The sequence below is a fragment of the Bacteroides faecis genome, from assembly GCF_020091505.1.
GTDB lineage: Bacteria > Bacteroidota > Bacteroidia > Bacteroidales > Bacteroidaceae > Bacteroides > Bacteroides faecis.
Genome location: NZ_CP081916.1, coordinates 1,960,829 through 2,076,171, shown reverse-complemented (window position 1 = coordinate 2,076,171; position 115,343 = coordinate 1,960,829). Strand labels below are relative to the sequence as shown.

Annotated in this window: 93 protein-coding genes and 2 tRNA genes (1 of these 95 cut by a window edge); 27 read left to right on the top strand and 68 right to left on the bottom strand. The window is 44.8% G+C overall.

Going from position 1 to position 115,343, the window contains the following annotated elements:
* Window positions 1-78: 78 nt before the first annotated feature.
* From K6V30_RS08255 to K6V30_RS08245, 3 genes are all read left to right on the top strand, one after another.
* Window positions 79-597: an HU family DNA-binding protein gene (locus K6V30_RS08255; RefSeq protein WP_055268537.1), complete on the top strand. Its 519-nt coding sequence runs from the start codon at window positions 79-81 to the stop codon at window positions 595-597.
* Window positions 598-710: 113 nt separating this feature from the next.
* Window positions 711-1,061 carry a hypothetical protein gene (locus tag K6V30_RS08250; protein ID WP_055268536.1) on the top strand — a complete coding sequence of 117 codons (351 nt, stop codon included), beginning with the start codon at window positions 711-713 and terminating at the stop codon, window positions 1,059-1,061.
* Between the two features lie 46 nt (window positions 1,062-1,107).
* Entirely contained in the window at window positions 1,108-2,067 is a 960-nt protein-coding gene (locus K6V30_RS08245) for an N-acetylmuramoyl-L-alanine amidase (RefSeq protein WP_070101284.1), read from the top strand.
* A 106-nt stretch (window positions 2,068-2,173) separates the two neighbouring features.
* Here the strand turns inward: K6V30_RS08245 and K6V30_RS08240 are convergent, their stop codons facing one another.
* From K6V30_RS08240 to K6V30_RS08175, 14 genes are all read right to left on the bottom strand, one after another.
* Complete coding sequence (locus K6V30_RS08240; protein WP_055268740.1) at window positions 2,174-3,565, bottom strand: alpha-L-fucosidase; 1,392 nt, start codon at window positions 3,563-3,565, stop codon at window positions 2,174-2,176.
* Window positions 3,566-3,643: 78 nt separating this feature from the next.
* Window positions 3,644-4,999: a hypothetical protein gene (locus tag K6V30_RS08235; protein WP_224207275.1), complete on the bottom strand. Its 1,356-nt coding sequence runs from the start codon at window positions 4,997-4,999 to the stop codon at window positions 3,644-3,646.
* Between the two features lie 24 nt (window positions 5,000-5,023).
* Window positions 5,024-6,379 carry a basic secretory protein-like protein gene (locus tag K6V30_RS08230; RefSeq protein ID WP_055268535.1) on the bottom strand — a complete coding sequence of 452 codons (1,356 nt, stop codon included), beginning with the start codon at window positions 6,377-6,379 and terminating at the stop codon, window positions 5,024-5,026.
* A 37-nt stretch (window positions 6,380-6,416) separates the two neighbouring features.
* Window positions 6,417-8,351, bottom strand: coding sequence for a RagB/SusD family nutrient uptake outer membrane protein (locus K6V30_RS08225; protein WP_070101283.1), 1,935 nt, complete (start codon window positions 8,349-8,351; stop codon window positions 6,417-6,419).
* Window positions 8,352-8,372: 21 nt separating this feature from the next.
* Window positions 8,373-11,516: a SusC/RagA family TonB-linked outer membrane protein gene (locus K6V30_RS08220; protein ID WP_081030730.1), complete on the bottom strand. Its 3,144-nt coding sequence runs from the start codon at window positions 11,514-11,516 to the stop codon at window positions 8,373-8,375.
* A gap of 302 nt (window positions 11,517-11,818) precedes the next feature.
* Window positions 11,819-15,793 (bottom strand): helix-turn-helix domain-containing protein, encoded by a 3,975-nt coding sequence (locus tag K6V30_RS08215; protein WP_055268737.1) that lies wholly within the window; start codon window positions 15,791-15,793, stop codon window positions 11,819-11,821.
* A gap of 194 nt (window positions 15,794-15,987) precedes the next feature.
* Window positions 15,988-17,376, bottom strand: coding sequence for a phosphoglucosamine mutase (gene glmM, locus K6V30_RS08210; RefSeq protein ID WP_010536568.1), 1,389 nt, complete (start codon window positions 17,374-17,376; stop codon window positions 15,988-15,990).
* Between the two features lie 30 nt (window positions 17,377-17,406).
* Window positions 17,407-18,051, bottom strand: coding sequence for a BamK family beta-barrel-assembly machinery protein (locus tag K6V30_RS08205; protein WP_055268533.1), 645 nt, complete (start codon window positions 18,049-18,051; stop codon window positions 17,407-17,409).
* Between the two features lie 118 nt (window positions 18,052-18,169).
* On the bottom strand, window positions 18,170-19,207 hold the full coding sequence (locus K6V30_RS08200; RefSeq protein ID WP_010536566.1) for a DHH family phosphoesterase: 1,038 nt from the start codon (window positions 19,205-19,207) through the stop codon (window positions 18,170-18,172).
* Between the two features lie 45 nt (window positions 19,208-19,252).
* A complete protein-coding gene (locus tag K6V30_RS08195; RefSeq protein ID WP_055268532.1) occupies window positions 19,253-21,376 on the bottom strand; it encodes a ComEC/Rec2 family competence protein in 2,124 nt (707 codons plus the stop codon).
* Between the two features lie 8 nt (window positions 21,377-21,384).
* Complete coding sequence (gene rpe, locus K6V30_RS08190; RefSeq protein WP_010536564.1) at window positions 21,385-22,035, bottom strand: ribulose-phosphate 3-epimerase; 651 nt, start codon at window positions 22,033-22,035, stop codon at window positions 21,385-21,387.
* A gap of 52 nt (window positions 22,036-22,087) precedes the next feature.
* Window positions 22,088-23,056 carry a methionyl-tRNA formyltransferase gene (gene fmt, locus K6V30_RS08185; protein WP_055268736.1) on the bottom strand — a complete coding sequence of 323 codons (969 nt, stop codon included), beginning with the start codon at window positions 23,054-23,056 and terminating at the stop codon, window positions 22,088-22,090.
* Between the two features lie 113 nt (window positions 23,057-23,169).
* On the bottom strand, window positions 23,170-24,966 hold the full coding sequence (locus tag K6V30_RS08180; protein ID WP_055268531.1) for a chloride channel protein: 1,797 nt from the start codon (window positions 24,964-24,966) through the stop codon (window positions 23,170-23,172).
* Window positions 24,967-25,530, bottom strand: coding sequence for an L-threonylcarbamoyladenylate synthase (locus K6V30_RS08175; protein WP_055268530.1), 564 nt, complete (start codon window positions 25,528-25,530; stop codon window positions 24,967-24,969).
* Window positions 25,531-25,608: 78 nt separating this feature from the next.
* Between K6V30_RS08175 and K6V30_RS08170 the strand changes: the two genes are divergently transcribed.
* Window positions 25,609-26,046: an acyl-CoA thioesterase gene (locus K6V30_RS08170; RefSeq protein ID WP_010536560.1), complete on the top strand. Its 438-nt coding sequence runs from the start codon at window positions 25,609-25,611 to the stop codon at window positions 26,044-26,046.
* A gap of 232 nt (window positions 26,047-26,278) precedes the next feature.
* Here the strand turns inward: K6V30_RS08170 and K6V30_RS08165 are convergent, their stop codons facing one another.
* Window positions 26,279-27,133, bottom strand: coding sequence for a phosphodiester glycosidase family protein (locus K6V30_RS08165; protein ID WP_022301952.1), 855 nt, complete (start codon window positions 27,131-27,133; stop codon window positions 26,279-26,281).
* Window positions 27,134-27,569: 436 nt separating this feature from the next.
* Here K6V30_RS08165 and recJ point away from each other — a divergent pair, with 436 nt between their 5' ends.
* From recJ to dnaG, 8 genes are all read left to right on the top strand, one after another.
* On the top strand, window positions 27,570-29,288 hold the full coding sequence (gene recJ / locus K6V30_RS08160) for a single-stranded-DNA-specific exonuclease RecJ (protein ID WP_010536558.1): 1,719 nt from the start codon (window positions 27,570-27,572) through the stop codon (window positions 29,286-29,288).
* Entirely contained in the window at window positions 29,281-31,185 is a 1,905-nt protein-coding gene (locus tag K6V30_RS08155; RefSeq protein ID WP_010536557.1) for a RecQ family ATP-dependent DNA helicase, read from the top strand. The genes recJ and K6V30_RS08155 overlap by 8 nt, the downstream gene beginning before the upstream one ends.
* A gap of 39 nt (window positions 31,186-31,224) precedes the next feature.
* Complete coding sequence (locus K6V30_RS08150) at window positions 31,225-32,187, top strand: tetratricopeptide repeat protein (RefSeq protein WP_055268529.1); 963 nt, start codon at window positions 31,225-31,227, stop codon at window positions 32,185-32,187.
* A 350-nt stretch (window positions 32,188-32,537) separates the two neighbouring features.
* A complete protein-coding gene (locus K6V30_RS08145) occupies window positions 32,538-33,386 on the top strand; it encodes a prephenate dehydratase (RefSeq protein WP_010536555.1) in 849 nt (282 codons plus the stop codon).
* Window positions 33,361-34,542, top strand: coding sequence for a pyridoxal phosphate-dependent aminotransferase (locus K6V30_RS08140; protein ID WP_010536554.1), 1,182 nt, complete (start codon window positions 33,361-33,363; stop codon window positions 34,540-34,542). The genes K6V30_RS08145 and K6V30_RS08140 overlap by 26 nt, the downstream gene beginning before the upstream one ends.
* 90 nt (window positions 34,543-34,632) lie before the next feature.
* Entirely contained in the window at window positions 34,633-35,694 is a 1,062-nt protein-coding gene (locus tag K6V30_RS08135; protein ID WP_055268527.1) for a bifunctional 3-deoxy-7-phosphoheptulonate synthase/chorismate mutase type II, read from the top strand.
* Between the two features lie 100 nt (window positions 35,695-35,794).
* Window positions 35,795-36,568, top strand: a complete 774-nt coding sequence (locus K6V30_RS08130; protein ID WP_010536552.1) for a prephenate dehydrogenase — start codon at window positions 35,795-35,797, stop codon at window positions 36,566-36,568.
* 449 nt (window positions 36,569-37,017) lie between these two features.
* A complete protein-coding gene (gene dnaG / locus K6V30_RS08125; protein WP_055268526.1) occupies window positions 37,018-39,186 on the top strand; it encodes a DNA primase in 2,169 nt (722 codons plus the stop codon).
* A 113-nt stretch (window positions 39,187-39,299) separates the two neighbouring features.
* On the opposite strand, the gene folE is transcribed toward dnaG, so the two are convergent.
* From folE to K6V30_RS08055, 14 genes are all read right to left on the bottom strand, one after another.
* Entirely contained in the window at window positions 39,300-39,890 is a 591-nt protein-coding gene (gene folE / locus K6V30_RS08120) for a GTP cyclohydrolase I FolE (RefSeq protein WP_008760851.1), read from the bottom strand.
* A gap of 7 nt (window positions 39,891-39,897) precedes the next feature.
* Window positions 39,898-40,347 carry an SPOR domain-containing protein gene (locus tag K6V30_RS08115; RefSeq protein WP_008760850.1) on the bottom strand — a complete coding sequence of 150 codons (450 nt, stop codon included), beginning with the start codon at window positions 40,345-40,347 and terminating at the stop codon, window positions 39,898-39,900.
* 105 nt (window positions 40,348-40,452) lie between these two features.
* Window positions 40,453-41,211, bottom strand: a complete 759-nt coding sequence (gene tpiA, locus K6V30_RS08110) for a triose-phosphate isomerase (protein WP_010536549.1) — start codon at window positions 41,209-41,211, stop codon at window positions 40,453-40,455.
* 28 nt (window positions 41,212-41,239) lie between these two features.
* The gene (locus K6V30_RS08105; RefSeq protein ID WP_022301369.1) at window positions 41,240-42,556 is read right to left on the bottom strand and encodes a BT_3928 family protein; all 1,317 of its coding nucleotides are present in this window, start codon (window positions 42,554-42,556) and stop codon (window positions 41,240-41,242) included.
* A complete protein-coding gene (locus K6V30_RS08100; protein ID WP_010536547.1) occupies window positions 42,546-43,088 on the bottom strand; it encodes a DUF1599 domain-containing protein in 543 nt (180 codons plus the stop codon). Before K6V30_RS08100 ends, K6V30_RS08105 begins: the two co-directional genes overlap by 11 nt.
* A 108-nt stretch (window positions 43,089-43,196) precedes the next feature.
* The gene (locus K6V30_RS08095) at window positions 43,197-44,069 is read right to left on the bottom strand and encodes a peptidoglycan DD-metalloendopeptidase family protein (protein ID WP_010536546.1); all 873 of its coding nucleotides are present in this window, start codon (window positions 44,067-44,069) and stop codon (window positions 43,197-43,199) included.
* An 18-nt stretch (window positions 44,070-44,087) separates the two neighbouring features.
* On the bottom strand, window positions 44,088-44,552 hold the full coding sequence (gene ndk, locus K6V30_RS08090; RefSeq protein WP_008760845.1) for a nucleoside-diphosphate kinase: 465 nt from the start codon (window positions 44,550-44,552) through the stop codon (window positions 44,088-44,090).
* 223 nt (window positions 44,553-44,775) lie between these two features.
* On the bottom strand, window positions 44,776-46,872 hold the full coding sequence (recG, locus tag K6V30_RS08085; RefSeq protein ID WP_055268525.1) for an ATP-dependent DNA helicase RecG: 2,097 nt from the start codon (window positions 46,870-46,872) through the stop codon (window positions 44,776-44,778).
* A complete protein-coding gene (locus K6V30_RS08080; RefSeq protein ID WP_010536544.1) occupies window positions 46,873-47,532 on the bottom strand; it encodes a 2-C-methyl-D-erythritol 4-phosphate cytidylyltransferase in 660 nt (219 codons plus the stop codon).
* Window positions 47,533-47,539: 7 nt separating this feature from the next.
* On the bottom strand, window positions 47,540-48,091 hold the full coding sequence (locus tag K6V30_RS08075) for a DJ-1 family glyoxalase III (RefSeq protein WP_010536543.1): 552 nt from the start codon (window positions 48,089-48,091) through the stop codon (window positions 47,540-47,542).
* 25 nt (window positions 48,092-48,116) lie between these two features.
* On the bottom strand, window positions 48,117-48,995 hold the full coding sequence (locus K6V30_RS08070) for a TonB family protein (RefSeq protein ID WP_070613067.1): 879 nt from the start codon (window positions 48,993-48,995) through the stop codon (window positions 48,117-48,119).
* Between the two features lie 41 nt (window positions 48,996-49,036).
* Window positions 49,037-49,453, bottom strand: a complete 417-nt coding sequence (locus tag K6V30_RS08065) for an ExbD/TolR family protein (protein ID WP_055268523.1) — start codon at window positions 49,451-49,453, stop codon at window positions 49,037-49,039.
* A gap of 45 nt (window positions 49,454-49,498) precedes the next feature.
* Window positions 49,499-50,218 (bottom strand): MotA/TolQ/ExbB proton channel family protein, encoded by a 720-nt coding sequence (locus K6V30_RS08060; protein WP_010536542.1) that lies wholly within the window; start codon window positions 50,216-50,218, stop codon window positions 49,499-49,501.
* Window positions 50,218-50,931 carry a pyridoxine 5'-phosphate synthase gene (locus K6V30_RS08055; protein WP_008760838.1) on the bottom strand — a complete coding sequence of 238 codons (714 nt, stop codon included), beginning with the start codon at window positions 50,929-50,931 and terminating at the stop codon, window positions 50,218-50,220. The genes K6V30_RS08060 and K6V30_RS08055 overlap by 1 nt, the downstream gene beginning before the upstream one ends.
* Window positions 50,932-51,043: 112 nt before the next feature.
* Between K6V30_RS08055 and K6V30_RS08050 the strand changes: the two genes are divergently transcribed.
* Window positions 51,044-51,952 carry an NAD kinase gene (locus K6V30_RS08050; RefSeq protein ID WP_008760837.1) on the top strand — a complete coding sequence of 303 codons (909 nt, stop codon included), beginning with the start codon at window positions 51,044-51,046 and terminating at the stop codon, window positions 51,950-51,952.
* Window positions 51,953-52,258: 306 nt separating this feature from the next.
* On the opposite strand, the gene K6V30_RS08045 is transcribed toward K6V30_RS08050, so the two are convergent.
* The 6 genes from K6V30_RS08045 to K6V30_RS08020 all read right to left on the bottom strand — a co-directional run bounded on the left by K6V30_RS08045 (window position 52,259) and on the right by K6V30_RS08020 (window position 58,423).
* Window positions 52,259-52,450 carry a hypothetical protein gene (locus tag K6V30_RS08045; protein ID WP_008760836.1) on the bottom strand — a complete coding sequence of 64 codons (192 nt, stop codon included), beginning with the start codon at window positions 52,448-52,450 and terminating at the stop codon, window positions 52,259-52,261.
* A gap of 549 nt (window positions 52,451-52,999) precedes the next feature.
* On the bottom strand, window positions 53,000-53,950 hold the full coding sequence (locus tag K6V30_RS08040) for a tyrosine-type DNA invertase cluster 3b (protein ID WP_055268522.1): 951 nt from the start codon (window positions 53,948-53,950) through the stop codon (window positions 53,000-53,002).
* Between the two features lie 165 nt (window positions 53,951-54,115).
* Complete coding sequence (locus tag K6V30_RS08035) at window positions 54,116-55,105, bottom strand: IS30 family transposase (RefSeq protein ID WP_055271871.1); 990 nt, start codon at window positions 55,103-55,105, stop codon at window positions 54,116-54,118.
* An 847-nt stretch (window positions 55,106-55,952) separates the two neighbouring features.
* Window positions 55,953-56,855: a hypothetical protein gene (locus tag K6V30_RS08030; RefSeq protein ID WP_011109018.1), complete on the bottom strand. Its 903-nt coding sequence runs from the start codon at window positions 56,853-56,855 to the stop codon at window positions 55,953-55,955.
* Window positions 56,856-56,866: 11 nt separating this feature from the next.
* Window positions 56,867-57,442, bottom strand: coding sequence for a DUF5034 domain-containing protein (locus tag K6V30_RS08025; RefSeq protein WP_008760832.1), 576 nt, complete (start codon window positions 57,440-57,442; stop codon window positions 56,867-56,869).
* A 108-nt stretch (window positions 57,443-57,550) separates the two neighbouring features.
* A complete protein-coding gene (locus tag K6V30_RS08020; protein ID WP_008764168.1) occupies window positions 57,551-58,423 on the bottom strand; it encodes a hypothetical protein in 873 nt (290 codons plus the stop codon).
* 183 nt (window positions 58,424-58,606) lie between these two features.
* On the opposite strand from K6V30_RS08020, the gene mdh reads away from it, so the two are divergent.
* Entirely contained in the window at window positions 58,607-59,548 is a 942-nt protein-coding gene (gene mdh, locus K6V30_RS08015) for a malate dehydrogenase (RefSeq protein WP_008760830.1), read from the top strand.
* Between the two features lie 152 nt (window positions 59,549-59,700).
* Window positions 59,701-61,362: an IS1182-like element ISBthe2 family transposase gene (locus K6V30_RS08010; protein ID WP_008763902.1), complete on the top strand. Its 1,662-nt coding sequence runs from the start codon at window positions 59,701-59,703 to the stop codon at window positions 61,360-61,362.
* A 94-nt stretch (window positions 61,363-61,456) separates the two neighbouring features.
* On the opposite strand, the gene K6V30_RS08005 is transcribed toward K6V30_RS08010, so the two are convergent.
* Genes K6V30_RS08005 through K6V30_RS07985 form a run of 5 tightly spaced genes read right to left on the bottom strand, consistent with a single transcriptional unit; the run spans window position 61,457 to window position 68,729 of the window.
* Entirely contained in the window at window positions 61,457-62,587 is a 1,131-nt protein-coding gene (locus tag K6V30_RS08005) for a vWA domain-containing protein (RefSeq protein ID WP_010536536.1), read from the bottom strand.
* Between the two features lie 10 nt (window positions 62,588-62,597).
* Window positions 62,598-64,826, bottom strand: a complete 2,229-nt coding sequence (locus K6V30_RS08000; RefSeq protein WP_055271270.1) for a DUF5682 family protein — start codon at window positions 64,824-64,826, stop codon at window positions 62,598-62,600.
* 14 nt (window positions 64,827-64,840) lie between these two features.
* Window positions 64,841-65,920, bottom strand: coding sequence for an ATP-binding protein (locus tag K6V30_RS07995; RefSeq protein WP_016269429.1), 1,080 nt, complete (start codon window positions 65,918-65,920; stop codon window positions 64,841-64,843).
* Between the two features lie 18 nt (window positions 65,921-65,938).
* Window positions 65,939-67,414: a DUF5691 domain-containing protein gene (locus tag K6V30_RS07990; RefSeq protein WP_055271272.1), complete on the bottom strand. Its 1,476-nt coding sequence runs from the start codon at window positions 67,412-67,414 to the stop codon at window positions 65,939-65,941.
* Window positions 67,401-68,729 carry an SWIM zinc finger family protein gene (locus K6V30_RS07985; protein WP_055271274.1) on the bottom strand — a complete coding sequence of 443 codons (1,329 nt, stop codon included), beginning with the start codon at window positions 68,727-68,729 and terminating at the stop codon, window positions 67,401-67,403. Before K6V30_RS07985 ends, K6V30_RS07990 begins: the two co-directional genes overlap by 14 nt.
* Window positions 68,730-68,965: 236 nt before the next feature.
* On the opposite strand from K6V30_RS07985, the gene K6V30_RS07980 reads away from it, so the two are divergent.
* The 4 genes from K6V30_RS07980 to K6V30_RS07965 all read left to right on the top strand — a co-directional run bounded on the left by K6V30_RS07980 (window position 68,966) and on the right by K6V30_RS07965 (window position 73,950).
* Window positions 68,966-70,429, top strand: coding sequence for a TolC family protein (locus K6V30_RS07980; RefSeq protein WP_008764161.1), 1,464 nt, complete (start codon window positions 68,966-68,968; stop codon window positions 70,427-70,429).
* Window positions 70,430-70,514: 85 nt separating this feature from the next.
* Complete coding sequence (locus tag K6V30_RS07975; protein ID WP_011109013.1) at window positions 70,515-71,507, top strand: HlyD family secretion protein; 993 nt, start codon at window positions 70,515-70,517, stop codon at window positions 71,505-71,507.
* 2 nt (window positions 71,508-71,509) lie between these two features.
* Window positions 71,510-72,691 (top strand): ABC transporter permease, encoded by a 1,182-nt coding sequence (locus K6V30_RS07970; protein WP_010536529.1) that lies wholly within the window; start codon window positions 71,510-71,512, stop codon window positions 72,689-72,691.
* A complete protein-coding gene (locus tag K6V30_RS07965) occupies window positions 72,691-73,950 on the top strand; it encodes an ABC transporter permease (protein ID WP_010536528.1) in 1,260 nt (419 codons plus the stop codon). The genes K6V30_RS07970 and K6V30_RS07965 overlap by 1 nt, the downstream gene beginning before the upstream one ends.
* 169 nt (window positions 73,951-74,119) lie before the next feature.
* Here K6V30_RS07965 and K6V30_RS07960 read toward each other — a convergent pair whose 3' ends face one another.
* Window positions 74,120-74,680, bottom strand: a complete 561-nt coding sequence (locus tag K6V30_RS07960; protein ID WP_010536527.1) for a porin family protein — start codon at window positions 74,678-74,680, stop codon at window positions 74,120-74,122.
* Between the two features lie 391 nt (window positions 74,681-75,071).
* On the opposite strand from K6V30_RS07960, the gene K6V30_RS07955 reads away from it, so the two are divergent.
* The 3 genes from K6V30_RS07955 (at window position 75,072) to K6V30_RS07945 (ending at window position 79,347) form a co-directional block, all read left to right on the top strand.
* Window positions 75,072-75,437: a BlaI/MecI/CopY family transcriptional regulator gene (locus K6V30_RS07955; protein WP_010536526.1), complete on the top strand. Its 366-nt coding sequence runs from the start codon at window positions 75,072-75,074 to the stop codon at window positions 75,435-75,437.
* Window positions 75,438-75,454: 17 nt separating this feature from the next.
* Window positions 75,455-77,284 (top strand): M56 family metallopeptidase, encoded by a 1,830-nt coding sequence (locus K6V30_RS07950; protein ID WP_055271279.1) that lies wholly within the window; start codon window positions 75,455-75,457, stop codon window positions 77,282-77,284.
* A gap of 140 nt (window positions 77,285-77,424) precedes the next feature.
* Entirely contained in the window at window positions 77,425-79,347 is a 1,923-nt protein-coding gene (locus K6V30_RS07945; protein WP_055271281.1) for a TlpA family protein disulfide reductase, read from the top strand.
* A 120-nt stretch (window positions 79,348-79,467) separates the two neighbouring features.
* On the opposite strand, the gene K6V30_RS07940 is transcribed toward K6V30_RS07945, so the two are convergent.
* The 8 genes from K6V30_RS07940 to mnmA form a co-directional block, all read right to left on the bottom strand.
* Complete coding sequence (locus tag K6V30_RS07940; RefSeq protein WP_010536523.1) at window positions 79,468-80,568, bottom strand: Mrp/NBP35 family ATP-binding protein; 1,101 nt, start codon at window positions 80,566-80,568, stop codon at window positions 79,468-79,470.
* Window positions 80,569-80,658: 90 nt separating this feature from the next.
* Window positions 80,659-81,417: a tRNA (guanosine(46)-N7)-methyltransferase TrmB gene (trmB, locus tag K6V30_RS07935; RefSeq protein ID WP_010536522.1), complete on the bottom strand. Its 759-nt coding sequence runs from the start codon at window positions 81,415-81,417 to the stop codon at window positions 80,659-80,661.
* A gap of 108 nt (window positions 81,418-81,525) precedes the next feature.
* The gene (locus tag K6V30_RS07930; protein ID WP_055271283.1) at window positions 81,526-82,149 is read right to left on the bottom strand and encodes a DUF975 family protein; all 624 of its coding nucleotides are present in this window, start codon (window positions 82,147-82,149) and stop codon (window positions 81,526-81,528) included.
* 40 nt (window positions 82,150-82,189) lie between these two features.
* Window positions 82,190-83,209: a branched-chain amino acid aminotransferase gene (locus K6V30_RS07925; protein ID WP_022300864.1), complete on the bottom strand. Its 1,020-nt coding sequence runs from the start codon at window positions 83,207-83,209 to the stop codon at window positions 82,190-82,192.
* 48 nt (window positions 83,210-83,257) lie between these two features.
* A complete protein-coding gene (gene xseB / locus K6V30_RS07920; RefSeq protein ID WP_022300865.1) occupies window positions 83,258-83,467 on the bottom strand; it encodes an exodeoxyribonuclease VII small subunit in 210 nt (69 codons plus the stop codon).
* A 115-nt stretch (window positions 83,468-83,582) separates the two neighbouring features.
* Window positions 83,583-84,818 carry an exodeoxyribonuclease VII large subunit gene (gene xseA / locus K6V30_RS07915; protein WP_055271285.1) on the bottom strand — a complete coding sequence of 412 codons (1,236 nt, stop codon included), beginning with the start codon at window positions 84,816-84,818 and terminating at the stop codon, window positions 83,583-83,585.
* A gap of 42 nt (window positions 84,819-84,860) precedes the next feature.
* A complete protein-coding gene (locus K6V30_RS07910; protein WP_055271287.1) occupies window positions 84,861-86,216 on the bottom strand; it encodes a S8 family peptidase in 1,356 nt (451 codons plus the stop codon).
* Window positions 86,217-86,240: 24 nt separating this feature from the next.
* Complete coding sequence (gene mnmA, locus K6V30_RS07905; RefSeq protein WP_022300866.1) at window positions 86,241-87,329, bottom strand: tRNA 2-thiouridine(34) synthase MnmA; 1,089 nt, start codon at window positions 87,327-87,329, stop codon at window positions 86,241-86,243.
* 317 nt (window positions 87,330-87,646) lie between these two features.
* Between mnmA and K6V30_RS07900 the strand changes: the two genes are divergently transcribed.
* Entirely contained in the window at window positions 87,647-88,525 is an 879-nt protein-coding gene (locus K6V30_RS07900; RefSeq protein WP_010536515.1) for an exodeoxyribonuclease X C-terminal domain-containing protein, read from the top strand.
* On the opposite strand, the gene K6V30_RS07895 is transcribed toward K6V30_RS07900, so the two are convergent.
* The 5 genes from K6V30_RS07895 to K6V30_RS07875 form a co-directional block, all read right to left on the bottom strand.
* On the bottom strand, window positions 88,500-89,507 hold the full coding sequence (locus K6V30_RS07895) for a metallophosphoesterase family protein (protein ID WP_055271289.1): 1,008 nt from the start codon (window positions 89,505-89,507) through the stop codon (window positions 88,500-88,502). The two genes, K6V30_RS07900 and K6V30_RS07895, sit on opposite strands and share 26 nt — an antisense overlap.
* Before the next feature lie 130 nt (window positions 89,508-89,637).
* Window positions 89,638-90,117: a 2-C-methyl-D-erythritol 2,4-cyclodiphosphate synthase gene (ispF, locus tag K6V30_RS07890; RefSeq protein WP_010536513.1), complete on the bottom strand. Its 480-nt coding sequence runs from the start codon at window positions 90,115-90,117 to the stop codon at window positions 89,638-89,640.
* 39 nt (window positions 90,118-90,156) lie between these two features.
* Complete coding sequence (locus K6V30_RS07885) at window positions 90,157-90,771, bottom strand: fumarylacetoacetate hydrolase family protein (protein ID WP_010536512.1); 615 nt, start codon at window positions 90,769-90,771, stop codon at window positions 90,157-90,159.
* Entirely contained in the window at window positions 90,771-91,433 is a 663-nt protein-coding gene (locus K6V30_RS07880) for a redox-sensing transcriptional repressor Rex (protein ID WP_022300870.1), read from the bottom strand. The genes K6V30_RS07885 and K6V30_RS07880 overlap by 1 nt, the downstream gene beginning before the upstream one ends.
* An 88-nt stretch (window positions 91,434-91,521) precedes the next feature.
* On the bottom strand, window positions 91,522-94,131 hold the full coding sequence (locus K6V30_RS07875; RefSeq protein WP_055271316.1) for a DUF5686 and carboxypeptidase regulatory-like domain-containing protein: 2,610 nt from the start codon (window positions 94,129-94,131) through the stop codon (window positions 91,522-91,524).
* 111 nt (window positions 94,132-94,242) lie between these two features.
* Between K6V30_RS07875 and K6V30_RS07870 the strand changes: the two genes are divergently transcribed.
* Window positions 94,243-94,593, top strand: coding sequence for a translation initiation factor (locus tag K6V30_RS07870; protein WP_010536509.1), 351 nt, complete (start codon window positions 94,243-94,245; stop codon window positions 94,591-94,593).
* A gap of 59 nt (window positions 94,594-94,652) precedes the next feature.
* On the opposite strand, the gene tsf is transcribed toward K6V30_RS07870, so the two are convergent.
* From tsf to K6V30_RS07820, 10 genes are all read right to left on the bottom strand, one after another.
* Window positions 94,653-95,645 (bottom strand): translation elongation factor Ts, encoded by a 993-nt coding sequence (gene tsf, locus K6V30_RS07865; protein ID WP_055271291.1) that lies wholly within the window; start codon window positions 95,643-95,645, stop codon window positions 94,653-94,655.
* A 120-nt stretch (window positions 95,646-95,765) separates the two neighbouring features.
* Window positions 95,766-96,602: a 30S ribosomal protein S2 gene (gene rpsB / locus K6V30_RS07860; RefSeq protein ID WP_008760802.1), complete on the bottom strand. Its 837-nt coding sequence runs from the start codon at window positions 96,600-96,602 to the stop codon at window positions 95,766-95,768.
* A 121-nt stretch (window positions 96,603-96,723) separates the two neighbouring features.
* A complete protein-coding gene (rpsI, locus tag K6V30_RS07855; protein ID WP_008760801.1) occupies window positions 96,724-97,110 on the bottom strand; it encodes a 30S ribosomal protein S9 in 387 nt (128 codons plus the stop codon).
* A gap of 6 nt (window positions 97,111-97,116) precedes the next feature.
* On the bottom strand, window positions 97,117-97,578 hold the full coding sequence (rplM, locus tag K6V30_RS07850) for a 50S ribosomal protein L13 (protein ID WP_008760800.1): 462 nt from the start codon (window positions 97,576-97,578) through the stop codon (window positions 97,117-97,119).
* Window positions 97,579-97,884: 306 nt separating this feature from the next.
* Window positions 97,885-98,376, bottom strand: coding sequence for a DUF4488 domain-containing protein (locus K6V30_RS07845; protein WP_010536507.1), 492 nt, complete (start codon window positions 98,374-98,376; stop codon window positions 97,885-97,887).
* Window positions 98,377-98,515: 139 nt separating this feature from the next.
* Window positions 98,516-99,919: an asparagine--tRNA ligase gene (gene asnS / locus K6V30_RS07840; RefSeq protein WP_010536506.1), complete on the bottom strand. Its 1,404-nt coding sequence runs from the start codon at window positions 99,917-99,919 to the stop codon at window positions 98,516-98,518.
* 27 nt (window positions 99,920-99,946) lie between these two features.
* A complete protein-coding gene (locus K6V30_RS07835; protein ID WP_010536505.1) occupies window positions 99,947-101,437 on the bottom strand; it encodes a pseudouridine synthase in 1,491 nt (496 codons plus the stop codon).
* 74 nt (window positions 101,438-101,511) lie between these two features.
* Window positions 101,512-102,858: an adenylosuccinate lyase gene (gene purB, locus K6V30_RS07830; RefSeq protein ID WP_010536504.1), complete on the bottom strand. Its 1,347-nt coding sequence runs from the start codon at window positions 102,856-102,858 to the stop codon at window positions 101,512-101,514.
* Window positions 102,859-102,998: 140 nt separating this feature from the next.
* Window positions 102,999-103,073, bottom strand: a tRNA-Val gene (locus K6V30_RS07825).
* A gap of 29 nt (window positions 103,074-103,102) precedes the next feature.
* Window positions 103,103-103,180: transfer RNA gene (locus K6V30_RS07820), tRNA-Val, on the bottom strand.
* A 228-nt stretch (window positions 103,181-103,408) separates the two neighbouring features.
* On the opposite strand from K6V30_RS07820, the gene K6V30_RS07815 reads away from it, so the two are divergent.
* Window positions 103,409-105,718, top strand: a complete 2,310-nt coding sequence (locus tag K6V30_RS07815; protein ID WP_055271293.1) for a carboxypeptidase-like regulatory domain-containing protein — start codon at window positions 103,409-103,411, stop codon at window positions 105,716-105,718.
* 9 nt (window positions 105,719-105,727) lie between these two features.
* Here K6V30_RS07815 and K6V30_RS07810 read toward each other — a convergent pair whose 3' ends face one another.
* Window positions 105,728-106,279, bottom strand: a complete 552-nt coding sequence (locus tag K6V30_RS07810) for a sugar O-acetyltransferase (RefSeq protein WP_010536502.1) — start codon at window positions 106,277-106,279, stop codon at window positions 105,728-105,730.
* Between the two features lie 5 nt (window positions 106,280-106,284).
* Window positions 106,285-107,058 (bottom strand): peroxide stress protein YaaA, encoded by a 774-nt coding sequence (yaaA, locus tag K6V30_RS07805; protein WP_055271295.1) that lies wholly within the window; start codon window positions 107,056-107,058, stop codon window positions 106,285-106,287.
* A gap of 146 nt (window positions 107,059-107,204) precedes the next feature.
* On the opposite strand from yaaA, the gene K6V30_RS07800 reads away from it, so the two are divergent.
* Window positions 107,205-109,190 (top strand): family 20 glycosylhydrolase, encoded by a 1,986-nt coding sequence (locus K6V30_RS07800; RefSeq protein ID WP_055271297.1) that lies wholly within the window; start codon window positions 107,205-107,207, stop codon window positions 109,188-109,190.
* Window positions 109,191-109,871: 681 nt separating this feature from the next.
* Here the strand turns inward: K6V30_RS07800 and carB are convergent.
* On the bottom strand, window positions 109,872-113,093 hold the full coding sequence (carB, locus tag K6V30_RS07795) for a carbamoyl-phosphate synthase (glutamine-hydrolyzing) large subunit (RefSeq protein WP_010536499.1): 3,222 nt from the start codon (window positions 113,091-113,093) through the stop codon (window positions 109,872-109,874).
* 380 nt (window positions 113,094-113,473) lie between these two features.
* Between carB and trpS the strand changes: the two genes are divergently transcribed.
* Complete coding sequence (trpS, locus tag K6V30_RS07790) at window positions 113,474-114,574, top strand: tryptophan--tRNA ligase (protein WP_010536498.1); 1,101 nt, start codon at window positions 113,474-113,476, stop codon at window positions 114,572-114,574.
* A 127-nt stretch (window positions 114,575-114,701) separates the two neighbouring features.
* On the opposite strand, the gene K6V30_RS07785 is transcribed toward trpS, so the two are convergent.
* On the bottom strand, window positions 114,702-115,343 hold the 3' portion of the coding sequence (locus K6V30_RS07785) for a DUF2339 domain-containing protein (RefSeq protein WP_055271300.1). It continues 1,662 nt past the right edge of the window; the window shows 642 of its 2,304 coding nt (coding positions 1,663-2,304); the start codon falls outside the window, past its right edge — the gene reads right to left on this strand; it ends in the stop codon at window positions 114,702-114,704.

Here is a 115,343-nt window from a genome sequence, read left to right as displayed (position 1 = left end):
GTATCGTTAACGTTAGCAAAGCACTGAGATTTCAAAACAAAACGTATGAATTAAAAAAACAAAGAAAGGAAACAGATTATGGCAATCTTATTCAGAAAAATCACAAGACCGACAGACCTTACAGACAAGAACTCTGCCAAAAAGACTTATCCGCAAATTACTTACCAGTACAGCACCCCAAGTACCCTGGACGAAATAGCCCGGGAAATAGGACAAACTTCCGGTGTGAGCGAAGGTGAATCCATCAGTGTCCTCAAAGATTTCAGAACGCTGCTGAAGAAGAAGCTGATTGACGGACGAACCGTCAACATCAGCGGACTGGGCTACTTCTACCTTGCCGCCCAAAGCAAAGGGACTACGCGAGCGGAAGATTTCACCGCAGCAGACATCAGCGGATTACGCATCTGCTTCCGCGCCGATAAAGACATCCGGCTGAACACCGGTACTGCCACCCGTACCGACGGTCTGAGTCTGAAAGACGTAGACCGTGTGAACAATCCGTCGTCGGGCGGTTCGGGAAACGGAAGCGACCCCGACGACAACAATCCGGGCGGAGGCGACGGAGGAGACGAGGAAGCACCGGACCCGACTGTATAACAGGCTATTTATTTCAGACACGAATGACGCAAGATGACACGGTTTCAATCTCATCACACCGCTAAAGCCGTGACATCTGTGTCATCCGTGCCTATTCTCAATCCCCCTACTTCATGGAAACATCGAATATCATCACCCTCATCAGTGCCCTGGGAGGAGTGGAAGCGCTGAAATATCTGATTCACTTCCTGACTCACCGCAAGACGGAGGCACGACGTGAAGAAGCCTCCCTGGATGACCTGACCGCCGAAAACCACCGGAAACAAGTGGACTGGCTCGAAGAACGGCTCGCTCAACGGGACACGACCATCGACAACCTGCAAAGTGAACTGCGAAAGGAACAGGCCGAAAAACTGGAATGGATCAACCGCTGTCACGAAACGGAACTCGTACAAAAGGAACTGGAAGTAAAGCAATGTGTCATACATGGATGCACCCGCCGGACTCCTTCTTCCGACTACTAATTCTCTTAATAACCTCTCACATCCTCTAACAAATACACAACGAATCATGAGAACAATCGACTCTATCATCATCCACTGCTCCGCCACCCCTTACGGGAAGGATTTCACCGCTGCCGACATCAACAGATGGCACCGCCAGCGGAACTTCAACGGCATCGGATACCACTTTGTCATCCGTCCGGACGGAACCATCGAAAACGGACGCCCGGTCGGCAAACCGGGAGCACACTGCTTGGGCTGGAACAATCGTAGCATCGGCATCTGCTATATCGGCGGACTGGATGCCGACGGTCGTCCCGCCGACACACGTACCGATGCACAAAAGAAAGCAATGAGAGAACTAATCGCCCGTCTGCAAAAAGAACACTTCGGCATACGAACCATCATCGGGCACCGAGACACCTCACCCGACCTGAACGGAAACGGACAAATCGAACCGGAAGAATTTATTAAGGTATGTCCCTGTTTTGACGTCAGAAACTGGTTACAAAGTACCGCATTCGCCACCCTGTACACAGGGGCGTTTCTGCTGGCTGCAACGGCTTGCGGAAGCCACAGGAGCCTCAGCCATTCGTCCGAAACATGTGACTCTTCGATGAATTCACAGACTACGAAGACCATCCGGCAGCAGCTGGCTACCCAAGCGTTACAAAAACTGGTATCAGACTCTTCAACTATCACGCAAGATGCCACGGAAGAGTATACTGAACTCACGACCATCATCCGTCGGGGCAAAAAAAGCAGCAGTGCATCACAAAAACATCAGCACGCACACAGCACGGACAGTATGAAAGTGACAAACAATCATCAGGAAGAAGCGGCAGACAGGACGGAAAGCGTTCAGAAGCTTTCGCTGCAGGAGGAAAAAAAGAATAAACATGACAACTCCGGGAATCTGACTTTACTGCTCATCGGAGGAGGAAGCGTCGCCACTGTATTGCTTTATCGTCAGATCCAACGGAAAAGGCAAAGAAACAAAGATAGCAGCCACTACACGGAGGCTTGATAAGAAGCAGGAAAAACTATAGTATAATCAGGGCTGACTAAAAAGTCGGTAGTATCTTAAATAGTCAGCCCTTTACTCTTTTGGATCAGTCTCTTATCGGATCATTTTATCTTCTCTCACAATATACTCCGAACTCTGCAATGGAAGTAGTACCATTAGAATTTAAGACAGTCATTCGTACCGCATCCCCCCAAACCGTATCGAAACGGTGGATTTTCACACGCAGACCGGTAGGAGCCTTACCCTCGTAAAGAAGGTTCCATGTACCACCCGTACGGTATTCCAGACGGTATTCCTGCAGACGGTCATTGTTACGATCCGTAATAACCACCATATTGAAAGGTTTCTCGCGCTCGAAAGTCACCGAATACCAGGGCACCTTCACTTCAGGATTAGAATTCCAGCAAGTCCCGAAATCATCGTCATTGGCAAAGTCCATGATAGCATAGTCACTGCTCCATGTACCTTCGGCAGGCTGATATTTGGCAATGTTGGAAGAGATAATAGGAGCATCCGCTTCGGGAACCGTTGCCACACGACCATCGTTCTTCCACAGTTTACCTATTTCCTTCAGAGCTTTCAATGCGTTGGCATCCATCAAGCCGTCTCTGTTAGGAGCTACGTTCAGGATAAAGTTACAGTAGGATTTTCCCATCGGGATGATGTTGTCATTGACCATTTGTGCCGGAGACTTCACAGGGGTAGTCGGGAAACTTTCTTTCCAGAACCAGTTCTGCTGTAACGGCAGGCAAGACAAGGCAGGCAGACGGTTGGTATCTTTCGAGATATGCTGTCCGGCTCCTTGTTCGTAAGACTTGATGTCCGTGTAAAACAAAGCCTCGGCAGGATATTTTGCTGCATTCAGATCCATCACCAGACAGTTGGGCTGGATTGATTTGACCAGACGATAAATATCTTCAAAAGGTACGTCATCGTAAAAGATACGTGACCACGGAGCATCCCAACCGTCAATGATCAAAGCTGTTATTTCACCATAGTTGGTCAACAGTTCGCGAAGTTGCTCCTTGATCATTTCGATATGCTGCGGAGTTATACACTTGGGACGCAGCCGGGCATGCGTATCGAGGATCGAATAATAGAGCATCACTTTCATCCCTTCGGCACGGAATGCGTCGGCATATTCTTTTACCACGTCACGTTTGAACGGGCTGCTCATTACACTATAATCGGTCGTTTTAGTATCCCATATACAGAAACCGCTATGATGTTTCGTTGTCAGACATCCGTAGGTCATATTGGCTGATTTTGCCGCTTTTGCCCATTGTTTGCAGTCCATCCTGACAGGGTTGAAAAGCTCGGGAGCAGCATCCGGGTCCGGCCAGTCCTCATTAAAGAAGGTCGGCATGTTGAAATGAATGAACATACCACAGCGTAAATCAACGAATTCCTGTTGCAGCTGGTGCAACGACTTGGTTTGAGCATTCAAGCATAACACCGAAGTTACACTTAGGATCATCAGTAAAAACAGTCTTTTCATCATCTATTCATTTATTAATTATTAATTAGTTAAGTACATCAGCATCATCAGCTTATACTATCTTATCCACATTCATTCTCAGTCTCTCTGATACTTCATCCACATTCCACCTTTCGAAGTGGCTTCCGTATCGGGACACAAAAGATAGATGTAGAATTTATCTCCTGCACTCTGACGGTCGTGACGAACGACAAAAAGTCCTTTCTCATTGAACCAAGTATCTATAAGGTCTTTACAGTAGGCATTTATCTCGGCCACTTCCGTCGCATTAAGAGTACCGCCGCCACAGGTCTGTCCGCTGCCGGATATGTTCTTAAATAGGACACGGTCTTTATCGGAATTATTCATCAGGATGCTTGCTCCTTCTTCACTGCTCGGGAAAGCGAGGTTTGCAAACCACCATGTCCAGATAACGAGCGGTCTTTGTTTCGGACTTCCACTCCATCCGTAGTCATAACTCATGGCATTTATATCGGCGATTGTTCCGCCGGAGCTTGTAGCCTGTCCGCCTGTTCCCGCCCATATTTCATCGCAAGCGGCACCGTGATCCTGCGCTTTTCCCAGTGTGAATTTTCCGCCGGAGGTCACATAATCGAAGTCATTGACCGCTCCCTTGTTGGAGGTCAGGGTTACATTTGACATACCGTCTACCGCCACCGCATCACCGGTGCAGTCAATGGCTTTGAAGGCATACGTGGCACCGTTCACCGATTTAATCTGTTCCACCGGCGTATCCAGTTTGAAGATTTGCCCTTCTTTCGTCAATTTCGATTCATAGTATTGCGTATGGCCGTTCGCATCGTTTCCATCTTTGTTTTCAATCGTTATTACTTTGACAGAAAGATCGTTGACACCATTCAGTACCAGGCCATAATAACCGATAAAATTGCCGGAAGCGTCACAGATGGACTGATTATCCAATAAGTTTTTCTCGAAGAGTTCGGTAAAGTCCGCTTTTGAAGCGACTTTGTCATGGATGTATGCCTGTGTAGTCGGCTGCAGTTCAATGGTATTGCCGGTAGATTCACCGTATAAATTCAGCTGCGGTGCCTCTCCTTCTGCCGGGATCTCTGATACGACAAACTTGGTATCTACAAATTCACTTCCCAGATTTTGCAGATGGACATCGCAATTCTCAATATCCAGTGCCACTTCCTTACCTTTGGCAGAGAATGATGTTTTTCCTTCTACCGCCATCTCCAGAAAGTCCGAATCCAGTGTTACTGTTCCGTCTTCATGAAACTGGAAGTAAAATTCGTGTCCCTGATAGTCGGCTTTCCAACAGCCATCGGCTGTGCCATACAATATTTCTTTAACGGAGGAAGCCTTCAGACGGTCACCCTCTCCGTAGCCCACGTCATTCAAATCCAAGGTATTGCAACTCCAGAAGCCCGTGCACAGCACAGCTAATGCAAATAATACTTTCTTCATCATAGTTGTTTTTTAAAGGTTGCTCTATTAGTTATTTTGCAGGAACACTTCTACCTCTGTCTTGTATTCGTTCCAGAGTTCTTCCATCGTAATATCCGGGTAACTCTCCTTCAGGATATATTTCACTGCATCCTCCAGACTCCACTGGCTGGTCAGTTCGTCCATCAGCACTGTCCACGGCAACATACGCACGAAGTCGCCATTATAAAGACGCAGCCAGCTCATAAAAGCACCGGAAGTATTGTAGTCAACCTGCCAGACAAAGTATTTATCACTCTGCGGATTCCGGTAAGACTTGGCGATAGCGGCCTGATACTCTTCTTTTTGCGTAGCCAGAATATATCCTTTGCTCGCTACTTTCACAGCGTCCGGCCATCCTTCCTGATATCCCTGCCGGTCACAATCCTGCACACCTTCCATGATGTATTTCCCTTGTTTGGGCATCCACTGCACGCAGTGTCCCATCTCGTGCATAAACACATGCTGCATGTCCGGCAATTTCCACCACGCATCGTTCGGATTGCTTTCCGAAGCCGGATAAACAATGCCTCTTCCTTCGTTATGGGTGGGGTAATCTATCGCATACGCTCCTCCGGTCTGGTCTTTCTTGATAAAGACACGCAGTTTGCCGTAAGGGTCGAAAGCCAGATTGTAGGGGTCGAATGACATGGCCGCACAATCCATATAATACCATTTCCGGAACTCTTCCTGAGTAGCAGCCTCGTCTCCGTTACCTATCAGATTATACAATGCAGAAACGGGACGTATCTCCGAATCACTCTCAAAGGAAATCTGAACTTGTGCCGCCTGGCTGGTTTTAAAATACTGCCAGGCAGCATAGTTCATATCCACTTGAAGTTCATACTTATCCGCCTGATCGCTCAGATTCATCCAGTCACTTGTCTGCCGAGCACCGTCGGCATCTTTGTAGATAGAGCGGAAACGAAGTTCCTCTACACCGTAACGGTCTGTAACCACTACTGTACGATATTTACTCAGACGCAGAGTGGTCGGCTCGTTGCCATAATCCCGCCTTTTCACAGTCAGGTTGCCAAAATCACCGACATTCGGGATCATGACGCGCTTTATCTTTTTGCCGGAGAGCAGGGAGTTGAATTCTACTTCCACTCCCACATATTCATCTCTCTTTTCCCAGCCGGAGTTACTGCCGTCCCACGTGAGGTAAAGTTCATTCAGCACCTCATCATATTTCGCCTCTTTGAGAGGGGCAGCCGCATATCCGGCTACGGTATTCCCGTCTTTCAGTACAGGCTGATAATCTTTATAGATGTCAGGAGTTGCGAAGCTGTCTTCCTCACCGTAGCAGGCAGCCAGTGTCAGTGAGACAAACAACCCGAAAGCTATATCTTTCCAATGTTTCATAATCTTCTTGTTTAAGCGTTATTGTTCGAATATCGTATTACCATCCCAGGTTTTGTACCAGCAACGGGATACGACGGAGGTCATCATAAGGTATCGGCATGAAATATTGCTTTTTCGTAAATGCCACACGAGTCTCAAAAGAGGTTCTTTCGAAGAATGCCGGATAATCCTTGTCCATATTCATACCGTATACTTTGCCTCCTTCGCCTCCGGTGTGATATGCCGGATAGATCCAATGTTCGGGATCATTCTGTCCTTCCGCCACTTTCCAGCGACGCACATCGAAATAGCGGTTCCATTCGAAGACTAGTTCAACCAGACGTTCGCGGCGGATACGGTTCAGCAGGTCGGTCTGTGTCTTCGGACAGGTTATCTTGCCGGCTGTTGCGGTAAACGTATATTCGGGAATGCCTGCACGGACCCGGATTTTATTCAGATAAGTCAGGGCATTGTCGAGATCGCTGCACATACAAAGTGCTTCGGCATATCCCAAATACATATCTGCCAGACGAAGTACCGGAGAGAAGTGTTTCGAACCGTTGTTGTTGGAGGCTTTCGCACCCCGACGGATCAAGTATCCCGAATCCGGACAGTCGCCGGAGGCTTTGGACTTGCCGCAGGTTCCGTTTGCACCGTTGGTGAAGTCTGTACGCATTTCCTCATTGTACTTACCTTCGTTCAGCCAGATAGAGCCGCTATAGGTAATATTCACATAAAAGCGCGGTTCACGGTCTTTCCACTGTTTCAGCACTTTGGACTTATCGGCGTCAAAGTAAAGACGGGAAGGGTTGTTGGGATCGTAATATCTTCCGGATGTGAAGTTGTTGGCACCCGGTACGCCCTCGAATTTATCATAGCCGGGATCTTCTTCGATGGTCAGTCCGTCTTTTGTAAAGAACAGGTCTACCGTTTCCTGTGTTGTATAATAGCCACCGCCGCCAGTCACGTCGGTATCCTGGAAGTCGGTAAACTTAGGGCATACCCAGTAGGTATAGTCGTACAAATCTCTCAGCTTCACAAAAATCAGTTCATCAACAGCTTCCCAGGTTGTGGTGAAAAACTCGCCCGCAGCCCTGCACGAAGCATAAGGGTCCAGCTTTCCATTCGTATAGACCTCGGTCAGCTTATATCCCTGTCCGGTGGCGAAGGTCATAAACCGTTCATACGCATCGCGCGCCTGAGTCCATTTGGAGTGATCTTCGGTCTGAGGGAAAAGTTGTTTGCCGTCTTTATTCTTGACTGACGCCTGATCCGTATTTCCGTTGAAAAGCGGACTTGCCCAGTAGAGGTACAGCTTTGCCTTGAGTGCCATACAAGTGGCGACATCCATACGTCCCAGGTTTGCCTTCCCGGCTCTCTGGAGCAAATCGCCGGAATCAATGGCGCTCTGCAATTCCGTAGCAATGAAGTTTACGCATTCGTCTACCGAATTACGTTCTTTAATCAGCTCTTCCAATGAAGCGTCCAGAGGAATGGGATCTTCGCCAATCAACGGAATGGGACCGTAAAGGCGCAGCAATTCAAAATAATAGTATGCCCGCAATGCACGTGCTTCCGATTTCCACTTTCCACGTGTAGAGGCGGCGGCTTCTGTACATTTATCTACGTTCTGGATGAACGTACTTGCTTTGGCTATTGCCTGATAGTACTTTGAGAAGTATTCACTTGCCTGAGCTGAAGCGGAGTTAAAGGAGCCGTTGGTCCATTCCGCATACGTTTTGTTCCAGCGGTTTGCTCCGTCCAACGATGCTTCCGTAAAGATACCTCCGTAGGTGTTCGGATGAATGGCATCTGTCACTTCACGCACGTAGCTGTATACATTGTTCAGATATTCTTCCGTCCTTTGCTTGGAGGCAAACGTTTCGTCCAGTCCAAACTGTACACCGGGAATCGGTTCAAAGAAATCACTGCAAGCAGTCAGTCCGACACACATCGATGCAGCCAACAGGTATTGTTTTATTCTATTCTTCATAACGATTATTTGACTTTAGGGTTAAAAACTAAACTTGACTCCGACCGAATAGCTGGATACATTCGGATAAGCTGTTCCGTTGCTCGTATTCAGTTCCGGGTCCCACAGCTTGAAGTTAGAGAAGGTAAGCAGATTCGTACCCATGAGGTAGACGCTTGCACTTTTGAGGAAACATCTGTCCAGCAGCTTTTTCGGTATATTGTAGGATATGTTCAGTTGCTTCAGACGCAGGAAGCTGACGTCTTTCACCCACCACGAACTTTTCTGAACATTGTTCGTGTTGGCGTCACTGCCGACATACATGCGCGGATAGAACACATCCTGATTGGTCGGATCGTCGGGACTCCAGCGGTCGTGGATGTTGGCAAAGACATTGTCACGGCCTTCGTCATCCCAGAAAGGCTTGATACAAATGCCGTCCAGATAGCGGTCGGCCTGTCCGGTTCCCTGAAACAGGGCGCTGATAGAAAAGTCTCCGATCTGTAGGTCGGCACCGAATCCGTAATAGATTCTGGGGACATCACCGCGTCCGATGACCGTCTTGTCATAGTTGTCAATCACACCGTCTCCGTTCAAGTCCCGGTATTTGATATCGCCTACATGTACGGTTCCGAACTGGGTGGCATGGTCTTCAATCTCCGCCTGACTGGTAAAAAGTCCGTCGGCTATGAATCCCCAAGTCGCATTTACATTCGTACCGCGTGTCTCCATCCAAGGATAGTCTACCGGCGGTTCGTCGTTCTCTATAATCTTGTCTTTATTGAAAGTCAGATTGCCACGTACCGTAAGGAATGTCTTCTTGCCCAGCCGTTGTGTATAGTCCATCGCTACCTCGATGCCTTTGTTTTCTACGACACCCAGATTAGCATAAGGGTTTTCGATCCATCCGGCGTAGCTGGGGATTGTACTGCGTTGCAGGAAAATATTGTCGCGACGTTCCTTGAAAAGATCGACTACAAAGGACAGATTATCATTCAGAAACTTGATATCGATACCCAAGTCTTGCTTTCTGGATTTAGACCAAGTGACATTTACACCGTACTTTTCTTCTCCATAACCGTTGGCACTTGTATAATTGGTTCCGAACATGGTTCCTGTCAGACCGGTGAACACACCTTGATACATGAAACGTCTGCCTGTTGCGGTATCACTGCCGACCCATCCGTCCGTATAGCGGAATTTCAGGAAGGAAATGTATTTGCGGACCGGATTCCAGAAGGATTCATTGGAGACTGCCCATCCCAGACCAAAAGCAGGGAAGACACCATAACGCTTGCCCGGGCTGAAATTCTCCGAACCATTGATACCGAGATTGAATTCTGCGAAGTAACGGTCGTTCCACGAATAAGTGGCACGTCCGGCAAAACCGCGTTGCTTGTAAGGCATACCGCCAATGACATCCGTCGCATTCAAATCCCAATATACTTTCTGATTGTAAAGCAACAGACCTCCTACCCGATGAGCACCGAAACTACGGTCATAGTTCAAGGATGCTTCTGTATACACCGTGCGGCTGCTCCATTGCTCCGGTGTCTGAAGTGACAGGCTACCATCCGCTTCTTTCAGCACCGAGTAGAGGTAATCGCCTGTTTCTTCATCAAACAAGGTGTCTTCTATCCAGATTCCGTTTTCGTCCGTTTTACCGGCAAAGGTGTACATCGGTTCATTCCGGTTATACTTTCTCTTACGTGAATTGTAAGTATCGAAAGCTACCATGGCAGAAGCGGAAAGTCCTTTGCTCCACTTCCAGAAATCCAAGTCCTGCTTCACGCGGATATTAGAATTTAACTGGCTGGAAAATTCATCATAATAACCTCCGCGAGCCAGCAGACCGTAAGGGTTGAACTTTTGCTGTGAGTTGATACCGGACACGGTACCGTTGGGCAGCAACAAAGGATAAATAACCGGATTCACATCCATACAGGCTGCGTACAGTGAGCTGGTACTGCTCTGCGGATAATGTCCCTGTCCCAGATATCCGGAAAAACCCAGATCAACCATCGTTTTGGAAGTCGGCTTCAGATTCAGGTTGGAGGTGAAGTTATAACGGTCGTACTTCATCTGAGTATTGTAGTTCTCCAGCTTGAAGTTGCGGGTCATACCGGTTTCTCCATAGTAACTCAATGAAGCATAGTAGTTTGCATTAGGCACCCCCCCACGGATATTAATATTCCCGCGACGGTTGTGTCCCCAGTCGTTGAACAGGTTATCTGCCCAGTCGATGGCCGGATACAGGTAAGGATTATACAAACGGGGATTGTCATTCGGCAATAAACCGTTGGACTTCTTTGTCGCTTCGATATAAGCAGCCGAGTATTTAAGTGTACCGCTTGTATTCATCTGCGCCTCGTTACGTGCATCCATGTAAGTGTAGGCATCTGCCATATCTACCTTCTTGGTCAGACGGGTAAAACTTTCGTAATAGTCCACACTAAACTGCGGTTTGCCTACTTTACCGGGTTTGGTTTTCACAATCACGACTCCGTTGGCACCACGTACACCATATACTGCAGTTGCGGAAGCGTCTTTCAGCACTGTAAACGATTCGATATCTTCAGGGTCGATATTGTTGAAACTACGTTCTACCCCATCAACGAGCACAAGGGGACTGGAACTCTGTCCGAGCAAGGAAGATAAACCACGAATCCAGATATCCGATTCATCGTGACCGGGTTCGCCGCTACGCTGAACGGCAACCACCCCGGCAATGCGTCCGGAAATAGCAGAAGACAGACTTGCAGCAGGCATCTTAATGTCTTTCACATCCATCGTAGACTGAGCGCCTACCACGGATACTTTACGCTGATTGCCGTAACCCACTACTACCACTTCATCCAGTGACGACACATCTTCCACCAAAACGACATCTACGATTTTTTGCTTTGCTACCTTTACCTCTTGCGGCTTATATCCTATATAAGATATGAGCAGAATAGGATTCCCTGTTGAAAGCTTCAAGGTATACTGACCGTTCATATCGGTAATGGTACCATTCGTTGTACCTTTTTCCTGAACACTCACCCCTATGAGCAGTTCTCCTTTTTCATCAGAGACACGGCCTGTGACGGAACTTCCTTGCGCCCATACTGTTACGCTACACGTAAGTAACAATAGCAGTAGCCATAATGACCTGATGCGATGTTTTTTCATTTCAAACAAATTCATACTACTTGTTTTTAATTAATTAATAAGGTTATCAAATACGTTTATCACGTTGATGCAAATTAAAGGAATAGACGAGGAAACCGAATACTCCTGTACGCCAAAAAGCAGGGAGGAAAAAGAATGTCTGTTTAAAGTACAAATGGTAAAACAGAGTACAGCATAGCACTCTATATATCAACAATATAGATAGTCCTTTTGAAAAAGAGAGTACAAGGGCGTTTTCCATGACAAACAGCATAGTCCAGCATAGAATTGAGTCTTTACCGACAGCCTGTACCCGACTGCCGGTCCGGTCTTATTCCTCATTCCCGGCCCTTACGTCCGTCATTCTCCAGAGTTTTTTCTCTGTACACTTTCGGAGTCATGCCAAACTTACGGGTAAATTCCTTATAGAAATAAGCACGGCTGGAAATACCGACATCAGCAATGACTTCCTGTATCGACAACGCTTCATCACGCAATAACCTGGCAGCCTTTTCCATCCGATAGTCTTTAATCAGATCACTTGGAGACATTCCCGATATCTCCTTCAGTTTACGGTAAAACTGACGGGGACTCATCAACATCTGCTCCGCTACAAAAGTAGATCCCAAATCTTCGCGATCCAGATTCTGCTCTACCACCTGCAGGAATTTCCGAACAAAATCTGCTTGCTCAGCAGTAGTACAGACAATGGAATTGCTCCAGCCCTCCAGCTCTTCCAGATATACCTGTCTGGCTTCCCGCTTCCCATAGAATGTTTTATGAATAGTTTCTTTCAGGAAGGGTATGTCATAAGGAAGGACAAGATAGGAATCTGCCCACAAAATCAGTTCGCGTTGCATAGACGTACTGACTTTCCAGGTCAGCATCGGAATAAATGCAGTCTTTGAAAGCATTGAACGATTCTTATTGATGTATTTCATGAAAGTGCTCTCCGCATCGGTATACATCAGCATATCTACCAGAAACAATGCCGGAGCTGAAGTATGCATCTCATCAAATGCCGCTTGTATACTTCTCACCGGACGTACTTCATACTCATCGGATAGTAGTCCGCTTATCAGCCAAATCATCTCCTCTCTGTCTTCCAGTAATAAAACCGTTTGACGAGTTTCGTTCTGCTCTGCGATAGCAGCCGGATCAAAAGTAATGGTCAGCCTGTTCACCTGCTCTGCATCAGTGGCATAAAAGAGAGTGCAGTTTTGCTGTTTCAATGCCGAAAAGACGAAACGCTGCATCGTCCTGATACGGAACTGGTCATCCGAATCTTTTCCTTTTACGGGCAAAGGTTCCTGATCGGATAGTACATCATACAATCCCTTTACCGTATGGTCGGAGGAAAAAAATGACAGCAGCATTCTGTTATCTTCCTCTTTTGCGGTCAGAGACACTTCCGCCCCGTTCCGGCTGGCTATATAGAGGTAGCTAAAATAAAGAATACAGCGTAATGCGTTTTTATAGGCAGGAAAAGTAAAACTGTCCGGGATATCCAGACGAATGAGAGACATATGGTAACCTTCCTTTTCCAGTACACGATGTACTTCTTCCGCCAATTTCAACATATACAGCCGGCCCGTAACAGAAAATTGCAACGAGGACAACAGGCGGAAGCACTCATCTCCGACACCAACGCCAAAAAGCAATGCCATGACGGATTCACGAATCTGATTTACTTTCGCAGTATGCTCAACCGGTGAAAGACTCTTGTCATTCAACCGGTCGCATGCCTGATAAATAAGAGTACAATTGTCGAGTACTTCACGTTCTTTATAACTGTCTGCCACCAGAGAAGTGTTACGGTGCTCCGTTTCCAGTAATTCCTGCAACACCCGTTCGTGACGGAAATACTTGCGGAACAAGTGAATCACATAGATCGCCAATACAAGCCCCAGCAGCAAATAAATAATATATGCATACACCGTCAGATACCAGGGCGGCAGAATGTAAACCGGAATGGAAAAGGTTTTGTATTCCGTAGCAAATACATCTTTCTTGTATCGTACCTTAAAGAGATAGTGCCCGGAGGGAACATTAAAATAGGATGCTTCGTTGACACTGCTGAAAGCTCCCCAATCCTTGTCATATCCCTCAAGTATGTATGAGTATTCCACGTCACCGCCACTGGCATAATCGGGCACCACAAAGAAAAGGGAGAAAGACACCTTCGCACCTTTCATTTCCAGACCTTTCCTGTCGGGCAAATAGTGGTCCTGCAGATTGACAGATGTCTTCTCAATCACTAACTTACGCAACAATATTTCCGGATAATATTCGGGGACCGCAGAAACTTTCTTATCCAAATAAAGCAATCCATCGATTCCTCCGAAGAAAAGGTTACCGGTATAGGGACAATGATAATAGGCATCATCACTGAACTCTCCGATCTGTATGCCGCCACTATAATAATAAGCATGCGAGAATGAATTATCCGGATTGAACTTGATAAGCCCCCGGTTAGTCCCCAGCCAGAGTAATCCGTTATCATCTTCGAGAATACTATGAATCATGTCATTAAGCAATCCATGTTCGCGTCCGATATAGTCCGCTTCAAGCTTGCGTCCTCTAAAGGTGACACGCACCAAACCGGAGGTAGTACCTACATATAATTGATCTTTTTTATACCAATGCAGACAGAGAATATCATCAACCGACTTATGCAACATTTCATTCAATGAGTAAATCTGATACTCATCCGTCTCTCTGTTGAAGCGTATCAATCCCCGCTGCCGACTGCCTAGCCACAATAAGGAGTCACCTTCGGATACCATACTATAAAAAAGATTGAGTTCCTGCTGCTCATAGAAGAAACGATAATGCTTGCTCGACTTTATCCGAATATCTCCCGGTTTACCTTTATCAAGTATCACTTTACAAAAGCCACTTCCTGATGAAGCTACATATAATGTAGTATCATTCGCTTCAAATATAGAATGTACCTCATCTATCTCCTGTGTCTTTTCCAACGTAAGTTCATGCAATCGTCCATCGTCAAAAGAATAATAACATAGCCCCGATGATGAACCAGTACCTATCCAAAATCCATTCATATAACGGCTTTCCGTCATGGCATACACTTGAAATTCCCGATCCAGTTTGACATAAGAAGACACATTCTGCTTGCCATCAGGTGAATAAATTTCTGCATTGGCAACCTGTACACCATCGCGATAATTCCGGATGTGCAACAGCCCGTCCCCTTTGGTGCCAAACCAAAGCCCTCCATACTTATCGGTCAAAACAGATCTTACCTGCCGACTCAGATTCGGTGACAGACTATTCAGCATCACATTGGTAGCAATGGAGTATTTCCTTGAATACATAATTGCTCCTTGTCCGTCAGACCCTATCCACAATACTCCCTGTCGGGGATCATTATAGATGGCAAAAATCCGTATATTACGATTAACTACTTCTTCGGCATATTTCTGTGACATGCGCAGACGTATCAGCCCATTTGTCTGGAAAGCAACCATAATATCTTCATGGAAAGGTACAATACCGGAAATTGTCCCATACTTCCGCACCATATCGCCAATGTTACGTATATATATCTTCGACTTTCTGGAGATATCATATACAAATAAATCCTTATCGGAATCATAGAAGCAGAATACGCCGTTCTGGTAACAGACGTATTCTATCGTTTTCGAGTGGAAACGGGAAGGGGTGACATCAAGCCGGGTACTCAACGTATCCTGATCAAAAGAACTCAAAGAAAAACGGTAAAGATCGCCGCTCTGATAAGGGAAAAGATATAACTCGCCCTCATCCGTCACAAAAGCACGGGTATCTACCTTCAGCATATGAATGTCCGGCATCGGCACATTGACAAAACGACGATGATGGGTATTATAATAGGAAATCCATCCATACCCCAAAGCCCAGGTATTCCCCTTCGGATTGGAGTGAATTACAAAATCACCGCCGAACTCATAGTTACAAATCACTTGACGCGAATCTTTGGAGAAACGGTTGGCACCTAAATGAGTGGTAACCCACAAGCAACTACTGTCAGCCTGCTGGATAGAATGAATGACATTATTGCTCAAAGTCTTTTGTTCCGAAAAGTCCGAACGAAAGACTTCCATACTTTTCCCGTCGTAACAGTTTACACCATCGTAAGTACCAAACCACATCAACCCCTCATTATCTTGAAAAAGGGACAATACAGCACTATTAGATAACCCTAACTGATAATCCACCTTGCGGAAAAGATAAGTATCCTTTACATTATCAGCCAAGACAGCAAATGAATGAATCAATATAACAAAGATCAGGAGTAAGTATTTTTTCATAGCATATTGATAACTAAACAGATGTATAATGTGACAAAGGTATATTTTCAGTCGCAGATTTCCAAAACTTTCTTCTGTCTTCGCCAAGACAACTCCTATATTAACAGTTAAAACGGAACAGGAGACCATAAAAAAAGGAGAACTTATAAATAAGCTCTCCCTTCTCTATATCTTCACAACAAATAAATCGTTGTCTACTTGGCTAGTTCATTGATTACATCCATAATCTTCTGTCCGATCTCCTCAGCAGCCTCCATTGTGGAAGCCTCGCTATACACACGAATAATCGGTTCCGTATTACTCTTACGCAAATGTACCCATTTATCCGCAAAGTCAATCTTTACACCGTCGATATCATTGATTTCTTCGTTCTTATAGATTTCCTTTACTTTAGCCAGAATAGCATCTACATCAATCTCCGGAGTCAGGTCTACACGGTTCTTGGCGATGAAGTAAGGAGGATAAGTAGCGCGAAGTTCGCTCACTTTCTTTCCTTCATGAGCCAGATGGCTGAGGAATAAAGCGATACCTACCAAAGCATCACGTCCGTAATGGCTGGCCGGATATATTACTCCACCGTTTCCTTCACCACCGATTACGGCATTTGTAGCTTTCATCTTGGTTACTACATTTACTTCTCCTACAGCTGAAGCGCTATATTCCATTCCATATTTACGAGTTACATCGCGCAACGCACGGGTAGAACTCAAATTAGAGACCGTATTACCCGGAGTATGCTTCAATACATAATCGGCTACAGTCACCAATGTATATTCTTCACCATACATGACACCGTTCTCGCAAATCATAGCCAGGCGGTCAACATCCGGGTCTACCACAAAAGCAACATCGGCTTTTCCACCTTTCATCAGGTTCATGATATCACCCAAGTTCTTTTCAAGCGGTTCGGGATTGTGCTGGAAATTTCCAGTGGGTTCGCAATAGAGTTTCTCTACATGCTTCACGCCCAGACGTTCTAAAAGTTCCGGAAGGATAATACCTCCTACAGAGTTCACACAGTCGATAGCTACACGAAAATCAGCTTTCTTGATCGCTTCTACATCCACCAAATCGAGAGCCAACACACTGTCAATATGTTTTTGATTGTAAGTCAGATCTTTGCGATAAGAGCCCAGGTGGTCTACATCGGCATAATCGAATTCTTCAGCCTCAGCAATGCGAAGCACTTCGTTACCTTCTTCCGCATTCAGAAATTCGCCGTGTTCGTTGAGTAGTTTCAGTGCATTCCACTGTTTGGGATTATGAGAGGCTGTCAAGATGATACCGCCACAGGCACCTTCCATCGTCACAGCTAATTCTGTAGTCGGAGTGGAAGCCAGATCAATGTCTACAACGTCCCATCCCATTCCCATCAATGTACCAACAACTACGTTTTTTACCATTTCACCAGAGATGCGAGCGTCGCGTCCCACTACAATCTTGTTGCTTTGCGCTTTGCAGGTCTTACGAATCAAAGTAGCATAAGCCGAGGTGAATTTTACAATATCAAGCGGATTTAGTCCCTCACCCGCTATTCCGCCAATAGTTCCGCGGATTCCAGAGATAGATTTGATTAGAGTCATAGGTTTTTAACTAAGATTTATATTGGTGTTTTAATTCAGTGCTTTGCTGAATGTCCAAATATCATAATAGTATGGATTGACGTATTGTTGCGCTGACGAATGTCCTACCTTGGAAGGAACGATCAAACGTACGTGAGCATAGTTGCGCACAAACGGTAACGCCAGCAACCAGCCTGCAGGTACGGCTGTTGACTGGTAGTAGCTTGCCCAGTAATAGTCCATCTGAATGAAAGTACCATACACATAGCTGCCTTCAGCTACATAACGGAATACAGCAGGATTCGTATAAAGCTGATTTGCATCTCCCCACTCTTCCAGAAAAACATTGAAACAAGTAGTGTCACGTGTCATTATATCTTCCTCGATATAACGAACACAAATCTCATTGTTGTTTGCAAAAGTATCCGTTTTGTTTTCAGCACTTCCACGATCTACAATCTGCATATATACACCATCGGAAAGGGCTACATATTCATTCCGGTCCAAATTGGTGACAGTATCATTCTTCTCAAATTCGTCCTGTGAAATGATCCGGATTCCTTTATCCTTGATGAATTTATTCACCGCATTCTTTTCGTCCTCCAACATTTCAGCGTAAGTCTTTGAATCGTCGCATGCCTGGAATATACTTCCGGCTGCCAACAAAGAGAGAAATAAAAATACAAGTTTCTTCATTATCTGTTATTTAGCTATATTCTGCACAAATGTATCTCAAATTCATTGAAAGATGAAAGGGGAAAGTTGAAAGTTGGTAACTTTTAACCTTTCTCTGTCTACTTTTAACCTTCCATTCTCAACTTTTGGCTGTCAACAAAGGTTTATATTTCTCCAGTGCCTGTTCGAAAACGGCTTTCGCCTCCTCTATCGTTCCGAAAAATTCACCGCCCGAAGCGTTCAAATGACCACCCCCATTAAAGAATTCGGCAGCGAGCTGATTGCATGGGAAAGTACCGACTGAACGAAGAGAAATCTTGATCATCGGCTTCTCTGTATCTTCCCGCAAGAAACAGGAGAAACAAACGTTTTTGATTGTGAGGGGAATATTCACAAAACCCTCACTATCACCTTTTATATAGTCAAACTTACTTTGTTCTTCCTTTGTCAGCGATATCAATGCGGCATTGTAATCTGAGTAAACCACCATATTTGACAACACATACCCCATCAGACGCAATCTGCTCTCCGAATAAGTATTGTACACTTTGCGATAGATATCGTCTTTATCAATCCCTTTTGAAAGGAGTTCGCTAATGATAAAATAGATCTCGCGATTGTTGGAATTGTAAGTAAAGCCACCTGTATCCGTCATCATACCAGTATAGATACATTCTGCGCCTTCCTTTGAGATATCACTAAAGTACCCCATACGGCAAATCAGACGAAATATCAATTCTGAAGTGGAAGATATCTTAGGATAAGACATGGTGATCTTACAGAATTCTTCGGGATAAAGATGATGGTCGATCATCACTTTGCGCGCGGGAGAAGCAGCAACAGCATCTGCCATGTCATCAATACGCTTTAAGGCATTAAAATCCAGACAGCAGATCACATCAGCTTCGGCAATCAGTTTGTCCGCAAAGTCTTTATAGCGATCATATAAAAGGATGTCCTTACTTCCCGGCATCCAACGCAGGAAATCGGGGAAAGCGTTAGGAACAATTACATTTACTGTTTTCTCTTGTGAATCGAGAAAGTGATAAAGCCCCAGTGAAGAGCCGATAGCATCGCCGTCGGGCGATACATGAGAAACGATTACTATTTTGTCAGCGCGTTCAAACCATTTTGTAAAATGGTCGATTTTAGCCTGTTCGATTACTTTAGTCAACATACCATATTCTTTTTCGAGTTGCAAATGTACGATAATTCTTTGTACTTAGAGCAAAAACCGCACAGAACCTTCTTCGGACAAAGAGAGAAAATGTAAACCCAGCCTCTCACATTCCTCCCGGAAGAGCCGTTTGCGATCATCTGAGAGGGAAGCATCCAATAGGATAAAGGATGGAGAAAAAAGTCTGGTCAGTTCTTCCAGACGACCACTATAACCTTTGCACAAGTACATGTAATTAATAGATAACGGTGAAACGGCAGATTTGTTTCGCCAACGATTGTCAGTCACCATGCAAATGCGACAACCGTGATAAAATACGATCTGCTGATGACGGGAGAAATCAACTCCCTGACAATCAGTCGTAATTTCTACCGGAGGCAGGAGTTGATGACGACTCCAATAATTAGCAGCTACCATCTGCAATCGATGCTTATCTGGCAAAGTATCAGCATAGCTCAACCAAGAGCGCCTGTCCTCTCCGATGCAATGCACCACCGGACAACCACGGACATTATAAAATACAAGGCTTGAATGAGGACGGTCATACCCATACATTACTGTGTGACAGATACCCAGACACAACAGGAAAGAAAGACAAATGACTAAGTTCCGGAATCTCCGGGTCTTTGAATAATAAAAGAAGAGTAGAAAGAATATATAGATGCCCAGTACTTCCAACTGATAAACCCAGATACCATCCAAAGAGGCATAAGGCAGTTGTTCAATCCATCGGACAAAACCATTCAGCGCTTTCAATAAGAATCTGGCTACTTCTGCCACAAGGTACTGAACGGCAGGCAACGGAGTCAGACAAAGCATAAAGACGGTAGTATATAAAGCCAGGGTTACCAAAGGAATAACCACTAAATTAGTCAGCAAGAAATGAGTGGAAAAGCGGGAAAAATAAAGCAGCACAAGTGGGGCGGTCCCTATTTGCGCCGCTATGGATACGCTCATCAATCCCCATACATATTTTCCTATTCGGTTCTTCACAGGTAACAGCCGACCGACAGGCTTCTGAAGCAACAAAATAGAAAGCACCGCGAGAAAAGATAATTGAAAACCAATATCGAATAACCAGGCCGGATTACCAAGCAACATTACCCATGCAGTAGCAGCCAGTGTATTCAAAGACAATGACCGCCCCCCAAACAGATCAGCAATTGTCAAAATTGAAAACATACTTACTGAACGGACTACAGATGGAGACAGTCCCGTAAAAAAGGCAAAAGACCACAATAAGACAAGAAGCAGCACGGAACGGAAATATCGGATGCCCCGCCACCTCCGTACAAGAGGTTTCAGAAAAAGAAGAAAGAACAAAGCATATAAAAGTCCGATGTGCAAACCGGATAAAGCTAAAATATGACTGGCACCGGATACAGAATAGCTTTCACGGATAGATTCGCTCAAATCGGCTTTTTCTCCTACAGTCAGCGCAGAGAGTACAGCCAACTCATCTCCTTCAAATCCCAGCTTTCGATAAAGGTCGATCACCTTTTCCCGATAAGAAATGGCAGTATATTGAATGAAATGAAGAAAACCGGAAGCATGAGAAGAAGCCGCAGCGGATGACGACACCCGCACCCACTTTCCGGAGGGTACATAGCCCGTTCCACTAATACCATGCCGCATCAAATACCGGACATAGTCAAATTCATCGAAATTCCCCCCATTGACAGGTGAAGAAATACGGACAGATACAAACAGCTCATCTCCCACCTTCAATTGAGTGACCAATGAATCTTTCTGTAAGTAAAGAATCGCCTTCCGTCCTATCGGACATACGTATGATGAATCATGCTGTCCTTCAAGCCATACCCTACAAAGCAAAGTTCGTTCTTTCGCTTCAGGAGTATCCGTTAACTGTACCCGATAGACAGTTTCCTTTTCCGGAAAGTCATACACCGTTTGTTTTAATTGCCAGCTGATACTTCCCCATCCTCCTGCGAAACAAAGAGCAAAGACAGAAACTCCGAAACACCACCGGAGAGAATAACGCTCCAAGTAATAAAAAGCAATGGACAGACCGGTAAAGAGACAAAAGGCCAGAATGCTCCAAAGTAGCTCCGCCGATTGATCAAAGAACCAATCTCCACAAAAAACGCCTGCTATCCACGGGATAATCAGGCGTATATAAGGATACTGATGTAAACAGGCAGTATTCAATGTATTCGTTACAGCCTGTGTAACTGACGAATCATTTCTTCCGGGTCCGGTGCTCCAAAGACTGCATTACCGGCTACCAGTACATCTGCCCCTGCTTCCACCAGGCGGGCACCAGTTTCCAGATTCACTCCACCATCTACTTCAATCAATGCTTTCGAACCTGTTCGTTCTATCAAGGCACGCAGTTCACGGACTTTCTCTACAGAATGTTCAATGAACTTTTGTCCGCCAAATCCTGGATTTACGCTCATAACAAGCACCATATATACATCCTGAATAATATCCTGAAGTAAAGCAACAGGAGTTGCCGGGTTTATAGTTACAGCCGGCTGCATTCCGGCTTCTTTAATTAGCTGAATCACCCGGTGCAGATGAGTACAAGCCTCATAATGGACATTCATCGTATGTGCCCCCAATGCCTTTACCTCGGGAATGAACTTCTCCGGGTTGACAATCATCAGATGTACATCCAACGGTTTGTCAGTCAGCTTCGCCACATACTTCAGTACCGGAAAGCCAAATGAAATATTAGGAACAAATACCCCATCCATTATATCAATATGCACCCACTCCGCTTCACTGCGGTTTATCATTTCAAGGTCTCTCGCCAAATACCCAAAGTCGGCAGAAAGGATGGAAGGAGAAATAATCGGTTTCATCATTCTATTGTTTTAAGTTCTAAGTTAGCTTGACCGTGGTCAGTTCATTCTATCAATTCATTTTATATCCATCCGACAAGCGGAATCCACGAAGCAATTCATCGGTCTTCAGACGTTTCTTGCCGGGAAGCTGCAAAGATAGAACAGAAACAAATCCATCGGGCACAGCCACCTTTATATATTTCTTGCCATCTGTCACAACTGTTCCGACAGCCAGCTGATGTGCCTCATAAATCTTCTCGCTCTCAAAAATCTTCATTACTACCGCTTCTCCTTCCGGACTGACTAATTCACTCCATGCAGCAGGATAAGGCGACAGTCCACGAATGAAATCATAGACCCTCTTCACCGGAGAATGCCAGTCAATCCGACAAGTCTCTTTAAAAATCTTTGGAGCAGGGCGAAGTTCTCCTACCACTGCCATATCTTCCTGAGCAATCGGCTTCACTGTATCATTCAATATAGCATCTACGGTTTCAAGTACCAGTTTTCCACCAAGCACCATCAGTTTATCATGCACCACTTCCACATTATCCGTATCTGCAATAGGTACACGTACCTGCTGAATCACTTTTCCGGTATCAATCTCGTGTTGCAGGAAAAAGGTGGTGATGCCTGTCTCTGTATCTCCATTAATGACCGCCCAGTTAATAGGAGCTGCGCCCCGGTACTGGGGAAGCAGCGAAGCATGCAGATTGAAAGTACCCAACCGTGGCATGTTCCAGACTACTTCCGGCAACATACGAAAAGCAACCACAATCTGAAGATCCGCTTTCCAGTCACGAAGGGCCTGCACAAAAGCCTCATCTTTCAGTTTCTCCGGCTGCAGCAACGGCAAATTCTGTTCGAGTGCATATCGCTTGACAGGAGAATATTGAATTTTATGTCCGCGTCCGGCCGGTTTATCGGGCATCGTTATCACGCCTACCACGTTATAGCCGCCCTCTACCAATTGACGCAGGGCCTCCACCGCAAAATCGGGAGTACCCATATAAACGATTCTTAAATCTTCTTTCTTCATCATCTTAAGTATATTATTTAGGCACGGATGACGCAGATTTCACAGTAGTCAGAAGTTACATAGAACAACAAGCTTAATCCGTATCATCCATACCAGAAAATGTACACCTGCGGTTAATCTTCGGAAAAATGTACCAATACCTGACGGTACGAGTTAAATATCTTCGATTTGGAGACAAATCCCTGATAGCGCCCTTCCTCATCGACAACCGGAAGATTCCATGCTTTGGTATCATCAAATGTCTGCATCACTTGCTCCATTCCATCCGTATCGAATATCTTGGCAGGAGCAGATGTCATTAATTTATTAACAGTAAAGCGATGATAAAGTTCTTGCCGGAACATGATGTTGCGGATATCATCGAGCAGGACAATTCCCAACAATTCGCCGGTCTTTTTATCCGTCACCGGAAACACGTTACGATGGGAAGTAGCAATGGCTTTCACCAACTCGCCCAAATCCATTTCCGGATGCACTACCACGAAGTCTTTTTCCACCACATTCTCCATTTTCATCAAGGTCAATACCGCCTTATCCTTATGATGTGTGAGGAGCTGCCCTCTCTTGGCCAGACGCATCGAATAGATACTATGAGGCTCGAAAGCAATAATCGTCAGATAGGAACTGACAGATACAATCATCAAGGGAAGAAACAGGTCATAACCTCCGGTCAGTTCGGCAATCAGGAATACACCTGTCAACGGAGCATGCATGACTCCACTCATAACACCCGCCATTCCCATCAATGCGAAATTCTTTTCGGGCAGATAAGCAGAAAAGGCTAAGTCATTACTGAAATGGGAAAATACGAATCCGGCAATACAGCCCAGATAAAGCGAAGGTGCGAAAATACCACCGCAACCACCGCCACCGTTCGTCGCACTGGAAGCAAACACTTTCAGTAAAATAATCAGCATCAGATAAACCTGCAACAGATTACTATAGCCGTAGAACATAGAGTTGTTCATGACCGTATCCCATTCCGCTGCTGAAGTTCCGTTCAACAAAAGATTGATCGTATCATAACCTTCGCCATAGAGCGGAGGGAAAAGGAAGATCAGCACACTTAGCATCACACCACCAAAAGCTAGCTTCTGGTAGGGGTTCTTGAGTTTCCCGAATACCCCTTCTATAGAGTTCATTGCCCGTGTGAAATAGAGAGAAATCAATCCGCAGAAAATACCCAGCAGAATCACATAAGGGATACGTTCCAGTTCGAAAGCCTGGTCGAGGTTGAATTTGAACATGGCTTCTGTCCCGGTCGTGATATAAGAAACGGTTGCCGCCGTTACGGCGGAAATCAGCAAAGGAAGCAGAGATGACATCGTGAGGTCGATCATCAGTACTTCCAACGTAAATACAAGTCCGGCAATCGGAGCCTTAAAGATACCTGCAATTGCACCTGCCGCACCACAACCGACTAGCAACATCAGCGTACGGTGTTCCATCTTGAAAACACTTCCCAGATTGGAACCGATGGCAGATCCTGTTAAAACAATCGGGGCCTCCGCTCCAACCGATCCACCGAAGCCGATCGTGATAGCACTGGCAATCGTAGACGACCAGATATTATGCCGTTTGATGCGTCCTTGACGACGCGATATCGCATATAGAATTTTGGTAACTCCATGGCTGATGTCATCCTTCACAATATTGCGCACAAACCATCCGGCCAGAAAAATACCGATTACCGGATATACCAAATACAAGTAGTTGGCTGATGTCGCATTAAAGTTGTCAGTCAGGAAATTTTGTATCTGATGAATAAGGAACTTCAAAAATAAAGCAGCAATCGCAGTGAAGATTCCGACCAGGAAACTTAATATAAGGATAAACTGCTTTTCCTTGATATTGGCTTCCCGCCATCTGATACAACGCTGTAACAAGCTCAGTTTCTCCTCTCTCTTCATTTATTCACGAATTATCTTGATCACTCCGCCTTTGTCTAACTTTATAATACTCGAGGGCTTTGGACGGCTCATATCATCCTGCCGGAAACCGACAATATAATCAACCGCCGCCTTGACTTCGTCGCTGATCTCACTAAAGTTGGCTGCCCCCGGCTCTCCGCTGATATTGGCGGAAGTAGAAACAACCGCCTTACGGAATTGCTGACAAAGTCGTCTGGAAAAATCTTCATTGGTCACCCGGATACCTACGCTGCCATCCTCTGCCAACAGGTTCGGAGCCAGATTTCGCGCACCGGAATAAATAATAGTCAATGGTTTGTCGGCTACTTCTATCAGATCCCATGCCACATCAGGAACATCCTGTACATAAAAATCCACCTTCACGGGAGAGTCCACCAGTACCAGCATAGCCTTACTATCGGCACGTTTTTTTATCTCATACACCCGGCGTACAGCCTCTTCGTTAGTAGCGTCGCAGCCTATACCCCATACGGTATCGGTGGGATAAAGGATAACACCTCCTTCATTCATCACCTGACAGGCTTTTTTAATATCTTCTATCATTTCTTGAACTATTTCTGTTGAGAATAACACGCAAAAGTACTACTTTTGCATCGAAATAAAAAAGATTAAGGGAAAACAATGGAAGAAATCGTATTTCATCATGCACTGCCTATCCAGTTGCGCTTCAACGACGTAGACAAATTCGGCCACGTCAACAATACCGTTTACTTTTCTTTCTATGATTTGGGGAAGACTGAATACTTTGCTTCCGTATGTCCGGGAGTGGACTGGGAAAAGATCGGCATAGTCGTTGTTCATATCGAAGCCAACTTTGTAAAGCAGATTTTCGCATCTGATCATATCGCTGTACAAACCGCCGTTTCTGAAATTGGGACTAAAAGCTTTCATCTCATTCAACGGGTGATTGACACGAAAACGCAGGAAGTCAAATGTGTCTGCCAATCGATCATGGTTACTTTCGACTTGGAAAAACATGAATCGATGCCGCTAACCGAAGATTGGATAGAAGCAATCTGCAAATTTGAAGGAAAAGACTTACGCAAGAAGAAAAACTGAAAGAAATAAGTTCCCCGGTGCCGGGGATACTCCTCATCGGTGCCGGAGGGGGCCTTCCCCGGTGCCGGGACCATTCCTCATCGGTGCCTGACTTTGGAGAGCCCAAACCTGAGTGATAAAAAAAGTTTTATACTGAATCATGTCCGCTATATAATAGAAATTACTTGCCTATACATTATATTATATATAATTCCTCTCTCCAAAAGTGAACGGCAACCATGTGAATACTCTCTTAATGAACATAAAGGAAGTTTGCCACCTTACGCTCTCCTTGATGATCATAGTTTCTGTTATCACAGGGAAAGTTCACAATTCCCTCTTCCGGTGCCCCGGACAGCCATAAGGCGGTAGAACCTCCTCCATCCAGATTCAGCGCATCTTTTCCACCCAATACATGAAGCAGATGTGCCAGTTCCGGAATGTTGATTCCGACAGCATTTTCCGGAGATCGCCCATCGACAGTAACAAACAGAATCTTTCCTTCTTCAGTCAGACAAATAGCACTACGCGGATGCCTGGTTTCTATAAAATTGGCATCGCACTGACTCCAATCATAGTACTTCCCGTCTTTCAACATCAACGGACCGGAAGCTAACACGGAACCTTTATTTTTCTTGTAGTTCTTCTCGATCTGCCTGTCCCAAGGAATGAGCTTCACTTTTCCTTTCTTCTCATAAACCGCTCCTGTCACCCGCAACTTCAATTCATCCAACGAAGTAGTGTCCACAACCTGACTTCCCACCTTCAGAAAACAGACAGAGTTTCCTTTCGTCATATCGAAATAGGAACCGTTGATGGCTCCGATTGCCTGATGTTTCGGGGCAATCCGGCTTATTTTCTCCAATTGTCCGGTAAAGGCAATACCGACCTTTTTGCCAGCCTTCGGATTTATCTCCAATATATTAATGGACTGAGTGCCTTGATAAAGAAAAGGGATGGAAGCCCGCTTATGTACAATTCCATTTTCTACGGTCACCACTTCCCAATGAGCTGTCACTATTGCTATAGAATCAGCAACAGTCTGTGCATTTACGACTTTAACGGACAACAAGATTAGAACAATGATACCAACAAGATTTCTTCTCATAAACAGTCTGTAAGTTTTGGGTTCACATTTTGTGTAATAACTAATCATACAAAGATAGACTTCTCCTGTCATATTACCAATATACCCGGATATAAATTAATTCATTTGTACGGATTTGAGGCAAACTGAATCGGAAAAGAATATATTTAGGCACGGATGACACGGATGAACACGGTCGTTTTACGTAATTAATCATAGCACTAAAACCGTGAAATCCGTGTAATCCGTGCCTAATCCTCAATTTATAATTTAGTTCATTTCTGTACGAATTTACTCCATTTGAATACCAACCCCGTAAGGAGCTAATTCCGCAGGTTTTGAAATATTTTCGTCATAACTACTGTACCCTTCCGCTTTTTTTCGTACTTTTACCCCTTGTTGGAAAGTAGTGCCTTTCCAGCCCCTGAGAACAGAAAAAGAAAAAACAATATATAAAATGAATCACAAATGGAATTATCAACCCATTACACCCGAACAGGCAGAGACAAGCCAGATATTGGCCCAGGAATTAGGCATTAGCCCGATACTTGGACAACTTCTGGTGCAGCGGGGAATAACGAAGGCAGCAGATGCCAAGAAGTTTTTCCGCCCGCAGTTGCCCGACCTGCACGATCCGTTCCTGATGAAGGATATGGATATTGCAGTGGAGCGTCTGAACAGGGCGATGGGAAAGAAAGAGCGTATTCTGATTTATGGAGATTATGACGTAGACGGTACTACTGCCGTAGCATTGGTCTACAAGTTCATTCAACAGTTCTATTCGAACATTGACTATTACATACCCGACCGCTACAACGAAGGGTATGGCATTTCTAAACAAGGAGTCGACTACGCCTCTGAAACCGGCGTAGGATTGATTATCGTACTCGACTGCGGCATAAAAGCAGTAGAGGAAATCACGTATGCGAAAGAAAAGGGAATCGACTTTATCATCTGCGACCATCATGTACCAGACGATATCCTCCCCCCTGCCGTCGCTATTCTGAATGCCAAACGTCTGGACAACACTTATCCATACACACACCTTTCCGGCTGTGGAGTCGGTTTTAAGTTTATGCAGGCATTTGCAATCAACAACGGTATTGAGTTTCATCACTTGATTCCGCTGCTCGACCTTGTAGCGGTGAGTATTGCATCGGACATTGTCCCCATCATGGGTGAAAACCGTATTCTCGCCTATCACGGTCTGAAACAACTGAACAGTAATCCCAGCGTTGGCATGAAAGCCATCATCGACGTATGCGGACTTTCCGAGAAGGAAATTACCGTCAGTGATATTGTATTTAAGATCGGACCACGCATCAATGCGTCCGGACGTATCCAGAACGGGAAAGAGGCCGTAGACCTGCTCACGGAAAAGGACTTCTCGGCAGCATTGGAGAAAGCCGGACAAATCAACCAATACAATGAAACCCGGAAAGATCTCGACAAAAGCATGACAGAAGAGGCCAACAATATTGTTGCCAATCTGGAAGGACTCTCCGAACGCCGTTCCATCGTGCTTTACAACGAGGAATGGCATAAAGGTGTCATCGGCATTGTAGCCTCCCGTCTGACAGAAGTTTACTACCGACCGGCAGTCGTACTCACCCGAACAGATGACATGGCAACCGGTTCCGCACGTTCCGTTTCCGGATTTGATGTGTATAAGGCAATCGAATATTGCCGTGATCTGTTGGAGAACTTCGGCGGACATACGTATGCAGCCGGATTATCCATGAAAGTGGAAAATGTGGAAGTCTTTACCCGAAGATTCGAAGAGTATGTGTCACAACATATCCTGCCGGAACAAACCAGTGCCGTAATCAACATAGATGCGGAGATTGATTTCAGGGATATTACATCAAAATTCTTCAATGACCTGAAGAAATTCAATCCTTTCGGTCCGGACAACATCAAACCGATCTTCTGCACACATCATGTCTATGATTACGGTACCAGCAAGGTGGTTGGACGCGATCAGGAACATATCAAACTGGAACTGGTTGACAACAAATCGAATAACGTTATGAACGGTATCGCATTCGGACAAAGTTCTCATGTGCGCTATATCAAGACGAAGCGTTCATTCGACATCTGCTATACAATCGAAGAGAACACGCATAAGCGTGGCGAAGTCCAACTTCAAATCGAGGATATAAAGCCGATTGAATAAGTATCAGGAGATATTAAAACAATACTGGGGTTATGACTCCTTCCGCGACTTGCAGGAGGAGATCATTACCAGTATCGGCGAAGGCAAAGACACACTGGGACTGATGCCTACCGGAGGCGGTAAGTCTATTACATTTCAAGTGCCCGCTCTCGCTCAGGAAGGTATTTGTATCGTCATCACCCCACTTATCGCCTTGATGAAAGATCAGGTGCAGAACTTGCGAAAACGGGGAATCAAAGCCCTTGCCATCTATTCGGGCATGACACGGCAAGAAATACTTACCGCACTCGAAAACTGCATCTTCGGCAATTACAAGTTCCTTTATATCTCTCCGGAACGGCTGGATACGGAAATATTCCGTACCAAGTTGCGTTCGATGAAAGTCTCCATGATTACGGTGGACGAAAGCCACTGTATCTCACAATGGGGATACGACTTCCGCCCGGCATATCTGAAAATCGCAGAAATACGGGAGCTGTTGCCTGGAGTACCGGTACTGGCACTGACAGCTACAGCAACTCCCGAAGTCGTAAAAGATATCCAGACCCGACTGAACTTCCGGGAAGGAAATGTCTTTCGCATGAGCTTTGAACGAAAGAATCTGGCATATATCGTACGCAAAACGGATAACAAAACCAAAGAATTGCTGCATATCCTCCAACGGATATCGGGCAGTGCAATTATCTACGTCCGCAACAGACGCCGCACCAAAGAAATCACCGAACTGTTGACAAACGAAGGAATAACCGCCGACTTTTATCATGCCGGCCTGGACAATGCCGTCAAAGACCTTCGGCAAAAACGCTGGCAAAGCGGAGAAGTCCGTGTCATGGTGGCAACCAATGCTTTCGGCATGGGTATCGACAAGCCCGATGTACGTATCGTGCTGCATCTCGACCTGCCCGATTCACCCGAGGCCTATTTTCAGGAAGCCGGACGTGCCGGAAGAGACGGAGAGAAAGCTTATGCCGTCATCCTGTACGCCAAATCCGACAAGATGACACTCCACAAACGTATTGTCGACACCTTTCCCGAAAAAGAATACATCCTGAATGTCTACGAACATCTTCAGTATTATTATCAAATGGCGATGGGTGACGGATTTCAATGTATCCGGGAATTCAATCTGGAAGAATTTTGCCGGAAGTTCAAATACTTCCCGGTGCCGGTAGACAGTGCCCTGAAAATACTGACACAGGCTGGCTATCTGGAATACACGGACGAACAGGATAATTCATCACGAATCCTCTTTACCATCCGTCGGGACGAACTGTATAAACTACGGGAAATGGGAAAAGAAGCGGATGCCTTGATACAAACGATTCTTCGTTCGTATACGGGAGTTTTCACTGATTATGCCTATATCAGTGAAGAATCGCTTGCCCTACGCACCGGACTGACACGCCAGCAAATCTATAACATACTGGTAACATTAACCAAACGCCGCATCGTCGATTACATTCCCCGCAAAAAGACTCCTTATATTATATATACACGCGAACGATTGGATCTGCGCTTTCTGCACATTCCCCCTATTGTCTACGAAGAGCGCAAGGCACGCTATGAAGCACGTATCAAGGCTATGGAAGAATATGTCACTACCGAAAACGTATGCCGGAGCCGGATGCTTCTCCACTACTTCGGAGAGAAAAACGAACATAACTGCGGGCAATGTGATGTCTGCCTCAGCAACCGTGCCAGCAACGACTTATCTGAGAAATCTTATGAGGAATTGAAAAGGCAAATACTGGAGTTGCTTGGTCAAAGTCCACTAACTCCTGCCGAAATTGCCGATAAGATAAAAGCGGAAAAAGAAGATATCGGGCAAGTAATCCGATATTTATTAGACGAAGACGGACTGAAGATGCAGGACGGAATGCTACATATTTCAAAATAAGTTATTACATTTGCAGACAAACTCTAAAATAACGCAACCATGCCGAACTTTTTTAAATCTTTTTTCTCCGGTAAGTCTGAAACACCGGAAAGTGAAAAACAAAAGAACGATCAGAAAAACTTCGAAATATTCAAATATGACGGCCTGCGCGCACAGCGCATGGGACGTCCGGATTATGCCATAAAATGCTTCACCAAGGCACTTGCCATCGAAGAGGACTTCGAGACAATGGGTTACCTCAGCCAACTCTATATCCCAATGGGAGAAACAGAAAAGGCTCGCGAAATTCTGGAAAAAATGGCAGTGATGGAGCCCCATGTCACCAGCACATTCCTCACATTGGCCAATGTCTGCTACATCCAGGAAGACTACAAAGCTATGGAAGAAGCTGCCAGCAAAGCAATCGCCATCGAAGAAGGAAATGCAGTCGCACACTTCCTGCTGGGAAAAGCCCGCAAAGGACAGGATGACGAAATCATGACCATTGCCCATCTGACGAAAGCCATCACTCTGAAAGACGACTTCATCGAAGCTCGTCTGATGCGCGCAGAGGCTTTGCTACAAATGAAGCAATACAAGGAAGTAATGGAGGACATAGACGCCGTAATCGCCCAGAATCCGGAAGAAGAGACCGCCATCCTGCTGCGTGGCAAGGTGAAAGAAGCCAACGGACAGGAAGAAGAAGCAGAAACGGACTACAAATTTGTAACGGAAATAAACCCATTCAACGAACAAGCCTACCTCTATCTGGGACAGCTTTATATCAATCAGAAGAAACTGACAGAAGCTATCAGCCTGTTTGACGAAGCCATCGAACTGAACCCGAATTTCGCCGAAGCCTATAAAGAACGCGGACGTGCCAAGCTATTGAGCGGTGATAAAGACGGCTCCGTAGAAGATATGAAGAAGTCACTGGAGCTGAACCCGAAAGATGAAGCCGGTCTGAACGGAGAATTCAAGAATCTGGGACCGAAGCCGGAAGCACTTCCGGGAATCTTCTAAGCAGACAGCAGTATATACTCATTTTCAACTGAAACATTACTGTCATATCAGGTGACCTTTTCATCTTTTTTAGGGAAGAAAACAAAAAAAGTATCGCTTTTTGTTTGCATCTAACAGAAAATTATTACTTTTGCCCCAGAATTAGAAACCAAAGCAGAAACAAAGATTCGTATGAAATCATTTTCTTATGCATATTACTTCTTTTTTTACTTTTACTTTAGCCAGAAAGTAGAGCGGGAGTTTGTATGTATCAAGTGACATGATGCTTAAGGACTGAGATGAAGAAATTAATCATATAAATCCCGCTTCCATATGGACGCGGGATTTTTTTATATAACCCTATTAGAACAATGAAAAAGATAGCAATTCAAGGAACACTCGGCTCATATCACGATATCGCCGCACACAAGTACTTCGAGGGAGAAGAAATAGAGTTAATCTGTTGTGCCAGCTTCGAAGACGTGTTTACTTCGATACGGAAAGACAGCCAAGTTATCGGAATGCTAGCCATCGAAAATACGATAGCGGGAAGCCTGCTGCACAACAATGAATTGTTGAGACAAAGCGGCACACAGATTATCGGTGAATACAAGCTGCGCATCTCACATAGCTTCGTCTGTCTGCCCGAAGAAAACTGGGAAGACCTGACAGAAGTCAACTCCCACCCTATCGCCCTGATGCAATGCCGTGATTTTCTGAATCAGCATCCGCAACTCAAAGTAGTGGAAGGAGAAGATACGGCACGCAGCGCGGAAATCATCAAGAAAGAAAACCTGAAAGGGCATGCAGCTATCTGTTCAAAAGCTGCGGCAGAACGGTATGGAATGAAAGTGCTGCAAGAAGGCATCGAAACCAATAAACACAACTTCACCCGTTTTCTGGTAGTTGCCGATCCATGGCAGGTAGACGAACTTCGCCAGCATCACGCAAAAGCGACCAATAAAGCAAGCATGGTATTCACATTGCCACACACAGAAGGAAGCCTGTCACAAGTATTATCCATTCTTTCGTTCTACAACATCAATCTGACAAAGATACAATCCCTGCCGATCATCGGACGGGAATGGGAATATCAATTTTACGTTGACGTGTCTTTCAATGATTATCTGAGATATAAACAATCTATTGCAGCAATTACTCCATTAACCAAAGAACTTAAAATATTAGGCGAATATGCAGAAGGAAAGTCAAACGTATAAAATCGCTCCTGCCGAAAGATTGGCAAGTGTCAGCGAATACTACTTCTCGAAGAAACTGAAAGAGGTAGCACAAATGAATGCAGAAGGAAAGGACGTTATCAGTCTGGGTATCGGAAGTCCTGATATGCCTCCTTCCAAAGAAACAATCGAAACATTGTGCAACAATGCACACGATCCCAACGGACATGGCTACCAACCGTATGTGGGCATACCGGAACTTCGGAAAGGTTTCGCAGCCTGGTATCAACGCTGGTATGGAGTAGAACTGAACCCGAATACGGAAATACAGCCACTGATTGGTTCTAAAGAAGGTATCCTTCATGTCACACTGGCTTTCGTTAATCCGGGTGAACAGGTATTGGTACCCAATCCGGGATACCCTACTTATACTTCACTGAGTAAAATACTCGGTGCGGAAGTGATCAGCTATGACCTGAAAGAAGAGGATGGATGGATGCCCGACTTTGAAGCATTGGAAAAGATGGACCTGAGCCGCGTGAAACTAATGTGGACCAACTATCCGAATATGCCGACAGGAGCCAACGCCACTCCGGAACTCTACGAACGTCTGGTAGACTTCGCACGCCGCAAGAATATCGTCATCGTGAATGACAACCCGTACAGCTTTATCCTGAACGAAAAGCCGATCAGTATTCTCAGTGTACCGGGAGCCAAAGAATGCTGCATCGAATTCAACTCCATGAGCAAAAGCCACAACATGCCGGGATGGCGTATCGGAATGTTGGCATCGAATGCAGAATTCGTACAATGGATACTGAAAGTAAAAAGCAATATCGACAGCGGAATGTTCCGTGCCATGCAACTGGCAGCTGCCACAGCTCTGGAAGCCGAAGCGGACTGGTACGAAGGCAACAACCACAACTATCGTGGCCGCCGCCATCTGGCCGGTGAAATAATGAAAACGCTGGGGTGTACCTACGATGAAAACCAAGTGGGAATGTTCCTTTGGGGAAAGATTCCCGCTTCCTGCAAAGACGTAGAGGAACTGACTGAAAAAGTATTGCATGAAGCAAGAGTCTTCATCACTCCGGGATTTATCTTTGGCAGCAACGGAGCAAGATACATCCGTATTTCTCTTTGCTGCAAAGATGCCAAGTTAGCGGAGGCATTAGAAAGAATCAAGAAACTTTCTTAAAAAAGACCGATTAGAATAACTCAAAAGGCAGACCTGACAAACGGCTGTCCCAAAGAATAAGAACAAGAATAAAATAAAAACAATAAGAATATGGAACTCGAATCAATTTTATTACCAGGTATTGAAGCTAAAAGACCGATTGTTATTGCCGGTCCGTGCAGCGCAGAAACTGAAGAGCAAGTAATGGACACCGCCAAACAGCTGGCAGCTAAAGGACAAAAGATATACCGCGCCGGCATCTGGAAACCGCGTACCAAACCGGGAGGTTTCGAAGGAATCGGTGTAGAAGGACTTGCCTGGCTGAAGGAAGTAAAGAAAGAAACAGGTATGTATGTTTCTACCGAAGTAGCGACTGCCAAACACGTTTACGAATGTCTGAAAGCCGGAATCGATATCCTTTGGGTGGGTGCACGTACCACAGCCAATCCTTTCGCCGTGCAGGAAATAGCCGATGCATTGAAAGGCGTTGATATCCCCGTATTGGTAAAGAACCCGGTAAACCCTGACCTGGAATTATGGATCGGCGCACTGGAGCGCATCAACAATGCAGGTCTGAAACGTCTGGGAGCTATCCACCGTGGTTTCAGCAGCTACGACAAAAAGATATACCGCAACCTTCCGCAATGGCACATTCCTATCGAACTGCGCCGCCGTCTGCCTAATCTGCCGATTTTCTGCGACCCGAGCCACATCGGAGGAAAACGCGAACTGATTGCCCCGCTCTGCCAACAGGCAATGGACCTCAACTTCGACGGTCTGATCGTAGAAAGCCACTGTAATCCGGACTGTGCATGGAGCGATGCTTCTCAGCAGGTAACTCCGGATGTACTCGACTACATTCTCAATTTACTGGTGATCCGTACAGAAACCCAGACCACAGAAAGTCTGACTCAGTTGCGTAAGCAAATCGACGAATGTGACGACAACATTATTCAGGAACTGGCAAAAAGAATGCGCGTAGCACGTGAAATCGGTACTTATAAGAAAGAACATGGAATCACCGTTCTTCAAGCCGGACGCTACAATGAAATTCTGGAGAAACGCGGTGCGCAAGGAGAACAATGTGGTATGAGCGCAGACTTTATGAAGCTTATCTTCGAAGCAATCCACGAAGAGTCTGTCCGCCAACAGATCGAGATTATCAATAAATAAAAAGCGAAAGAGAAATCAAGAATCAAATGGAAACTAACAAATAAACTGAGGCCGACCAGAAAGTCAATAGTAACTCAAAACTCTCCAATAAATAATAGATATGAGAATATTAATCCTCGGAGCCGGCAAGATGGGCTCCTTCTTTACTGATATACTGAGCTTTCAGCATGAGACAGCCGTGTTCGATGTCAACCCGCACCAGTTGCGTTTCGTGTATAATACCTATCGCTTCACCACATTGGAAGAGATCAAGGACTTCGAACCGGAACTGGTTATCAATGCCGCTACAGTAAAGTATACGCTGGACGCCTTCCGCAAAGTATTGCCTGTGCTTCCCAAAGACTGTATCATCAGTGACATCGCTTCCGTAAAGACAGGACTGAAGAAGTTCTACGAAGAAAGCGGATTCCGGTATGTCTCCAGTCACCCGATGTTCGGTCCGACATTTGCCAGCCTCAGCAATCTGAGCAGCGAGAACGCAATTATCATCAGTGAAGGAGACCACTTGGGAAAGATTTTCTTCAAAGATCTCTACCAGACGCTACGCCTGAATATCTTCGAATACACGTTCGACGAACATGATGAAACGGTAGCATACTCGCTCTCCATTCCGTTCGTTTCGACTTTCGTTTTTGCTGCAGTGATGAAGCATCAGGAAGCTCCAGGAACTACTTTCAAGAAGCATATGGCTATCGCAAAAGGACTACTGAGCGAAGATGATTACCTCCTTCAGGAAATCCTGTTCAACCCACGCACCCCGGGACAAGTAACCAATATCCGGACGGAGTTGAAAAATCTTCTCGAAATCATCGAAAAGAAAGACGCGGATGGCATGAAAGCCTATCTTACGAAAATTCGGGAAAAGATCAAATAAGCCTTTTGAATGAAGAATGAAGAATGATGAATGAAGAATTAGCTGCGCTATCACGCTGCAAAGTAATTCTTCATCCATCATTCTTCATTTCTATGCCCTCATAGGTTAATTCTTATATCGGACACACATTAGGGGGCAGTCCGAAAAGCCTGTTTGAGCTCCATACTGTACCGAAATGAACTAAATTATAAATTAAGGATTAGGCACGGATGACACGGATTTCACGGTTGTTTTACGTAATCATAGCACTAAAACCGTGAAATCCGTGTCATCCGTGCCTAAATATATTCTTTTCCGTACAGAAAGAAACAAACTGAAAACAACCGGGGTTTCGGATCGATCCCGCATTAGATAAGATTTAACGATCCCCTGCAAAAAAGTTCTTTGCAGGGGATTTTTTTATATGTACCTTTGTATCCGCAAAAACGGAATGACAGGAGAAAAGAAGAATGATAGATCAAACCACCATAGACCGTATTTTAGATGCCGCACAGATTGTAGATGTAGTATCTGAGTTTGTCACGCTGCGCAAACGCGGAGTGAATTATGTAGGTCTGTGCCCGTTCCACAACGAAAAGACTCCGTCATTCAGTGTCTCTCCAGCCAAAGGACTTTGTAAATGTTTCAGCTGCGGCAAAGGTGGAAACTCAGTCCACTTCATCATGGAGCACGAACAGATGTCGTATTACGAGGCACTGAAATATCTTGCCAAGAAATACAACATCGAAATCAAAGAACGGGAACTGACCAATGAAGAGAAACAAGCGCAGACAACGCGTGAAAGTATGTTCATTGTCAATAACTTCGCCCGTGATTACTTCCAGAATATCTTAAAGAATCATGTAGACGGTCGCAGCATCGGTTTGGCTTATTTCCGCCAGCGTGGATTCCGTGATGACATCATCGAAAAATTCCAGTTAGGCTACTGTACGGAAAGCCACGATGCCATGTCACAAGAAGCATTGCGCAAAGGCTACAAAAAAGAGTTCCTTGTAAAAACAGGCATCTGCTACGAGACGGACGACCATCGTCTTCGTGACCGCTTCTGGGGACGTGTGATTTTCCCTGTTCATACGCTCTCGGGGAAAGTGGTCGCATTCGGCGGACGTGTATTAAGTACTGCCACCAAAGGGGTGAAAGTAAAATACGTCAACTCTCCCGAATCAGAAATCTACCACAAGAGTAACGAGCTATACGGAATCTATTTTGCCAAACAGGCTATTGTCAAGCAAGACAGATGTTTCCTGGTCGAGGGATACACGGACGTTATCTCTATGCACCAATCGGGCATAGAAAACGTAGTTGCCTCTTCGGGAACCGCACTGACTCCGGGGCAGATTCGTCTGATTCATCGTTTCACCAACAACATTACCGTACTCTATGACGGTGACGTAGCAGGTATCAAAGCCTCTATCCGAGGGATTGACATGCTGCTGGAAGAAGGCATGAATATCAAAGTATGCCTGTTGCCGGACGGAGACGACCCGGACTCTTTTGCCCGCAAACATAATTCGGAGGAGTTTCAGACATTCATCCGTGAACACGAAAAAGACTTTATCCGCTTCAAGACGGATCTTCTGATGGAAGATGCGGGTAAAGATCCGATCAAACGAGCGGAACTGATATCTAATATCGTACGAAGTATTTCCGTCATACCGGAAGCCATTATACGAGATGTCTACATCAAGGAATGTAGTCAGCACCTGCGCATCGAAGAAAAGTTACTGGTAGCGGAAGTGGCCAAGTTAAGAGAGGCGCAAGCCGAAAAAGCGAACCGCCCCAGCTACAACAATACAACTTCAACCGCCAACAGCAGCTCCGAAGCTTCTAATGTATCCGGTATTCCGGGTTATCCCGGCGGCTCAGGTCCTTATGGTACCGGAATGCCACCGGAACCCGTTTATGATGATCAAGGTAATATCGTATCCTTTGCAGATCCGATGCCTGCCACTTCAGAAGGCGCAACAGGATTTCCTCCCGGAGAGGTTTCTCCTTCCACTAATACAGCTGTTTCCAGCGATTCTTATACCTCTTTTATTCCGCAGGAAGGAAAAGAGGGCCAGGAGTTTTACAAGTTCGAGCGACTGATCTTACAAGCAGTGGTCCGTTATGGTGAAAAGATCATGTGCAACCTTACTGACGAGGAAGGAAATGAAGTTCCGGTAACCGTTATCGAATACGTGATTAATGACCTGAAAGAAGATGATTTAGCTTTCCATAATCCGTTACACCGGCAGATTCTGACAGAAGCCGCTACGCATATACACGATACCGGATTCATCGCAGAACGCTACTTTCTGGCACATCCCGACCAGACCATCAGCAGATTGAGCGTGGATCTGATCAATGTACGTTACCAGCTAAGTAAATATCACTCGAAATCACAGAAACTCGTAACAGACGAAGAGCGTCTCTACGAACTCGTCCCGATGCTGATGATCAATTTCAAATATGCGATCGTTACGGAAGAGTTAAAGCACATGCTTTATGCACTGCAAGATCCGGCATTAGCCCATGACAATGAGAAATGTAATTCGCTGATGCAACGTTACAATGAATTGCGGGAAGTACAAAGTCTGATGGCGAAACGCCTGGGCGACCGTGTTGTATTACGCTAAATTCCTCATCGGTGCCGCTCCCCCTCCTCATCGGTGCCGAAGCACTCCTTCCCCGGTGCCGGAGGCAGCCCTCATCGGTGGGGAACTACATCGTCCACATTTTGTAAAGCGTATTACACCCTGCCGTGCTGAATCAGATTCATAAACTCTTCACGAGTCTTGGCCTGATTGAAAGCTCCTGTAAAGTCTGAAGTAGTAGTAATAGAATTCTGTTTTTCCACGCCGCGCATCTGCATACACATATGCTTTGCCTCCACTACCACCATCACTCCCAATGGGTTCAGTGTTTCCTGGATGCAATCTTTGATTTGCAGCGTCATGCGTTCCTGCACTTGCAGGCGATGGGAAAAGATATCGACTACCCGGGCAATCTTGCTCAATCCCGTGATGTAGCCGTTAGGGATATATGCCACGTGTGCTTTTCCGTAGAACGGCAACATGTGGTGTTCGCAGAGAGAGAAGAAATCGATGTCTTTCACTATCACCATCTGACTGTATTCTTCCTGAAACTTAGCCGAACGCAACACTTCATGAGGGTCCATGTGATAACCTTTCGTCAGACTCAGCATAGCCTTGGCAACACGCTCGGGGGTCTTCAGCAAACCTTCCCGTCCGGCATCTTCACCCAACAAAGTTATAATACTGTGATAATGACTTTTCAACTCCTCCAGATTCGGAGAGACAATTTCTTCTTTTTCTAACATGATACAATTATAAAGGAATATTGATCTGGTCTTTGACGATAGAGACCTCTTTGAATACACCGGTTGCCTTGAGTTTACGCATCATCGCGTCCGCCTCTTCAATGCTCCGGAAATCACCCACACGACAGAGCCAGCGGGGAGGATTGAACGAAGTGTAAATCGTCAGTTCGGGGAAATACTCTTTGATGCGGGAAGCTACACGATAAGCATCATTCTTTGCCTCACGGGTATTATTGCCGGCATACGCCTGTATTCTGAATCCGGCTGCCTTCAACACTTTCTGTTCGCCCATAGAAGGACGTTCCACGCCTATCAATGCCTCTATCTTAGGGTCTTGATGAATCGTCACCTTTCCCTGTCCCGGCACTGTACGCTCCAGACTCTTGATGATGTTCTGCGCCTGTGCACCAACAGCGGTAAAAGCCAGCATCCATAAAAGTAAACCTAGTTTTCTCATTCGATAAAAGTTTAATTTCAGGCACGGATTACACGGATTTCACGGTTAGCTGCGCACAGTCTTTAAATCCGTGTCATCCGTGTCATCCGTGCCTAAAAATTATAATTATGCATTGAACGCATCGATGATACCCTTGAAGTCAGAAACTTTCAGAGCAGCACCACCAATCAGTCCACCGTCTACGTCGGGGTTAGAGAACAGTTCTTTCGCATTAGAAGGCTTGCAGCTACCACCGTAAAGGATAGAAGTGTTGTCAGCGATTTCCTTGCCATATTTGTCAGCTACGATTGAACGGATGAAAGCGTGGATTTCCTGAGCTTGTTCAGGAGTAGCAGTTTTACCTGTACCGATAGCCCAAACCGGTTCGTAAGCAAGGATGATCTTAGAGAAGTCTTCAGCAGACAGAGAGAATACAGATTCCATCTGAGCAGCTACTACTTCGTTCTGCTTGTTAGCTTCGCGTTCTTCCAGCACTTCACCGATACAGAAGATCGGAGTCAGACCGTTAGCCAAAGCCAATTTTACTTTTTCTTCAAGGATAGCAACAGTTTCACCATAGTAAGCACGGCGTTCTGAGTGACCCAGGATTACATATTTTGCACCTGTAGAAGCTACCATTTCAGCAGAAACTTCACCGGTATATGCACCGGATGCTTTGTCTGCACAGTTTTCCGCACCTACACCGATCTTAGCTGCATCTACCAACGGAGTTACAGAAGCGAGGTGAATAAACGGAGTACAGATGATTACATCACAGTTAGGCTTTTCGTTAGCCAATGCTTCGTTCAGTTCTTTTGCCAAAGCGATACCCTCTTGAAGGGTTTTGTTCATTTTCCAGTTTCCTGCAACAATGTTCTTTCTCATTTTGTTCTTTATTTAAAGGGTTAATAAATTACTGTTCTTTCATTTCCTGTTGCTGTTTCCGCTTTTCCCGCTTCCGTTCGCGGCGGCGGATAATCAGGATATCCACTCCCAGCACCAGTACCAACGGAATCACAAACCACAAGAATACATACCCGATCGTATGTATATCACTTCGAACCTTCTGCTGACCAAGCTGAATATTTTCCAGTTTGTCAGTCAGGACGTATTCATCAGGAATGTCTTCATCACTCCATTTGTTCAGAATCGTACCATTCTTTATCAGCATCAGTCCCGGATTAGAGCGGATCATCGTCTTCAATGTGATGTCGTCCATCTGGCAGAAAGGATATTCCGCACCGGTCTTATCCTTCCACAACTCTATCTGCTCTTCCGGTGAGGAAGTAAGACAGTAGAATTTATAGCCATGCTCTACCGAATAATCATATATTTCATTAATCAAGTCGATGTTACTATCGTCCGCTTCTTCGATACGATGCGCCACCAGCAGGAAAGTATACCCCATATCCGTCAGCACATCCTCGGTGATATCATCGCCCGTACTCAGCTCCATCATGGAGAAATCGTGAATCGAAGGCTCGTATCCTTTTTCTTTCAGAACGGTACGGGTATCGACAAAGGTCCACGTACTATCCGGATAATTCTCCAGCGTAAACTCCTTCTTTTCGCCATTCTTTTCCAGAATAAAGACACTCTCATATACACTCGGCTTCGCACCGTCGGGGATACTCATGCCCTGCATGATATTCTGTCCGATCTTGTAAGGACGAAAATCGAGGACCGGCAGACGATCCAGACAGTAGAACGACAATGTGAATACAAAGAATATCGTGTACAGAGAAATCAGCCATTCCATCTTCAGAGTCACGAATCTGACCAGCATTTTCCTCCATTGGAATACAGCGATTGCTGCAATCAGCAGTACTATATTCTTGGCGAATGTCTCCCAGTTAGTCAACACCCATGCGTCACCGAAACAACCACAGTCTGACACCGGATCGAAAATCGCCAGATACAACGTCAGCGGTGTCATGAAAATCATCAGCATCAATGCCAATGTGGTGGAAAGTGTTCTCTTGATGCCGAAAAACAGGAAGATACCAATTGAGAATTCAGCAGCGGATAATAGGATACCTCCCAATAACGGGAAGAAAGAAGGGAACCAGGAAGTCATTCCGAAAGCAGCCAGATAGTCCTGTATCTTATACTGAAAACCCAGCGGGTCAACAGCTTTCACAAAGCCGGAAAAGATAAACGAGGCTGCTAAGAGAAAACGACAGACGTTCGCTCCTATCTTCTGGATGATATGTAAGTTCTTATCCTTCAAATTCTATCTTGATCAATCCGAAAACAGAATAATTAATCATATCCATATAGTTGGCGTCGATACCTTCCGAAACCAACGTATTTCCCGCCAGACTTTCAATCTGCTTGGTACGGTATATCTTCATCAGAATCAAGTCTGTGTAGGAACTCACACGCATGCTGCGCCAAGCTTCATCATAGTCGTGATTTTTGGCAAGCATCAACTCCAGTGCTTCCTTCGCATACTTATCGTACAAAGACATCGCCTCTTCATTGCTGATATCGGCAGATTCGGCATAACCCAGTTCCAGCTGAATCAGTCCGACAATACCATAATTGACAATCGCAATAAATTCCGAACGGATTCCTTCGTCAACCAGAGTCACCCCTTTGGTTTCGATACTGCGAATCCTGTTAGCTTTGATAAAAATCTGGTCAGTAACCGAAGCCGGACGCAGGATACGCCACGCAGGCCCGTAATCGTGCAGCTTCTTGGAAAATAAGTCACGGCACAATGCGATGACATGTTCAAATTGTTGCTTGGTATCTTTCATCTTATTCCAAATAGTGCGCAAAGGTAACAATAATTAAGTAAAAACAGAAAGAGGGCACTCTAAATTATATTAAAGTGCCCTCTTCTAAAGCTATCTTGTATTACATCTTTATGAACAGCGTAAAACTTGTCCGATACGCAATGTAGTCGTCGGCTTGATACGGTTCAGCTTACACAGTGTGCTGACTGATACTCCACGTACTTTAGCGATACGTGACAATGTATCTCCACTCTTCACTTTATGGTAACGGATTGTTCCGTCAGCTACCTGAGTGTCATGAGAACCGGCACTACGCACCCCTTTCGTTTTGCGGAAAGTATAAGTATCGGCTACGATATCCTGTTTCGGGAAGTCGAACATATAAATCGGGTTGATTGCAATTCCCAGGAAGCGGGTTTCGAAATGAAGATGAGAACCGGTTGAACGTCCGGTGTTACCACCCAGACCGATCACTTCGCCGGCTTTTACCAATTGATTTTCTTCAACGAGTTGTTTGGACAAGTGTCCGTATATGGTTTCCAATCCATTGTCATGACGTATCACCACATATTTTCCATATCCTCTGCGTTCATATTTCACGATACGCACTTTACCATCGAAAGCAGCAACAATTGTATCACCGATATTAACTTTCAAGTCGAGGCCGTTGTGCATTCTTCTCCAACGGGGTCCGAAAGGTGAAGTAATCTTCGTACTCGGAGTCGGCATATGGAAACCTGTCAAGTCGATGGTGTAAGTATCCGGAATAATGGCATTTCCATAAGAATGCGCATACTGGTTGTTCCAGTTCGGATAAAGACTTAAGGCGGGATATTCCGACTGTTCGGCACGGATCTGTTTCTGCAGTGCCAAAGAGTCTACGGTTTTTAATTTCTTGTCTATCGGAGCTTGGCGGGCAATCAGGTCTTGAGAGAAAGAGCTCAGGCTGACCATAGCTGCTACAGCTACCAATCCTGTTTTAATAATGCAATTGAAATTCATTCGTTCTTGTCAATTCAATTAATACTCGTCATTCGCATACAGGTAATCAAAAGTCGCCTGTTTGTAGTCGAATATTTCTTCAGGTTTAAAAAATCTCGTTAATTCGATAGCCGCAGTTTCCGGAGAATCGGAAGTATGAACGATGTTTTCTTGAAAACTCATACTATAATCCCCACGAATGGTTCCCGGCGCAGCCAGACGTCCATTAGTTGGTCCCGCCAACGTACGGACTGCTTGAATAGCATCCACACCCTCATAACAACAAACAATGACAGGAGTTGCCATCATCGAATCTTTCACGCGCTGAAAGAAAGGCTTGCTGCTCAGGTGGGCATAATGTTCGCTTAATAATTCATCCGTCAGTTGCATCATTTTCATGCCGGCCAACCGTAGTCCTTTACGTTCAAAGAGATGAGTAATCTCACCAACCAATCCCCGTTGAAGGGTACACGGCTTCAAAATAACCAGCGTTTTTTCGATCATGATGTGTGACTTTCAAAAGATTAAACTATACACTTACTATAAAAAATTCCCCCAAAGATAGTATTTTCCGACGAAAGGGCAAGTAAGTCATTAACTATTTTTCAGAAGTACAGAGATGAAAAGGACAGAATAAGCGACGTTAAAGCCCTATAAATAGGAGGGATAAGAATGAAATATGTTTTGCAACACATTTCCGCAAATAAACTGCATGTTTAACCGTTTTTCAACTTATAGCCGCCCAGTTAACATTCGTTTTCCGAAGAGATTTCAGTTGCCGCCACAGGATTTCGTTCTCCGGATGCTGAGCTGACGGGTCGTTATCTACGATCTCTTCGGCTATCGAACGGACATATTGCAACAGCTGACCGTCACGGGCGATGTCCGCAATCTTCAGATCGAAGGCAATGCCGCTTTGCTGCGTACCCTCCAGATCACCGGGACCTCGCAGTTTCAAATCCGCTTCCGCTATTTCAAAGCCGTCATTGGTGCGCACCATTATTTCCAGCCGTTTCCGCGTGTCTTCAGTCAGTTTGTAGTTCGTCACAAGGATACAATAAGACTGTTCAGCACCACGTCCCACCCGGCCACGCAACTGATGGAGTTGTGAAAGTCCGAAACGTTCGGCATTCTCAATAATCATTACAGAAGCATTGGGTACATTCACTCCGACTTCGATAACGGTGGTGGCAACCATAATCTGAGCTTCCCCGGAAATAAAAAGCTGCATCTGCTCATCTTTCTCCGCAGACTTCATCTTGCCGTGAACTTTGGCAACGGTGCAGCCGGGAAATTCTTCCAGAATATGCTGATAGCCTTCCTCCAGATTCTTGAGGTCGATTTTCTCGCTTTCCTTTATTAAAGGATAAACGATGTACACCTGACGCCCTTCTTCTATTTGTTTGCGTACCGAGCGATACATACTTTCCCTGCGGTTATCAAACTGATGGATGGTCGTTATCGGTTTTCGGCCCGGCGGCAGTTCATCAATGACAGAAACATCCAGATCACCATATAACGTCATGGCCAATGTACGCGGAATAGGCGTGGCGGTCATCACCAGCACATGTGGCGGCTGCACATTCTTTGTCCAAAGACGGGCACGCTGTGCCACACCGAAACGGTGTTGTTCGTCAATAACCACCAGTCCCAAGGAAGAGAAGTTCACCGTGTCTTCAATGACCGCGTGCGTACCTATCAGGATCTTCACGTCTCCCGTCAGCAGTCCGGACAGAATCGCCTCCCGCTTCTTTCCTTTGACAGACCCGGTCAGCAGTTCGACACGGATATCCATACCGAAAAGCAATTCCCTGATTGTTTCGTAATGCTGATTGGCCAGAATTTCGGTGGGAGCCATCATACATGCCTGAAAACCGTTATCCAAAGCAAGCAGCATACTCATCAATGCCACCAGCGTTTTACCGCTGCCGACATCTCCTTGAAGCAGGCGATTCATCTGCCTGCCGCTTCCCACATCATTCCTGATTTCTTTCAGTACCCGTTTCTGAGCACCGGTCAACTGAAAAGGAAGATTCTGCGAATAAAATGTATTGAAAATATCCCCCACCCGTTCAAAGATGTATCCGCGATATCTTCTTTGCCGGTCTTTCGCATAGCGGAGAATATTCAACTGCACATAAAACAGTTCTTCGAATTTCAGACGATACTGAGCTCTGCGCAGCAAATCGGGATTGGTAGGGAAATGAATATTCCGTAGTGCTTCTGTCAGAGGCATCAGATGATGGTCCGACAAAATCTTGGGAGAAAGCGTTTCCGGCAGCGGTTCCTGTATCTGCTGGATCACCGTAGCCATCATCTTCTCAATCGCATGCGAATTGAGAAAACTCCGTTTCATTTTCTCCGTCGTATTATAATAAGGTTGCAGTCCGACGGAAGAAAGTTTCAGATCATCCGGCTTATCGATGTCGGGATGTGCCACATTGATACGACCGTTAAAAACGGTAGGCTTACCGAAAATGATATATTCTTCGTGAAGTTTGTACTTACCTAATATATACTTGATGCCTTGAAACCACACAAGGTCGACGACTCCCGTACCGTCTGAGAAATGAGCAGTCAGGCGTCGCTGCCGTCCTTCTCCTATCGTCTCGAAGCCGAGAATTTCTCCTTTCAACTGGATATACGGCATGTTGCCATCTATTTCGTGAATGTAATAGATGCGGCTCCGGTCAACATATTTATAAGGGAAATAATAAATCAGATCGTACAACGAGTAGATTTCCAACTCCTTATTCAATACTGCGGCCTTCTGAGGCCCTACACCGGAGATAAATTTGATGTCGCGTGTGGTTAAATCGAACATTTACAAGAGAGCACTCCCGATCTTCAGGTCAAAGGGAGTTGTTATTTTTATGTTTTCACGATTACCTTCTGCCAGATATACGGGTACGCCCATTGCTTCGACCACCGAAGCATCGTCCGTAAAGAACGGAGTAAACTCCTGTCCATAAGCCTGTTTCAGCAGCTCCACCTCAAAAACCTGAGGAGTCTGCACTAACTTATATTCAGTACGGCTCACCGTTTCGCTTCCGGCATCCGTCAGATGGCGCAGCGTTTCGACTACATCCACCACCGGAATCACAGCTTTATGCTGTTCCGCCAGCTTGTAACACCGGCGAATCACTTCAAGGGTTACAAACGGACGAACTCCGTCGTGTACTCCTACCAGACCGGGAGCCTCCACGAGTGCCAGCCCATTCTTCACCGAATGAAAGCGGGTCTCGCCACCATCCGCAATGAGGTGTTCCACCGAAAAATGATGTTCTTCGCAAAGCTGTTTCCAAAAGTCCTGCTGTTCGCGGGGAAGTACCAGAATAATCTGAAGCATCGCATCGTACTTGCGGAATGCTTCCAGCGTATGCATCAACACAGGTTTGCCACCGACAGGAAGAAATTGTTTGGGAAGATCACTTCCCATTCGCAAGCCCTTTCCACCGGCGACAATAATCACAGATTGTTTCATAGACAGCTTAGCGTTTTACGCACATCGCTTCTACCAGTTCGTCTACTTTTTCTTTGCCTACCAGCATATCTACGATAGCCAAAGCAAACTCCATAGCAGCCCCCGGTCCCATACCTGTAATAATGCTTCCGTCACGAACTACGGGTTCACTGACACATTCCGCACCTTCCAGATATTGTTCGAAGCCGGGATAGCAAGTTGCTTTCTTTCCTTTCAGCAAACCTAATTTGCCCAATACCATCGGAGCCGCACAGATCGCTGCGATCGGTTTTCCTTTGGCAGCAAAGTCAAGAAGCAGTTTTCGCAGTCCTTCATGTTTGTCGAGCGTAGCTGCCCCCGGCATTCCTCCCGGCAACAACAGCAGATCGGCATCAAAAAAATCGCAGTTCTCAAAGTTTATATCACAGAGCAATGACACATCGTGAGCGCCCATTACAATTTCATCCGGAGTGACAGATACAATTTGCACATTCAGTCCGGCACGTCTCAAAGTGTCGACAGCAGTAAAGGCTTCTATTTCTTCAAAGCCATCTGCAAAAAAAGCATATACAGTTCCCATAATCCTATATTTTTGATTAGTGATACTATCTCAGGTTAAAATAATAAGTGATGGTTCCAGTCTGGTTGTTCGGTCCTTCCACGGTGTTGAAGCGAGCCTTCTTCGCCGCGTCTTCCGCTGCCTTCCGCAGGGTGGAGTTCACGGTGTTCGTTTGAGGATTGATACTGGTTCCAATGACTACTCCCGCCGGATTGACGGTGATATTGACTACCACACGTCCTTCTTCGGGCACATTATAGGCAGGCTTTGGCAGACTGCCCGTACCTAAAGAACGTCCGCCGAGGTCAAATGTTCCGTAACCTCCGGTTCCGGTCTTCGCTCCGGTGGATGAATTACCGTCCTTGCTGCCCTCCGTTCCCGTGCCGCTGGCGGAAGTACCTTTGCTGCCTCCCATCTGCGCTCCCTTTCCGAAAGCGTTGGCAACCTTTTTCTTCGCAGCTTCTTCGGCGGCTTTCCGTTCACGTTCCGCTTTTTCTTCGGCAAGACGTTTCGCTTCGGCAGCTTTCTCTGCCTCCGTCTTTTCGGGTTTCTTCACCGGTTCTTTGGGCTTCACTACCTCTTTGGGTTTCACGGTCTCCTTTTTAGGTTCCGTTTTCGGTTTCAGCACTACCGTTTCTTCTTCGGTCTGTGTCAGCAGATCCTGTTCCGAGGGCAGTTCCGGCTGCGTTTCCGCGGGTGCAGGTGCTTCCGGTTCTTCGGGCAGTATATCCACGTCCACCAGCGAAGGGTCGTCAAAGCCTCGGGCAGACTCCACATTTCCCAGCATCACAGGTACGCCGCCTGCGTCTTCATCCAGCTGGGGAACCGTAAAGCTCACCAGAATCAAAAGAGCTATCACTGCCACGTGTACCAACAGTGCACCCAGCGCGCCGACGAATTCACCCTTTTTTCTTCTGTCGTCCATAATTGTTTCTTTTTTTAGTAGTTAAGTAGCAACTACTTACTTTATTTGTTTTCCGGCGGGCGTGTAGCCAGCACCATTTTAAAATGATTCTCATTCGCAATGTTCAGCACCCGCACGATTTCACGGTAAGGCACCGACTCATCTGCATACAATGCCACATACATCTCCGGTTCTTTCTCCGCGCAACTTTGCAGGAACGGAGTCAGTTCGTCCAACGACAGCGGCTTTTCCTTCTCATTGCCGAAAGCAGCGTAGAAGTTCAGGTCTTTATCGATCACGACTCTTGTCAGCGGTTTGGCCGAAGTCTGCTGTTTGCCTTGCGGCAACAACACCTTTATGGCATTGGGCGACACCACCGTAGAGGTAATCATAAAGAATATCAGCAGCAGGAAGATGACGTCCGTCATGGATGCCATACTGAAATTGGGCGATACTCTATTTCTTCTTTTTAATCCCACTTTATTATTGATTAGTGGTTAATGATAGTGATTAACGTCTCAGGGTTACTTTTGGGCAGGCTCGTTCAAGAGATCCATAAATTCCATCGTACGAGCTTCCATTTTGTTTACTACACGGTCTACCAGCATCACCAGGTAGTTGTAAGCAAACATGGCGATGATACCCACGATCAGACCGCCTACGGTGGTGATCATAGCTTCGTAGATACCGCCGGAAAGCAAGGTTATATCGATATTTCCGCTTCCCGCATTCGCCATTTCGTAGAATGCGCGTACCATACCGGTCACCGTACCGAGGAATCCGAGCATCGGAGCACCACCGGAAATGGTTGCCATCACCGTCAGTCCTTTTTCCAGTTTGGCCACTTCGATGTTACCGACATTTTCAATGGCAACCTGCACATCGTTGATAGGACGCCCCAGACGGCTGATTCCTTTTTCTATCATGCGTGCCGAAGGAGTGTTCATCGTGCGGCAATACTGGATGGCCGCTTTGATTTCACCGCTATGGATATAGTCCTTGATCCGTTCCATGAACATCGGGTCTTCTTTTCCCGCTTTACGGATCATATAGTTACGTTCAAATAAGATGTAGAAACAGACTACAGACAGTACACCCAGTACAATCATAATCCAACCACCCTTGACAGCCATATCAAGCATATTCATCTCGGGAGCGCTGACCGGAGTCAGCACCGGGTTGGCAGTTGCCAGCGAGTCGGCCATATTCATGGCACCCTGGGCCAATAACATCAATACATTCATTAGCGTAGACAGTTTTTATATTCCTGAATAGTACGTTCCAGTCCCAGATACAATGCGTCGCTGATCAAGGCATGACCTATGGATACTTCGTCCACCCAAGGAATGTTTTTATAGAAATAGTTTAAATTCACAAGACTCAAGTCGTGTCCGGCGTTCAAGCCGATACCCAGTTTGCGGGCTGTTTTGGCTGCTTCCACAAATGGGGCAACAGCCGCTTCCGGATTCTTCGGATATGCCGTAGCATAGGGTTCCGTATAAAGTTCCACACGGTCGGCACCTGCTTTTGCCGCATATTCCACCATCTCCGGATCGGCGGCAACAAAGACGGAAGTACGGATGCCTGCGCTGTTGAACTGATCGAGAACTTCCGACAGAAATTCCAGATTTGCTTTTGTATCCCAACCGGAGTTGGAAGTAATCTGCGAAGGATCGTCAGGAACCAGCGTCACCTGATGAGGTTTCACTTTCAATACCAGGTCTATAAACTCCGGCGACGGGTAGCCCTCGATATTGAATTCAGTCCGCAACAACGGACGCAGATCATATACATCTGCCCGGCGGATGTGGCGTTCGTCGGGACGGGGATGAACAGTAATACCGTCAGCCCCGAAAGCTTCACAATCAAGTGCTACCTTCACCACATTGGGGGTATCCCCTCCGCGTGCATTTCTCAATGTAGCAACCTTGTTTATGTTTACACTTAATTTAGTCATAGTTTTACGCAATATTTGCCGCAAAAATACAAATATTATTATTAGTTGCCTAATAATACGAAACGCATTCTCAGTTCTTTTTTGGTTATTTAAAGTAGAAATCCAAGAAAAAATGCCAATTTTGCAACCGAAACTAATGAAACAGCTTATGAAATTTGCCATTTTCGGAAATACGTATCAGCCTAAAAAGTCTTTGCATGCACTCAGACTGTTCGAGCTTCTCAAGAAGCAGGGAGCGGAAATCTGTATGTGCCGGGAGTTTTACCAGTTCCTGACGGCAGATTTAAAAATGGAAGTGCCTGTCGACGCCCTGCTCGAAGGCAACGACTTCACAGCCGATATGGTTATCAGCATCGGAGGTGACGGCACATTTCTGAAAGCTGCCCGCCGGGTGGGTAGAAAACAAATCCCCATTCTAGGCATCAACACAGGGCGGCTGGGATTTCTTGCCGATGTTTCACCCGAAGAGATGGAGGTGACTTTCGAAGAGATTCAGGCAGGCAGATACAGTGTGGAGGAACGAAGTGTGTTGCAGCTTATCTGCAATGACAGAAATCTCCAGGAATCGCCTTATGCCCTCAACGAAATTGCGGTGCTCAAGCGGGACAGTTCTTCCATGATCAGCATCCGCACTGCGATCAACGGTGCTTATCTGAATACTTATCAGGCAGACGGACTGGTGATTGCCACTCCTACCGGCTCTACTGCATATTCATTAAGCGTAGGCGGCCCGATCATCGTTCCTCATTCCAATACGATCGCCATTACCCCGGTAGCTCCGCACAGCCTCAACGTCCGTCCTATCGTCATTCGTGACGACTGGGAAATCACGCTGGACGTGGAAAGCCGCAGCCATAACTTCCTCGTTGCCATCGACGGCAGCAGCGAAACGTGCAAGGAGACAACCCAACTGACCATTCGCCGGGCAGACTACAGTATAAAAGTAGTGAAACGGTTCAATCATATTTTCTTCGATACCCTCCGCAGCAAGATGATGTGGGGAGCGGACGGAAGGCGCTGATCTTCCGACCGGACTTCGCGACTATCCGATTCCGGACCTTCGGACGCAAAAAAGTACATCCTTCCTCACCAGGACAGAATGTACTTAAACAAAAACAAACAATTATATAAAACGGGCATCCAAGAGACTCCGTTTATATAAGCAATAAGCATGTTGTGGGAAACATACACATGCTGTAAAGGGTTTATCCCCGTTCGGGTACTTCACAGTAACCTTTTTAGAAAAACATCTCACCCCATATTTTATAATTATTCATATTCTGTCGGACACATAATTAAATATGTCCAAGTATTTTTCAGTCAATTATCACCAAGGGTAAATATGCGAAATAACTCCCTGCCGCTGTAACGCTTCCAATATCTGCATGTCTTTGAGCGACCTGCACCTGCCTCCATGTCCTAAATAATACACCCGCCACGGAGTGGAACCATATCGACGGGCTATCCGAACATACACTTTTCTCCTTCTGGAGAACCAGACTTTCCATAAACTTTCCATTTCTTCTTTTACTTTTAAATAAGTAAACTAAAAACCCTTTTTAAGACATTGCCCACATCGAAGCAATGTTCATTCTCTTTATTTTGTCACTGTGTGTGTACCTTTACAAGCATATATCCCAATGGATAAATTCAGAACCAAAGTAAATAGAAGGCATGCAAAATGAGCTTGTTGTTTGAATTGCGTGTCACAATTTACTACTTACATTTATCTATTACTTCTTAGGTAACGGAAGTCCATTACCGGACTTTACACATAGGGGAAAAGAAGCGAAAAAGGCAGCGGCCTTTGCGAGAAGCACTGTATAAAAGGGTTATGAAGGAGATTTTGTCGGATGACAAACAATAAGGGTTCAGAACATGAAGTCAGTGGTATTCGTGTTCTCATAGTGTTATTTTATTTTCTTAAGTCAGAGAAATAAAATAATGTATAATAAGTTTGGGATATGAGATTCTTTTTATATATCTTTGCGTCGTATTTATTTCCGTTACCTAAGAAGTAATAGACATGATAACACACTAATAACCAGCATTCTGATTATATTCTATTCTAATTATTGCAGTTTTCAACGTAAAAACAGTTCAACCGATTTGCTTCTGTTCTCTTTTCCAGTTCAAAACCTTTCAGGTAGATTTGAGTCGTCTTAATAGATTTGTGTCCCAATGATTCACTGATCATTTCAATAGGTATACCCTGGTATTTGGCATTCGTTGCCCAAGAATGGCGGATGGTATATGAGGTGACAGCCGACTTTAAGTGAAGTTCCCTTGAAAGACTTTTCAGCTGATTATTGAACCGACGAAGCGCCGACTGGTATTCTTTATACATGCTTTCACCTTTTGGGCTTTTATTCCCTCTCAGAATACTGAATAAATAATTCGTTCCATCTTCCCGAACAGGGTCATTATTGCGAAGTTTACTGATCGTTGGCAGAGATGACTCCAGCACCTCAAGACTAACAGAAGTGCCTGTCTTGATACGGTTATATCTCAATACCCCTTGTGCCAATGCCGACTTTTCCAAATGCGCAAAATCCGCAAAAGGCATTCCGCAGAACTGGAACATCAGTCGGGCAATCTCCTGAGTACGCCGCAAGTGCTTAGACTGGGGTGTTTTATAAAGAAGTGTATGCAGTTCCTTTACAGGTATTGCCTTTTTCTGCCGGACATCCACACCGGTATATACATCACGAAACAATCGGGGGATAAAACGGGCGATACCAGCTTCCACACCACGATTGTAAATACAGCGCAGCATTCGCATATAGGTAGAGATCGTATTGAGTTTCAGTTTGCAATCGTACAGGTATTGTCCGTAACGTCGCAAAGACTTGCGAGTGATCTGCTCGAATGCAATATACGTACTGCCATGAAATCTCGTAAATGAAAGAACCGCATTCTTATACACATGTGCCGTAGAATAGCGCCCTTCTTCCTGCAAACTCCGGATATACGCTTTGGCACATCCGGTAAATCCAATTTTAGCTCTTTTCTGTTTCATAATCTTGTTATTTTTATTTGGTTACTTAGGGAATATAACACAATCAGCCACTTGTTTTGTCGTTAAGGCACCTAAAAAGCTCTTAAACGATTATCAATCTGATAAATCCTATCATAATAGATGTATCAACCGGCTTGCTGAATTCAAGTTATAAACGCGACATTCCTATTTAAACTTCTCCATATATTTTTTAAACTGTTTCATATTTTTAAAGGCTATGGCTTCTTTAGGCGACATGAATCCTAGCCTTTTTCTCGGTCTTATATTAATTTCGTATGTAATTTCCTTCAATCTTTCTCCCGTAATATATTTAAACTCTTTGTCTTTAGGTATATACTGTCTAAGTATTCCATTTAGATTCTCATTAGATCCTCTTTCCCATGAATGATATGGTCTTGCAAAGTAAAATTTAATACCCAGTTCTTTTGCAATTTCCATATGCCCTGCAAATTCGCTTCCATTATCGGATGTTATAGTGTGTATATATCCCTTATACGGTTTTAATATGTTAATTGTCGCTGTTGTTACCCACCTTGCTTCTTTACTGGGCAATTTTGCTGTCCATAAAAATCCTGCTTTCCTGTCATTAATGGTCAGAATAGCTCCTTTCTGTCCTTTTCCAATAACTGTATCAATCTCCAAATCGCCCAATCTGCTTCTTGTATCCACAATAGGAGGTCTCTCCGATATACTTGTGCGGTTTTTCACCCAACCACGATCCTTATTCTTGTTCCCTCTCTTTTTATGTTTCCTGCCTCTTCTTCTTAAATACCAGAATAGATTTCCGGCATTTTGTTTGTCTTTCCATATCCACTGATACAGGCGTTCATGAGAAACCATTGGGTAGCCTAAGAGCTTGCATCGTCCACATATTTGCTCAGGGCTGTAATTCAGATCAATCAACATGGTACGAGCATGAGCTTCGACTATATTTGTAAACTTTACGTAACGAGAACGCTGTGATTTGCGTAACTCATACCTATATTGTGCATAATCTCCGTCATACTTGTCGGAAGCCCGCAATTTATTACGACGTAACTCACGATAAATGGTACTACGATGTACACCTAATAAAGAGGCAATATCATCTTTCTTTTTACCTGCTTGCAGATACGCTTCTAATTTGTATCTTTGTCCTTCGGTTAATTGTTTCATCTTGCAACTGATTTGGTAGGAGATTGAGGAGGCAAGATAGGAACTTTATTCCAAGGGAGAAGCAAGATGAAGTTTTTTTTCATCAGCTTCTCTCTAAAATTATGCTTCTACACTAAATTCTCAATCAACTGTCGCATTTATAACTTGAACCCAGGCTTCTCTCTCTATGTATTGTTTATCCAATTATTGCTGTCACCCATCACAAAAACACAAATAACACACTCATAGTCAAGGCTTAACGCTGTGACGGCAACAGGTGACGGCACGGTGATGACAACTATTGCCGTCACACGCACATCGACTACACTGAACTCGCTACTATTGACTTTTGACACATACACTCTAGTATAATAAGTTTCCATACGCTGGAACCAATGTTTTCCAGCGTCCGAAACTTTGGTTTCAAGGCTTTGAAACTTTAGTTTCAAGCCGATGAAACTTTAGTTCCAAGCTGAAGAAACTTTAGTTCCAAGCTGAAGAAACAAAAGTTTCAAGCTGAAGAAACAAAAGTTTCAAACGGGAGAAACTAAAAAGCTCTATATAGAACTACAAACAGACCATAAGGAACCATTGAAAACAAGGCAGTGTGACAGCAAAATTTGCCGTCACACTGCCGTCACCTACTGCCGTCACCTCATTAATCACTCATATTCAAGATATTATACCCAACAAAGTGACAGATGACAGCAATTTATAGTTTTTATTTTTATAGAGAGACTAGCTGACACGTAAGTATATCATAAGAATGTTAATCCAATTGTTGTGAATGGCAGAGTTTTTTCTTTTTCAAACTTTGTATAAAGGCTAAATTCTATTCGCTCATCATTGCAAAGAAATGATTAAATGGCTACTTATTTCCCGGAAACAACCCGTATGTTTTCCGTTTCTGTTCCATTAGCTGCCTGGTTCTTTCTCTATGCGATGATTTTCTATTAGTCTTTCTTCCCAGATAAAAAGGGAATCCGAATCCGACACTTACATTCAGATCACGGGCGAATGTAGAACTTTTATAGACTCCTCTCTCCACCTTTTCTCCCGTATAAAGGTCTGTTACATATTTACGATAAGTAAATCTCCCCAATGGCTGTATATAATTGACATTCAACAGTAAAAAACAATTTCGACTGAGCTTATAGTTGGCGGTAATACCTGCCGAAAGAATAAAAGCATCGATACTCTCACTACCATAGTTACTTTCATCATCCCCTCTATACTCTATCTTATATAATTCATTTCCTCCTTTTTTCTTTAGTTCCGCACAAACACGCTGATAGGAAATGCTATTCACACCAATCCCCAAACGAGGATAAAAAGCCCAATGGGAATTTTCAAAGCGATAAGCAACACCAAAATCCAGACAGGGATTAACGTCCGGTTTTTGCGTTCCCGGTATGAGATTATTCACATAGTAATCCGCTTCGACTGCATGGACTAATTCAGTATAACAATCCCGCCTATATTTCACGGGAATCCCCAAACGGATATTCGTATACCATCCCCATTTACGCGAAAAGAAATGTTGCAAACGAAGGTTGATAGCAGGAAACACAGATTTCCGGTCCGACATTGCAGTGTACATATTTCCCTTCCCCCGATAAGCCAGGTCAAAACAGGTTCCCACATCCAAGTCTAACTGTAGCAACTTATTCTTGGTAGATGGATCTTTAAGAAACAGGCTTTCCTGCGCCTGCGATACAGGCACAACACATGCAGTAAACAATAGCATGGCTAATAAATGTACTTTCTTCATAGACAGCAGATTTAATAGAAAGTAACCGGATCGCTCAGCCGTTCAACCGTTTCACCGCTTTCCATTGTCAGCACTACACGAAAACGGAACTCTCCGCCTGATTGGGGAATGGTCAATAACGCCTTATATATCTTGTTTACTTCATCTATCATGGATATAACCCCTCCATTAACAGTATAATCTGTCTGCTGATCTTTAACAAACGTCTTTGGATAGTCATAAAAGCAGGAAGTGACTTCTGCTCCTGCGGGAAATTCTTCATTAAAAGCTGTTTCCGTAAATATCTGAATCTTTTTGATGCCATCCGATAATACATGGCGAAGATAATGATCGGCGTCATAAGATTCCGGATCTTTTTCCCCCGCATCTGTCAGCAAACGAATCTCCATCATATAAGCCTCTTTGAGAACTTTGTTATCAAGAGCCTCCTTAGGTTTCTCACCTGCATTATCCCAATGATATAACTCCACTTCTTTCAAAGTACAGGAGATGTCTATCGGTTCAGCCAAATCCTGTTCATCGCAAGTCATGGCTGTCACCACCAGAAACAGTAATGATAGCAGTAGCTGAGTCAAGTGCTTTTTCATACGTATTATTCTATTAGTTTTCACAAAGTTAACCTTTTTCTAATAGAAAAATGCGCCAAAAAGCCTTTTACTGCTTATTGGCGCATTTTTTTCTTGAATTTATATCGGTTAGTCCAGCGTAAACTTCTGAGAGCCGATCAGATTTCCGCCCTCGAAGATATCCAAACGATAGTTTCCGGCATACAAAAACTCTTCCACATCCCAGAATACATTCACGTTCTGTTCCTCACCGTTGTATTCGATATACTTTTTGATGGAGTAAGTCAGTGTACGGTTTTCGTAAGAGAAAGTGTTGGATGCACTCTTGGTCAGTGCGTCATTATCCGGTTTGGTGATACGTATATAGATGGTACGTTCGCCATTCTCTGCCGTAATATTCTTCACGACTGTAAAGCTGATAGCCAGCTTCACGATGTCTTTCACTTTCTTTGCAACCTTCCCCCGTTTATTGCGCGGTTCGATACGGATATTGGTCACATCGAGCTGGGCAGCCAGTGTCACCTTCTTATCCAGATTCTCCTTTTCTTTGGAAAGTGTACTGATTTGCTGTGAAGCAGTGTTGTATTTCTGCGTAACGTCTGCAATCACCTGTTGCTGGCGTTTATTGATTCTGTCCAGTGAGTCTATCTGATTGACGTAGCCTACCAATATCTTACGCAAAGTGGCAAGCTCCTTTTTCAAACGACGGATTTCCGTTGCATTCGAGCTTTTCACGGTACGGAGTTCTTCGAGCAATCGTTGAGTTTTCAATTGTTCCTGCTCCAGCAACAGTGCGAGAGAGTCATTAGTTACCGTAAACTTTAACTCATCATACTTTTGCACAAACTGGCTATACTCATTCTCCAAATCTTCCTTATCCAACTGAAATTCCTGTACCAGCTCGCGATTGGCTTTCTTTTCAGTAAACAACAAATAAGTGATGCCGATAATCGCTATCACCAAAACAGCTACAGCTGCAATAAGAAGGCTTTTTTTGTTCATAGTTCCAATTGTTAATCGATAACGGGCACAAAAGTAATCATTTCGTAACAGAGTAACATAGTCTTGGGCATTTTCTTTAACGAAAATTATTACGGAAAAATTTCTTTAATTAGGATTATCGTTGTAATTTTGTCGCGCTAAAAAGCATGAAATAAATTATCAACTTTTTAAATATATAGTATTATGTCAAAAGTAACCGTAGTAGGCGCAGGTAACGTAGGTGCTACATGTGCAAATGTACTTGCTTTCAATGAAGTAGCAGACGAAGTAGTAATGCTGGACGTTAAAGAAGGCGTTTCAGAAGGTAAAGCAATGGATATGATGCAGACAGCTCAACTGTTGGGTTTCGACACAACTGTAGTAGGCTGCACTAACGACTATGCTCAGACTGCTAACTCTGACGTTGTTGTAATTACTTCAGGTATTCCTCGTAAACCGGGTATGACTCGCGAAGAACTGATCGGTGTAAACGCTGGTATCGTTAAATCAGTGGCAGAAAACATCTTGAAATATTCTCCCAATGCAATCCTTGTTGTTATCTCTAACCCGATGGATACAATGACTTACCTGTCATTGAAAGCTCTGGGCTTGCCGAAGAACCGCATCATCGGTATGGGTGGCGCACTGGACAGCTCTCGTTTCAAATATTTCTTGTCTCAGGCTTTGGGCTGCAACGCCAACGAAGTAGAAGGTATGGTTATCGGTGGTCACGGTGATACTACTATGATTCCTTTGACTCGCTTCGCTACTTACAAAGGTATGCCTGTAACTAACTTCATCTCTGAAGAAAAACTGAACGAAGTGGCTGCTGCTACTATGGTGGGTGGTGCTACTCTGACTAAGTTGCTGGGTACTTCTGCATGGTATGCACCGGGTGCAGCAGGAGCATTCGTAGTTGAATCTATCCTTCACGACCAAAAGAAGATGATCCCTTGTTCAGTATATCTGGAAGGAGAATACGGTGAATCAGACATTTGCATCGGTGTTCCTGTAATCCTTGGCAAGAACGGTATCGAAAAGATCGTTGAACTGGATCTGAACGCTGACGAAAAAGCTAAGTTCGCTGCCAGCGCAAAAGCTGTTCACGGAACAAACGCTGCTTTGAAAGAAGTAGGTGCTCTGTAATTAGCAATCCCCTTACATTTATATAAGCTAAGAAAGAGGTTGTGTCAAAACGCTGGCACAACCTTTTTTTATGCACAAAGCCCAGACTTTCACAAGCCCGGGCTTTGTTATTACCCAAAGTTTTTGTATCTTTAGGCATAAAGTTTTTCGTTATGGCAAAGTTACATTTTCGTCCTTACATTCCCAACCAAACAGTTCTTTTTCCCGGAAGAATTGATGAAAACATAGCAGCGAACGATCCGGTTCGCATAGTTAATACTGTTGTTGATAATCTCAATCTTGACAATTTCAAGAAGCTTTATAAAGCAACCGGTCGTTGTCCTTATCATCCTAAAATGATGCTTAAGGTGATTATCTACGCCTACATGAACAATATCTATTCGTGCCGCAAAATAGAGAAGCTTCTCCTACGTGATATTCATTATATCTGGCTTTCCGGTAATGAACATCCGGATTTTATTACCATCAACCGTTTTCGAAACCGTGTAAAAGAGGAAATAAATACCGTATTCACGCAGTTGGTTCTTGTCCTTGCCGACAAAGGTTTCATCAGCCTTGACGTAGAGTATATCGACGGTACCAAGATTGAGTCCAAAGCCAACAAATATACTTTTGTCTGGCGCAAGACAGTCGAAAAGAACCGTACAAAGCTGATGGATAAGATCCGCATTCTCCTGGAGCAGGTGGATGAAGTCATAGCCCAAGAGAACTCCATGAAAGATACACCCGTAGAGTTCACTCCCGCCATGCTCTCAGATATAGTGAATGAACTTAAAGAGGTGCTGGAACACCAGCCTGTAACAAAGGACAAGGAACAAAAGAAGGTCATCCGGGAAAAGAAGAAACAGGTCCGGGAACTTGAGGAGTACCGTGACAAGTTGATAGAATACGACAACCATCTTGATACTCTTGGAGAACGCAACTCCTACTCCAAGACCGATCCTGATGCCACCTTCATGCGCATGAAAGAAGACGCCATGAGAAACGGACAGACCAAACCCGGATATAATCTGCAAATAGGTACCGAGAACCAATTCCTCATAGACTTCCGACTGTTTCCCAACCCAACCGACACACTGACCCTCATACCTTTCTTCCACTCCTTTGAGCAACGCTATAACCGCTTACCAACTGTCGGTGTGGCAGACTCCGGTTACGGCTCGGAAGAAAATTATCGGTTCATGCAAGATAATGGGATAGAAGCCTTTGTCAAGTACAACTACTTCCATAAAGAACAGCGTCCCCGTTATACCCCCAATCCATTCCATGCGGAGAGTCTCCATTACAATGCGGGGGAGGATTATTACGTTTGTCCTATGGGGCAGCACATGAACCGTATAGGAACTAGACGTGACAAAACAGCAAGCGGATACATCACCGAAAGTGCCCGATATAAAGCACAAAGATGTGAAGGGTGTCCTTTGTGTGGCAGTTGCTTTAAAGCTCGGGGGAACCGTATGATAGAAGTCAACCACCGGTTAAACCAATACAAACGGCAGGCACGGGAAAGGTTACTCTCGGAAGAAGGCATCAGGCATAGGGGAAGGCGATGTATAGAACCGGAAGCAGTTTTTGGACAAATGAAACACAACATGGCATACAAAAGGTTCCGGCATGTGGGAGAAGACAAGGTTACAATGGACTTTGCCTTCTTTGCTATAGCTTTTAATATCAAAAAGATGTGTACAAAACTACTAAAAGCAGGAAAGAGAAGGAGTGCACACACTATATTTATCTTTATCAGACCACGTGTGACTCAAAATACGACGAATATTAAGCCTTATTACCTAATTACTGAAAAAATAGTCGCATAGACAAAAAAGAGGAACGACTATTTTATATTAAAAAAAGAAGGGGATGTGCCTTAGTTTTGACACAGCCCCTTCTTTCTTTTCTATCCAATAGTTGTCATTCACTCTTTACATTCTGAGAAACCCACATTCCAATGTCCTGTTTACTCAAAGCAGCCGCCATAAGGTCCGGAAACTTATCCGGAGTACAGGCAAATGTCGGCACTCCTATGGAAGCGAGAAACTCAGCATGCCCCTTGTCGTAGGACGGAGCACCGTCATCGTTCAACGCCGGAAGGACAATCAACTGCACACCGCTATTGACCAACGAGACAAATTTCTTTCTCATTTCTCTGGAGTCTCCTCCTTCGTAAAGGTCAGTCACCAACACCATCACCGTGTCCTGCGGACGGGTAATGACTCCCTGACAATAAGTCAGCGCACGGGCTATATCGGTTCCTCCCCCGAGCTGTACCCCGAAAAGCAGATCCACGGGATCTTGCAAATCATCCGTCAGATCAACGACTGCCGTATCAAAAACCACCATACGGGTAGATACCGCCGGAATGGATGCCAACACAGAACCGAATATGCCGGAATAAATGACCGACGTCCCCATAGAACCGCTTTGATCCAGACACAGGATAATGTCTTTCATCGCTTTCCGTTTACGCCCATAACCAATACGGATTTCGGGAATAATCGTCTTATAGTCCGGTTGGTAGTTTTTCAGGTTCTTGGTAATGGTCGTTTTCCAATCTATCTCATTGTAACGCGGGTTCCTGCGACGGCTGGAACGGTTCAAAGCACCGGTTACCGCCTGTTGCGTAGGAGCCGACAGTTTGCGAAGCAACTCCTCAACCACCTTGCGGACTACCTGGCGTGCCATCTCCTTATTCTTTTCAGGAATCACCCGGCTTAACGACATCAGGGTGGCAACCAGATGAACATCGGGGACGACCGTTTCCAGCATTTCTTTTTCGGTAAGCAGACTGGTCAGATTCAGACGTTTTATAGCATCCCGCTGAATCACTTGTACCACTGTCTGCGGAAAGAACTCACGGATATCTCCAAGCCATCGGCTTACTTTGGGAGCCGAGGAACCCAGCCCCCCTCTTCTGTCACTATCATATACAGCTTCCAGAGAATGGTCTATCCGCTGTTCTTCCAGATTCAATGTCACGCCTGTACCGTCAGCCTCATCACCGCCCAGTATCAGACGCCACCTTTTCAGTAATTCTTCTTCCATCTTCTTTCCTTTACTTTGTTTCCAGTCCCAATAATTGACGAATCACGGGGATTACCTTCTTTGCTTCTTCCCGATTCAGACACTCATTCTCCGTTACCGAAGCTCCTACGGCAGATGATGTGCCCGTAGAATCCGTACGACGGGCTTTCTCACCCAGCTTACGGCGTTCGGCAGAGGTAAATTCGCTGAAAGTACGCCTCAATACAGGCAACAGCTCCATAAATGTGTCTTTGTCCTGCGAACATACCCAGTTATTCACCAAATTCCAGAGACGGTCGTCCAGCAACAGGATCGAACCGGATGAACGCAAAAAGCCTTCGAACCAGTATGCCATATCTGCCGGAGCATTGCCAACAGAAGAATAAAAACTAAGTGTCGTCTCCATCTCCTCTGCGGAGATTTCCCCTTTGTCATTCAGCAGACGGGTAGCATAACCGGACAACAACGGATGCACATTGGCAGAAGAACGTACCTGACCGATGAAATTGCGCCACATCAGGTTCAGTTCTTCCCGATTCAGAATGGAGAGCGCATAGTCCGTGGCAACCAATTTATTCAGAAGATCACCGGCAGCCTCTTCATCGATATTGATACACACCAATACACCACCCGCAAGAATACGGGCAATCATGGCTTCGAGCATATCACCGACCTTCGAGAAATCAAGATCACGCACGTTTCCGTAACGGACGATATTCACCAGATCGGGGACCGCCTCCATCATTTCCAGAATATCGGTAGAAGCAGCCGAAAGACGGTCCAACTGTACGGTCATCGCTTCTACCAGCGCCGGAAGATCGGCGGGGAGGACCGTACTCAACAAAGCTGTCAGTTCCGGGATATGCTGAATCTCCGCCATCTGTTTCAACAGATATTTCTGCGTAGCTTCCATCACCGTGTTTCCCCAGATAGCCCGTTCAATGATTTGGATGATTTGTTCCGGTTTGTGATACAAGGTCCATTTTTCCTTGAAAGTACCTTTCCCGTCTATCCGTCCGAGGATAGTCCAGTCGATGCCCAGCAGTTGCAGGCGATGGAAGAAGATACTTCGCTCCAGATCATTCGGCTTGCGGAGGTCTAATATCAGTTCTTTGATCTCGGCGGTGAACGGAACACGCAGACGTTTCTGTATTTTCTCCACGTCTACCAGCAGAGGTACTTTGGGAACGTCATCAGGTACACTTCCCAAGCGGTTGCTGATGATCAGTTCTTCTTTGATAATCTGCAACAAAATATCATCTCCGAAGCCCATCACCGTAGTGACAGCTTCGTTATATTCATTCAGAGAAGGATAAGGCAGATCTCTCAAAGCAGCCGTCACCTGTGCCAGACGGACGGTTTCAATAACATGGGCTACCGAGATATCCATATTCTTCTGCCGCAACAGAGAGGCGATCCGGCTCACCCAAAGCGTGCCATCATCCTCCGGATGATGCCAGAGATAATGATACCAGCCCGAAGATTCGATTCCCGCACCGTACCCGCTGCGGAAAGCAAGCCGGTCATACGTCCACGGAATCCATGTACATTCTACCTTTACTTTGGGAAGTCCCTTCAGTAGTTCATTATCGTCCTTTACTTTGGGCATATCGTCCAGTGCGGGTACATGCCATGCACCACAGACGACGACAATGCGTTCGAAATTCTCCTTCTGTGCCGCACGTATCATTTTACGCATCCACGCTTCACGTATCAGGTCACGCGGAGAGGTGTGCCCCGGAAGTTCTTCCCGAAGAGCAGTCACAGCCTCTTGTACCGCCTGAAAAATATCGGCAGGTTCTTGCCGGTGTTCAATCATAGTTTCCCACCAGGATTCACCATCAGTAAATCCTGCGGCATGAGCCAGCCAGTCGAACGGGTCGCCGGCTTCTGCGACTTCAGCGGTCGTTTCCGTCTCCTGTTCAGAGGTCTTTTCTGTCCGAAGAGCCAGCGAATAGATCAGAGGCAAGTCGAAAAAGCGGAAAGGTATCCGGTTCTGTACGGCATAACGCATCGCCTGCCACTCGGGCGAGAACTCCGCAAAAGGGTAGAACACTGCATTCTGAGGCTCGTCCGGCTGGTATGCCAGCAAAGCTACCGGAGGCGTCATCTGCGGATTTTCCACACAGGCCAGCAGCGCTTCGGCTTCTGCCGGACCTTCTACCAGAATCAGATCCGGTTGCAGTTCCTGCAAGTAGTTCAGCACATTGCGGCACGAGCCGGGACCGTGATGCCTGATGCCTAGTAAATGAATAGCCATTTCTTCCTTTCTTTTTAAATCATATCCCTTGAAGCACGGTAAATATCTTTCCAGCCGTCCCGGTTCTTCACAACCGTTTCCATATATTCCTGCCAAACGACTTTATCCTGTACGGGGTCTTTGACCACTGCACCCAAAATACCGGATACGAGATCTTCGGCATGAATTTCTCCGTCACCGAAATAACCTGCCATCGCCAGTCCATTGTTTACCACCGAAATAGCCTCTGCCGTGCTAAGCGTTCCGCTCGGAGTCTTCAGTTTCGTCTTACCGTCGGCAGTGGCGCCCTGACGAAGTTCACGAAAGATAGTAACGACACGGCGAATCTCCTCCAGAGCAGGCTTTTCAGCCGGGAGCTGCATTACTTTCTCAAAGCTCTCTACCCGTCGGCGCACAATATCTATTTCTTCATCAATAGAATCCGGCAAGGGAAGAATGACCGTATTGAAACGGCGTTTCAAGGCGCTTGACAGATCATTGACTCCCTTATCCCGATTATTAGCAGTAGCGATGATATTGAAACCGCGGATTGCCTGTACTTCTGTATTCAGCTCCGGGATGGGCAATGTCTTTTCAGAAAGAATGGTGATCAGTGTATCCTGCACATCGGAACCGATGCGTGTCAGCTCCTCAATACGGCCTATCTTACCTTCCTGCATAGCTTTCATAACCGGAGTTTGCACCAATGCTCCCACACTCGGACCTTCCGCCAGCAAACGGGCATAGTTCCACCCATAACGGATCGCTTCTTCACCGATGCCGGCCGTCCCCTGCACTATCAAAGTGGAATCACCGGAAATAGCAGCGGCAATATGCTCGCTCACCCAGCTTTTCGCAGTTCCGGGCAGTCCGTAAAGCAATAGCGCACGGTCGGTGACAAGGGTTGCCACAGCTATTTCCATCAGACGACGGTTACCTATATATTTAGGAGAAACTTCAAATCCGTTTTTCAATTTACCGCCCATCAGGTAGGTAACCACTGACTGCGGAGACATCTCCCAATTCTCCGGAACGGGATTTGTTTCATTCTGTTTCAACTCGTGAAGTTCTTCTGCAAATTGCTGTTCAGCATGTTGTCTTAATAAAGTGCTCATATCTTCTTTCTGTTTTTATTAGTCATTATTTAATAAGGTATCTATTCTCTGCTTCAAATCCATGTATTCCATCATCAACCGGGAAAAACGGGTGGAGGTATTATTCTCTTGTGCGGCCATTGAAAGCGCTGTCTGTTCGATGGGTTTTCTCATCTCGGACGGGAAGTATAATGCCAGTTGTTCGGCTGTCTCCTTAGGGAGATAGTAATTATTCCGAAGCATCCGCTGGAATACACGAGTGGAGAATTTCATTCCCCATCCGATGCCGTCTTCGTTGAACCAGCTATCCGGAATATAGCCGCCTCTCTCTGACTGAAAAGCTATTTCCTCCCGTTGGGAGGAAGGCAATAACCCCATCAACGCGTCCGCCATTTTTTCATCCGCATTCTCCTTCAAGGTATGATATGCCCAACCGGAGTCGCTGAAATTCAAGATCGGTTTCGACAGGTCGAACAGTTTCTGAAAAGGAGGGTTCTTCGCCAGTTTGCCGGCAGCCTTCTCCGGCGGACAGTCATAAAACTCACTCCAGAAACTTAATGGAACACGTTCCGCCAACTGGCGTAACAAGAAACGATCATCCTTCTCGTTTTTATTGGAACTCACCTCTTCAAGTCCCAGTTTCTTCATTTCAGGGGTAAATTCAATCTTATCATACGACCATCCCAAAAGGAAATTGAAATGTAATTTCCCCCGCAATAATTCTTCGTATATTTTCACCAGTTCGGAGTCCGGCAGGCTACACAATAATCGCCGGGCCGTTTCTTTGACATTACTGCTCCGGTCAGTCGCCACGATCTCTTGCAGGAATGCTTCGTCTGATTTACTCAACCCCCACCGCAAACACTGAATCAGTTCATCCCGATGGGCGGCCGACTCATTCTTCAGTTCGGTCTGCAATAAGGCAAGCCCCTGCTCCGGACTATTTTTCCGCAGGTTAGTCAACATTCGTTTCCGTTCTTCGTGAGAGGCGGTTTCCCAAGTTTCGTTGCCGGATTCTCCCCATACAGGAAATCCCATTTGCGGAAGAAGCCAACGTCCTCTTTGCCCTGCTAGCAGAGACAGCCAGTGCTGTTCCTCATATCTGTAGGGATTATTCCGGTCAAAAGCTCTTCGCAATAAAGTTTGCAGATAGGCAGGAGGGATCAATTTTCCTTTGTCGGCAGCTTTCCGGTAAGCATATAGCAAAAGATACTGATTTTTATTGAGATACAGGGAAGTAAGCAACTCTCCCACTTCACGGAGGAAGTAAGGTTTGTCTTCTTCCGGAGCTTCTGTCACATTTGTAACTCCTGCAATGGATTGCGCTTCCACTCCGGCACGTGCAAAGGCAAAGCCCAAAGCGGACTGCTGATAGAAGAGAGCTTCCGCATCCTCTGCTTTCGCCTGAATGTCGCGGAGAGTTTCTTGCAACTCTTCCGGAAAATCAGTCGTTATCAGTTCACGGGTGGCAGTGCCAAGCAATGCCACATTGATGATATGATCAGTTAAGTTCATCTTTCCAAAAATAAAATTCAGATTGATACCAGATTGTTTTCAATTCACAGGAAACGGCGTCTGCCAGCAAAAAAGCCGAGAAGGGTTTTCCGCCTGTTATAGCCAGTATGTCAACACGTGCAGTCTCTTCGATATGCACCGGAACAGCCACGCCTCCGGCATCCTGTAGATAGTGCGTATTTCCGCTTGTTACCAGTCTGACATTGTCCACCAAGAGAGGAACTTCCTCCGCAAACGGATGAGTCTGTATAACTGCTCTGTAAGATTGCATGGCAACCGGTATATCGGCACACAATGAAGGCAGGAAGGTACTATCCAGCCATTTCATGTTTTGGGGCAGGGCACGCAAGGCACCAACACCCTGATAAAAATACAACTCTCCTTCATAGACACCACCGGGAACCAGATTAAATTCCGGCAACGCTCCGGGAGCCAGAAAGTTTAGATAGAGGGCCATACGGTGACTGGACTTCCCGTACAACCAGAAAGTTTCTGTCCGCAGCTCATTTATCTTCCGGCTTCTGGTATGCAAAACGATCCATTGGTCTGCCACCGGTACGCCGGACATCACTTCTTCCTTCGCCTGCGGATATCCAACCTGAGTACGGATTTCCGTTTGCCACTCAGCAGAAAGAGAATCCAGATTTTTATAACTTTCTGTCAGAAGATACAGTTTACTCAATTTGTCGGTAAGCTCATATTTCCAACTGTCTGTATAGTAATTGATTTCCTGTAGCGATCGTAACCTGCCCGCCAATCCGCCGGCCTGTGCATCAATCATCCTGCGGGATATGGGTTCAAATAGTGTATGTGCTCTTTCCGGGATATTCAGCAGCCCGTTGCGGAGCAAGTCTTTCATCCAGATCTGAAGATCATCAATTCCGGCCAATACCTTCTGATGACGCACGGCCTGCCTCTTGGCCTGTGCCGCTTCATCCACCGGAGTTTCCGATTTCTCTTTCTGCTCTTTCTTCTCCGCCTTCTCTTCACGTTTGGAGAGCCATGCCGTTACCCAGTCCGGTTCCTCCGCTTCCTTGAAAAGATCAGCATGGGAAGCATACATAAATAAAAGCCCCAACCCATGTTTACACGGAAACTTACGGCTGGGACAAGAACATTTGAATGCAATATTCTTTGTATCAACTACTGTTTGATAAGGCGTTTTTCCACTTCCTTGGCAGTGTCCCCAGATGGCGCGGTCACTATGCTCCAGAAGTACCCACTTAGTCCGGTTCGCCAGCCCTTTTCCTGCTTTGACAGACGCAGCGTCCGGAGCGAGTTGAGTGATTTGTTCTTCTGTCAGATTTAATAACATTATAGTATGTTTATCATGTTTCAAAATGCAAGTATAGCATATTTTCCAAAGAGAAGCATTTAAAAAAAGCTAATTCATTTTGCGTTTTCACAGAAAGCACATACATTTGCATCGTTGTTTATGCAATTATTGTTTAAGTCAACAAGTACAAAAAAATGAACTATTTCAATAAACAATTTATATGATAACGGGGTTATTTAAAAAAGAAGTATCACCTTATTAATATGTAAGATGCGATGAAAAAACTATTTCTTCTGACAATTCTGTTGAGCCTGACTTTTATAGTAAAAGCGCAAAGCTTCCTAAGCCTAGATAGTTGCCGCGCATTAGCTCTTGCCAACAACAAAGATCTGTTGATAAGCAATGAAAAAATAAATGCCGCTCATTATCAGCACAAAGCTGCATTTACCAACTACCTGCCCAGTTTCTCGGCTACGGGAACTTACATGAGAAATCAAAAAGAATTTTCATTATTGAACAATGACCAGAAAGCGGCGCTTTCGGGATTGGGGACCAATTTGGCCGGTCCGATACAACAGACGGCTACAGAGATTGCTACCGCACACCCGGAGTTGAGACCGCTTATCGCTTCTTTAAGTGAAAAGTTAGGAGCTGCCTTGCCCGCCCTCGACCAGGCAGGAAACTCACTGGTGGATGCGCTCCGCACAGATACAAGAAATGTATATGCAGGTGCCATCACGCTGACACAGCCATTATACATGGGCGGCAAAATCCGTGCATATAATAAAATCACAAAGTATGCCGAAGAATTAGCGCAACAGCAACATCAAGGAGGCATGCAGGAGGTTATCATGAGCACTGACCAGGCTTACTGGCAAGTCATATCCTTAGTGAACAAGAAGAAACTGGCCGAAGGCTATCTCAAACTTTTGCAGCAGCTGGACAGCGATGTGGAAAAGATGATTGCCGAAGGAGTTGCCACAAAAGCCGACGGTTTGTCCGTGCGTGTAAAAGTCAACGAAGCGGAAATGACACTGACTAAAGTGGAAGACGGATTAAGCCTGGCCCGAATGTTGTTGTGTCAACTATGTGGCATTGATCTTAGCTCTCCTATCACGTTGGCAGACGAAAATATGGAGGACATTCCACTGCTCACACCGGAGACCCACTTCGACATGTCCACCGCTTACGCCAACCGTCCGGAGATACGCAGTCTTGAACTGGCTACTCAGATTTATAAACAGAAAATAAATGTTACCCGCGCCGAACATCTTCCGTCCATTGCGTTGATGGGAAATTATATGGTGACCAATCCTTCCGTATTCAACAGCTTTGAGAATAAATTCAAAGGAATGTGGAATGTGGGCGTTATGGTACAGATACCTATCTGGCATTGGGGGGAAGGCATTTACAAGACCAAAGCCGCCAAGGCAGAAGCACGAATCGCACAATATCAGCTTCAGGATGCGAGAGAAAAGATCGAATTGCAAGTTAACCAATCCGCTTTTAAAGTAAAGGAAGCCAGCAAAAAACTGGTAATGGCAACCAAGAATATGGAAAAGGCTGACGAAAATCTCCGTTATGCCACCTTAGGCTTCAAAGAAGGGGTCATTGCCACCAGCAATGTCCTGGAAGCACAAACAGCATGGCTGTCCGCCCAATCGGAAAAGATTGACGCACAAATCGACGTGAAGCTGACGGAGATTTATCTGAAGAAGTCTTTGGGTACGCTGAAGTAATTGACAGTTGACAATTGACAATTAATAGTTGGAGTATTCAATTAATTTATTATTCGTAATTCGTAATTTATAATTCATAAGTAATATGGCACCTATAAAATCACAAAACAGCAATATGCTGCTTGCATTTCTTACTTTACTGGGAGTTATTGCAATCGTTGCAGTCGTTGGCTTTTTCATGCTTCGCAAAGGCCCTGAGATTATTCAGGGGCAGGCTGAAGTTACTGAATACCGCGTCTCAAGCAAAGTTCCGGGACGTATACTGGAGTTTCGTGTTAAAGAAGGACAAAGCGTAAATGCCGGCGACACGCTGGCTATTCTCGAAGCTCCCGATGTAGTGGCTAAGATGGAGCAGGCACGTGCCGCCGAAGCTGCCGCACAAGCACAAAACGAAAAAGCAATCAAAGGCGCACGCGAAGAACAAATTCAGGCAGCCTACGAAATGTGGCAGAAAGCTCAGGCTGGTGTCACGATTGCCGAGAAATCATATAAAAGGGTCAAGAACTTGTACGAGCAAGGAGTAATGCCCGCACAAAAGCTGGACGAGGTTACCGCACAACGTGACGCTGCCATTGCCACTGAAAAAGCAGCCAAAGCACAATATACAATGGCAAAGAACGGTGCAGAACGCGAAGACAAGATGGCTGCCGAAGCATTGGTGAATCGTGCAAAAGGAGCTGTTGCCGAAGTAGAATCTTATATTAAAGAAACGTATCTGATTGCTCCGGCGGCCGGAGAAGTTTCCGAGATCTTCCCCAAAGTAGGCGAATTGGTAGGTACAGGTGCTCCTATCATGAACATTGCCGAGCTCAATGATATGTGGGTGACTTTCAATGTACGTGAAGATCTGCTCAAGAATCTGACGATGGGAGCAGAATTTGAAGCAGTCGTTCCCGCACTGGACAATAAAACAGTCAAACTCAAAGTATATTATCTGAAAGATTTAGGTACGTACGCTGCTTGGAAGGCAACCAAAACCACCGGCCAGTTCGACTTAAAGACATTTGAAGTCAAAGCTTCCCCAATGGAAAAAGTAGAGAATCTTCGTCCGGGTATGTCCGTCATCATTAACAAATAGTCATGAAAGAGAGAAAGAAGAAATATATAGCTTTATGGCAAGTCATGCAAAGAGAATGCAGGCGGTTAGTATCACGCCCGCTCTATCTCTTCTGCATGGTCATCGCTCCGTTGTTCTGCTATATATTTTTCACGACTTTGATGGACTCGGGACTTCCGCAGAATCTTCCGGCTGGTGTGGTAGACATGGATGACTCATCCACTTCACGCAACATTGTCCGCAACCTGGATGCTTTCTCGCAAACAGGTGTCGTGGCTCATTACAGCAATGTTACGGATGCACGCATCGCTGTGCAGGAAGGAAAAATTTACGGTTTCTTCTATATCCCGAAAGGCTTGTCGGCAGAAGCACAAAGTCAGCGGCAACCCAAAATCTCTTTCTATACCAATTACTCCTATCTGATTGCAGGCTCTTTGCTATTCAGAGATATGAAAATGATGGGAGAACTTACTGCCGGCTCTGCTGCCAGAAGTATACTGTATGCCAAAGGAGCTACGGAAGATCAGGCAATGGGTTTCCTGCAACCAATCGTAATAGACACGCATCCACTGAACAATCCGTGGCTGAATTATTCGGTATACCTGTGTAACACACTGATACCGGGAGTACTCATGCTGCTTATTTTTATGGTCACCGTTTATTCTATTGGTGTAGAAATCAAAGACCGTACCGCCCGTGAATGGTTGCGGATGAGCAACAATTCCATTTACATCGCACTGGCAGGCAAACTGCTTCCGCATACGGTAGTCTTCTTCATAATGGGAATATTCTATAATGTATACCTGTATGGCTTTCTGCATTTCCCTTGCAACAGCGGCATTTTTCCGATGATATTCGCCACACTCTGCCTCGTCTTGGCATCTCAGTGCTGCGGTATTGTCATGATAGGTACACTGCCTACACTCCGCCTCGGATTAAGTTTCGCCTCCTTGTGGGGAGTGATTTCATTCTCTATCTCCGGTTTTTCTTTTCCGGTGATGGCGATGAATCCTGTCTTGCAGGCTCTGAGTAATCTGTTTCCGTTACGTCATTATTTCCTGATTTACGTAGATCAGGCGCTCAACGGGTACAGTATGGCCTATTCATGGTCCAACTATATGGCATTACTAATATTCATGATGCTTCCTTTCTTTGTGGTCCACCGCTTGAAAGAAGCATTGGTTTACTATAAATACATACCCTAATGAAAGATATAAAATTTAAAGATAAGATAGCCCAAGGCATCAACGACCTGTTTTATATCTGGAAGCGGGAGTTCCAGACAACTTTCCGTGACCAGGGGGTACTGATTTTCTTTATTCTCGTCCCACTCGGTTATCCGTTATTGTACAGCTTTATCTATGACAATGAAGTAGTACGCGAAGTTCCTGCCGTTGTAGTCGATGACTCGCATTCATCCCTGAGTCGCGAATATCTCAGAAAAGTGGATGCTACACCGGACGTTCAGATCATCGCCTATTGTGCCGATATGGAGGAAGCCAAGCAGATGCTGAAGAACCGCCTCGCCTATGGCATTATCTATATACCTTCAGATTTTAGTGACAACATTGCCAAAGGGAAGCAGACACAAGTCAGCATCTACTGCGATATGAGCGGATTGTTGTATTATAAATCCATGCTGATCGCCAATACAGCAGTTTCACTGGATATGAATAAAGATATAAAGATCGCGCGTAGCGGTAACACGACCGAACGACAGGATGAAATCACCGGCTACCCGATAGAATATGAAGAGATTTCCATATTCAACCCCACAGCAGGTTTTGCAGCCTTCCTGATTCCTGCCGTATTGGTATTGATTATACAGCAAACATTATTGCTCGGCATCGGACTTGCAGCGGGAACCGCCCGTGAAAATAACCGGTTTAAGGATCTTGTGCCCATCAACCGACATTATAACGGTACACTACGAATTGTGCTTGGCAAAGGATTGAGTTATTTCCTTGTATACGTACTAGTATCGTTTTACGTGCTGTATATCGTGCCAAGACTATTCAGCCTCAACCAGATCGGACAACCCGGTTCACTGATACTATTCGTTGTCCCCTATCTGGCAGCCTGCATTTTCTTTGCAATGACTACCTCCATTGCCATTCGCAACCGGGAAACCTGTATGCTGATTTTTGTATTCACCTCCGTACCGTTGCTGTTTATTTCCGGCATCTCATGGCCGGGAGCGGCAATTCCTCCGTTCTGGAAATATGTATCTTACATCTTCCCGTCTACATTCGGTATCAATGGCTTTGTGAAAATCAATAATATGGGAGCTACACTCAGTGAAGTCGCCTTTGAATATAAAGCCTTGTGGATACAAGCAGGTGTTTATTTCCTTACCACTTGCTGGGTATATCGCTGGCAGATACTGATGAGTCGGAAACATGCAATAGAACGATATAAAGAACTAAAAGAAAAAGCGAATCTGGCCAAACAGATCAGCGATTGAGACTATTAAGAGAGAGAGTTAAATACGATGTATTCTTCTGCGGAGGTATACATCGTTTTTCTTTATAGGAAGAGAGAGTTTCTTTATGGAGAAGAAATAGAAAAGTCCCCCGCTCCATCGATTGGGCAGGGGACTTTATGAATGGTATTATAAAGAGGATATGATTCAATTAGAATTTGTAACCTACTCCGATGGAGAAGTTCAGATTTTTAGGAGAACCGCTGGCATCATAGACTTTAGTCAAGCCAAATTCTCCTGTCAGATCGACAAAGAATCTGTTGATTTCGTAAGCAACACCTACTCCAAGTCCAAAATCAAATCTTTTGCCACCACCATTATCACCAAAGAAATCTTCTTTCACACCAGCTATCTTGTATTTGCCTGCAATACCGCATGCCAGATACGGACCGGCCTTTACAACTACGTTTTGTCCATCTACTACAGCAAATCTTGCAGCAGCCATTACCGGCAATTCCAGATACATCGGATTAGCCTTCATATCGCCTAATTTGGCACCTTTCTGAGTAAACATCAAAGAAGGCTGAAGAGACCACATATCAGTAAACTGATACTCCATTCCAACTCCAAGATTAAAACCTACTCTCATATCCGTATCAGCGTCTCCTGTGAAATTACTCATGTTCATACCTACCTTAGCATTCCAGGAAATCTGAGAATAAGAAACGATAGAAACAAGTGCAAACAGCACAAAAATCAAACCTTTTTTCATATCTGTCATTTTTTAGTTCGCCTCCCTCCTCCCTCTGGGCTGCATAGTTAATAGTTTCTTTATTGAGTACGGGGAATCTTTCCAAACATTGATTTGTATTGAAACGCACCCTTCTTTTATTAACATTCGTTTTATGCTCTACAAAAGTATTTCATTTATTTTATATAAAAAAAGATGAAAGCAGTTTTGTTCACCTAAATGTCCGAAAGATTGCTTATTTGGACGAAAATAACTTTTATCCACATTATTTTCATACCACGTAAGCCAAAGGGAGTTTACCCGCAAACAGACACCTTTCCTATAGGCATTTACAACATTTAACCATCTAACTATTGCTTTATTACGAAATATTCGTAACTTTGCGAAAGAATCGTAATTAAACATCATCTCCATGGAAAAGTTAACTATACAAGAAGAAGAAGTAATGATCTACATTTGGGAGTTACAGGACTGTTTCGTAAAGGACATCGTATCTAAGTATCCGCAACCGGCGCCACCTTATACTACCGTTGCGTCCATCGTGAAAAATCTCGAGCGGAAAGGATACGTAAAATCGAAACATATAGGAAATACCTATCAATATACTCCCGCAATTCGTGAAAATGAATACAAACGCCACTTCATGAGTGGAGTAGTCCGCAACTATTTCGAGAATTCTTATAAGGAAATGGTTTCTTTCTTTGCAAAAGATCAAAAGATATCTACTGATGACCTTAAAGACATTATCGAACTGATAGAGAAAGGAAAAGAAAAATAAACTGAAACTTTATCGATATGACTCCGGAACTAGCCTATTTCCTAAAGATAAACGTAGCAATCGCATTGTTTTACGCTTTCTATCGGTTGTTTTTTCATAAAGACACCTTCTTTCACTGGCGACGAACCGCTTTGTTATGCTTCTTCGGCATTTCCCTGCTTTATCCCTTATTGAATATTCAAGAGTGGATAAAGGAACAGGAGCCTATGGTGGCAATGGCGGATCTTTATGCCACAATCATTCTTCCGGAGCAAATCATTGAGGCACCACAGGAAACAACCGTCACCTGGCAGGAACTAATCCCACAAATTCTGGGAGTTATCTACTGGAGTGGTGTATTGCTCCTTGCCATACGCTTTTTAATCCAGCTAGGCAGTATCATACGGTTGCATTTCCTATGTCCGAAAAGCACGATACAGGGATCACGCGTACATATATTAAAGAAAGGCACAGGACCTTTTTCTTTCTTTCACTGGATATTCATACACCCGGAATCGCATACGGAATCCGAAATCAGCGAAATAATCACGCATGAAGAAACCCATGCCCGTCAATACCACTCAGCAGACGTACTTATCAGTGAGTTTATGTGCATTTTCTGCTGGTTCAATCCCTTCATCTGGCTAATGAAACGAGAAGTCAGAGGAAATCTGGAATACATGGCAGATCACCGCGTATTGGAGACGGGACATGATAGTAAATCATACCAGTACCACTTGTTGGGACTGGCACATCACAAGGCTGCAGCAAATTTATCTAATAGTTTCAATGTTTTACCACTTAAAAATCGTATCAAAATGATGAATAAACGAAGAACCAAAGAAATAGGAAGGACTAAGTATCTGATGTTCCTTCCCTTGGCTGCCCTGTTGATGATTATCAGCAACATCGAAGTAGTAGCCCGCACAACGAAAGAATTTGCTAAGGAAGTGATGGGAACACCGACAGAGCAAAGTGTTTCTCAAGCTGAACTCGCCAATAGTCCCGAACTTCCCGACGGAATGACGGAAGTAGCGACATTACAGGATAAGAAAGGAACGCAGAAAACAAAAGAGGTAGCTCCTCCTCCCCCTCCGGCACCCGTTAAAAGTGCTACTGTAAACGATTCTGTCGTATTTGAAGTGGTAGAAGAGATGCCCGACTTCCCTGGTGGACAATCGGCACTGATGGAATATCTTGCCAAGAATATCAAATATCCGGCAACAGCCCATGAAAATGGAAAGCAAGGACGTGTGATTGTGATGTTTGTAGTCAAAAAAGACGGTAGCATTTCCGACGTTAAAACTGTTCGGGGCGTAGATCCCTATCTCGACAAGGAAGCAGAACGTGTGATTGCCGCCATGCCCCATTGGAAACCCGGCAAACAAAGAGGACAAGCTGTGAACGTAAGATTCACCGTTCCCGTAACTTTCCGTTTGTCCGGTCCGGAACCTGCAAAACCAGCAGAAACTCCCGAGGCAGTAGCAATAGAAAAGTTTGAAGAGGTTGTAGTGGTAGGCTATGGACCTAAAGAAGAGGTGCCCAATAATGAGCCGACTTTCAAAGTCGTAGATGAAATGCCTAAATTTCCCGGAGGACAGGAAGGATTAATGCGCTACTTAGCCAGAAATATAAAGTACCCAACTATGGCCCAGCAGAACAAGGAACAAGGAAAAGTACTCGTCCAAATTGTCATTGGCAAAGACGGTAACGTGTCAAATATAAAAATATTAAAAGGTGCGTCAGCTTGGCTGGATGCTGAAGCGATTCGCGTGGTGCGGGGTATGCCGAAATGGGAACCGGGCAAACAGAACGGCCAAGCCGTTGCCGTAGAATATACATTCCCTATCACATTCCGACTCCAATAAGCTAAACCGGAAATAGCATTATTCTCTTGACAAATAACAGAAAAAGGAGCAATCGCATGCGATTCTGCTCCTTTTTTCTATAATTACATAAATAAATTACAATAATATGATTACATTTGTTGGAGATAAAACCTATTCATATGAAAAGATCCGCATTAATAATAAGTATGCTGCTAGGTATGCTTTGCATGGCACAAGCTAAAGACAGAATCGTAGAACGTCCTCCCTTTTTAGCTCAAAACTCCTCAAGTATAGAGATAGACAAAATAGTGATGAGTGACACAGTCACAACGGTATATATCAAGGCTTTCTATCGCCCTAAATACTGGATAAAGATTGCAACCGGCAGTGTTTTGAAAGATAATAACGGTATCTTATACCCCATCCGGAAAGGAATCGGTATTACACTGGACAAAGAATTCTGGATGCCGGAATCCGGCGAAGCCGAGTTCCAATTAACTTTTCCACCTATTCCTCAGAATGTGACCCGGCTGGATTTCTCCGAAGGAGACTTTGAAGGGGCATATAAAATATGGGGGATACAATTGGACAAGAAGTCATTCGGCAAATTCAAATTACCTAAGGATGTTATAGTTCCAAAAGCAGACCATAAAATGACGCTGCCCGATCCCATTGTCAAATATGACAAGGCTATTCTGAAAGGAAGAATCCTTGACTACCAAAAAGGAATGCCCGACAAAGGCAGTCTTTACTACCAGGACGTCATAAGGGAAGGAGCCCAGGAAGGAAAAATTCGAATTCAGGACGATGGAACATTTTATCATGAAATGAATGTTTTCATGATTACTCCGTGTACGATCATGTTTCCTTTTGGAACCATCGAGTACTTACTGGCACCGGGAGAAACTACTTCTATTGTCATCAATCTCCGCGAAAACGCCCGAAAGCAATCTCACCTTCGCCAAACAGAAAAGCCATACGGAAAAGAAGTCTATTATGGAGGATACTTAGCCGGATTGCAGCAAGAACTAGCGGATAATCCCATGAGTTTCAGTTTTACTGAAGGCAACAGCTACGAGGACTATCAACAACAAATAAAACAACTGAACGGGAAAACAGCCGAAGAGTACAAGGCTCAAATACTTGCCCGGCTGCCCGAATTCAAAAAACAAATCATGCAGTCGAAAGGCAGCCCTGCCTATAAAGAGATAATCAACACTGATCTCGAATTGTCTGCCGCACTAAAGGTGATCGAAACCGAAAGAAACCTGAAATTAGCCTATATCATGGCTAATGGACTGGAAGGAGAGAAAGCAAACAAATACTATGCTGAAACTCAGATAAACATTCCCCAAGGATATTATGAAGGGCTTCTGGACTTCACATATATTCTTTCGCCCAAAGCATGCTACAACAACAGATATCCTGCATTGTTTGACATCATACGCCGTGTAGGCATCAATGATAAAATACTTAAGCACCTGGATAGTCATACAGCAGCCGGTTTCCTGACCCAAAATTTAAAGGCACATATGATCGGAGTTTCCATGAGAGACCTCAATCCACTCAACGATGAACAAAAGGCAGAATTAGTTACCATGCCTTCAGCATACAATGAAGTGGTTCTGGCTATGAACAGTGACTTATTGAAGCAAATAGAAATAAATAAAAAGAAAACAGGATTTACCATCAATGACGCCGGAGAAGTATCTAACGAAGATTTATTTCCATCTATTATCTCCAAATTTCGCGGCCATACCTTGCTAGTCGATTTTTGGGCAACCTGGTGCGGTCCATGCCGTTCTGCCAACAAAGAAATCCTCCCTATGAAAGAAGAACTGAAAGACAAAGATATCATCTACCTTTACATTACAGGTGAAACGTCCCCATTGGGAACTTGGAAGAACATGATTCCTGATATTCACGGAGAGCATTTCCGTGTGACAAAAGAACAATGGAGTTATCTGGGTGAGAAACTCAACATCCGGGGTGTCCCTACTTACTTTGTTGTGGACAAAGAAGGAAATATCACTTATAAACAAACAGGATTTCCCGGGGTAGATGCCATGAAAGAACAATTAATGAAAGCATTGGAGAAATAAGGGTATTCATCACAAAGTAACCCAAAGCTATACCAATCAATGAAACAACCTCCCGATGATGAAGCAAGACACATCTCATCGGGAGGTTTTATATTCAGCGTAAGTTCAGTATCAGAACATTTATTTATGCATCTCTACAATCTTGGTCGGAGCCATCTCTATATTCCGACGATCTACCTGACGAACGACGCTGGCTGCCAAAGACAAGAAAGCACGTCCCGTTACCGTATCTTCATCCAACGCTACCGGAGTCCCATTGTCCCCACCTTCACAGATGCTTTGCACAATAGGGATCTGGCCAAGTAAAGGTACATTCATTTCTTCAGCCAATTTCTTAGCCCCTTCTTTACCGAAGATATAGTACTTATTCTCCGGCAGTTCGGCAGGCGTAAACCAAGCCATATTCTCAACCAATCCCAGAATAGGTACATTCACTTTATCGTTCGTGAACATGTTGATTCCTTTACGGGCATCCGCCAGTGCAACAGCCTGCGGAGTGCTGACGACAATCGCTCCCGTCATAGCCAATGTCTGAACAACGGTCAGATGAATGTCACTTGTACCGGGAGGAAGATCAATCAGAAAATAATCAAGATCACCCCAGTCAGCATCACCAATCAGCTGTTTTAATGCATTGCTCGCCATACCGCCGCGCCAAAGTGTAGCCTGATCAGGATCAACGAAGAAACCGATAGAAAGCAGTTTCACACCGTATTTCTCTACCGGAATAATCAGATCACGTCCATCAATCTTCTCCGCATACGGACGGGCATCTTCCACCTGAAACATCTTCGGCATGGAAGGACCGAAGATATCGGCATCAAGCAGACCGACTTTGTAGCCCAACTTAGCCAAAGCAACTGCCAGATTTGCAGAAACGGTAGACTTACCCACCCCTCCTTTGCCGGAAGAAATGCCGATAATATTCTTCACCTGCGGAAGCAGTTTGCCCACTTCCGGACGAGCAGCCTGTTTACTTTCTGTTGTAATAGTTACCTGTACATCCGGTGATACATAGGTATGAATGGCTGTTTCCGCAGCCTTCAGCATTGATTTCATAAACGGATCGGTCGGCTTCTCAAAGATTAAAGAAAAACTGACTGTCATACCGTCAATACGCAGGTTGTCTGCAACCATCTCCGCTTCCACCAGATTCTTTCCCGTACCGGGATAACGCACCGTTGCCAGTGCATCCAATATTAATTTCGGATAAAGGGTCATTTTAATTACTATTTGACTATTTACTATTTACTATTTAAATTCACCGTTCGGTCAGTTGGCTGTTCACTTTACGGTGATTATGCTGACAAGCTACTTGCTTGTGGTTAATCCGCTACGCTTGCTACGGTTGTAGCTACGATAGGGATCAAGTTCTATTTCTACATCCGGTTCCTGCAATTGACCTTCCTGCGGAAGCCGGAATTTAATATACTTAATATTTAAACCACGATCAAGCCATTGTTGTTCATAATAAGTCTTGATTCCAAGAATGTCATCCACTAAGCCGGAATGATATAAGTCTTCCGTCATAAATTCTATCGGAAGATTATTTGCCTCTATCATGTATTTCGTATAAGTAAACATGAAGTTGCTGTCGGTCTTCAGATGGATGATTCCATCCGGCTTCAAAAACTTACGATAACGCTCCATAAAATAAGTGGAGGTCAGCCGCTTGGTAGCCTTTTTCATCTGCGGATCAGAGAAGGTCAGCCAAATCTCACTGACTTCACCTGCTGCAAAAAAGCGTTCGATGATCTCAATATTTGTGCGAAGAAAAGCAACATTCTTCATTCCTGCCTGCAGGGATTCCGTCGCACCGGTCCACATCCGGGAGCCTTTGATATCAACAGCTATAAAGTTCTTGTCGGGAAACATTTTGCCCAGCCCGACGGTATATTCACCCCGTCCGCAACCAAGTTCGAGCACTATCGGATGATCGTTTCCGAAAAATTCCTGATGCCATTTTCCCTTCATGTCAAAAGGCACATTATCCACCGCCGAATAAGGATATTCGAATACATGCGGGTAACTCGCCATATCGGCAAACTTCTCTAATTTATTCTTTCCCATCTCATTACTGATTAGGATGCAAAGGTACTTACTTTTCGTAAACAACAAAAATAAATGGAGTACAGATTGCTCCGTACTCCATTCTTCATGATGATATTTATTCGTTTATCAACTTTCGATATTCACTTCGACATTGATATTGAAACCGCCCTGCTGAGCTTTCAGATCTTCATAGAAAGCAGCACGGGCTACTTGCATATAAGGTTGCAGAACAAAGAATCCGAGACCAAAAGTAAAGAGGCAAAGGATAGCCCAACCGATAAAGCTCAAATCGAGCAGGAACAATTTCATCTTGTTGCCTTCCATCATCGCCATACTTCTTTCAATTGCAGCATTGTTACACAATTCAGGTTCATCTTTCAGGATATAGTCTGTCATTCCATAAGAATAATACTTAATAATACCCGGAATCAGAAGCAATAATGACCACAGGAAGGTATAAACGGCTTGCAGCAGCTTAGTACTCAAGATACGGCTGTATTCCTGAAATCCTGCAAACAGTACTCCCAGATCAACTTCTTCCGCTCCTCTGAACACGCCAAGCATTAAAACAGCAAAGCCATACGCAACAGGCAGACCGACCAGTAACGAACCTATCCATCCAATAAAAGGAATAGAAGACAGACCACCGGCAATAGCCGAATAAATAAGAGCAGCAACGGCTGCCATAGGCCACTTACCCCGAAGGGCTTCACGTGCCTGGGCACGCAATTCTGAATTTTGTTTTAACATAGTAATTACGCAATTAAAAGAGATTATACTTAAAAATCAATTATTCTACAATCGTCACCCAGCCATGTGTATCCGGTTCGTCACCATACTGAATACCACGTAACTTATTATATAGTTTCGTACAAATCGGTCCCGGCTTGCCATCTTTAGAGATAACGTATGATTTTCCATTCTCCAAATCATCGATACGCTGAATCGGGCTGATCACCGCAGCAGTACCGCAAGCGCCCGCTTCTTCAAACGTTTCCAGTTCTTCTTCCGGTATCGGACGGCGTTCTACTTTAATACCCATATCTTCTGCCAATTGCATCAGACTCTTGTTGGTGATAGAAGGCAAGATAGAAGATGATTTCGGAGTAATGTAAGTATTATCTTTAATTCCGAAAAAGTTGGCCGCGCCACACTCATCGATATATTTCTTTTCTTTGGCATCCAGATAGAATTCACAAGAATAGCCCAAATCATGCGCCTTCTTGTTGGCACGCAGACTGGCTGCATAGTTACCACCCACTTTATAGACACCTGTTCCATGAGGAGCTGCACGGTCGAATTCGCGAATAATAACGTACGGATTGGTAGAGAAACCTCCTTTGAAGTAAGGACCTACCGGAGTTACAAATACGACAAACATATACTCGTCAGCAGGGTGTACACCTACCTGAGCACTTGTTCCGATCAACAACGGACGAATATAGAGAGAAGCACCGGTCTCATAAGGAGGAATGAAACGCTCGTTCAATTTCACAACTTTCAGAATAGCTTCCTTAAAACGTTCGGTCGGCAACTCAGCCATCAAGATCCCCTGACAAGTAGATTGCAGACGTGCCGCATTTTCTTCCAAACGGAAAATACGCACTTTGCCGTCTTTGCCGCGGAAAGCTTTCAATCCTTCAAAAGCTTCCTGACCATAGTGCAGGCAAGTAGCCGCCATGTGCAGGTTGAGGTATTCTTCACTGCTAACTTCCAGTTCACCCCATGCACCGTTGCGGAAATTAATTCTCACATTGTAATCTGTCTTCATGTATCCGAACGACAGATTCGCCCAGTCTATTTCTTTCATATCGTTATGTATTAGTTTATTTTACGCTTTGATTCGCAAAAATAACTTTTATTCTTCAGACTGCCGCTTTTCTTGCAACAATTTTTCGACCTCCCGATCCACTTTCGTCAGTTTTTCGGTACAAAAGGCAATAATTTCATTGGCTTCTTTGATTTTTTCGCTCAAAATGTCGATATCCAGTTCGTTGTTGTCTATCTGGCGAACTATCTTTTCAAGACGTTCCATCGCTTGGGAGTATGTTTCTTTTTTAGCTACCATATTTATTGTATTTAAGATGAATAATAATGCTCGGTGGGGCAGGCGTCGCTCATCGGTGCCGAAGGGCGTCTTCATCGGTGCCGAAGGGCGTCTTCATCGGTGCCGGAGGGTGGCTTCATCGGTGCCGGACTTCAGAAGTGAAACTTCCTTTAGCCAGACGAGTAACCAGCTGATCTCCGGGGAGCAATGAAGCGGCATCCGTGACCGCTTTTCCATCTTTCAGCGTGATGCTATATCCACGACTCAGCAGTTTGTCGGGGGAGGCGTCCGCTACACGCTGCTGTAACAGTTCCAACCGATGATGATGGCGGGACAACAGAGTCTGCACCCCTTGTGACAAATCCTTTTGGACTGTCAGCAAAGTGAAACGGGCATCCGTAAGTTTCCGATGAACAAGGCTCGGGATACGGGAATGAATCATTTCCAGCCTCCGCCACTCCTGTTCGAGCAGGGAATATGCCCCTTGTTGCAGGCGGGCGGATAACTCTTCCAGACGGTCTGCCGACTCGGTGATGCGGTGGATCAGAAGTTCAGCAGCAGCCGTCGGTGTTTTCACTCGCGTATGTGCAACAGAGTCGAGTACCGTATCATCCCGTTCATGGCCGATACCGGTAATGATGGGCAACGGAAACTGTGCACACGCAGCTGCCAGCAGGTATGTATCAAAACCGGACAAGTCCGAGGTCGCCCCTCCACCCCGTATAATGACAACTACATCAAATTCATGAATCCGGTCATTTATACGATCCAATGCTGCCAGTACTGATTCTTCCACTTGATTGCCTTGCATCAAAGCCGGAAATAGTTCGGTATAGAAAAAGAATCCGCCGGGATTGTGCTGCAACTGATGACAAAAATCTCCGTATCCTGCTGCGGTAGCAGAGGAAATGACTGCAATACGTTGAGGCAGAAGCGGCATTTCCAGTTCTTTATTCAATGTCAGCACCCCTTCTTCTTCCAGCTGCAACAGTATCTCGCGACGGCGGCGAGCCATATCTCCTAATGTATAGGCAGGATCAATATCGAGCACAGTCAGACTATAACCATAAAGTTCGTGGAACTGAACCGTAACCTTCACCAGTACTTTAATGCCGGAAGTAAACAACTGTCCGGTGGTTTCCTCAAAGTAAGGTTTCAGCAAACGATAGATATTGCTCCATATCATGCCGCGCGCCTTGGCTACAAGATTATTGCTGCGAGAGTCTTTCTGCACAAACTCCAGATAACAATGTCCCGTAGTATTGGAACGGACATCGCTCAATTCTGCCTGTATCCAATATTCGTCGGGAAGACATTGTTCCAGACTTCGCCTGACAAGCGCATTTAATTCTAAAAGGGAAAGAGAATCCATAGTTTGAATGAAGTATGATGAATAATGAATAAAGAATAAGCGTTATTCCTTGTTCATTTGATAAGCTTTCCAAAGGTCCGGAATGCCATAACCGTAAATATTGTCCGGGAAATCGGATCTGTCGCCTACACTGCGGACCAGTTCGATCACTTCTTTTGCAGTCAAGTTCGGACAAGCCTGCCAAAGACAAGTAACCATTCCACACATGATAGGCGAAGAAAAAGAAGTCCCGTTTGCCAGACGAAGATTACCGTCTGTACCTATGATGTCTGCTTTGGAACCGACAGCTACTACGTCCGGTTTTACGCGTCCGTCGGCTGTATTGCCGATAGAAGAGAAAGAAGCCAGCAACTTCTTTTTATCAATAGCTCCCACAGTCAGCACATTCTCCGCATCACCCGGAGGAGTAATCTTCTTCCACGAACCACCACCGGAGTTTCCGGCACTGCAAACAACGATCATACCCTTATCAGCCGCTTTCGAAGCTTCCCGTGACATCAATGCATAGTGTCCGTTCAAATCACGGTAGCGATAATTTTTTGTCGGATCGTCAAAAGTGTAATAGCCCAGTGACGTATTCACAACGTCCACGCCCACGCTATCGGCAAATTCAATGGCTGCCGCCCAATAATCCTGTTCTACCAAGTGTTCAGAAGATTCATCCTCACTACGGAGTAGCCAGTAGGAGGCTTCCGGCGCTGTACCGATCATGACATTCGGCTGATTCATTGCCATACAAGACAGTACCGACATACCGTGGTTGCTTTCAGCATAAATGTCCGCTTCGGGATTCACAAAGTCACGTGTCCCAAGCACACGGATATTCTTCATCGCTTCGATTTTGTCCGCATTATGAAATCCGGCATCAATCACGGCAATGGTCATGCCTTGCCCCTTAAATCCGGCATCGTGGAGAAGGTTCGCACGGCTCATTTCTATTTGGGTAATAGCAGGACCATACAGACTGTCCGAACGCTGCGGATTATTAATCAACGAATCTCTTTTTGTAGCTGCCGTCACTTTGCCTTGCCATACTTTCTCAATGGAACGGACAAAAGGCAGTTTGGCTATTTGGTGGATCAGCATACTGTCATTGCAGGAAACTGTCACAAAATTGTCCCACTTCCCAGTAACGAGAATATGGACGCCTTTCTTGCGTATGGCATCTACATACTTCTTACAGACCGGCAAGTCGGTAGAGTCAATAGCCAATTTCTGTCTCAATCTGCGGTCGATTGATTTCTTGGAAAGAAATTTCTCCGGTTGCCTGATGGAATATGTGGTTGCAGCCTTATCTGTGAGGCTGATCCGATACTTCAAGGTATCGGTAGAGGTAAATTGAGCAGATGCTCCCACCGCTGTAGTCAGGATCAATGCTGCTAATACTAATCTTTTCATCTGAATCTCTCTGTTTATTTTATTCTACAATTCATCCTTATTCTCTATGATCACCAAACCAATCCCGCGTTGCGAAGCGATAAACGCGCCGCCAAGCACCCGCCGTCCATCATAAAATACCGCCGACTGACCGGGAGCCACCGCCGAAGCTATCTCACGGAAATGCACAAACAAGCGTCCATCTTCCAGACGCTTCACCCGACAAGGTATCGGACGGCTGCGATAACGGATTCTCACCGCAAGGCTTTCACAAGCTAGTAGCTCTTGTTCATCTACTATGCGGTCTCGTTCCGCAAGCATGTATTCCGTCTGTAATTGTTCGGCATCACCCAACATCACGGTATTCTTCTGCGGATTGATTTTCAACACATAAGCAGGCTTACCCAAAGCAATCTCCAGCCCTTTCCGCTGGCCGATTGTGTAATAAGGTGCTCCCTTGTGTTGTCCCAGCTTCACCCCTTCGGAACTGACAAACCACCCGGGGCCGATCTCTGTATCCAATTCCGGACACTGTTCGCGCAGAAAGTCACGGTAATCTCCTTGGATGAAACAGACTTCCATGCTTTCACCTTCTTTGGATTTCGCTTCATATCCTTTTTCTGCCAGATACTCACGCACCTTTATTTTCGTGTAGTCTCCTAATGGAAAGATACACCGCCTCAGCACATCTTGTCCCAACTGCCAAAGGAAGTACGACTGGTCTTTTTTATCATCGTCTCCCGCTACAATATAAATGTGCCCGTTCCGCTCTTCCAAACGAGAGTAGTGTCCGGTCGCAATGTAAGCACAATTCAGTTTATCAGCCCATTCTGCCAATACACGGAATTTAAATAAGGGGTTACACATCACACACGGATTCGGGGTACGCCCTTGCTTGTACTCATCGATAAAATTCCGCACAATAGTCTCCTTGAAAGGTATACGTTCATCAGCCACATAATGTTCAATTCCCATCCGTGCGGCAAGCTCGCGTGCATCCTGAGGCTCATCTCCCCAAACACGCATCGTGACTCCTACTATTTCATATCCCTGTTCCTGTAGCATCAGACAAGTAGCAGTGCTATCTATACCGCCACTCATACCGACTAATACTCTTTTATTCCGTTCTTTCATCCGAATTTCCTATAATTACAAGAATACAAATGTACAAGATTTCAAAGAGAAAATAAATTAATTCCTCCACTTCCTTCTTTTATAGCCGAAAGAATCTGCTTTTTCAATCATAAGAACCGCTTGATACTTTTAGTTTCATGCCTTGGAACAAAGTGTTTCAACGGTTGAAACTGATATTGAAATCAGGACATTCTTCATTCAAATCCGTACAGAAAGAAACAAAAAAGATCGTTAACAGCCCTATCTATACAGCAGAAAGACTTGCTTCTTTGAAAGAAAATCCGTATATTTGAATTATACCAAAAGCGAGAACAATTATGGCTAACCCAAAATTACCGGGAATTTCCGAAAGCGAGCAAGCCTTATTGTATGCCAAACTGAATGAATACAACCGAGGCAGATCCTCTTTCAAAGAGGCAGGAGTTTATCTGGTGGTGTTGCCCCGACCGGGAAAACCCAACTACTCCCTTTGGCTCTACTCTCCCCTGCCCGAAAAGCAATCGATTCTCTATATACATGATTTGTCTCCGGATATCAATGAGTCTCTGCGAATGGCCAGCACCCTATTTTATTATTCGCGACGGTGCCTCATTCTTGTAGATTATAATGAGAAAAGAATGCAGAGCAATGGTGACGATCTCATCTTTTTCGGCAAATACAGGGGACACTTCCTGCACGAAATCCTAAAGATCGATCCCGCCTATCTGAGCTGGATCGCCTACAAGTTTACCCCGAAGATTCCCAAACAGGAACGTTTCGTCAAAATAGCACAGGCCTACCATTCGGTACATCTGGACATAATGCTGCGGAAAACGAAAGAGACACGCCGGGCGAGTCGCTATTTGGGAGAAGTGAACGAGAAGCTGACAGACTTAAAGCTGAAAGTCATGCGGGTGCGTTTGGAAGATGACCCCTACAAGACAAGAATAAATGGAACAACTCCGCAATTCTTCGTGAAGCAAATACTGACGTTAAACGATGCCAGCGGCAACCTAGTGACAATGAGCATCCCATCAAAAACTCCCAGTGCGATATCATGTACCCTATCCGGAATAGAGCATGAATATCGACCGGGAGAAATTATATATGTTGCATCGGCGCGGGTATCACGCCTGTTCGAAAGCTACGGTTCCAAATATACCCGCCTCAGCAATGTGAAACTGGCTATCGCTAACGTTTGGTCCAATCGTCCTTAACGAAACTTGCCGGATAGCTAACCTTATCAACGATACCGTCTTTCTGGCGAATCCAGGAAGTGAAAGTACGGGCACCTTCATCAAGCACTATGATACGGGCACCATTCGGCAGGTGATTATATTCTGTATTTCCACCAGTAAAACGACCATAGGCCAACAGGATTCCTTTCCACATCACCGCATAATCATTATCATGATCGTGACCAACAAACATTCCCATCACATCCCCCGACTCTTTCATTGCAGCAAACATACCCGTATTCAGTTTGGGCGCACATGCTTCTTCCATACGGGTTCCACGCAAAATGGCATTTTCATCAGAAGCCGCTTCATTATATTCCGGCAGAGGAATGTGGAAAAAAGCAAGCGCCGGCAATGGTTGCCCACCGTTCTGTGCGGTATAAGCAGCACTCTGCTGACGATACCAATTGATTTGGTCGAACGTAAGCCATGCGTAACCTTTCACATCCTTCAACGGAGAATAAGAATGGGAGTCCATGCAATAGAGAACAGCCGCGTCCTTCTTTGCATCGGAAGATGCTTTTACTGTCAATACATAATCCGGAGAAAGGGCCGAGCCCCGGTCCGGCATCAGATTGCCCGGTACCTGACGGATGATATCGTATAATTGCTCCCGTGTCATTCCCTGCTCATTATCATGATTGCCGAAAGTGACTACAAAAGGTAGTTTACGCTTCGATACCTGTTCCAATACCTGCAACATGCCTTTGTCTGCCGGAGCAGAATAAACCACATCACCGGTAAAGATTACAAAATCAGGCTGTTCTTCATCGAGTACCTGATTGATACGTTCCAGCGCTATGTCGGAAGCGGGATTCTTATATTTAAAATGGACGTCAGTGAACTGTACTATTTTAAACTTGCCATCTTTGTTAAACTGTAATTCACTCTTTTGAGCGAAACAGAAGGTGGTCATACACAAAGAAACCAGTGCCAAGAATAATTTTAAAGATCGGTTCATACTATTTATTGTTTTAGGGGGTTAGTAATCTTCTTTATAACGGACTGACCATAAACAGACAGCAAATACACGAAAGCCCACCTATCAGCGGACCCATATAGCCAGCCATTCAGAAGTTCTGCAATTCTTATCAGTCCTTCTCTATCAGCACGGTAGCATAAGCGGAAATACCTTCTTCACGTCCGGTAAAGCCCAGCTTTTCGGTTGTAGTCGCTTTAATCGAGATGTCCTCCGCATCGATACCCATTACGGCTGCCATCGTCTCCTGCATCAACGGAATATGAGCTTTCAGCTTGGGACGTTCCGCACAAATAGTCGCATCAATATTCCCGACACGGTATCCTTTGGTCGCAATCAGTTCTACTGTCTTTTTCAAAAGAATCTTGCTATCGATATTTTTATACTCTCCGGCAGTATCCGGAAAATGATAGCCGATGTCGCGCATATTAGCGGCTCCCAACAAAGCGTCGCAAACCGTATGCAGTAATACATCAGCATCCGAATGTCCCAGCAAGCCTTTAGCATGCTCCAGACGAATACCACCCAACCACAATTCACGGCCTTCGACCAGCTGATGTACGTCGAAGCCAAAACCTACTCTTATTTTCATAAACTATTTAATAAATGAGTCAAATAAAGAATATACGGATCAACGTATATAGAAATCCAGCAACTTTTCTCCTTCCAGATATCCCTGCAAATGCTGGCCGATACTAACCGGACCTACCCCGGCAGGTGTCCCCGTGAATAGTAAATCTCCTATTTTGAGTGTTACGAACTGGCTAACGTAAGCAATGATATCATCCACTTTAAAGAGCATATCCGCTGTACAACCACGTTGCACCTCCTTGCCATCAATCATCAGATTGAAATTCAGATTCTGAATGTCTTTATAGCGCTCTACCGGAACAAAAGTGCCGATAGCGGCAGAAGAGTCGAAACCTTTGCAAAGTTCCCACGGATTACCAGCTTCACGAAATTTACGCTGAAGGTCACGAGCGGTAAAGTCAATGCCAACTGTCAATGCGTCATAATATCGATGGGCAAAACGGGGAGAAATATTCTTTCCAAGACGGTTGATGCGTACAACAAGCTCCGTCTCATAATGTACTTCATTCGAAAAATCAGGGATAAAGAACGGTTTGCCATCTTTCAGAATAGCCGAATCGGGCTTCATGAAAATAACCGGTTCTTTATTTATAGATGTATGTCCCAGCTCCTGATTGTGCAGGGCATAGTTCATTCCTACGGCAATAATCTTCATTATTTGATTTCGTTAAAATTAAGGCGATTGAACATAACCGCCAGATGAGCATAAAGGGATGTATTCTGTACCACGATATCTTCCGGAACACGGATACGGAAAGGGGTAAAATTCCAGACAGCCTTGATTCCTCCGTCCACCATCATATCCGTGATACACTGGGCAATCTCGATAGGAACAGTCAACACACCGATCTGTACGTCATATTCTTCCATCTTCTTCAGAAAGTCGTCCGAATGGTAAACAGGAATTCCGTTCAGGTGAGTACCGACCAACGTCGGGTCAATATCGAAAGCAGCCACAATCTCAAGTCCGAAATGCTTCAGACCGGAGTCTTGCAAAAGTGCGCCTCCCAGACTACCGACTCCAAAAAGAAAAGCCTTATGTATCTCCGTAAACCCCAGGAAGTGCTCTAAAACCCTGATGAGCGCATCAACCTCGTACCCCACACGTGTACGTCCGGAGATATTCACATACGACAAGTCTTTTGCTATCTGTGAAGCGTCAATATTTATTTCCTTAGATATCTGCGTAGAAGAGACAAAGCGTTCGCCTCTTTGCTTCAGCAACTTGACATTCGACAAGTACCAAGGCAGCCTGCGCAAAGTAGGCTCCGGCACTTTCGTACAATCTATCTGCTGTATCTTTTGGTTCTCGGCCATTTCTTTTATTTATTCAGGTTATAAGATTGACAAAAATACGTTTTTTTTCGGAATTGCAAGAATGATTCATACTATTTCTACACAGGTGCTACTCTCCTGCAAACATTGACAAAGGAATGCTGACGGAAACTCCGGTCGAACGGTATTTCAGACTCTCGAAGCCAACGAAGACGCCTAACCGTGCCAGTTTCAGGAATCCGATGGAGTAACCGATTTCCGAATAGGGACGCCGGTCATATCCTGCAAGCGTACGGAGATGCAATGCTTCATCCAGATTCTTCTTTTTCAGGAAAGGTAGAAATTTCAGCAATAAATAGGGAGTGTACCAGGAAATATTAGCTTGTACCCATCGGGTATTGGTAGAGTATGCATAATTATCCAATAAAGAAAATCCTGTGTCAAACGAGCGTTCGGTCACCGGTAAACCAGTTGTCGCAAAATGTTTGAAATCGGGGAACTGCATACCTTTCTTATCCCAAAAAGTTCCGGCATTAACGGCCCAGTCCAACGTATTAAACATTCCGAACTCTATGTTCTGTCTGGCGGAAAATTCCGCTAAATGATAGGATGGAGAAGACAACGTACCTTTCAAAGGGAAAGCCCGGTCATAACGTAATGTAAAAGTAGGATACCTGGATTCTTCATACACTTTTTTCCCTTTCTGCATCCGGTAATAATGGACCGGAGTATATTCCAAAGCAAACGAAGCTTTTAACAGTTCATTTTCAGGCATCGGATAGAATGCCCGGCTATCCGGAATATTCGGTTCTGCCTCTTTCTTAAACCAACTCCGGTGTATATGATTCTCCAACATCTGCCGACGCTGCCAGGAAAGTGAGGTAGAAAACAACAAACTGTTTGCCAATTCAATCTGATGATGTAAGGACAGGAAACGTTTCTCATAAAGTTTCACATCATTTCGTCCGAAGAAAGAAGAAGCAACGCCATTTATCAGACGTGATTCTCCACTTTCTCCATTATAATCGGCAGAAAGCATTCCACCGGACAGTACCATATACCCTCGTCGCCTCGGAGCATAGCTCAGGGAGAGTTCACCTTGTCCTGCCAACGCTTTACGGGCAGAGGTATAGTATGCAGATGGAGTAAATTGTAAAACAGAGGCTTCCGATAGTTTCAGTCCTGTTTCAAACTTGGCTCCCAGCCAAAAACCATCTACAAAATTATATTCAGGCACATAGGAAGGCAGGCCGGTCCAAGAGATCCATACATTTTTATTAGGACTACGAAAAGTTTTCCCCATAAGAAATGTCTGAATGATCTTTTTTCCAACGGATGTCTTTATCGAATCATCCTCTTGAAGTGAATCTTTGGAAAGGGATAACTTTTCCTTATGAACATAACTCTGTATTTCTTCCGGGCGCAAAGGAACACTCCTGACAGCCGCCCAATAAAGCGAATCCTTTTCACCTGCCAGCGAATCAGTCTTCACATTCACCTCTCTTTTTCTCACTTTGCGCTCATATTTATGCGAAGAACGTGTAGAGTCGGATTCAGCTATGTTCTTTTCCATCAGCTTAGATAATTTATAGGCTTCTTTCAAAGTCAAATCATCTTTTGCCGCCAGTTCTTCTATCTGCCTTGCAAGCTTCTGCTGCTTTCGGTTTTGCTTCAGTGAAGTATCAGAAGAAGACAGCCCCCTATTCATTACCTGCTGACGGTCTGCAACTTCTACATTCGTATAATGTACCGCCGCCAGATAAGAAGCCTCTGCCGAAAATCCCATCATCTTGATTTCACAAGACATACTTGTGGAAGTAGCAAGAAAAACAGCGGGCTGAACTTCTTTACAAGTAACCTTAACCTTAGCCTTTAAACCACCCATATGAATAGAAAGATCAGCCGCAGAAACACACCAAAGGTCTTCCACAATGTACAAATCTCCGGATACCAGACGTGGGCTGTCTTGTTTAGGGATGACTTTTATCTTATTGATCAGGTAGTTGCCTTCACTATAACACCCTTCCAACTTAAAACGGTAATAGGAAAAAGCTCCGGCACTCAATGGTGATACCTTATCGAAAATAACAGGTTCGTAAAAGTTGATTGTAGTCAGACCAATTCTGACCTCCATCTCTTCCGGAAAAGAATTGGAATAAGCCTTTACCTGATTCTCCCAGGTAGAGGGAGCTTTGAAAGTTACCACTCTCTGTTCCTCCATCACAAACAACTTACCCAAAAGCTCCTTCGACTCTTTCCTGACTTCCTTTGACAGCTTTAAAATAGCGGGAATGGTCTTCATTTTCCCCGTACCTTTCAGATAGGTACCGGCTCTAAATCCTTTCACCTGCGTACGGTAATAAGGAGCATTGGCAATCGCTTTGCGCATCACAGAACAGGCAGGGTCTTCCGCCCCTTTTACTACATTGACTTCCCGCAAACTGTATACCTGCTCCGAGAGTACGATATTCTTTTCCAAATCTCCGGTAGATATGGAGAAGGAAAACGTTTGTCCTGCGAATCCCAAAGAAGAAACCTCACAAGTATATTGTCCCGGTTGGAGCGAAGTCTGAAAACAACCATTATCATCGGTAGTAAAGCCTGTTTTAAGTTCTTTCAGATAAAGTGCCGCGTAGGGTATCGGATTTCCCGCAAAGTCAACCACTCTGCCTTTAAATGTTTGTGCCCAAAGAGAGATAGTAAAAGAACATATAAGAACAAACGCTATATATCGTTTCATCATTTTCGGTTTATTAGTCTTATTTCGTTTTATTATTAGACGACAAAATAGACAAAAGATTGCAAGGTTCCCCACAAAATATTACTTTTGACACAATAAAAGCAGAAGAATATGAAAAATAATGATTGGAAAGATAGGCTGAATGTGGTTTATTCTACAAATCCTGATTTTAACTATGATATGGATGATGATCAGGAACAAGTGACGCTGGATAAAAACAAACAAAATCTTCGGGTTTCTCTCGACAGGAAAAATCGTGGAGGTAAAGTCGTTACACTCATCACCGGATTCGTAGGTACGGAGAATGACCAGAAAGAACTTGGAAAACTTCTGAAAAGCAAATGTGGAGTCGGAGGTTCGGCCAAAGACGGAGAAATCATCGTACAAGGAGATTTCAAGCAGAAAGTAATAGACCTGTTAATAAAAGAAGGATATACAAAGACCAAAGGTGTCGGAGGATAATGACAAAGGGCGGAATTCTAATGATTTCCGCCCTTATCTTGTTATCTTTTTGAGATAGATTATTCAGCTTTCAAAGTGAAACGCTTGAAGTCAAGAACCTTCAGTTCAGGATCAGCAGCTGCCAATACTTCTCTTACAGTCTTCTTAGCATCCATGATATCTTCCTGATTCAGCAGACAAACTTCTTTCAAGAACTTACCCAGACGACCCTTAGCGATGTTCTGAATCATTTGTTCCGGCAGGTGTGCAGCCTTTTCAGCAGAAACGGTAGCAATGATTTCCTTTGCCTTAGCTATATCTTCAGCTGTAATCCAGCCCTTAGCCATATTACTTTCCATGTGCTCTTCGCTATCTACATGAGCAGGGTTGATGTTGGCTTTCTTCAGAGCAGCTTCTACAGCTTTCTGTACCTGTTCTGCTTTTGTTTTCTCGATAGCAACAGCAATTTCCTTTTCTTTTACTTCTTCAGAAACACCATCTTCATCAATAGCGATCGGGTTCATTGCAGCAATCTGCATAGCTACTTGTTTAGCCAACTGCTCGTCAACGTTCTTGTTGAAAGCAACGATTGTGCAGAGACCGTTTCTGTTCATGTGATTGTAAACAGCAGTGCTTACTCCCTCTACAGTCATGTAACCATCAAGCTCCATTTTCTCACCAGTAATACCGCTACGGTCAACCACTGCATCCTGTACAGTACCGTTACCCATCGGCAATGCTTTTACTTCGTCCAATGTCTTGCATTTGTTAGCCACAGCAAGGTCCAGAATGTCCTGAGTCAGTTTCACAAAATCAGCATTCTGAGCAACAAAGTCAGTTTCACACTTCAAAGCAATGACAACGGCATATTCACCAGTAGTCTTAGCCAAAACACAACCTTCAGAAGCATCACGTTCTGAACGCTTAGCAGCAACAGCTTGTCCTTTCTTACGGATAATTTCCATTGCCTTGTCGTAATCGCCTTCAGCTTCTGTCAATGCATTCTTACAGTCCATCATACCAGCTCCGGTCATTTTACGCAGCTTGGTAATATCAGCCATAGTTACAGCCATAATAATTTCCTTTATTTAAATGAATAATAATTTTCAAAACAAAAAATGTGCCAATCTGCCAATCAAGATGCAAGTGTATAAGCATACTCTTGCACATTAGCAAATTGGCACATTATATAATTAAGCCTCTTCGTCTTCCTTGATGAAGGCAGCAGCTTTCGCTGCATTGATAGCTTCTTCGTCAGACTTGTCAAGTCTTGCTTTCACTGATTTTTTCTTGCCTTTGTTAGCAGGAGCTTCACCAGCTGCTTCCATGTCGATCTTTTCAGCTTTTCTTTCTTCCAAGCCTTCGATCATTGCAGCACAGCAAGCATCAAGGATAACCTCTACTGACTTAGTAGCGTCATCGTTAGCAGGAATTACGAAGTCAACGTTTGTAGGATCAGAGTTAGTATCAACGATACCAAATACAGGGATACCCAGACGGTTAGCTTCACGAACAGCGATATTTTCTTTCATTACGTCGATAACGAACAATGCAGACGGCAGACGAGTCAGGTCAGCGATAGAGCCCAAAGTCTTGTCCAATTTTGCACGTTGACGAGAGATCTGAAGAACTTCTCTCTTAGAAAGGTTAGAATATGTACCATCGTTAGTCAATTTATCGATAGTAGCCATCTTCTTCACAGCCTTACGGATAGTCGGGAAGTTGGTCAACATACCACCCGGCCAGCGCTCGATTACATAAGGCATATTAACAGATTGAGCTTTCTCAGCTACAACTTGTTTAGCTTGTTTTTTAGTAGCAACAAAAAGAACTTTCTTGCCTGATTTGGCAATCTGTTTCAAAGCTTCAGCAGCTTCGTCTACTTTTGCAACTGTTTTGTGGAGGTCAATGATGTGAATACCATTGCGTTCCATGAAAATATAAGGAGCCATTGCAGGGTTCCACTTTCTCTTAAGGTGTCCGAAGTGGCAACCGGCTTCCAATAAAGTATCAAAATTTGTTCTTGACATCTTGTTTTTTCTTTAAATCGTTTACTTTCTTTTTTGTTTTTTCTAAACCAACCGCCGGGTAGTCTATAAGCAGAGTCCCAGTAGTTTAGATACTAAACATATTCCTCGGTCAGGCAGCACATTAACGCTTGCTGAACTGGAATCTTCTACGAGCTTTCGGCTGTCCCGGTTTCTTACGTTCTACAGAACGTGGGTCACGAGTCATGAAGCCTTCAGCACGAAGTGCAGCCTTATCTTCAGCGTTCATCTTAACCAATGCACGAGCGATTGCCAAACGCAATGCCTGAGACTGACCAGTGAAACCACCACCACACAAGTTAACCTTGATGTCATACTTCTCAGCAGCACCCAGCTTGTTCAATGGTTGTTTTACAACATACTGAAGTATAGTTGATGGAAAGTACTCTGCAAGGTCTCTCTTGTTAATAGTAATCTTTCCTGTACCTTCGCTTACGAATACACGTGCGATTGCACGTTTACGTCTGCCTAATGCATTTACTACTTCCATTATATCTTATTTATATGAATTAATATCAATCATTTTCGGGCTCTGAGCTTCGTGTTTGTGTTCGCTACCAGCGTAAACATACAAGTTACCCAGCAATTTAGCTCCCAGAATATTCTTGGGCAGCATGCCTTTCACTACTTTTTTCAGTAATCTCTCTTCACCGTTCGGTTTAGTGATCAAACGGGCAGGAGTCATTTCTCTCTGACCACCAGGATAACCTGTGTATGACAAATAAACTCTGTCATTCCATTTGTTACCAGTCAGTTTTACTTTGTCTGCATTGATGATGATAACGTTATCACCGCAGTCTACGTGAGGAGTAAAGTTCGGTTTGTACTTTCCTCTCAGCAATTTTGCAACTTTTGCTCCCAGACGACCTAGTGTTTGGTCTGTAGCGTCAACGATAACCCATTCTTTGGTTACAGTCGCTTTGTTTGCAGAAATGGTCTTGTAACTTAAAGTATCCACTCTTAAATTTGTTTTTTAAATGTTACTACTAAAAATTTTCTTCACCACATATTAACCTCCCCGGACAAAGGAGGACTAACTTGCTATGAATTAATCTCTTATCATTTTGTGATAATAATCGGCTTGCAAAAGTACGGCTTTTCTTTGAATTGGCAAACTATTTCTAGCTTTTTTTGGATTTATCGGGTTGAATGACAAGGGGAACTTACTATATTTACAGATAAGGTGAAGAAAATAAAAAGACCTCCTCCGGATTTATACCGGGGAGGTCAAAAAAACAACAAAGAATCTATATTGCAATCTCATTTATCTCACAATATCTTCCGGGAACTTAGCCGGCATTTCCACCCGTTTCCAAGTCTCATAATACCAGGCATTCAGTTCATTTCCGTTCAAATCGTTCTTGATGAAGTATTTCAAATGCAGGTAATCATTATCTTTAATCTCAAATTCCAGAATATTGTCCTGATTATCGAGCATCGGAAGGTGGATGTTCTTCTCGATACTCTCCTTATAAGAATCATCAGTCAACTGTTTATAGGTACCATATCCGGTAATAATCGCGTCAGAACCGGGAATAATGGTAAAATTCACGATTCTGCCGTCATCACTCAATACCTTAAATGTATTACTGGGTTTCAACGATCCCGGAACATCGGGAGATTCTGATACATAATGGCACAACTGCCAAATCCCTTTCAAATCGGCCGGTTTAAACTTAGTTTTCTTCTGGGCCATCGCACCTGTTACCGCTAACAACATAATTGAAAGCATGGTAAAGAAATAGAGTTTTTTCATGACAATATGATTTTAGTTAACACTCTTGAATGCGTATGTCCAAATATAAAGATTTATTTTGAGAAAATAACAATCAAAGGAATAAAAAAACTCGCACAATCGAAAGATTATGCGAGTTTTACATAAATATACCGAAATATTAGAATTCAGCATTTCTCGGTGTACGCGGGAACGGTATCACGTCACGGATATTTGACATACCTGTCACAAACAGCAACAGACGCTCAAAACCGAGTCCAAAACCGGAGTGAGGACAAGTACCGAACTTACGTGTATCCAGATACCACCACATATCCTTCATCGGGATATGCATCTCTTCAATACGAGTCATCAATTTGTTATAGTCCGCTTCACGTTCAGAACCACCAATGATTTCACCGATTTTCGGGAAAAGAACATCCATTGCACGCACCGTCTTCCCATCCTCATTCTGCTTCATATAGAAGGCCTTGATCTCCTTCGGATAATCAGTCAGAATCACCGGACGTTTAAAGTGCTCTTCCACCAGATAACGTTCGTGTTCGGAGGCCAAGTCTACTCCCCAGTAAACCGGAAACTCAAACTTGTGTCCTTTAGCAACAGCATCTTCCAGAATCTTGATACCCTCTGTATAAGGTAGACGAACGAAATCATCCTTCAACACACCTTGCAGACGTTCAATCAAGCCCTTGTCGAACATATCGTTCAGGAACTTCACATCATCCGCACAGTTATCCAACGCCCATTTCACACAATATTTAATGAACTCTTCTGCCAAGTCCATATTGTCAGCAATGTCGTTGAAAGCCACTTCCGGCTCAATCATCCAGAACTCTGCCAAGTGGCGGGGAGTATTGGAGTTTTCAGCACGGAATGTAGGACCGAATGTATAGATAGCACCCATCGCCGTAGCAGCCAATTCACCTTCCAGTTGGCCGGATACAGTCAGACTTGTCTGCTTGCCGAAGAAGTCGTCATCATAAGAGATAGAACCTCTTTCGTCTTTCTTCAAGTCATACAGACTCATGGTAGTTACCTGGAACATCTGTCCGGCACCTTCACAGTCAGACCCTGTGATAATCGGTGTATGGAAATAGAAAAATCCCTTTTCATGGAAAAACTTGTGAATAGCAATCGCCATGTTGTGACGAATGCGGAACACTGCACCAAAGGTATTGGTACGCGGACGCAAGTGAGCGATCTCGCGCAAGAATTCCATGGAGTGACCTTTTTTCTGCAATGGATATGTATTGTCGCAAGTACCCAGCACTTCGATTTCTTTAGCCTGCACTTCCGCTTTCTGACCGGAACCTACCGATTCCACCATTACCCCGTTCACGCTTATACAAGCTCCGGTAGTAATCAGTTTCAGCATCTCTTCATCGAAATTAGCCAGATCCACTACGATCTGCACATTATTTATTGTAGAACCGTCATTCAGTGCGATAAAGTTAACTTGTTTGCTACCTCTACGGGTGCGAACCCATCCTTTCACATTGACCATAGCGCCAAAGTCTTCGCGCTTCAACAGATCAACAATTTTTGTTCTACCAATCTTTTCCATAAAACTTTTTTAATACAATATTATATATTACTCAAACGAACCCATGCGGAGGTAGTTTACTTCTGCTTCCGACAGATAACGCCAGTCTCCGCGGCGCAGACCTTTCTTGGTCAATCCGGCAAAGAATACACGGTCGAGTTTTACTACTTTATATCCCAGTGATTCGAAAATACGGCGAACGATACGGTTCTTGCCGGAGTGAATTTCGATACCTACCTGGTCTTTCTTGAAATCATCTGTGTAGCTGATAGCATCTGCATGGATTTCACCATCTTCCAACTGTACACCAGCTGCAATCTGATCCATATCCGCTTTTGTCAGGTTCTTATCCAGATGAACATGATAAATTTTCTTCTTCAAGAATTTCGGGTGTGTCAGCTTTGAAGCCAAGTCACCGTCATTGGTCAGCAGAAGTACACCAGTCGTGTTGCGGTCAAGACGTCCTACCGGATAAATACGCTCGTTGCAAGCGCCTTTTACCAGGTCCATTACCGTACGGCGTTCCTGCGGATCATCCGATGTAGTAACCGTATCTTTCGGCTTATTCAACAGTACGTATACCTTGCGTTCAATGCTAACCGGTTCATCATGGAACTTCACAACATCCGAACGCTTGATCTTTGTACCCAATTCAGTTACGACTTCACCGTTTACAGAAACCACACCTGCTGTGATAAACTCATCAGCCTCGCGACGTGAGCAAACACCGGCATTAGCCAGGAACTTATTCAGACGAATCGGTTCATTCGGGTCAACAAACTGTTCCTTGTACTCAATCTGTTTCTTGATGCTATATTTAGCATTCGGATCATAGTCACTGGTACGCGGACGCGGACGATAGCCCCCCTGCGAACGGTCATTGTTAAATCTCGGACGATAGCCGCCAGCATTGTTATTACGATAACCGCCACCTTCGCCACTATTGAAGCGAGGACGATACGGACGATCACCACCATCGCGGTTGTAAGGACGCTGAGGACGGTCACCACCTTCACCACTATTGAAACGGGGACGGTACGGACGGTCGCCATAAGAACGTTGTTCGCCGCCTTCACGATTGTAAGGACGCTGCGGACGATCGCTTCCTTCGCCATTCGGGTTAAATCTCGGACGGTACGGACGGTCACCACCTTCACGGTTGTAAGAAGGACGTTGAGGACGATCATAAGAACGCTCTCCACCTTCGCGGTTGTAAGGACGTTGCGGACGTTCGCCTCCTTCATTATTGCTATTGAAGCGAGGGCGATACGGACGGTCTCCACCTTCACGATTATAAGAAGGACGTTGCGGACGATCGCCATAAGAGCGGTCACCATAAGAACGCTGCGGGCGTTCTCCACCTTCATTGTTGGTATTAAATCGCGGGCGATACGGACGATCCCCACCTTCACGGTTGTAAGAAGGACGATACGGACGTTCTCCACCTTCTCTGTTGTAAGACTTGTTACCATCACGGCCGGCACCTGTATTCTCCTCATTGAAAGAATTTTCGCGCCATTCTTCGTTTTCTGTGCTCATTTTTTTATTCGAATAAAATTAGACTTTGGCCTCACGGCCTATTTAAAAAACACGTTTATTGTATAAGTAAACAATTAAAGTCCCGTATAAGTATGCGGAGTAATTGCTCTTAACTCTTTTTTAATATCTTCGCTTACATTCAAGCCTTCGATAAACTCTTTAATAGAACTTTCTGTAATAGCCTGGTTTGTCCGGGTCAAAGCTTTCAAAGCTTCATACGGATGCGGGTAAGCCTCGCGGCGTAAAATAGTCTGGATAGCCTCAGCCACTACGCTCCAGCAATTATCCAGGTCACGGTAAATAGCCGGTTCGTTCAGCAGCAACTTGCGAAGTCCTTTCAGTGAACTCTGAATGGCAATCACGATATGCCCGAAAGGCACACCGACATTACGGAGTACTGTAGAATCTGTCAGGTCACGCTGCAAGCGGGAAACAGGAAGCTTCACAGCCAAGTGCTCCAGAATAGATGTCGCGATACCCAGATTACCTTCCGCATTTTCAAAGTCAATCGGATTTACCTTGTGCGGCATTGCGCTTGATCCGACTTCTCCGGCCTTGATTTTCTGTTTGAAGTATTCCATAGAAATATACTGCCAGAAGTCACGGTTCATATCTACCATCACGGTATTGATACGTTTCATCGCGTCAAAGATAGCAGATAAGTTATCGTAGTTCGAAATCTGAGTGGTATATTCTTCGCGTTCCAGTCCCAGTTTCTCTGCAACAAAACGATTGCCGAATTGTTTCCAGTCATATTGAGGATATGCAACATGATGAGCATTGTAATTACCGGTAGCCCCACCAAATTTAGCAGTGATCGGACATGCCTTCAGCATAGCCAGCTGGCGTTCCAGACGGTAAACGAATACCATCACCTCTTTACCCAGGCGAGTCGGAGAAGCCGGCTGTCCATGAGTTTTAGCAAGCATCGGGATGTCAGCCCACTCCGTTGCATAAGTTTTCAACTGTGCAATCAGTTCCTCAATCAACGGATAATAAACTTTATCCAACGCTTCTTTGATAGAAAGAGGCACAGACGTATTGTTAATATCCTGAGAAGTCAGTCCGAAGTGAATGAATTCTTTATAGTCATCCATTCCACCCAGCTTGTCAAATTCTTCTTTCAGGAAATATTCTACAGCTTTTACATCATGGTTGGTTACACTCTCGATATCTTTAATGCGTTGCGCATCTGCTTCCGAAAAATTACGGTAGATATTCCGTAAAGTTTCAAACACGCTGCTATCGATTCCTTTCAACTGCGGCAAAGGAAGTTCACACAAGGTGATAAAGTATTCCACCTCTACCTGTACACGGTATTTAATCAGTGCAAATTCAGAGAAATAAGCCGCCAAAGCTTTAGTTTTGCCTCTATATCGACCATCAATCGGAGATATGGCCGTTAATACATCAAGTTCCATACGTTTTCTTAGATAATTATCAGACTGCAAAATTAACTCTTTTTCCTGAGTTATAAGCCAAAAGGACAAAGAAAGTTTGTATAAAAGCGGTAAGAAATAAAAAAAGCCTCACGAACCTCTTCGCAAGACTTCCATTTCTGTGGGCGCTGAGGGATTCGAACCCCCGACCCTCTGGGTGTAAACCAGATGCTCTGAACCAGCTGAGCTAAGCGCCCTTTTGTTGGCGGAAGTGTTTCGGTTTTTATGGTGGGCGCTGAGGGATTCGAACCCCCGACCCTCTGGGTGTAAACCAGATGCTCTGAACCAGCTGAGCTAAGCGCCCGTACACTTCCGTTTCAAAAGCGATGCAAAGGTACGGCTTTTTTCGAAACCTCCAAACATTTCATGTATTATTTTTCAAGAAAGTTTTTATCACAATCAGAAATTATCTGATTATCAGCAAATAATGAAAAAAGTTTTTTTCATGCAACTTTCACTTCTCCAGGTCCGTCTAATAAACACAACAAGATAAAGACAGTCGCGACTCTTTCTCTGCCATTAATAATAAGATATGAAACGAATCACTACAACCGCAGCATTTCTATGTCTGTGTATGTTGCTTATTGCACAAGACTTACAGTTAAGAGGAAGAATCGTATCCGGCAAAGAGCCGGTAGAATTTGCCAATGTCATTTTACAGACAAAAGATTCTATTTTCATCTCCGGAGGCATTACCGACCAACGGGGACGATTCAACATGAACAACTTACAAAAAGGAAATTATCAATTACGGATATCCGGGCTAGGCTATCAAACACAACAAATCAACCTGAATGATTTTACAGCCACACTCGACTTGGGGTCGATCTCCATTGATTCGGCAGCCATCGCACTGGAAGAAGTGACCATTACCGCCAATCCTGTTATCAACCAGCCCGACCGGAAGATCATTCTTCCCAGTGCCCGTCAGCTAAAAACTTCAACGAACGGGCTTAGCCTGTTACAACGTTTACAACTCAGCCGCATACAAGTCGACCTCATCCGGCAAACGATTACTTCTTCCAATCAGGGAGACGTACAGCTACGTATCAACGGAGCGAAAGTGGAGATACAGGAGATACTGGCTTTGCAGCCGGAAGACGTGATCCGCATCGAATACCATGACGAACCGGGTTTACGGTATGGAGATAACGCAGCGGCTGTCATAGACTATACCGTCCGCCGTCATCAGACAGGTGGCTACGTAGGATTTGACACAAGTACATCAGTCAACACACTTTTGGGAAACAACAATGCAACAGCCAAAATCAACCATAAAAATTCCGAATGGGGAATCAATTACCATGAAGGTTATCGCTCATTCAAGAACTACTGGCGGGAGAATTCCGAAACGTTTCATTTCTCGGACAAGCCTTCTTTTACAAGACTGGAAGACGGTGTCCCTGACAAAATGAAAATGCGCTGGGATTATCTGACAATGAATTACAGCTACCAGGAAGCCGAAAAGTGGTTCGTCAGTGTAGCCCTTCGGGGAAGTTTCCGTTATAACAAACTGAACACCCAAAGCACATTATACCCCATCGACAATCCGGATAATAGTGTAGCCATGAAAGACCACACGGCCTCAGACAGCAAATCTCCCTCCATCGATATTTATCTGCAACGTAACCTCAAAAACAACCAGGCCATCATCCTGAACACGGTAGGCACTTATATACATACTTATGACGACCGCACCTACGAAGAAAAGAAGCATTCCATCCTTGCTACCGATATCTATTCGGCTATCCGCGGAAAGAAATACTCATTTATCGGCGAAGGCATCTACGAAAAGAAATTCACCAACAGCAAGCTCAGTGCAGGTATCCGCCACCAGCAATCACTGACGGAGAACAAGTACGCCGGCACTTCTTCGGCGGAAACGCGGATGCAGGAAGCACACACTTCCACTTATATAGAATACAGCAGCAAAATAAAAAGGTTTAATTATTCCGTCGGGGTACAGGGCAGCCGCTCATGGTTCAACCAGGAAGGTGAAGGATATCAGAAATATTCAGTCTTACCCCGTATACGGCTTACCTACAATTTCTCGGACCAAGCTTTTATCCGCTACCAGGGACAGATTTCCAGAAGCACCCCCGCCCTCTCCGACCTGAGCAACGTAGAGCAACTGATTGACTCCTTACAAATACGCCGGGGAAATCCGACCCTGAAAATGTCAACGGTCTACAACAATACGCTGAACGTAGACTTCCGTAAAGGACTATTCAGCAGCAGCCTTTATCTCCTGTATCAGTATCAGCACAAGCCCAATATGGAAGAAACATTCAGAGAAGGCGAACTTTTTGTGCGCACCACCGCCAACCAGCGGAGCTGGCAAAAGCTCAATCCGGAAGTAGAAATCAAGGTAGGCCCTATAAAAGATATCTTAAGTTTGTCCATATCGACAGGTATCAACTATTTCGACAGCCGCGGACACAACTATCATCACACTTATACCAACTGGTACTATTGTGCCAGCGCAACGGCAGCCTATAAAAAATGGAGCGCGTATTTCGAGATACGGAACCACCGAAATGATTTTTACGGAGAGACTCTGAGTTACGGAGAGAACTACCATCTTTTAAGCGTCAGCTACCGCTACAAGCAGCTGAATGTAGGAGTCATGTCTCTCAACCCTTTCGGCAGTAACTACAGAATAGGGAGTGAGAACTTCAGTCCGTTAGCTCCTTCCAAAAACTGGATGTACATCAAAGAAAGTTCCAGAGTATTCGCTCTCACACTTTCGTGGAATTTCAGTTTCGGACGCAAATACGAGTCCGCCGAAAGACGCCTTCATAACGAAGACAACAATGCGGGAACACTCAAATCCGGGAAATAAATTTCCCGGTTAAACCTGTTTGCGGACCACACGGGCCGGATTCCCGACTGCGACACTGTCGTCGGGAATATCTTTCGTTACGACACTTCCCGCTCCTATCACACATCGGTTGCCAATCGTCACACCGGGACAGATGATTGCTCCGCCACCAATCCAGCAATCTTCACCGACCGTAACCGGATAGGCATATTCTTTCGAACCGCGACGTTCCAGATAATTCATCGGATGATGCGGCGTATAAATCTGCACGCAAGGCCCTACCAGCGTATGAGCACCGATTGTAATATATCCTCCATCCAAAAAAGTACAATTGGCATTGACAAATACATGTTCGCCCAACCTGATCCCGTCTCCGTGGTCGCAATGGAAAGGGGGGCAGATCACCGAAGTTTCAGGAATACCCGGCACCAACTCTTCCAACAATTCCCTGTAACCGTCATCATACGTGCTCAGTCCACGCATGACAGCCAGCAACTTCTTTGCATGTTCAAAACGTTCCTGCAACTCCGGTGCAGACATATCAGCCAACTGGCTGCTACGCATCTTCTCGACTTCTGTCATATTCCTTATTCCCCCTTACCATTCGTAAATACAAATTTTCTTTCATCCGAAAGGGATTCGTCAAACTCGAACCCTTCCCACGAGAATCCCTTCAGGTCATCCGGATTCCCGACCTTATTCTTCAAGATAAAACGTGTCATTTCGCCACGAGACATTTTGGTATAGACCACAATCGTAGCCAGTTTTCCATTCTTCCAGACATGAAATTCGGGAGTTACCACACGCACCTCCTTCTCCACCCGTTTCCAGTCAAACAGACTTTTCATCTCATCACTGGCAAGGTTACACAAGATTCCTCCTGCCTGCCGGACATCCTGTATAAACACATCCGTCAAACGCGACTGCCAGTAGGAAAACATTGTCTGATTCCCTAATTCCGGCAACACGACATCTCCCTCCAGACGATAAGGACGAATTACATCCAAAGGACGCAACAGCCCATAACAGAACGAAGTCAGCCGCAAGTGTTCCTGCGCATATTCAAAGTCCTCCACAGAGAAATCTTTCGGATTGAGGCGCTTGAATACGATTCCGGTATAAGCCAGCAAAGCCGGTAATTCCGGAGTAGCCTCCGCATGAAAAGCTTGGTAACGCTTATAATTCTCCACAGCAATCTTAGCGTTGACACGCAGTAAACGTTCCAATTCGTCAACAGAAAACTGAGACATCTGCAACGCTATTTCCGCCGCTTCCTTCTGAAAGCGGGGGCTCGTAGTCAAAGGAACTTTCACCTTCGACACCGCACTCATCGTCTTGGCGCAAGATAGAAGTACTAACATTCTTAATCGGTTTTTATCATTTTGGAAATCACAAAAATAAAAAATAAATAGCTTTACTTGTTGACAGATATCCAAATTATGCCTACTTTCACCCAATAATTAACTATAATCATTTATTAATTAACAAAAACACAAAAATCCCCCTTATGAGAAACAAGTTTGTATCGCTGAAAGCTTTGGCCTTATTGGTCATCTTTTGTCTGACGGGTAGTTTATCCCGTGCCGCTGTCAACCCGAAACCGTTCGTTATTCCCGAACTCAAACAATGGACGGGAAAAGACGGCAACTTTATTCCGGGAAAAGATGCCCGGATTGTCTGTACCTCCCAAAATCCCGAATTACTGCGAATAGCCAAGATGTTTGCCGACGATTATCGGCAGATGTTCGGGCAGACATTAAGCGTAGTACAAGGCAAGGCTGCCTCCGGCGATTTTGTCTTAGCATTATCGACAGACAAGAAATTAGGCGAAGAAGGTTATGCCATTAAGATAACCGACCGCGTAGCTGCCTCCGCCCCTACCACAACCGGCCTTTACTGGAGCACACGCACCCTCCTACAACTGGCGGAGCAGAATCAGGAACGTTCACTCCCGCAAGGAGTAATCCGAGATTATCCCGACTATCCGCTTCGCGGCTTCATGATAGACTGCGGTCGTAAGTTCATACCGATGTCTTATCTGCAAGACCTGGTAAAAATCATGGCTTACTACAAAATGAATACGCTGCAAGTTCATCTGAACGATAACGGATTCAAGCAATATTTCGAGCACAACTGGGATAAGACGTATGCTGCTTTCCGTCTGGAGTCGGATACTTATCCGGGATTGGCTGCCCGTGACGGCTCTTATTCCAAGAAAGAGTTCATCGACTTCCAGAAACAGGCAGCATCCAACTTCGTGGAAATCATTCCGGAGATTGATGTTCCTGCCCATTCACTGGCACTTACCCATTACAAACCGGAAATCGGCAGCAAAGAGTATGGAATGGATCATCTCGACTTATTCAAGCCGGAAACGTATGAATTTGTAGATGCTCTGTTCAAAGAATATCTGGAAGGCGACAATCCGGTGTTTGTTGGCAAACGGGTACATATCGGTACAGACGAATACTCGAATGCAAAGAAAGACGTGATAGAAAAATTCCGGGCTTTCACCGATCATTACATTCGTTTTGTCGAAGGTTTTGGCAAGCAAGCAGTAGTATGGGGCGCTCTCAGCCATGCCAAAGGTGATACCCCTGTCAAATCAGAAAACGTCATCATGAATGCCTGGTACAACGGGTATGCCGACCCGGCAACCATGATAAAAGACGGATACAAGTTAATCTGTATTCCGGACGGAATGGTCTATATCGTTCCGGTAGCCGGGTATTATCAGGACTACCTCAACGAGCCATACTTATATAAGGAATGGACTCCAGCCCATATCGGAAAATCGGTATTTGAAGAAAAGCACCCTTCCATTCTCGGCGGTATGTTTGCTATCTGGAACGACCATGCCGGCAACGGAATTTCAGTAAAAGACATCCATCACCGTATATTCTCACCTTTGCAGACTCTGTCCGTAAAAATGTGGACAGGTGCCCAAACGGGTATTCCTTATGAAACATTTAATGAGAAACGAGCGCTCCTCAGCGAAGCACCCGGAGTCAATCAGCTGGCGAGAATCGGCACAAAGCCGGGATTAGTATACGAACGTTCCACGGTTGCCCCCGGCAGCACTTCCGATTATCCGGAAATCGGTTATAACTACACTGTGAGCTTCGACATCACCGGAGCAGAAGAGAACGAAGGAACCGAATTATTCCGTTCTCCTAATGCTGTATTCTACCTGTCCGACCCCATCCGGGGAATGATGGGATTTGCCCGCGACGGTTACCTGAATACCTTCCCCTACAAAGTGAATCCGGGAGAAAAAGCAACTATTCAGATAGAAGGAAACAACCGAAGCACTACGCTGAGGGTCAACGGAAAGGTGGTTGAAGAAATGAATACGCAGAAACTCTACTTTAACGCAGGGAAAGATTCGATGAGTTATGTACGTACACTAGTCTTCCCGCTGGAAAAGGCTGGAAACTTCAACAGTAAGGTACAGAATCTGAAAGTCTACAATTATTGCGTGAGTAAGCCATAAAATACAGGTACCATTCACTATCAGTTATTTCACTTAGGATGTAAGAGAGCAATTAATAGTCTTAGAACCCTCTACCTGAGAGTTTAACATTCTCTCCATTTGGAACCGCAGTTTCCACAGCTTGGAACTCTAGTTTCATCGGTGTGAAACTGTAGTTCCAAAGGCTTGAAACCAAAAGTTTCGAGCGTATGAAACTAAAGTTTCAAGTAATGGGAACTCTAGTTTCAAGTAATGGAAACTGTGGTTTCAAGCGATGGAAACCCGTTTGAAACACCTGGCGATAAGTCAGAACAAAGCATTTATCAGGCAATAACAGAGGAGGTATCAGCCATTAATACCTGAATTCTCAATTATTAATAGATGAAACGACAATCATTAACAGTTGACAGCTCAGATGTTAACGTACTGAATATAAGACCATAACAGAAAGAAAAAACGGATTGCGAATGGATAAAAAGTGAGAGCAAACGCTTGCTACCACACTGCTACCACACTTGCTACCATAGCTGTAACTACGATGGATAAAGCGATACAGGCAAAAAGTGAGAGCATGAGAGCAAAACGTATGTTGATTCACAGAGAGAGAAATAAAGAGAGAAAATAAATCAAGCCATACATAAAAAAAGAGACTCTCTCCTTGGTATGCCAAAGAGAGAGTCTCCTTATTATATATAAAGCAGTTTATTTATATTCCTGCCAGCTCTTAATCTGAATATCGCTCAGTTTCAGTTCACAGAATGCTTCAATGAAAGCACTTGCCAGACGAGCATTCGTAATCAACGGAATATTATGATCGATAGCGCCACGACGGATACGGTAACCATTCGTCAACTCACGCTTGCTGTGGTTCTTAGGAATGTTAACGATCAAATCGAACTTATGATCAGCGATCATCTTCATCACATTGTTTTCTGCTCCCGGTTTTTCATCCGGCCAGTAAACCGGAGTCGTTTCTACACCATGAGCATTCAGGAATGCAGCGGTTCCGGCAGTAGCGTAAATCTGATATCCTTTGGCAAACAACATGCGGCTTGCATCCAGCAAGTCAACCTTAGACTTCATTGCACCCGAAGAGAACATCACTGCCTTTTCCGGAATCTTGAAGCCTGTAGCGATCATCGCATTCAGCAATGCTTCAGAGAAGTCATCACCGATACAACCTACTTCACCGGTAGAAGACATGTCCACACCCAAAACAGGGTCAGCCTTGTGAAGACGGGAGAAGGAGAACTGAGAGGCTTTTACACCAATCCAGTCGATGTCGAACGCAGTTTTGTCCGGTTGGCTATACGGAGCATCCAGCATGATGCGGGTAGCCGTTTCGATGAAGTTGCGTTTCAGCACCTTAGATACAAACGGGAAGCTACGAGAAGCACGCAGGTTACATTCAATTACCTTCACTTCGTTGTTGCGGGCAAGGAACTGGATGTTGAACGGACCGGAGATATTCAGTTCTTTAGCAATCTGACGGCTGATCTTCTTGATGCGGCGGGCAGTTGCAAAATAAATCTTCTGTGCCGGGAATACCAGAGTAGCGTCACCGGAGTGTACACCGGCAAACTCTACGTGTTCGGAAATAGCGTATTCAACCACTTCACCGTTCTGAGCTACAGCGTCAAACTCTATCTCCTTTGTATTTTCAAGGAACTGAGAAACAACTACCGGATACTCCTTAGATACTTCAGCAGCCATCTTCAAGAAGTTTTCCAGTTCTTCGTCATCGTAGCAAACGTTCATTGCAGCACCCGAGAGTACGTATGAAGGACGAACCAATACCGGATAACCTACTTTTTCTACGAATCCTTTCACTTCTTCGAGGCTGGTAAGTTCCATCCATGCCGGTTGGTCGATACCGAGCTGATCGAGCATTGCAGAGAACTTGTTACGGTTTTCGGCACGGTCGATAGAAACCGGCGAAGTACCCAGTACAGGTACCGACTGGCGATACAGCTTCATAGCCAGGTTGTTCGGAATCTGTCCGCCTACGGATACGATCACACCACGCGGTTGTTCAAGGTCGATCACGTCAAGCACACGTTCGAAAGAAAGTTCGTCGAAGTACAGACGGTCGCACATATCGTAGTCAGTAGAAACTGTTTCAGGATTGTAGTTGATCATGATAGACTTGTAACCCAGCTTGCGGGCAGTCTGAACCGCATTCACCGAGCACCAGTCAAATTCAACCGAGCTACCGATGCGGTAAGCGCCCGATCCCAGTACTACTACTGATTTTTCATTCTTATAATAGTTTACGTCGTAACCTTCCACTGCATAAGTCATATACAGGTAGTTAGTCAGTTCCGGATGTTCGGAAGCGATAGTATTGATGCGTTTTACAGCCGGAAGAATACCTAAGGCTTTACGGTGAGCACGTACTGCAAGGTTTTCTTTTTCCATGTTTCCGGTCGGATTCAGAACGAAGCGGGCAATCTGGAAGTCAGAGAAACCAAGAACCTTAGCTTCACGCATTACGTCAGCCGGGATATCTTCCACCTTGTTATAGGTAGACAATTTGGCTTTATAGTCTACAATGTTCTTCAGCTTGCCGAGGAACCAGGGATCGATCTTAGTCAGTTCGTGGATACGGTCGATGCTGTATCCTTCTTCCATAGCTTGTGCGATGGAGAAGATACGCAAGTCAGTCGGACGTGAAAGTTCTTTATCGAGGTCGTCGAAGTGTACATCGTCGTTACCTACAAAACCGTGCATACCCTGACCGATCATACGAAGACCTTTCTGAATGATTTCTTCGAAAGAGCGACCGATAGACATGATTTCACCTACCGACTTCATGCTTGAACCGATTTCACGGGATACACCGGCAAACTTCGTCAAGTCCCAGCGAGGGATTTTACAGATATAGTAATCAAGTTGCGGAGCAAGATAAGCAGAGTTCGGAGTTCCCATCTCACCGATCTGGTCGAGTGAGTACCCCAATGCAATCTTAGCGGCCACGAATGCCAGCGGATAACCGGTAGCTTTGGATGCCAGTGCGGAAGAACGGCTCAGACGGGCATTTACTTCAATCACACGATAGTCGTCCGTATCAGAGTTGAACGCATACTGGATGTTACATTCACCTACGATGCCGAGGTGACGGATGCACTTCGTAGACAGTTCCTGCAACAACTTCAGTTCTTTGTCATCCAATGAGCAAGTAGGAGCTACAACGATGGATTCACCGGTATGGATGCCCAGCGGGTCGAAGTTTTCCATGCTGGCCACTGTAAAGCAGTGGTCGTTGGCATCACGAATCACCTCAAACTCGATTTCTTTCCAACCTTTCAGAGATTCTTCTACCAGAATCTGCTTAGAGAAAGCAAAAGAACTTTCAGCCAGTTTCAGGAATTCTTCTTCGTTAGCACAGATACCGCTACCAAGACCTCCCAAGGCATAAGCCGAACGCACCATCACCGGATAACCGATCTTACGGGCAGCAGCGATAGCATCTTCCATGCTTTCTACAGCCTGGCTCACCGGAGTCTTCATCTGAATCTCATCCAGTTTCTTCACGAACAGGTCACGGTCTTCTGTGTACATGATAGCTTCTACCGATGTACCCAGTACTTTCACTCCATACTTATCAAGAACACCTTGTGTGTACAGTTCGGCACCGCAGTTCAATGCAGTCTGTCCGCCGAAAGCCAGCAGGATACCGTCCGGACGTTCTTTCTTGATAATCTCTTCTACGAAATAAGTAGTTACGGGAAGGAAATACACTTTATCGGCAATTCCTTCAGAAGTCTGAATGGTTGCGATGTTCGGGTTTACCAATACTGAGCTGATACCTTCTTCTTTCAAAGCTTTCAGTGCTTGTGAGCCTGAGTAGTCAAATTCTCCGGCTTGTCCGATTTTGAGTGCTCCAGAACCCAAAACGAGAACTTTCTTGATTTCCTTTTCCATTTCTTTTGTTGTTATAATAAGTTTTCTAAGTTTCGTCTATAAAAAAAATGCGTTACCCTCGTAAAAGGATTAACGCATTACCAAAGAACTAAAATATCGTTTTTGGAGAAAAAAGAAGAAGCCTGTTGATTCCGGGTGAAAAACATCCGAATGTAGATAATACTTACTTCTAATTTCTTGTTGATTCATTGTCGATTTCAAAATTTGTGCAAAGTAACGACATATTTCTAAAATTACAAAGAATTTGAAGAAGAATATTCTCTTTTTATACTAAAAGTCGAGAAAAGTAAGCATAAATAACGAAGAGGCTTCATTTTGACGCATCTTTCATTTTTTATCCTTATCTTTGTCGCTAAATCTATTATAATAAGGCTATAACAATGAAAAAAGAGAAAATCATATTGACGGGTGACCGTCCTACCGGAAGACTCCATATCGGACATTATGTAGGTTCGTTGAAACGCAGAGTGGACTTGCAAGATGCAGGTGACTATAGTAAAATGTTTATCTTCATTGCCGATTCACAGGCGTTGACGGACAATATAGACAATCCTGAAAAGGTACGTCAGAATGTGATTGAAGTTGCCCTCGACTATCTGGCATGCGGCATTGATCCGACCAAAGCCACTATCTTCATCCAGTCGCAAATACCGGAATTGTGCGAACTTAGCTTCTATTATATGGACCTTGTAAGCGTATCCCGTTTGCAACGCAATCCGACTGTGAAGTCTGAAATTCAGATGCGTAACTTCGAAGCAAGCATCCCTGTAGGCTTTTTCACTTATCCTATCAGCCAGGCTGCGGACATTACTGCTTTCCGTGCCACTACTGTTCCGGTAGGTGAAGACCAGGAACCGATGCTGGAACAGGCGCGCGAAATCGTTCGTCGCTTCAACTATATTTATGGTGAAACGCTGGTAGAACCGGAAATCCTGTTGCCGGACAATGCCGCCTGCCTTCGTCTGCCGGGGACTGACGGAAAGGCTAAAATGAGTAAATCACTCGGAAACTGCATCTATCTGTCCGAAGAACCGGAAGAAATCCAGAAAAAGATCATGAGTATGTACACCGATCCGGGACACCTCCGCGTACAAGATCCGGGTAAGATAGAGGGTAATACCGTATTTACTTATCTGGACGCTTTCTGCCGTCCGGAACATTTCGAACGTTACTTGCCGGATTATCCGAATCTGGAAGAACTGAAAGCTCACTATCAGCGTGGCGGACTGGGCGACGTAAAAGTAAAACGCTTCCTGAACGCTATTATGCAGGAAACATTGGAACCGATCCGCAACCGTCGCAAAGAATTCAGCAAAGATATTCCTGCTATTTACAAAATGTTGCAGGAAGGATGCGAAGTAGCCAGAGCTGCCGCTGCCGAAACATTGGCAGATGTAAAGAAAGCGATGAAGATCAACTACTTCGATGATAAAGAACTGATTGAAGAACAAGTGAAACGCTTTGCCTCTTCGCAGGAATAAACAGAATAAAAAATAGGGTGTACGACACATCCTTTATAAAAAAGAAAGCACCTGCGCCACAGACAACTGTAACGCGGGTGCTTTCTTATTTGTATTTATATAAAGAGAGTTTTATTGCATGACCGGCTCAATCCGTTTCATCTTCATCATTTTTGAAGAGCACTCCTTTCAGCTTCTGGTAAAGGAAAGAAAGTACCAGCAATATCAAGCCCAAAATGATAAACACAATGATCTTACCGATAGTAGGCATTGCCCATAAGTCCTTCAGAATCAGTTTCAGCAGAACGATTCCAAAAGTTGAAAGACTAATGATACGTAACACTTTCTGGTGCAGACGCATCCCCAATGCCATCTGGACAAATCCCGCAATGCTCAATGAAACGGAGAAACCAGCATCGAAATCTTCGACTCCCGCCTGCCAGAGGAAAGAACGCGCCATCGTCAGCCAAAGGAGAAGTGCCAGCACATTCAAATAGACAGTGAAGTGAATTTTCAGTCCTATAATAGTATAGTATTGACGGGCAACGTAGTATAGGTTAACTATAATAAATGCTGCCGCCAGCCATCGGAGTAAAACAGGAGGCAGACTCATGTGCGCCCATTGGTCTCCCCATATATTGATCGCATATATCAAGACATTAACTCCAAGACCTGCCAGATAAGGAATCGTACATTGCTCTATCGGGAAACGCTTCTTGAAAGCATAGCTGAGGATAAGGATGGCAGCGGAAGTAAATACCAGCATCATCCCGCTCCTTGTAGCTCCTGC

Excerpts from the sequence above, each read along its gene's own strand:
- K6V30_RS07845 (WP_010536507.1), bottom strand. The coding sequence starts at position 98,376 with ATGAAAAAACTCTATTTCTTTACCATGCTTTCAATTATGTTGTTAGCG.
- K6V30_RS07970 (WP_010536529.1), top strand. The coding sequence starts at position 71,510 with ATGAAAGAGAGAAAGAAGAAATATATAGCTTTATGGCAAGTCATGCAA.
- xseA (WP_055271285.1), bottom strand. The coding sequence starts at position 84,818 with ATGGATTCTCTTTCCCTTTTAGAATTAAATGCGCTTGTCAGGCGAAGT.
- dnaG (WP_055268526.1), top strand. The coding sequence starts at position 37,018 with ATGATAGATCAAACCACCATAGACCGTATTTTAGATGCCGCACAGATT.
- K6V30_RS07900 (WP_010536515.1), top strand. The coding sequence starts at position 87,647 with ATGGCTAACCCAAAATTACCGGGAATTTCCGAAAGCGAGCAAGCCTTA.
- recG (WP_055268525.1), bottom strand. The coding sequence starts at position 46,872 with ATGTTCGATTTAACCACACGCGACATCAAATTTATCTCCGGTGTAGGG.
- K6V30_RS08175 (WP_055268530.1), bottom strand. The coding sequence starts at position 25,530 with ATGATAGAAGATATTAAAAAAGCCTGTCAGGTGATGAATGAAGGAGGT.
- K6V30_RS07985 (WP_055271274.1), bottom strand. The coding sequence starts at position 68,729 with ATGTTATTAAATCTGACAGAAGAACAAATCACTCAACTCGCTCCGGAC.
- K6V30_RS07930 (WP_055271283.1), bottom strand. The coding sequence starts at position 82,149 with ATGTTAAAACAAAATTCAGAATTGCGTGCCCAGGCACGTGAAGCCCTT.
- mdh (WP_008760830.1), top strand. The coding sequence starts at position 58,607 with ATGTCAAAAGTAACCGTAGTAGGCGCAGGTAACGTAGGTGCTACATGT.
- K6V30_RS07955 (WP_010536526.1), top strand. The coding sequence starts at position 75,072 with ATGGAAAAGTTAACTATACAAGAAGAAGAAGTAATGATCTACATTTGG.
- K6V30_RS08200 (WP_010536566.1), bottom strand. The coding sequence starts at position 19,207 with ATGTTGACTAAAGTAATCGAACAGGCTAAAATCGACCATTTTACAAAA.
- K6V30_RS08180 (WP_055268531.1), bottom strand. The coding sequence starts at position 24,966 with ATGAAGAGAGAGGAGAAACTGAGCTTGTTACAGCGTTGTATCAGATGG.
- rpsB (WP_008760802.1), bottom strand. The coding sequence starts at position 96,602 with ATGTCAAGAACAAATTTTGATACTTTATTGGAAGCCGGTTGCCACTTC.
- K6V30_RS08000 (WP_055271270.1), bottom strand. The coding sequence starts at position 64,826 with ATGGCTATTCATTTACTAGGCATCAGGCATCACGGTCCCGGCTCGTGC.
- K6V30_RS07875 (WP_055271316.1), bottom strand. The coding sequence starts at position 94,131 with ATGAAACGATATATAGCGTTTGTTCTTATATGTTCTTTTACTATCTCT.
- tsf (WP_055271291.1), bottom strand. The coding sequence starts at position 95,645 with ATGGCTGTAACTATGGCTGATATTACCAAGCTGCGTAAAATGACCGGA.
- K6V30_RS08080 (WP_010536544.1), bottom strand. The coding sequence starts at position 47,532 with ATGAAACAATCTGTGATTATTGTCGCCGGTGGAAAGGGCTTGCGAATG.
- K6V30_RS08135 (WP_055268527.1), top strand. The coding sequence starts at position 34,633 with ATGGAACTCGAATCAATTTTATTACCAGGTATTGAAGCTAAAAGACCG.
- fmt (WP_055268736.1), bottom strand. The coding sequence starts at position 23,056 with ATGAAGAAAGAAGATTTAAGAATCGTTTATATGGGTACTCCCGATTTT.
- K6V30_RS07880 (WP_022300870.1), bottom strand. The coding sequence starts at position 91,433 with ATGGCCGAGAACCAAAAGATACAGCAGATAGATTGTACGAAAGTGCCG.
- K6V30_RS07995 (WP_016269429.1), bottom strand. The coding sequence starts at position 65,920 with ATGAGCACTTTATTAAGACAACATGCTGAACAGCAATTTGCAGAAGAA.
- K6V30_RS08205 (WP_055268533.1), bottom strand. The coding sequence starts at position 18,051 with ATGAAGAAACTTGTATTTTTATTTCTCTCTTTGTTGGCAGCCGGAAGT.
- K6V30_RS07950 (WP_055271279.1), top strand. The coding sequence starts at position 75,455 with ATGACTCCGGAACTAGCCTATTTCCTAAAGATAAACGTAGCAATCGCA.
- purB (WP_010536504.1), bottom strand. The coding sequence starts at position 102,858 with ATGGAACTTGATGTATTAACGGCCATATCTCCGATTGATGGTCGATAT.
- trmB (WP_010536522.1), bottom strand. The coding sequence starts at position 81,417 with ATGGGAAAGAATAAATTAGAGAAGTTTGCCGATATGGCGAGTTACCCG.
- K6V30_RS07965 (WP_010536528.1), top strand. The coding sequence starts at position 72,691 with ATGAAAGATATAAAATTTAAAGATAAGATAGCCCAAGGCATCAACGAC.
- K6V30_RS08130 (WP_010536552.1), top strand. The coding sequence starts at position 35,795 with ATGAGAATATTAATCCTCGGAGCCGGCAAGATGGGCTCCTTCTTTACT.
- K6V30_RS08005 (WP_010536536.1), bottom strand. The coding sequence starts at position 62,587 with ATGGAAGAAGAATTACTGAAAAGGTGGCGTCTGATACTGGGCGGTGAT.
- K6V30_RS07960 (WP_010536527.1), bottom strand. The coding sequence starts at position 74,680 with ATGAAAAAAGGTTTGATTTTTGTGCTGTTTGCACTTGTTTCTATCGTT.
- K6V30_RS07895 (WP_055271289.1), bottom strand. The coding sequence starts at position 89,507 with ATGAACCGATCTTTAAAATTATTCTTGGCACTGGTTTCTTTGTGTATG.
- K6V30_RS08225 (WP_070101283.1), bottom strand. The coding sequence starts at position 8,351 with ATGAAGAATAGAATAAAACAATACCTGTTGGCTGCATCGATGTGTGTC.
- K6V30_RS07870 (WP_010536509.1), top strand. The coding sequence starts at position 94,243 with ATGAAAAATAATGATTGGAAAGATAGGCTGAATGTGGTTTATTCTACA.
- K6V30_RS08140 (WP_010536554.1), top strand. The coding sequence starts at position 33,361 with ATGCAGAAGGAAAGTCAAACGTATAAAATCGCTCCTGCCGAAAGATTG.
- K6V30_RS08055 (WP_008760838.1), bottom strand. The coding sequence starts at position 50,931 with ATGACTAAATTAAGTGTAAACATAAACAAGGTTGCTACATTGAGAAAT.
- K6V30_RS08040 (WP_055268522.1), bottom strand. The coding sequence starts at position 53,950 with ATGAAACAGAAAAGAGCTAAAATTGGATTTACCGGATGTGCCAAAGCG.
- K6V30_RS08030 (WP_011109018.1), bottom strand. The coding sequence starts at position 56,855 with ATGAAGAAAGTACATTTATTAGCCATGCTATTGTTTACTGCATGTGTT.
- K6V30_RS07885 (WP_010536512.1), bottom strand. The coding sequence starts at position 90,771 with ATGAAGATTATTGCCGTAGGAATGAACTATGCCCTGCACAATCAGGAG.
- K6V30_RS08215 (WP_055268737.1), bottom strand. The coding sequence starts at position 15,793 with ATGAAAAAATACTTACTCCTGATCTTTGTTATATTGATTCATTCATTT.
- K6V30_RS07940 (WP_010536523.1), bottom strand. The coding sequence starts at position 80,568 with ATGACCCTTTATCCGAAATTAATATTGGATGCACTGGCAACGGTGCGT.
- K6V30_RS08010 (WP_008763902.1), top strand. The coding sequence starts at position 59,701 with ATGGCAAAGTTACATTTTCGTCCTTACATTCCCAACCAAACAGTTCTT.
- K6V30_RS08245 (WP_070101284.1), top strand. The coding sequence starts at position 1,108 with ATGAGAACAATCGACTCTATCATCATCCACTGCTCCGCCACCCCTTAC.
- K6V30_RS08025 (WP_008760832.1), bottom strand. The coding sequence starts at position 57,442 with ATGAAAAAGCACTTGACTCAGCTACTGCTATCATTACTGTTTCTGGTG.
- K6V30_RS07980 (WP_008764161.1), top strand. The coding sequence starts at position 68,966 with ATGAAAAAACTATTTCTTCTGACAATTCTGTTGAGCCTGACTTTTATA.
- yaaA (WP_055271295.1), bottom strand. The coding sequence starts at position 107,058 with ATGTTAGTACTTCTATCTTGCGCCAAGACGATGAGTGCGGTGTCGAAG.
- K6V30_RS08235 (WP_224207275.1), bottom strand. The coding sequence starts at position 4,999 with ATGATGAAGAAAGTATTATTTGCATTAGCTGTGCTGTGCACGGGCTTC.
- K6V30_RS08250 (WP_055268536.1), top strand. The coding sequence starts at position 711 with ATGGAAACATCGAATATCATCACCCTCATCAGTGCCCTGGGAGGAGTG.
- K6V30_RS08240 (WP_055268740.1), bottom strand. The coding sequence starts at position 3,565 with ATGAAAAGACTGTTTTTACTGATGATCCTAAGTGTAACTTCGGTGTTA.
- K6V30_RS08230 (WP_055268535.1), bottom strand. The coding sequence starts at position 6,379 with ATGAAACATTGGAAAGATATAGCTTTCGGGTTGTTTGTCTCACTGACA.
- K6V30_RS08150 (WP_055268529.1), top strand. The coding sequence starts at position 31,225 with ATGCCGAACTTTTTTAAATCTTTTTTCTCCGGTAAGTCTGAAACACCG.
- carB (WP_010536499.1), bottom strand. The coding sequence starts at position 113,093 with ATGGAAAAGGAAATCAAGAAAGTTCTCGTTTTGGGTTCTGGAGCACTC.
- mnmA (WP_022300866.1), bottom strand. The coding sequence starts at position 87,329 with ATGAAAGAACGGAATAAAAGAGTATTAGTCGGTATGAGTGGCGGTATA.
- K6V30_RS08095 (WP_010536546.1), bottom strand. The coding sequence starts at position 44,069 with ATGAATTTCAATTGCATTATTAAAACAGGATTGGTAGCTGTAGCAGCT.
- K6V30_RS08170 (WP_010536560.1), top strand. The coding sequence starts at position 25,609 with ATGGAAGAAATCGTATTTCATCATGCACTGCCTATCCAGTTGCGCTTC.
- ndk (WP_008760845.1), bottom strand. The coding sequence starts at position 44,552 with ATGATCGAAAAAACGCTGGTTATTTTGAAGCCGTGTACCCTTCAACGG.
- trpS (WP_010536498.1), top strand. The coding sequence starts at position 113,474 with ATGAAAAAAGAGAAAATCATATTGACGGGTGACCGTCCTACCGGAAGA.
- K6V30_RS08165 (WP_022301952.1), bottom strand. The coding sequence starts at position 27,133 with ATGAGAAGAAATCTTGTTGGTATCATTGTTCTAATCTTGTTGTCCGTT.
- K6V30_RS08020 (WP_008764168.1), bottom strand. The coding sequence starts at position 58,423 with ATGAACAAAAAAAGCCTTCTTATTGCAGCTGTAGCTGTTTTGGTGATA.
- K6V30_RS07810 (WP_010536502.1), bottom strand. The coding sequence starts at position 106,279 with ATGACAGAAGTCGAGAAGATGCGTAGCAGCCAGTTGGCTGATATGTCT.
- K6V30_RS08255 (WP_055268537.1), top strand. The coding sequence starts at position 79 with ATGGCAATCTTATTCAGAAAAATCACAAGACCGACAGACCTTACAGAC.
- K6V30_RS08145 (WP_010536555.1), top strand. The coding sequence starts at position 32,538 with ATGAAAAAGATAGCAATTCAAGGAACACTCGGCTCATATCACGATATC.
- folE (WP_008760851.1), bottom strand. The coding sequence starts at position 39,890 with ATGTTAGAAAAAGAAGAAATTGTCTCTCCGAATCTGGAGGAGTTGAAA.
- K6V30_RS08075 (WP_010536543.1), bottom strand. The coding sequence starts at position 48,091 with ATGGGAACTGTATATGCTTTTTTTGCAGATGGCTTTGAAGAAATAGAA.
- rpsI (WP_008760801.1), bottom strand. The coding sequence starts at position 97,110 with ATGGAAGTAGTAAATGCATTAGGCAGACGTAAACGTGCAATCGCACGT.
- K6V30_RS07910 (WP_055271287.1), bottom strand. The coding sequence starts at position 86,216 with ATGAAAAGATTAGTATTAGCAGCATTGATCCTGACTACAGCGGTGGGA.
- K6V30_RS07835 (WP_010536505.1), bottom strand. The coding sequence starts at position 101,437 with ATGAGCACAGAAAACGAAGAATGGCGCGAAAATTCTTTCAATGAGGAG.
- K6V30_RS08045 (WP_008760836.1), bottom strand. The coding sequence starts at position 52,450 with ATGGAAAGTTTATGGAAAGTCTGGTTCTCCAGAAGGAGAAAAGTGTAT.
- K6V30_RS08035 (WP_055271871.1), bottom strand. The coding sequence starts at position 55,105 with ATGAAACAATTAACCGAAGGACAAAGATACAAATTAGAAGCGTATCTG.
- asnS (WP_010536506.1), bottom strand. The coding sequence starts at position 99,919 with ATGGAAAAGATTGGTAGAACAAAAATTGTTGATCTGTTGAAGCGCGAA.
- K6V30_RS08060 (WP_010536542.1), bottom strand. The coding sequence starts at position 50,218 with ATGAATGTATTGATGTTATTGGCCCAGGGTGCCATGAATATGGCCGAC.
- ispF (WP_010536513.1), bottom strand. The coding sequence starts at position 90,117 with ATGAAAATAAGAGTAGGTTTTGGCTTCGACGTACATCAGCTGGTCGAA.
- xseB (WP_022300865.1), bottom strand. The coding sequence starts at position 83,467 with ATGGTAGCTAAAAAAGAAACATACTCCCAAGCGATGGAACGTCTTGAA.
- K6V30_RS07990 (WP_055271272.1), bottom strand. The coding sequence starts at position 67,414 with ATGAACTTAACTGATCATATCATCAATGTGGCATTGCTTGGCACTGCC.
- tpiA (WP_010536549.1), bottom strand. The coding sequence starts at position 41,211 with ATGAGAAAGAACATTGTTGCAGGAAACTGGAAAATGAACAAAACCCTT.
- K6V30_RS07925 (WP_022300864.1), bottom strand. The coding sequence starts at position 83,209 with ATGAAAGAAATAGACTGGGCGAATCTGTCGTTCGGATACATGAAGACA.
- K6V30_RS08100 (WP_010536547.1), bottom strand. The coding sequence starts at position 43,088 with ATGAAAGATACCAAGCAACAATTTGAACATGTCATCGCATTGTGCCGT.
- glmM (WP_010536568.1), bottom strand. The coding sequence starts at position 17,376 with ATGACTCTAATCAAATCTATCTCTGGAATCCGCGGAACTATTGGCGGA.
- K6V30_RS08115 (WP_008760850.1), bottom strand. The coding sequence starts at position 40,347 with ATGAGAAAACTAGGTTTACTTTTATGGATGCTGGCTTTTACCGCTGTT.
- K6V30_RS07975 (WP_011109013.1), top strand. The coding sequence starts at position 70,515 with ATGGCACCTATAAAATCACAAAACAGCAATATGCTGCTTGCATTTCTT.
- K6V30_RS07945 (WP_055271281.1), top strand. The coding sequence starts at position 77,425 with ATGAAAAGATCCGCATTAATAATAAGTATGCTGCTAGGTATGCTTTGC.
- K6V30_RS07815 (WP_055271293.1), top strand. The coding sequence starts at position 103,409 with ATGAAACGAATCACTACAACCGCAGCATTTCTATGTCTGTGTATGTTG.
- K6V30_RS08070 (WP_070613067.1), bottom strand. The coding sequence starts at position 48,995 with ATGGACGACAGAAGAAAAAAGGGTGAATTCGTCGGCGCGCTGGGTGCA.
- K6V30_RS08220 (WP_081030730.1), bottom strand. The coding sequence starts at position 11,516 with ATGAATTTGTTTGAAATGAAAAAACATCGCATCAGGTCATTATGGCTA.
- rpe (WP_010536564.1), bottom strand. The coding sequence starts at position 22,035 with ATGAAACCGATTATTTCTCCTTCCATCCTTTCTGCCGACTTTGGGTAT.
- recJ (WP_010536558.1), top strand. The coding sequence starts at position 27,570 with ATGAATCACAAATGGAATTATCAACCCATTACACCCGAACAGGCAGAG.
- K6V30_RS07800 (WP_055271297.1), top strand. The coding sequence starts at position 107,205 with ATGAGAAACAAGTTTGTATCGCTGAAAGCTTTGGCCTTATTGGTCATC.
- K6V30_RS08050 (WP_008760837.1), top strand. The coding sequence starts at position 51,044 with ATGCCAATTTTGCAACCGAAACTAATGAAACAGCTTATGAAATTTGCC.